The 115343-nt window shown below is 71.4% G+C and carries 88 protein-coding genes, 1 pseudogene and 2 riboswitches (2 of these 91 running past the window's edge); of the genes and pseudogenes, 49 read left to right on the top strand and 40 right to left on the bottom strand.

The genetic code is table 11. From position 1 onward, the window contains the following. A protein-coding gene (locus K8638_RS06565) for a double-CXXCG motif protein (protein ID WP_223753554.1) crosses the window boundary here: on the top strand, positions 1-697 show its 3' portion. It extends 41 nt beyond the left edge of the window; 697 of the gene's 738 nt are visible here — the last part of the coding sequence; the start codon falls outside the window, past its left edge; the stop codon is at positions 695-697. Between the two features lie 308 nt (positions 698-1005). Beyond that, complete coding sequence (locus K8638_RS06570) at positions 1006-1569, top strand: hypothetical protein (RefSeq protein WP_223753555.1); 564 nt, start codon at positions 1006-1008, stop codon at positions 1567-1569. Between the two features lie 9 nt (positions 1570-1578). Here K8638_RS06570 and K8638_RS06575 read toward each other — a convergent pair whose 3' ends face one another. Genes K8638_RS06575 through K8638_RS06585 form a run of 3 tightly spaced genes read right to left on the bottom strand, consistent with a single transcriptional unit; the run spans position 1579 to position 5594 of the window. Next, positions 1579-3678, bottom strand: coding sequence for a BatA domain-containing protein (locus K8638_RS06575; protein ID WP_223753556.1), 2100 nt, complete (start codon positions 3676-3678; stop codon positions 1579-1581). Next, the gene (locus K8638_RS06580) at positions 3675-4553 is read right to left on the bottom strand and encodes a DUF58 domain-containing protein (protein ID WP_223753557.1); all 879 of its coding nucleotides are present in this window, start codon (positions 4551-4553) and stop codon (positions 3675-3677) included. Before K8638_RS06580 ends, K8638_RS06575 begins: the two co-directional genes overlap by 4 nt. 12 nt (positions 4554-4565) lie before the next feature. Beyond that, entirely contained in the window at positions 4566-5594 is a 1029-nt protein-coding gene (locus K8638_RS06585; RefSeq protein WP_223753558.1) for a MoxR family ATPase, read from the bottom strand. A 281-nt stretch (positions 5595-5875) separates the two neighbouring features. On the opposite strand from K8638_RS06585, the gene K8638_RS06590 reads away from it, so the two are divergent. The 3 genes from K8638_RS06590 to K8638_RS06600 all read left to right on the top strand — a co-directional run bounded on the left by K8638_RS06590 (position 5876) and on the right by K8638_RS06600 (position 9724). Further along, on the top strand, positions 5876-7255 hold the full coding sequence (locus K8638_RS06590; RefSeq protein ID WP_223753559.1) for a hypothetical protein: 1380 nt from the start codon (positions 5876-5878) through the stop codon (positions 7253-7255). Between the two features lie 136 nt (positions 7256-7391). Beyond that, the gene (locus K8638_RS06595; RefSeq protein WP_305071146.1) at positions 7392-8915 is read left to right on the top strand and encodes an ATP-binding protein; all 1524 of its coding nucleotides are present in this window, start codon (positions 7392-7394) and stop codon (positions 8913-8915) included. A gap of 17 nt (positions 8916-8932) precedes the next feature. Further along, entirely contained in the window at positions 8933-9724 is a 792-nt protein-coding gene (locus K8638_RS06600; protein WP_223753561.1) for an enoyl-CoA hydratase/isomerase family protein, read from the top strand. A 151-nt stretch (positions 9725-9875) separates the two neighbouring features. Here K8638_RS06600 and mltG read toward each other — a convergent pair whose 3' ends face one another. Both mltG and K8638_RS06610 read right to left on the bottom strand, forming a co-directional pair. Then, on the bottom strand, positions 9876-10895 hold the full coding sequence (gene mltG, locus K8638_RS06605; RefSeq protein WP_223753562.1) for an endolytic transglycosylase MltG: 1020 nt from the start codon (positions 10893-10895) through the stop codon (positions 9876-9878). 131 nt (positions 10896-11026) lie between these two features. Then, positions 11027-12169, bottom strand: a complete 1143-nt coding sequence (locus K8638_RS06610; protein WP_223753563.1) for a hypothetical protein — start codon at positions 12167-12169, stop codon at positions 11027-11029. A gap of 192 nt (positions 12170-12361) precedes the next feature. On the opposite strand from K8638_RS06610, the gene K8638_RS06615 reads away from it, so the two are divergent. Then, the gene (locus K8638_RS06615) at positions 12362-15694 is read left to right on the top strand and encodes a TIGR02266 family protein (RefSeq protein ID WP_370643927.1); all 3333 of its coding nucleotides are present in this window, start codon (positions 12362-12364) and stop codon (positions 15692-15694) included. A gap of 11 nt (positions 15695-15705) precedes the next feature. Then, complete coding sequence (fliB, locus tag K8638_RS06620; protein WP_223753565.1) at positions 15706-17433, top strand: flagellin lysine-N-methylase; 1728 nt, start codon at positions 15706-15708, stop codon at positions 17431-17433. Positions 17434-17439: 6 nt separating this feature from the next. On the opposite strand, the gene K8638_RS06625 is transcribed toward fliB, so the two are convergent. Together K8638_RS06625 and K8638_RS06630 are read right to left on the bottom strand one after the other, a co-directional pair. Next, positions 17440-17775, bottom strand: a complete 336-nt coding sequence (locus K8638_RS06625) for a TerB family tellurite resistance protein (protein WP_223753566.1) — start codon at positions 17773-17775, stop codon at positions 17440-17442. Between the two features lie 24 nt (positions 17776-17799). After that, positions 17800-18363: pseudogene (locus tag K8638_RS06630) on the bottom strand (DsbA family protein); the annotation flags it as partial. Positions 18364-18691: 328 nt separating this feature from the next. Between K8638_RS06630 and K8638_RS06635 the strand changes: the two are divergent. Further along, positions 18692-20728 carry a S9 family peptidase gene (locus tag K8638_RS06635; RefSeq protein WP_223753568.1) on the top strand — a complete coding sequence of 679 codons (2037 nt, stop codon included), beginning with the start codon at positions 18692-18694 and terminating at the stop codon, positions 20726-20728. Positions 20729-20802: 74 nt separating this feature from the next. Here the strand turns inward: K8638_RS06635 and K8638_RS06640 are convergent, their stop codons facing one another. From K8638_RS06640 to K8638_RS06665, 6 genes are all read right to left on the bottom strand, one after another. Further along, positions 20803-21078 (bottom strand): hypothetical protein, encoded by a 276-nt coding sequence (locus K8638_RS06640; RefSeq protein ID WP_223753569.1) that lies wholly within the window; start codon positions 21076-21078, stop codon positions 20803-20805. A 99-nt stretch (positions 21079-21177) separates the two neighbouring features. Next, positions 21178-21936, bottom strand: coding sequence for a DUF4142 domain-containing protein (locus K8638_RS06645; protein ID WP_223753570.1), 759 nt, complete (start codon positions 21934-21936; stop codon positions 21178-21180). A 183-nt stretch (positions 21937-22119) separates the two neighbouring features. Next, positions 22120-22545 carry a DUF1622 domain-containing protein gene (locus tag K8638_RS06650; protein WP_223753571.1) on the bottom strand — a complete coding sequence of 142 codons (426 nt, stop codon included), beginning with the start codon at positions 22543-22545 and terminating at the stop codon, positions 22120-22122. A gap of 91 nt (positions 22546-22636) precedes the next feature. Continuing rightward, positions 22637-24415, bottom strand: coding sequence for a tetratricopeptide repeat protein (locus tag K8638_RS06655; RefSeq protein ID WP_223753572.1), 1779 nt, complete (start codon positions 24413-24415; stop codon positions 22637-22639). 8 nt (positions 24416-24423) lie between these two features. Then, positions 24424-27570, bottom strand: coding sequence for a DUF4175 family protein (locus K8638_RS06660; protein ID WP_223753573.1), 3147 nt, complete (start codon positions 27568-27570; stop codon positions 24424-24426). A 249-nt stretch (positions 27571-27819) separates the two neighbouring features. Further along, the gene (locus tag K8638_RS06665) at positions 27820-28359 is read right to left on the bottom strand and encodes a MarR family winged helix-turn-helix transcriptional regulator (protein WP_223753574.1); all 540 of its coding nucleotides are present in this window, start codon (positions 28357-28359) and stop codon (positions 27820-27822) included. A gap of 156 nt (positions 28360-28515) precedes the next feature. On the opposite strand from K8638_RS06665, the gene cobT reads away from it, so the two are divergent. The 3 genes from cobT to K8638_RS06680 all read left to right on the top strand — a co-directional run bounded on the left by cobT (position 28516) and on the right by K8638_RS06680 (position 31087). Further along, positions 28516-29574 (top strand): nicotinate-nucleotide--dimethylbenzimidazole phosphoribosyltransferase, encoded by a 1059-nt coding sequence (cobT, locus tag K8638_RS06670; protein ID WP_223753575.1) that lies wholly within the window; start codon positions 28516-28518, stop codon positions 29572-29574. Between the two features lie 15 nt (positions 29575-29589). Next, entirely contained in the window at positions 29590-30333 is a 744-nt protein-coding gene (gene cobS / locus K8638_RS06675; protein WP_223753576.1) for an adenosylcobinamide-GDP ribazoletransferase, read from the top strand. Positions 30334-30466: 133 nt separating this feature from the next. Next, positions 30467-31087 carry a histidine phosphatase family protein gene (locus K8638_RS06680; protein WP_223753577.1) on the top strand — a complete coding sequence of 207 codons (621 nt, stop codon included), beginning with the start codon at positions 30467-30469 and terminating at the stop codon, positions 31085-31087. Between the two features lie 61 nt (positions 31088-31148). Here the strand turns inward: K8638_RS06680 and K8638_RS06685 are convergent, their stop codons facing one another. The 4 genes from K8638_RS06685 to K8638_RS06700 form a co-directional block, all read right to left on the bottom strand. Continuing rightward, the gene (locus tag K8638_RS06685; RefSeq protein ID WP_223753578.1) at positions 31149-32855 is read right to left on the bottom strand and encodes a dipeptidase; all 1707 of its coding nucleotides are present in this window, start codon (positions 32853-32855) and stop codon (positions 31149-31151) included. 177 nt (positions 32856-33032) lie between these two features. Then, positions 33033-34478, bottom strand: a complete 1446-nt coding sequence (locus tag K8638_RS06690; protein WP_223753579.1) for a Vps62-related protein — start codon at positions 34476-34478, stop codon at positions 33033-33035. Between the two features lie 135 nt (positions 34479-34613). After that, on the bottom strand, positions 34614-34970 hold the full coding sequence (locus K8638_RS06695; protein WP_223753580.1) for a helix-hairpin-helix domain-containing protein: 357 nt from the start codon (positions 34968-34970) through the stop codon (positions 34614-34616). Further along, on the bottom strand, positions 34967-35218 hold the full coding sequence (locus K8638_RS06700) for a hypothetical protein (protein ID WP_223753581.1): 252 nt from the start codon (positions 35216-35218) through the stop codon (positions 34967-34969). The genes K8638_RS06695 and K8638_RS06700 overlap by 4 nt, the downstream gene beginning before the upstream one ends. 280 nt (positions 35219-35498) lie before the next feature. Here K8638_RS06700 and K8638_RS06705 point away from each other — a divergent pair, with 280 nt between their 5' ends. The 18 genes from K8638_RS06705 (at position 35499) to K8638_RS06790 (ending at position 59598) form a co-directional block, all read left to right on the top strand. Beyond that, positions 35499-36770 (top strand): dipeptidase, encoded by a 1272-nt coding sequence (locus K8638_RS06705; RefSeq protein WP_223753582.1) that lies wholly within the window; start codon positions 35499-35501, stop codon positions 36768-36770. Between the two features lie 170 nt (positions 36771-36940). Next, positions 36941-37543 (top strand): hypothetical protein, encoded by a 603-nt coding sequence (locus K8638_RS06710; protein ID WP_223753583.1) that lies wholly within the window; start codon positions 36941-36943, stop codon positions 37541-37543. A gap of 62 nt (positions 37544-37605) precedes the next feature. Further along, entirely contained in the window at positions 37606-37872 is a 267-nt protein-coding gene (locus K8638_RS06715) for a hypothetical protein (RefSeq protein ID WP_223753584.1), read from the top strand. A gap of 63 nt (positions 37873-37935) precedes the next feature. Continuing rightward, positions 37936-38124, top strand: a complete 189-nt coding sequence (locus K8638_RS06720; RefSeq protein WP_223753585.1) for a hypothetical protein — start codon at positions 37936-37938, stop codon at positions 38122-38124. A gap of 18 nt (positions 38125-38142) precedes the next feature. Continuing rightward, positions 38143-38433: a TlpA disulfide reductase family protein gene (locus tag K8638_RS06725; RefSeq protein WP_223753586.1), complete on the top strand. Its 291-nt coding sequence runs from the start codon at positions 38143-38145 to the stop codon at positions 38431-38433. A 112-nt stretch (positions 38434-38545) separates the two neighbouring features. Continuing rightward, positions 38546-39076, top strand: a complete 531-nt coding sequence (locus tag K8638_RS06730; RefSeq protein ID WP_223753587.1) for an FHA domain-containing protein — start codon at positions 38546-38548, stop codon at positions 39074-39076. A 6-nt stretch (positions 39077-39082) separates the two neighbouring features. Next, a riboswitch (cobalamin riboswitch) is annotated at positions 39083-39330 on the top strand. Between the two features lie 58 nt (positions 39331-39388). Further along, positions 39389-41452: a TonB-dependent siderophore receptor gene (locus tag K8638_RS06735; RefSeq protein WP_223753588.1), complete on the top strand. Its 2064-nt coding sequence runs from the start codon at positions 39389-39391 to the stop codon at positions 41450-41452. 68 nt (positions 41453-41520) lie between these two features. After that, on the top strand, positions 41521-43134 hold the full coding sequence (locus tag K8638_RS06740; RefSeq protein ID WP_223753589.1) for an MXAN_6577-like cysteine-rich protein: 1614 nt from the start codon (positions 41521-41523) through the stop codon (positions 43132-43134). 13 nt (positions 43135-43147) lie between these two features. Then, on the top strand, positions 43148-44059 hold the full coding sequence (locus K8638_RS06745) for a helical backbone metal receptor (protein ID WP_223753590.1): 912 nt from the start codon (positions 43148-43150) through the stop codon (positions 44057-44059). Between the two features lie 391 nt (positions 44060-44450). Further along, the gene (locus tag K8638_RS06750; protein WP_223753591.1) at positions 44451-45566 is read left to right on the top strand and encodes an iron ABC transporter permease; all 1116 of its coding nucleotides are present in this window, start codon (positions 44451-44453) and stop codon (positions 45564-45566) included. A gap of 37 nt (positions 45567-45603) precedes the next feature. Beyond that, positions 45604-45814: riboswitch (cobalamin riboswitch) on the top strand. Between the two features lie 141 nt (positions 45815-45955). Beyond that, a complete protein-coding gene (locus tag K8638_RS06755; RefSeq protein ID WP_223753592.1) occupies positions 45956-47242 on the top strand; it encodes a hypothetical protein in 1287 nt (428 codons plus the stop codon). Then, the gene (locus K8638_RS06760; protein WP_223753593.1) at positions 47239-47994 is read left to right on the top strand and encodes a cell surface protein; all 756 of its coding nucleotides are present in this window, start codon (positions 47239-47241) and stop codon (positions 47992-47994) included. Before K8638_RS06755 ends, K8638_RS06760 begins: the two co-directional genes overlap by 4 nt. Further along, positions 47991-48527 (top strand): Rieske 2Fe-2S domain-containing protein, encoded by a 537-nt coding sequence (locus tag K8638_RS06765; protein WP_223753594.1) that lies wholly within the window; start codon positions 47991-47993, stop codon positions 48525-48527. Before K8638_RS06760 ends, K8638_RS06765 begins: the two co-directional genes overlap by 4 nt. Positions 48528-48703: 176 nt before the next feature. Then, on the top strand, positions 48704-50392 hold the full coding sequence (locus K8638_RS06770) for an FHA domain-containing protein (RefSeq protein WP_223753595.1): 1689 nt from the start codon (positions 48704-48706) through the stop codon (positions 50390-50392). A 90-nt stretch (positions 50393-50482) separates the two neighbouring features. Further along, positions 50483-54490: a serine/threonine-protein kinase gene (locus tag K8638_RS06775; RefSeq protein WP_223753596.1), complete on the top strand. Its 4008-nt coding sequence runs from the start codon at positions 50483-50485 to the stop codon at positions 54488-54490. A 4-nt stretch (positions 54491-54494) separates the two neighbouring features. Continuing rightward, a complete protein-coding gene (locus tag K8638_RS06780; protein WP_223753597.1) occupies positions 54495-55277 on the top strand; it encodes an ABC transporter ATP-binding protein in 783 nt (260 codons plus the stop codon). A 154-nt stretch (positions 55278-55431) separates the two neighbouring features. Next, the gene (locus tag K8638_RS06785) at positions 55432-57123 is read left to right on the top strand and encodes a carbon starvation protein A (RefSeq protein ID WP_223753598.1); all 1692 of its coding nucleotides are present in this window, start codon (positions 55432-55434) and stop codon (positions 57121-57123) included. A 42-nt stretch (positions 57124-57165) separates the two neighbouring features. After that, positions 57166-59598 carry a fused MFS/spermidine synthase gene (locus tag K8638_RS06790; protein WP_223753599.1) on the top strand — a complete coding sequence of 811 codons (2433 nt, stop codon included), beginning with the start codon at positions 57166-57168 and terminating at the stop codon, positions 59596-59598. 1 nt (position 59599) lies between these two features. On the opposite strand, the gene K8638_RS06795 is transcribed toward K8638_RS06790, so the two are convergent. The 3 genes from K8638_RS06795 to K8638_RS06805 all read right to left on the bottom strand — a co-directional run bounded on the left by K8638_RS06795 (position 59600) and on the right by K8638_RS06805 (position 62403). Next, positions 59600-60370 (bottom strand): YoaK family protein, encoded by a 771-nt coding sequence (locus tag K8638_RS06795; RefSeq protein ID WP_223753600.1) that lies wholly within the window; start codon positions 60368-60370, stop codon positions 59600-59602. Between the two features lie 134 nt (positions 60371-60504). Next, positions 60505-60849, bottom strand: coding sequence for a histidine triad nucleotide-binding protein (locus K8638_RS06800; RefSeq protein WP_223753601.1), 345 nt, complete (start codon positions 60847-60849; stop codon positions 60505-60507). 60 nt (positions 60850-60909) lie between these two features. After that, positions 60910-62403: a hypothetical protein gene (locus tag K8638_RS06805; RefSeq protein WP_223753602.1), complete on the bottom strand. Its 1494-nt coding sequence runs from the start codon at positions 62401-62403 to the stop codon at positions 60910-60912. 50 nt (positions 62404-62453) lie between these two features. On the opposite strand from K8638_RS06805, the gene hprK reads away from it, so the two are divergent. Both hprK and rapZ read left to right on the top strand, forming a co-directional pair. Then, positions 62454-63419: an HPr(Ser) kinase/phosphatase gene (hprK, locus tag K8638_RS06810; RefSeq protein WP_223753603.1), complete on the top strand. Its 966-nt coding sequence runs from the start codon at positions 62454-62456 to the stop codon at positions 63417-63419. Beyond that, the gene (gene rapZ / locus K8638_RS06815; protein ID WP_223753604.1) at positions 63416-64279 is read left to right on the top strand and encodes an RNase adapter RapZ; all 864 of its coding nucleotides are present in this window, start codon (positions 63416-63418) and stop codon (positions 64277-64279) included. Before hprK ends, rapZ begins: the two co-directional genes overlap by 4 nt. Positions 64280-64284: 5 nt before the next feature. Here rapZ and K8638_RS06820 read toward each other — a convergent pair whose 3' ends face one another. Then, positions 64285-65262 (bottom strand): hypothetical protein, encoded by a 978-nt coding sequence (locus K8638_RS06820; protein ID WP_223753605.1) that lies wholly within the window; start codon positions 65260-65262, stop codon positions 64285-64287. A gap of 163 nt (positions 65263-65425) precedes the next feature. Here K8638_RS06820 and K8638_RS06825 point away from each other — a divergent pair, with 163 nt between their 5' ends. Together K8638_RS06825 and K8638_RS06830 are read left to right on the top strand one after the other, a co-directional pair. Next, positions 65426-68233 (top strand): serine/threonine-protein kinase, encoded by a 2808-nt coding sequence (locus K8638_RS06825; RefSeq protein WP_223753606.1) that lies wholly within the window; start codon positions 65426-65428, stop codon positions 68231-68233. 7 nt (positions 68234-68240) lie between these two features. Next, a complete protein-coding gene (locus K8638_RS06830) occupies positions 68241-69017 on the top strand; it encodes a phytanoyl-CoA dioxygenase family protein (RefSeq protein ID WP_223753607.1) in 777 nt (258 codons plus the stop codon). A gap of 54 nt (positions 69018-69071) precedes the next feature. Here K8638_RS06830 and K8638_RS06835 read toward each other — a convergent pair whose 3' ends face one another. Then, positions 69072-70424: a hypothetical protein gene (locus K8638_RS06835; protein ID WP_223753608.1), complete on the bottom strand. Its 1353-nt coding sequence runs from the start codon at positions 70422-70424 to the stop codon at positions 69072-69074. Positions 70425-70553: 129 nt separating this feature from the next. Between K8638_RS06835 and K8638_RS06840 the strand changes: the two genes are divergently transcribed. Then, positions 70554-75494 (top strand): trypsin-like peptidase domain-containing protein, encoded by a 4941-nt coding sequence (locus K8638_RS06840; protein WP_223753609.1) that lies wholly within the window; start codon positions 70554-70556, stop codon positions 75492-75494. Positions 75495-75513: 19 nt separating this feature from the next. Next, positions 75514-76584: a serine protease gene (locus tag K8638_RS06845; RefSeq protein WP_223753610.1), complete on the top strand. Its 1071-nt coding sequence runs from the start codon at positions 75514-75516 to the stop codon at positions 76582-76584. Between the two features lie 39 nt (positions 76585-76623). On the opposite strand, the gene K8638_RS06850 is transcribed toward K8638_RS06845, so the two are convergent. After that, on the bottom strand, positions 76624-77052 hold the full coding sequence (locus K8638_RS06850) for a RidA family protein (RefSeq protein ID WP_223753611.1): 429 nt from the start codon (positions 77050-77052) through the stop codon (positions 76624-76626). Between the two features lie 140 nt (positions 77053-77192). Here K8638_RS06850 and K8638_RS06855 point away from each other — a divergent pair, with 140 nt between their 5' ends. Beyond that, positions 77193-77669 (top strand): Rrf2 family transcriptional regulator, encoded by a 477-nt coding sequence (locus K8638_RS06855; protein ID WP_223753612.1) that lies wholly within the window; start codon positions 77193-77195, stop codon positions 77667-77669. Between the two features lie 108 nt (positions 77670-77777). Here the strand turns inward: K8638_RS06855 and K8638_RS06860 are convergent, their stop codons facing one another. Continuing rightward, complete coding sequence (locus K8638_RS06860; protein WP_223753613.1) at positions 77778-78758, bottom strand: serine protease; 981 nt, start codon at positions 78756-78758, stop codon at positions 77778-77780. A 57-nt stretch (positions 78759-78815) separates the two neighbouring features. Beyond that, positions 78816-80303, bottom strand: a complete 1488-nt coding sequence (locus K8638_RS06865; protein WP_223753614.1) for a M6 family metalloprotease domain-containing protein — start codon at positions 80301-80303, stop codon at positions 78816-78818. Between the two features lie 344 nt (positions 80304-80647). Here K8638_RS06865 and K8638_RS06870 point away from each other — a divergent pair, with 344 nt between their 5' ends. Beyond that, positions 80648-84001, top strand: a complete 3354-nt coding sequence (locus K8638_RS06870; protein ID WP_223753615.1) for a bifunctional serine/threonine-protein kinase/formylglycine-generating enzyme family protein — start codon at positions 80648-80650, stop codon at positions 83999-84001. Positions 84002-84003: 2 nt separating this feature from the next. On the opposite strand, the gene K8638_RS06875 is transcribed toward K8638_RS06870, so the two are convergent. From K8638_RS06875 to K8638_RS06885, 3 genes are read right to left on the bottom strand one after another with little or no spacing between them, the layout of a single operon-like run. Continuing rightward, positions 84004-84798 (bottom strand): hypothetical protein, encoded by a 795-nt coding sequence (locus K8638_RS06875; protein ID WP_223753616.1) that lies wholly within the window; start codon positions 84796-84798, stop codon positions 84004-84006. Between the two features lie 20 nt (positions 84799-84818). After that, positions 84819-85313, bottom strand: a complete 495-nt coding sequence (locus K8638_RS06880; RefSeq protein ID WP_223753617.1) for a hypothetical protein — start codon at positions 85311-85313, stop codon at positions 84819-84821. Positions 85314-85361: 48 nt separating this feature from the next. Next, positions 85362-86852: a sigma-54-dependent Fis family transcriptional regulator gene (locus K8638_RS06885; protein ID WP_223753618.1), complete on the bottom strand. Its 1491-nt coding sequence runs from the start codon at positions 86850-86852 to the stop codon at positions 85362-85364. 409 nt (positions 86853-87261) lie between these two features. Here K8638_RS06885 and K8638_RS06890 point away from each other — a divergent pair, with 409 nt between their 5' ends. Together K8638_RS06890 and K8638_RS06895 are read left to right on the top strand one after the other, a co-directional pair. After that, on the top strand, positions 87262-89376 hold the full coding sequence (locus K8638_RS06890; RefSeq protein ID WP_223753619.1) for a hypothetical protein: 2115 nt from the start codon (positions 87262-87264) through the stop codon (positions 89374-89376). Then, on the top strand, positions 89373-90080 hold the full coding sequence (locus tag K8638_RS06895) for a hypothetical protein (protein WP_223753620.1): 708 nt from the start codon (positions 89373-89375) through the stop codon (positions 90078-90080). Before K8638_RS06890 ends, K8638_RS06895 begins: the two co-directional genes overlap by 4 nt. 68 nt (positions 90081-90148) lie before the next feature. On the opposite strand, the gene K8638_RS06900 is transcribed toward K8638_RS06895, so the two are convergent. Continuing rightward, positions 90149-90760, bottom strand: a complete 612-nt coding sequence (locus K8638_RS06900) for a transposase (RefSeq protein WP_223753621.1) — start codon at positions 90758-90760, stop codon at positions 90149-90151. Then, positions 90711-91154 (bottom strand): winged helix-turn-helix domain-containing protein, encoded by a 444-nt coding sequence (locus K8638_RS45125; protein WP_370643928.1) that lies wholly within the window; start codon positions 91152-91154, stop codon positions 90711-90713. The genes K8638_RS06900 and K8638_RS45125 overlap by 50 nt, the downstream gene beginning before the upstream one ends. A 362-nt stretch (positions 91155-91516) precedes the next feature. Here K8638_RS45125 and K8638_RS06910 point away from each other — a divergent pair, with 362 nt between their 5' ends. Then, on the top strand, positions 91517-91834 hold the full coding sequence (locus K8638_RS06910; RefSeq protein ID WP_223753623.1) for a hypothetical protein: 318 nt from the start codon (positions 91517-91519) through the stop codon (positions 91832-91834). Between the two features lie 78 nt (positions 91835-91912). On the opposite strand, the gene K8638_RS06915 is transcribed toward K8638_RS06910, so the two are convergent. Continuing rightward, positions 91913-92578, bottom strand: a complete 666-nt coding sequence (locus K8638_RS06915; RefSeq protein WP_223753624.1) for a hypothetical protein — start codon at positions 92576-92578, stop codon at positions 91913-91915. Positions 92579-92901: 323 nt separating this feature from the next. Here K8638_RS06915 and K8638_RS06920 point away from each other — a divergent pair, with 323 nt between their 5' ends. Further along, positions 92902-94038 carry a lysylphosphatidylglycerol synthase transmembrane domain-containing protein gene (locus tag K8638_RS06920; RefSeq protein WP_223753625.1) on the top strand — a complete coding sequence of 379 codons (1137 nt, stop codon included), beginning with the start codon at positions 92902-92904 and terminating at the stop codon, positions 94036-94038. Between the two features lie 24 nt (positions 94039-94062). Here the strand turns inward: K8638_RS06920 and K8638_RS06925 are convergent, their stop codons facing one another. The 6 genes from K8638_RS06925 to K8638_RS06950 all read right to left on the bottom strand — a co-directional run bounded on the left by K8638_RS06925 (position 94063) and on the right by K8638_RS06950 (position 103739). Continuing rightward, the gene (locus K8638_RS06925; protein ID WP_223753626.1) at positions 94063-97416 is read right to left on the bottom strand and encodes a peptidoglycan-binding protein; all 3354 of its coding nucleotides are present in this window, start codon (positions 97414-97416) and stop codon (positions 94063-94065) included. 115 nt (positions 97417-97531) lie between these two features. After that, a complete protein-coding gene (locus K8638_RS06930) occupies positions 97532-99583 on the bottom strand; it encodes a TonB-dependent siderophore receptor (protein ID WP_223753627.1) in 2052 nt (683 codons plus the stop codon). Positions 99584-99672: 89 nt separating this feature from the next. Next, the gene (locus K8638_RS06935) at positions 99673-100752 is read right to left on the bottom strand and encodes a PEGA domain-containing protein (protein ID WP_223753628.1); all 1080 of its coding nucleotides are present in this window, start codon (positions 100750-100752) and stop codon (positions 99673-99675) included. A gap of 40 nt (positions 100753-100792) precedes the next feature. Beyond that, positions 100793-101917: a serine/threonine-protein kinase gene (locus tag K8638_RS06940; RefSeq protein WP_255662456.1), complete on the bottom strand. Its 1125-nt coding sequence runs from the start codon at positions 101915-101917 to the stop codon at positions 100793-100795. A 206-nt stretch (positions 101918-102123) separates the two neighbouring features. Then, entirely contained in the window at positions 102124-102822 is a 699-nt protein-coding gene (locus K8638_RS06945; protein ID WP_223753630.1) for an imm11 family protein, read from the bottom strand. Between the two features lie 209 nt (positions 102823-103031). Continuing rightward, positions 103032-103739, bottom strand: coding sequence for a metallophosphoesterase family protein (locus tag K8638_RS06950; protein WP_223753631.1), 708 nt, complete (start codon positions 103737-103739; stop codon positions 103032-103034). 156 nt (positions 103740-103895) lie between these two features. On the opposite strand from K8638_RS06950, the gene K8638_RS06955 reads away from it, so the two are divergent. Continuing rightward, positions 103896-106535, top strand: coding sequence for a DUF5916 domain-containing protein (locus K8638_RS06955; protein WP_223753632.1), 2640 nt, complete (start codon positions 103896-103898; stop codon positions 106533-106535). A 59-nt stretch (positions 106536-106594) separates the two neighbouring features. Here K8638_RS06955 and K8638_RS06960 read toward each other — a convergent pair whose 3' ends face one another. Together K8638_RS06960 and K8638_RS06965 are read right to left on the bottom strand one after the other, a co-directional pair. Then, positions 106595-107035 (bottom strand): protease, encoded by a 441-nt coding sequence (locus tag K8638_RS06960; protein WP_223753633.1) that lies wholly within the window; start codon positions 107033-107035, stop codon positions 106595-106597. Between the two features lie 236 nt (positions 107036-107271). Continuing rightward, positions 107272-108381 (bottom strand): M35 family metallo-endopeptidase, encoded by a 1110-nt coding sequence (locus tag K8638_RS06965; protein ID WP_223753634.1) that lies wholly within the window; start codon positions 108379-108381, stop codon positions 107272-107274. Positions 108382-108885: 504 nt separating this feature from the next. Here K8638_RS06965 and K8638_RS06970 point away from each other — a divergent pair. Then, the gene (locus K8638_RS06970) at positions 108886-109845 is read left to right on the top strand and encodes a hypothetical protein (RefSeq protein WP_223753635.1); all 960 of its coding nucleotides are present in this window, start codon (positions 108886-108888) and stop codon (positions 109843-109845) included. A 25-nt stretch (positions 109846-109870) separates the two neighbouring features. On the opposite strand, the gene K8638_RS06975 is transcribed toward K8638_RS06970, so the two are convergent. Beyond that, on the bottom strand, positions 109871-110380 hold the full coding sequence (locus K8638_RS06975) for a peroxiredoxin (protein ID WP_223753636.1): 510 nt from the start codon (positions 110378-110380) through the stop codon (positions 109871-109873). Positions 110381-110894: 514 nt separating this feature from the next. On the opposite strand from K8638_RS06975, the gene K8638_RS06980 reads away from it, so the two are divergent. The 6 genes in view from K8638_RS06980 to ptsP are tightly spaced (at most 58 nt apart) and all read left to right on the top strand, a layout consistent with a single transcriptional unit that may run on beyond the window. Continuing rightward, positions 110895-111317, top strand: coding sequence for a PTS sugar transporter subunit IIA (locus K8638_RS06980; protein ID WP_206724425.1), 423 nt, complete (start codon positions 110895-110897; stop codon positions 111315-111317). Positions 111318-111350: 33 nt separating this feature from the next. Then, positions 111351-111836: a PTS sugar transporter subunit IIB gene (locus K8638_RS06985; RefSeq protein WP_223753637.1), complete on the top strand. Its 486-nt coding sequence runs from the start codon at positions 111351-111353 to the stop codon at positions 111834-111836. A 4-nt stretch (positions 111837-111840) separates the two neighbouring features. Further along, a complete protein-coding gene (locus K8638_RS06990) occupies positions 111841-112557 on the top strand; it encodes a PTS sugar transporter subunit IIC (RefSeq protein WP_223753638.1) in 717 nt (238 codons plus the stop codon). After that, positions 112554-113324: a PTS system mannose/fructose/sorbose family transporter subunit IID gene (locus K8638_RS06995; protein WP_223753639.1), complete on the top strand. Its 771-nt coding sequence runs from the start codon at positions 112554-112556 to the stop codon at positions 113322-113324. The genes K8638_RS06990 and K8638_RS06995 overlap by 4 nt, the downstream gene beginning before the upstream one ends. Positions 113325-113344: 20 nt before the next feature. Next, positions 113345-113623 (top strand): HPr family phosphocarrier protein, encoded by a 279-nt coding sequence (locus K8638_RS07000; protein WP_223753640.1) that lies wholly within the window; start codon positions 113345-113347, stop codon positions 113621-113623. 58 nt (positions 113624-113681) lie between these two features. Next, positions 113682-115343, top strand: the 5' portion of a protein-coding gene (gene ptsP / locus K8638_RS07005) for a phosphoenolpyruvate--protein phosphotransferase (protein ID WP_223753641.1). 168 nt of this gene lie beyond the right edge of the window; 1662 of the gene's 1830 nt are visible here — the first part of the coding sequence; it begins with the start codon at positions 113682-113684; its stop codon lies off the right edge, out of view.

The following is a 115343-nucleotide window of genomic DNA, read 5'->3' on the forward strand; positions in this document are numbered from 1 at the left end:
GCGTACCTGGACCGGAACCTGTCGCGTGGAGCGGCGGTGGGGGTTGCCCGGTGTCGAATGTTCGGCGTGCAGGCAGACCTGGAGCTCATTCAGGTCATACCCGGCTGTCGACGTGTCTCACCTGCCGGAGCGCAGAGAGTTGGAGGATGGCTGGCCGAAGCCGTACGCCGAATACGCGCGTCGCGCCGAACTGGTGCGCCCCTTGTGTTCTTCCGAGGTGGTGCTCACTCCGGGCAGCACGTTGGGCCCCCTTCATGGCACAGCCAGGGGGCGCTTCGGGCCACTGACCCTGGTTCCGCTGTGGGGCGTGCTGGTCCGGGAAGACCTGCTGCATGCCCTGCAAGCGGAGGGCATGAGGGGCATTGTTCCAGTTCGCCCGGAGTTCAAGAAGGCGCCATCGCCTGCCCTTTTCGAACTGCATCTTCTTCCAGGAGGGCGGCTGCACGCGGATGGCCGCTTCCCACCTCCGGCACCGCCTTGCTCCGTCTGCGGATGGCAGGACCTGAGCGCGTACTTCAGCTCCCGGGTCGAAGTTTCGTCATTTCCTGCCGACCTGGATGTGTTCTACCTCAGAGACGCCCCTCTCCACATCCTCGCGACGGAACGATTCGTCGAAATCGCGCAGTCTTGTGGCCCAAGCGATGTGGTGTTCAAGGAGGTAGAGACCGAACCGCCAGGCAAGCACGCACGCGGTTGAAGCGGGAGCAGTGAGTCGAGCCTCGAGCGCTGGGAGTGTTACCGGCGGCGTGACGGTGCGCATTCCTGGCCACGGAGGGCTGAGCAGGCGGAGCCCTTCGGCTGGGGTTCCAGAGGCTCGGAGGGAATTTCGAAGGTGAGGTCCCCGCCGCGCGGCGCGATGCGCGGGCTGGGAGACGTGCGCCCAGTTTGACTACGAGGGGGCACTCCAGTGGCCAACGCGCCCCCGGGAGGGTCCTATGGGTGACTGAATCTCCTCTCGCACTTTGTGCGCGGCCGGGCGCCTCTCGCGAAAGAAAGTACCCCTACATGAACCGCATTCTTCCGCTGGTGCTGTCCGCCGCTCTCGCCCTGGTTGGCTGTGGCGACGACCCGGTGTCGTACTCGGCGCCCGTCGGCATCAATCTCAAGGCCAAGTCCTCGGACACGACGGGGGGCACCGTCACCTCGCAGAAGGGCATCTCGACCGAGTCGGGCAACCCCTTCAAGGTCTTCGTCGATGCCGCGCGCAAGGAGCTGGACGGCCAGTCGCCCTCGCGCGTGGAGCTCACGGACCTCACGCTGACCCTGGGCGCGGGCAGCGTGGGCGTCAGCTCGCTTTCGGAGGTCTTCACCGGCCGCGTGGAAGTGCTCTTCCTCATCGAGGAGTCCAACAACACCTACGTCGCCGGCCACGTGGAGGACCCCACGGGTACCGGGCCGGTGCCGTTCGACATCGACTTCGACTCGGAGACGCTGGCGGACGCCGACTACACGCGCTTCCTCGACGGCAAGTTCAACGTCGTGCTGCGCGGCCCCGCCGCCTCCACCTTCACGAGCAAGGGCGCGGAGGTCGACTTCCAGGCGACATTCTCGTTCACGGCCCTCGAATAGGCGGGTGGCCTACTTCCGCAGCAGCGTGCCCTCGAAGAAGAACGCGAGGCACGCGGCCAGAATCAGCCACGTCCACAGCGGCACGGCCGGCTTGTCCACATCCCCGCTGGACGCCTTCACCGTCTCCTCACCGAAGTAGGCGGTGAGGGTGTCCTGCGGCAGCCGGCCCAGGTCACTCTCCGCCGGGTCCAGCGTGGCGGCGAAGGACAGGGCCGGCACCACCTTGCCGTCCGCGCCCAGCACCGAGTACGCGCCCGGCTCCGTCACCGGGCCCGCCACCAGCGAGCCGTCCGGCTGCTCCTTCACCTGCACCTCGCTGCCGTCCGGCGCACGCACCGCCGTCACCTTCTGCGTGCCCTCGGGCCGCAGCGTCGCGCCCTCGCCCACGCGCACGCGAATCTCCTCGCGCTCCTCCAGCGAGCCCGTGAGGTACGCCGCGAAGCGCTGCATCAGCGGCAGGAAGGACGTCCGGATGGCGAAGTCGCTCCAGTCGCGGTCCACCGTGCTCGTCAACAGCGCCACGCGCCCCTTGCCCTTGCGCATCACCGCCACCGCCGGCGCGCCGTCCTCGTACGTGGCCAGCACCTGGCTCGCGCCGGGCGAGCCAGGGTTGTCCGCCTCCAGCAGCATGTACTTGTAGAAGCGCGCCCCGATGAGCCCCTCCTCCGCGCGGCCCGTGAAGGGCGAGAAGAGGACGTGCTCCACCGAAACCTTCGCCAGCCGCGCCGTCTTCGTCTCCGCGTCCGGGTCCTCGCGCTCGGCGCTGGTGCGCACCAGCCGCAGCGGGCGCGGCAGCACCGCGCTCATCCGCTCGTTGTACTCCTCCGAGTTCACCCGGTCGCCCATGCTGATGAAGAGGCCACCGCCGTTCTCCACGAACTCCGCCAGCCGCCGCGCCTCGTCCGCCGAGGGCGCCGCCACGTTGAGCAGCAGCACCAGGTCGTACGCGGAGAAGTCCTCGCGCAGCCCCACCTCCGCGTCGCGCGTGGACACCTCCACCGGCGAGCCCGGCGCGGTGAGCGCCGCGTCCACGAAGAAGGCCTCGTCCCGGTACCGCGTCGCATGCGGCGACCCGTTCACCACCAGCGCCTTCAGCGCCCGGGGCACCGGCAGCACGAAGGCGCGCCTGTCATCCTCCGCCAGCGCGTCCGGCGCCAGCGTCACCTGCCCCACCACCGTGCCACCCTGCGGGAAGCGCACCGTCAGCGCCTTCTGCGTGGTGCCACCCGCGGGCACGTCCACGAAGCCCTTGGCCAGCGTGCTCTCGCCCACTCGCACCGCCGCTTCCAAATCCTTCACCGCCTCCGCGCCGAAGTTGCGCACCGTGAAGGTGAACTGGAACGCGCGAGGCCCCGCCTGCAGCGCGGGCTCCACCTTCAGGTCGACGATGGCGTGGTTGGCCAGCACGTCCTTGCCCTCGGCCGCGTCGCGCAGCACCACCTCCGGCTTCACCGGCGCGCCCGTGGGGCCCTTCACCGTGGGCGGCGGCGCCTCCAGCCGGAACGAGCCGGCCGTCATGTCGGAGACCACCACCAGCCGCTTGGCCGGCATCGGGTTCTCCTCCAGCGCCCGCGCCGCCATGTCCATGCACCGCGAAAGGTCCGCCGCCCCGAAGGTGGGCTTCGCCTCGTCCACCATGCCGCGCAAACGGCCCCGGTCGAAGCCGGGCGGCGGAGGCGCGGCCGGAGACTCCGTGCACACCAGCACCGTGGCGGGCTCCTCCGGCAGCAAATCTTTCAGCGCGTCGCGCGCCTCGTCCCGGCCGCGCTCGAACAGCGAGGTGCCGTCCGACCAGCGCATGGACAGCGAGGCGTCCAGGATGATGGCGGTGGCGGCGGGGCCCTTCACCACCTGCGCGGCCGCCGCGTCCCGGCGCAGCTCGGGCCGGGCCAGCGCCACCGGAATCGCCAGGAGGATGAGGGTGCGCAGCGCGTACAGCAGCAGGCGCTTGAGCTTGAGGCGGCTGGCGGTGCGCTTCTGGCTGCGCAGCACGAAGGCCAGCGGGCCGAACGGGTGCGGCCGGGGACGGCGCCGGTCGAACAGGTGCACCAGCAGGGGGATGAGGGCGCCCAGCGCGCCCAGCAGCATCCATGGATTGCCGAACGTCACCCGCGCCTCCCGCGCCGCGCCAGGTAGCGCAGCAGCACGTCGTCCAGCTTGTCGTCGGTGCGCACCAGCTCGTAGTCCACGTCCGCCTCGGCGCACGCCGCCTTCGTGCTCGCCAGGAAGGCGTTGAACTCCTCCAGGTAGCTCTCCTTGATTTCCCGCGGGTTCACCTCGATGCGGCCCTCGCCCTCCATGTCGAGGAACAGCGTGGGGTCATCGAAGGGGAACGTCAGCTCCGCCGGGTCCACCAGGTGGAACACGGAGACGTCGTTCTTCCGCTGCCGCAGCGCGAGGATGCGCTTGAGCGCGTCCTGCCTCTCGTCCAGCAAGTCAGAGAGGACGATGACGGTGGAGCGGCGCGGCAGCACCTCCGCGAGGTGGTCCGCCGCGCTGCCCAGGTCCGTGGCGCCGGCGGGCGCGGTGGACTCCAGCGTGTCCAGCAGCACGTTGAGGTGGCCCGCGGACGCGCGCGGCGGCACGTCCTTCCACTTCCCGCCCGCCATCAGCGCCAGGCCCGCCGCGTCCTGCTGGCGCACCAGCAGGTAGCACAGCGCACCGGCCAGCGTGGTGGCCACCTCCAGCTTGCTCAGCGCGCCGCTGCGGTAGCCCATGGAGGCGGAGGCATCCACCACCATGACGGCGCGCAGGTTCGTCTCGTGCTCGAAGCGCTTGACGTAGTACTTGTCGAACTTGCCGTACGCCTTCCAGTCGAGGTGGCGTATCTCGTCGCCCGGGGCGTACTCCTTGTGCTCGGCGAACTCCACGCTCTGCCCCTGATGGGGGCTCTTGTGGAGGCCGGACAGCACACCCTCCATCACCGCGCGGGCGCGCAGCTTCACTCCCCGGAGGCGGGCCAGCGTCTGGGCGTCGAGCAACATGCGTGGGCGCGCCTACCCCTTCACCACCGTGAGGAGCTGGTCGATGAGCTTCACGGACGTAATGCCCTCGCTCTCCGCGGTGAAGTTGGGGAGCACGCGGTGGCGCAGCACGGGGCGGGCCAGGGCGCGCACGTCCTCGACGGTGGCCACGAAGCGGCCGTTGAGGATGGCGCGGGCCTTGGCGGCGACCACCAGGTACTGGCTCGCGCGAGGGCCGGCGCCCCAGGACGCATTCTTGGCGATGAAGTCCGGCGCGCCCGGCTCCTTGGGACGCGTGTGGCGCACCAGCTCCACGGCGTAGCGCACCACGTGGTCCGGGACGGGGACGCGGCGCACCAGGTCCTGGAGGGCGAGGATGCGCTCGGGGGAGAGAATCTTCTCCAGCTTCGGCTGCGCGCCGCCGGTGGTGCTCTTGACGATTTGCACCTCCTCCTCGGCGGTGGGGTAGCCCACGTCCACCAGGAACATGAAGCGGTCGAGCTGGGCCTCGGGCAGCGGGTAGGTGCCCTCCTGCTCGATGGGGTTCTGGGTGGCGAAGACGAGGAAGGGCAGCTCCAGCGGATAGGTGCGGCCGCCGGCGGTGATGCGGTACTCCTGCATGGCCTGCAGGAGCGCGGCCTGCGTCTTGGGCGGGGTGCGGTTCACCTCGTCCGCGAGGATGATGTTCGCGAACAGCGGCCCTTGCAGGAAGCGGAAGGTGCGCCGGCCGGTGGTGCGGTCCTCCTCCAGGATGTCCGTGCCGGTGATGTCGGACGGCATCAGGTCCGGCGTGAACTGGATGCGGTTGAAGGAGAGGTTGAGGACGTCCGCCAGCGTGGAGATGAGCAGCGTCTTGGCCAGGCCGGGCACGCCGACGAAGAGGCAGTGGCCGCGGGCGAAGAGCGAGATGAGCAGGTGCTCCACCACTTCGCGCTGGCCGACGACGCGCTTCTCAATCTGGGCGACGATGGCGTTGCGGGCCTGGGCGAGCTCCTCGACGGCGCGGAGGTCGTCGCTCGAGGCGTCGGGCACGGGGAGTGGGGCAGGGGCGGCGCTTTCCATGGAAGGGTTCTCTTAATTCGCGGGCGGCGCGGGGACCAACGGATTCCGTCACGAGAGCGGCCGGGGCGTGCGCTGGCAACCGTTGGGGCGCAGACCTATTCCTCTGCCGTACATTCCGGCACGCCAGGGTACAGGAGGCCTGCTGATCCGTCCGCCTGCATGCCCTCCGGCCGTGTACAGGGGGACTCCGGTGCGGGGGGAATGCCGCGCCCGGGACACGCTGCTTAGGTTCCCCGAGGCCCTGCCGCCGATGCCCGGGAGCGGGCCTCCTTGGAGAGCGCATGCGGTCCGAGCGACGTGGCAACCGTTGGGTGGGGCTCCTTCCCGTGGCCCTGCTGTGGGTGGGGCCGGGGTGTGATGGGGCCAGCGTGGACGCCTCGGACCCGGAGGAGGCACAGCGGGGCGTCGAACAGGCCCCGGGTGGGCCCTCGGCACCGGAGACGTCCCACCCGGCTCCCGGGGCCGAGTCGCCCTCCACCCCGGAGCGGCCCGCTCCTTCCCCGGCCCGTGCATGGGAGCAGGGGGTGGGCGGGCCGCAGGATGACAGCGGCACGGGCGTGGCGGTGGGGCGTGAGGGGGACGTGGTGCTGGTGGTGTCGAGCACGCCGCGCTCGGACGAGGACCGCGAGCCGGTGGAGGGGGAGAAGCTCGCGCTGACGCTGGCCCGGTATGCGGCGGATGGGAAGGTGCGCTGGTCTCGCGAGTTCGTGCGCAACCGGCTGTCGGACACGCGCGTGGCGGCGTCGCCGGGGAGTGACGGGGCGGTGTTCCTGTCGGGCAATGCGTTCCTGTACTCGGCGGACTTCGGGCTGGGCGAGGCGCAGGACGGCTTCCTGGTGAAGTTCTCCGCGGACGGCGCGCCGGTGTGGCAGCGGCGCGTGGGGCAGAAGGTGTACGCGGTGGCGGCGGACGCGGCGGGCGGCGTGCTGGCGGCGGGGGAGGAGTGGACGCCGGAAGCGGTGAAGGACCCGGTGCTCACGCGCTACGGCGCGGACGGCTCGGTGCGGTGGACGCGGCGCTTCGAGGGGACGGGGGAGGGCACGGCGTTGCGCGCGGTGGCGTTGAGCGCGTCCGGGCGGGCGGTGCTGGCGGGGCAGCTCTCGGACACGCTGGTGGTGGATGGGCGGACGTTCGGGACGCCGGGCGCGCGGGGCTTCGTGGTGCTCGCGTTCGGCGAGGACGGGCGGCTGGCGTGGGGGAGGGAAGTGCCGGGCGCGAAGGGGCGTGTCACCTCGGTGGCGGTGGGGGCGGACGGCGCGGTGACGGTGGCGGGGGACTTCACGGGGGGGCTGGTCTGGGGGAAGGCGTCGCTCGGGCCGGCGGGGCCGTTCGTGTTCAACGTGGGCGCGGACGGGAGTGAGCGGTGGCTGAAGCAGCCGGCGTGTGGCCCGGTGAAGGAGCTGGGGCCGGCGGTGGCGGTGGATGGAGAGGGCACGGTGGCGGTGGCGTGCGGCAGCGTGCTCACGCGCTACGGGGCGGATGGGGCGTGGCGGGATGAGCAGCGGCTGGAGGTGGAGTCGTGCCGCAGCGGTCAGTGCTCGCTCGCGGCGGCGGGGATGGCGGTGGTGCCTGGGAAGGGTCTCGCCGTCACCGGGTGGCAGCGGGATGGGGCGGGCGACACGTGGAACCAGGACGCGTTCCTGCGGCTCGTGGTGCCGTAGTCCTGCCGGACAGGGGGACTTCGGGCTCGCGTGGGCCTCAAGTCCCTCTTGCGCCAGGCACTCCGGCAGTTACAGGGTGAGGGCCATGCCTCGCTGGTTCAACACCGCTGGCCCGTGTCGGCCGGACCGGAACTACATGCTGCCGGCTCTTCGGCGCCTGCCCGAATTGCGCGCTCTCATCGACCAGGAGGGCTACTTTGTTGTTCATGCTCCCCGTCAAGTGGGCAAGACGACCGCACTGCGCTCGCTTGCCCAGGAACTGACGGACGAGGGGCGGTACGTCGCGGTGCACTTGTCCATGGAAATGGGGAATCCCTTTCCCCAGGATGTCGGCACCGCCGAACTCGCGGTGCTCCAAGAGTGGCGAAGTGAGGCCCATCACCAGCTTCCGGCGGAGCTTCAGCCTCCACCTTTCCCTGACGCGCCCGCTGGCAGCCGTATCAGCGCGGCGCTGACTGTCTGGGCCGAATCCGCCCCCAGGCCCCTGGTCGTCTTCCTGGATGAAGTCGACGCCCTCCGTGACGAGACGCTGCTCAGCGTATTGCGCCAGCTTCGCAGCGGCTATCCCCGGCGTCCGCAGAACTTTCCCTCCTCCATGGCCCTCATCGGCCTGAGGGACGTGCGCGACTACAAGGTCGCCTCGGACGACCGTGACCACCTGGGCACCGCGAGCCCCTTCAACATCAAGGTGCGCTCGCTCACCCTGCGTAACTTCACAGCGGACGAGGTCGCCGAGCTCTACGCCCAGCACACCGCGGAGACTGGCCAGCGCTTCGAGCCCGAGGCCCTGGCCCTGGCCTTCGAATCCACCCAAGGCCAGCCCTGGCTGGTCAACTCGCTGGCCAAGGTCGCGGTGGAAGAGCTCGTCATCGACCGCACGCAGCCCATCCGCCGCGAGGACGTGGAGCGTGCCCGGTCGGTTCTGATTGCACGCCGGGAGACGCACCTGGACAGTCTCACGGAGCGCCTGCGCGAGCCCCGCGTCCGCGCCATCCTCGAGCCGGTGCTCGCCGGCACCTTCGCGGGAGGAGGGGACACCTACCAGGATGACCTCCAGTACACGCGAGACCTGGGCCTGTGTGCTCCGGATGATCCGGTGCGGGTGGCCAACCCCATCTATCAGGAGATGATTGCCCGGGTACTCGCCGGCAATGCCGAGCCCAAGGTGGTGGTCGCGCCGAGGAGCTTTGTCCTGCCGGATGGCCGGCTGGACTTCACGCGAATGCTGGAGGAGTTCGCCGCCTTCTGGCGCGAGCACGGCGAGGTGCTGGCCGCGGGAATGACGTATCACGAGGTGGCCCCCCAGCTCGTGCTCATGGCCTTCCTCCACCGGGTCATCAACGGCGGCGGCCAGGTGGACCGGGAGTATGGCGTGGGGCGTGGACGCATCGACCTGCTGGTGCGCTGGCCCTATCAGGAGGGCGGCCAGCGCCGGCTGCAACGTCACGCGCTGGAGCTGAAGGTCTGGCGGGAGGGTGAGAAGGACCCGCTGGAGAAGGGCCTTGCCCAGCTCGATGAGTACCTCACGCGGCTGGGACTGGATGAAGGAGTGCTCGTCATCTTCGACCGCCGCACGGAGGCGGGCGGTACGGAGTCGCGGACCCGCTTCGAGCAGGCCCGCTCGCCCTCCGGCCGTCAGGTGACGGTGCTGCGGGCGTGAGCCTAGAGTGCGCGCCCATGTCCGCTCCCGCCGCCGAGGTCCTGCTGGAGGTCGAGGGTGCCGTCGCGACCCTCACCCTGAATGACACCGCCCGCCGCAACGTGATGACCCCCGAGCTGGGGGCCGCGCTGCGGACCCAGGTCGAGGCGCTCAAGCTGCGCCGCGACGTGCGGGCGGTGGTCCTCACCGGCGCCGGTGGTGCGTTCTCCTCCGGCGGTGACCTGAAGATGCTGGAGCGGCTGCGCCAGTCCTCCTTCGAGGAGGCTCGCACCTTCATGCTCGACTTCTACACGCGCTATCTGAGCGTGCTGGACCTGCCCATGCCCACCGTGGCCGCGGTGGAGGGCCCCGCCATCGGCGCGGGCCTGTGCGTGGCGCTCGCGTGTGACCTGTGCGTCGTCGGCGAGGACTCGAAGCTCGCGCTCAACTTCGTGCAGCTCGGCCTGCACCCTGGCATGGGCGCGACGTACTTCGTGCCGAGGCGGGCCGGCGCGCAGGCCGCGGCCGAGCTGCTCCTCACCGGCCGCCGCTTCGACGGCAGGGAGGCCGTGCGGCTCGGGCTCGCGCTGGAGGCGGCCCCGGCCGGTGGGGTGCTCGCACGGGCCCGGGCCCTGGCGGCACGGATTGCGGGCAATGCGCCGCTGGCCACCCGTGCCCTCAAGCAGCGCCTGGGACCGGACCGCGTCGCGCTGCGCACCGCGCTGGAGGAGGAGGCGCGCTTCCAGGCGGAGAGCTACGGAAGCGCGGACCTGGGCGAGGGGCTCACGGCCGCTTCGGAGCGCCGGGCGCCTGTCTTCCAGGGGCACTGAGTTCATCCGCGCCGCGGGGATTGCACCCCGTGGGAGTCAGGGTGATGCGGCTTCCACTCGATTCATGGAGAGCGGGCCGCTTCGACGCTGATTCCATTCACGTCGTGGTCGCGGCGGAGGGCTCGTGCCATCAACGAGGCACGATCCTGACTCAGTACACGTTGTACTTGCGACGGAGCGCCTCGTGCTCCTCGGCATTGCGCGAGGGGTGCAGGCGGCGCTGGGCGTCGTGCAGGTAGTACCAGTACTCGCTCGGCTTCGGCGCCATGGCCGCCTGGAGCGACGCGACGGTGGGCGCGCCGATGGGGCCGGGCGGAAGGCCCTTGCGGTGCCGGGTGTTGTACGGGTCCTGCGGGTCTCGCAGGCGCTTGAGGAAGGCCACGCGGTCGTTCCACTGTGCAAGCTCGTAGCGCGACGTCGCGTCCACGCCGAGCGGGAAGCCCGTGTCCACGCGCTTCCAGAGGATGCCGGCGACCAGCGGCCGCTGGTCCGGCACGGGTTCCTCGCGCTCCAGCATGGAGGCCATCACCACCACCTCGTGCAGGCTGCGGCCACTCTTCGCGAGCGCGTCGCGGTTGGGCAGGTAGAAGCGCTCCGCGAAGGCGTTGAGCTGGCGCTGGATGAGCGCATTCACGTCCAGCTTCCCCGGCACCACGCCGTAGGTCTCCGGGTAGAGGTAGCCCTCCAGGGTGCCCGCGGTGGGCAGGGGGAAGGGCGCGGTGAAGTTCCCGGGCTTGCTGGCCGCGGCGATGTACGCGCCGGGGGTGATGAGGTTCGCGGCCGCGAGCGCCGCGTCGGTGTCACGCAGGCGCCAGCCCTCGACCACGACGAAGGGGATGTCCTCGGGAATGGGGTTGCCCTCCAGCGCCGTGGCCAGCTCCGCCACCGTCATGGAGGGGCTGACCTCATGCCGGCCCGCCTTGGGGGCGAAGGCGCCGCGGCGGAACAGGTGCCAGCGCCAGATGCGCGCGTCGCGGATGAGTCCCTGCGAGGCGAGCAGCGTGCCCAGGCCGCGCCCGGACGTGCCCTTGGGGACGGTGAACTCCACGGTGGCCGCTCCGGGGGGCGCCATGGTGCTCCGCACCTGCCCCTCGGCCCACAGGAAGGCGCCGGTTCCGGCCACGGCCGCCAGCACGACAACCACACACAAGACGATAGCGATGCGCTTCATTCGTGACGCAGGGTAGCACCGACCCTTCACTCCGCATCGATTCGTCTCTCTGGATGTCGGGTCCCGGGCGCTGCCCTGGCGAGTGGGCAGGCGGCAGGCACCCCTCTGATTCCTGGTGGACGGCTGGCCCCCTACGCCGTCGCCGCCGTGCCGAGCTTCAAGTCCTTGTTCAGGCCCGCGTCCCGGCTCACACGCCAGATTTTCTGGTCCAGGTAGTAGTGGTGCAGGGCGAAGCCCCAGATGAACCCTCCCACCAGGTCCTTCAGCGTCAGCCCCGCCGCCAGCGGCACGTGCCAGTCGAAGCCTCCACAGCCCGGGTGCGCTCCGAAGCCGCAGCCCAGCCCGCGATACAGCAGCGTGAAGACCACGCCGCACACCGCGTAGATGAGGAAGCGCCGGCTCACCTTCGGCGCCAGGCCGAACGGCGCCGGGTCCACTCCGGCCGAGTGGTAGCGGTTGCGGTGATAGAACCAGACCACGCCGTGGTACTGCACGTTGTGGAACGCCGTCACCGCCACCGCGAACATGATGAAGTCCATGCGCGCCGCCACCGACGGCCAGAACACCACCGCCGACAGCCCCAGCGCCGCCCCCATCATCATCAGCTTCGGCCCGTTCACCCGCAGCCCCTCACGCCGACGCTGTACCTGCCGGACCGCGTAGAGCACCACCAGCGCCAGCACCAGCGAGAAACACGCTCCCGCCACCAGGGGCTCCCACGAGGGCTCCCCCGTCAGCCCCAGTTGCCTGCGCGCCGCCGGGTGCGTCACCGCGAAGGCCACGAACGGCGCCAGCAGCCCCGCGTACAGCGTCACGCTGTCCAGCCGTCTGTCCAACGGCAGCGACTCACCTCCCTTGCGCTGGTACAGCACCATGATGCCGTAGTGCTGCCGCACCACGTGCCAGTACGCCCACAGCGACGCGAACGTGAGGAACAGCACGAAGGGCACCTTGCTCCCCATCACCGCCGCTACCCCGAAGCACAGCGGCCCCGACGCGAACCACCCCAGGCTGCCCAGCAGCAGCCTCCGCCGCGCCCGCCACTCGCGCGCGTCCAGGTACGTGCGCGACACCGTGGCGAACAGGTGCGGCCCGTCCAGCGCCAGCACCCACGCCCACCAGAGCACCAGGCTGCTCACGCCACCCCAGACGTGCAGCCCGACCAACGTGAGACTCGCGGCGAGCCCGCCCATCGTGGAAATCAGGTCGTGCCGCCGGTCGACGAGCCAGCCCACGCGGGCCGGCGCGGGGCCGCTGAGAGTGAGGCCACTCATGAAAGGCTCCTACGCAGGTCACCAAGATACAGGAGGGTGCAGGTAGGTCACATGCGCACCTGATGTCGTCCATTCGCCGGGCAACCATACGAGGGGTCAAAACCCTCTTGAGTGGCGGGTCCCGTACCGCGATTGTCGCGCGTTATGGATCAAGGCAGGCGCACCACGGACCGCAAGGCAGTGGGTCTGTTGGTGAAGCTCAAGCATGAAACGGTGGGGAGCTTCGCGGAGGAGTTCGCCACCAACCTGAGCCCGGGTGGGATGTTCGTCCGCTCGCGCACCCCACAGCCCGTGGGGACACCCGTCAAGTTCGAGGTGCAGATCGCCGGAGGCGTGCGCGTGCTGCGCGGCGCCGCCATGGTGCGCTGGGTCCGCGAGGTGGGAGACCCCGCCGGCCCGCCCGGCATGGGACTCCAGTTCCAGGAGCTCGACGAGGCGAGCCGCGCGCTCGTCGACATGATGCTCCAGCGCAAGCCGGGCGCCGCCGCGCCCGCCGTCTCTCCGCTGCCTTCCGTTGCTCCCGTGGTCGCACCCTCCGTGGCCCCCACGGTCGCGCCCGTCGCGCCCAGGGTGGCTCCCGTGCAGGCCCGGCCCGCGACGTCTGTCCCCACGGCGCCTCCCGCTCCCGCGCGTCCCGCCGCGATGGCCGTGCCTCCCGCGCGACCCGCCGCGCCTCCCGCTCCCCGCGCCGCGCCTCCCGCTCCCCGCGCCGCGGGGGGCGTGGCGCTCGACTCGCTCTTCGATGACCTGGAGTCCGCGGACGGGCCGGCGGCGCCCGTCGGGGATGAGCCGTTCAGCTTCCCGCCCCCGGTCGCCTCCGAGCCGCCCACGCCCGCGCCGTTCCTCGCGCCTGTCTCCTACACGCCGCCTCCGCCGGCCGCGGCCAACGACGTGGACATCCCACTCGACGAGCTCATCGCGAGCACGCCGCCTCCGCCCGCCTCGCTGGAGGCGGACGAGCCGCTGCCCGGGCTCGACTTCGAGCTGGAGGCCCCCGTTACCGGCACGCCCGTGGCCATGGGCATGCCGCTCGACGAGCCGCCCATCGAGGTCGGCGTGACGGTGGAGGTCGAGCCTTCCTCCTCCCATGCGGCCTCGCCCTCGGGCGGGGCCCTGGAGTTCGAGCTGGACCTGGGCGATGCCGTGGAGACGGCGCCCCCGCCCCGCGCCGCGGCCTCCGTGGCGCCTCCGCCCCCCGCCGCCTCCGCCGGTGGCAGCTTCGAGTTCGAGCTGGACATGGGCGACGCCATGGCGGAAGCGCCCGCGCCCCGCTCTGGTGGCGGCAGCATCGAGTTCGAGCTGGACCTCTCCGATGCGATGGAGGAGGCGCCCGTCGCGCCACCTCCGCCTCCGCGCGCGGCGGCGAAGCCCGTGGCCCCGCCGCCTCCGCCCGCCCCGGCCGCCGCGGCCCGCTCCGGCGGCAGCTTCGAGTTCGACCTGGACCTCTCCGATGCCATGGAGGAAGCGCCCGCCGTGGCACCTCCGCCTCCGCCCCGCGCGGCGGCGGTGGCCCCGGTGAAGCCTCCGCCTCCGCCCGCGCCCTCGGGTGGCAGCATCGAGTTCGACCTCGACCTGTCCGACGCCATGGAGGAGGCACCTCCCGCGAAGCCTCCACCGGCGCCCGCCCGGCCCGTGGCGCCTCCGCCCGCGCCGGTGGCCGCCGCGGCGGTCCGGCCTCCGCCTCCGCCGGTGGCACCGCCTCCCGCGCCACCGGCCGCGCCGGTCCTTCCCAACGTGCGCCGCGAGGCCCCTCGCGCGCCCGAGCCCGTGGGCACGCCCACGGTGCTCGCTCCGGCCGCGGCGAAGCAGGCGCCCGTGGCGCCCGCCCTCGACGAGCGCGGGCTCCCGAAGACCGTCTTCCTGCCGCCGCCTCCGCAAATCACCGGCACGGGCCCGGTCATCGGCATCGACCTGGGCACCACCAACTCGTGCGTGGCGCTGCTCACCAACGGCCGGCCCATCGTGCTGCGCTCGCGCGAGGGCTACAACACCATCCCCTCCGTCATCTCGCTCAACGCGCAGAACAAGCTGCTCGTCAGCCACCGCGCGAAGAACCAGCTCGTGCTGCGCCCGCAGCAGACCATCTACGGCGCGAAGCGGCTGGTGGGCCGCCCCTACGACAGCGCCGTGGTGAACCAGGTCCGCGAGCGCTTCCACTACGAAATCGTCCCCGACGCCGCGGGCCGCGCCGCCGTGCGCCTGGGCGACCACGTGCTGTCGCTGGAAGAGGTGCAGGCCATCATCCTCAAGGAGTGCAAGGAGATGGCCGAGGCCCACCTCAACCAGAAGGTGGAGCGCGCGGTGGTGACGGTGCCCGCGTACTACTCCGAGCCGCAGCGTGAGGCCGTCCGCAAGTCCGGCGTCCTCGCCGGGCTCAAGGTGGAGCGCATCCTCAACGAGCCCACCTCCGCGGCGCTCGCGTACGGCCTCAACCGCGAGCTGAACAAGAAGGTCCTCGTCTACGACCTGGGCGGCGGTACCTTCGACGCCACGGTGCTCAAAATCGAGAAGAACGTCTTCGAGGTGCTCGGCACCGGCGGCGACATCTTCCTGGGCGGTATCGACTTCGACAACCTCATCGTCGACTACCTCCTGGCGCGCTTCCAGGAGAAGGAGGGCATCGCCTTCAACGGTGACGGCATCGCCCTGTCGCGCGTGAGCGACGCGGCCGAACGCGCGAAGATGGCGCTGTCCGAGCGCAGCAGCTTCGAGGTCCACATCCCCATGCTGATGATGGACGACGCGGGGCGGCCCCGGGATTTGCGCGTCGTCCTCACGCGGCAGGAGATGGAGAAGATTTGCGACCCGCTGCTCAGCCGCACCGTCGACGTGGTGCGGGACGTGCTGCTGGACGCGAAGCTCAAGGCCTCCGAGGTGGATGACATCATCCTCGTGGGCGGCATGAGCCGCATGCCCCTGGTGCGCGAGAAGCTCAAGGGGCTGTTCGGCAAGACGGCGCAGGCCAGCGTCAATGCCGACGAGGCCGTGGCCCTGGGCGCGGCGCTCTACTCGGGCTCGGTGGACAAGGTGAGCAGCGTGGTGCTCATCGACGTGCTGCCGATGACGGTGGGCGTGGCCATGCCCGGCGGCGCCTTCAAACGCGTCATCGAGCGCAACAGCCCGCTGCCCGCCCAGCGCTCCTTCGCCATCAACACCACCAAGGACAACGAGGAGTTCCTCGAGCTGTCCATCTTCCAGGGCGAGGACAATCACATCTCCGCCAACGAGTACCTGGGCACCGTGCGCATGGAGGGGCTCCCCAGGGGGCCCAAGGGCTCCGTGCGCGTCGCGGTGACCATCAAGCTCGACTCCGAGTGCGTGCTGCACGTGGAGGCGCGTGAGTACTCCACGCGCAAGGAAGTGAAGGCCACGCTGGCCACGCGCTACTCGCCGGAGGAGCTCCAGAAGCAGCTCCAGGTGAGCAAGGAGTCCGCGAAGGCGGCGGAGGCGCGCCGTGGCGCCGACCTCAAGGAGCGCGCCGGCGGATTCTGGGGCTTCGTCAAGAAGGCGCTGGGCCGCAAGTAGCGCTCGCGCCCATGACGGCCACCGCGCCCCGGTACATGACGCGCTTCAGGTGCCTCGCGGAGAGCTGCGAGGACACCTGCTGCGCGGGGCTCGTCGTCACCGTGAGCGAGGCACGCTGGCGGCGCCTGCGCGACGCGGTGGCGGGGAGCCCGGAGGCGGCGCGGGTGGAGGACTTCATCCGGCCGGACGAGGGGAGTGGTCCCGGCGCGGAGGCCGCCGTCGTCGCCAAGCGCGAGGACGGGCACTGCGTGTTCCTCGACGCGAGCAAGCTGTGTGCGCTTCATCGCGCGTACGGGGAGGCCGTCCTTCCGGACGCGTGCGCCACGTTTCCTCGCGTGGCCACGCGTTGGGGCGGGCGGCTGGAGGTGACCGGCACGCTCGCGTGCCCCGAGGTGGCGCGGCTGTGCCTGCTCGCGGAGGACGCGCTGGAGCCCGTGCCCGTCTCCGAGGACGTGGCCGTGCGACCGGAGGTGGCGCGGCGGCTCGGGGAGGGCGCGGGGGATGCGTGGATGCGGCACGCGGAGTCAGTGCGCTCCGTCGCGATGGGGATGCTCCAGCGCCGTGAGCCTCCGTTCGCGTCCCGGTTGTTCGCGCTGGGACAGCTCGCGCTCCGGCTGGACGCGCTCCCGGTGCAGGAGGGAGCGGAAGCTGCGCTGCGGGCGGGAGCGGAAGCTTCATTCCAGGCGGGAGCGGAAGCTTCATTCCAGGCGGGAGGGGAGGCTCCGTTCCAGGCGGGAGTGGAGGCTCCATTCCAGGCGGGAGTGGAAGCTCCATTCCAGGCGGGAGGGGAGGCTCCGTTGCGGGCGGGAGGGGAGGCTCCGTTCCAGGCGGGAGTGGAGGCTCCATTCCAGGCGGGAGTGGAAGCTCCGTTCCAGGCGGGAGGGGAGGCTCCATTCCAGGCGGGAGGGGAGGCTCCATTCCAGGCGGGAGGGGAGGCTCCATTCCAGGCGGGAGGGGAGGCTCCATTCCAGGCGGGAGGGGAGGCTCCGTTGCGGGCGGGAGTGGAAGCTCCATTCCAGGCGGGAGGGGAAGCTCCGTTCCGGGCGGGAGTGGAAGCTCCGTTCCGGGCGGGAACGGAAGCTCCGTTCCGGCCGGGAGTGGAAGCTCCGTTCCGGTCGGGAGTGGAAGCTCCGTTCCAGGAAGTGCTGCGCTCCTTCGCCGCTCCGGAGACGCTGTCCGCGATGCACGAGAATTTCTCCGCGCTGGTGCTGCCCGGAGGGCCGTGGGCCGCCATCTGCGCCACCGTGCTGAAGGCCCGGCTGGGCTCGGTCCGGAGTGAGCGCTTCTCCTCCTTCGCGCGCGCGGTGTTGGCGTCCTACGGGGGCGCGGAGAATCCGGACGAAGCGTGGCGCATCCACGCCGAGCGGCGCGAGCGGCTGGCCCCGGCGCTGAGCGAGCGGGTGGAGCAGTACTTCCGCCACCACGCGGTGAACCACTGGCTACGTCACCCGTTCACCGACTCGCCCCGGCTGCTGGACTACGTGTTCCGCCTGGTGCTGCGCGCGGCGGTGCTCCGGTGGACACTGTTCGGGCACCCTGCCGTGGTGGCGCTGTGCGCGGACGCCGAGGACATGGCTGAGTCCCGGGCACGCCTCGACGCCGCCGCGGTGGAGTGCGTCCAGCTCCTGGCCAAGCACGTGGAGCAGGCGCCGGAGCTGCACTCGCTCGCACAGGGGCTGGCGGGGCAGGGCGGGGCGGAGACGCTGGGGCGGATGCTGGTGCTGCTGAAGGGGCTGTGAGCCGCTTCAGCGTGTGACACCGAGCAGCTCGCGGAGCTGCCGCAGCATCTCGATTTCCGCGCCGTGCAGGTGGCTGTCGCTGGACATCAAGTTCCGGGCCGCCTGGATGACGGCCTCGGGGTCGGCGCGCAGCAGGCCCAGGTTCGGCGGGGGAAGCGGCTCGCCGTTCTTCAGGCACCGCGTCACCTCGGCGAGCTCCTCCAGCGGCACGCTCATGGCCCGCGCGGCCGCCACGAGGTGCTCGACTTCCTCGCGGGTGATGTGGCCGTCACTGGTGGCGACCTGGAGCAGCAGCTTGACGACTTCGATGTGGAAGCGCGGGTCAATGCTGGAAGGGGTCATCGTGGCGTGAAAAGCTCCGGGCTCTCAGGGCGCCGGGCGCGGCTTCGCACCCAGCCGCTGCATGGCCTGCTGGAAGACAGCGTACTCCTGCGCGCCCTGGAGTCCGAATCTGTCCCCGATGATGAAGGTGGGCACCGCGTTGATGCCCCACTCATGGGCCTGCCGCACGGAGTCCTCCACCGACTTCTCGTAGCGGCCCTCCTCCACGACGCGCTGCACCTCATCCGGGTCCAGCCCCGCCTCCTGGGCCGCGCCCCGGAGCGTGTCCCACTGCCAGAGGTCCTGGCCCTCGCTCCAGTAGCGCCGGAGGATGGCGGCGTTGAAGGCCTCCAGCTTCCCCTGCTCGCGCGCGTACTCCGCGGCCTGGTGGGCACGCCGGGTGGAGGGAATGATTTCCCGCTCCACCATGGTCAGCCCGGCCGCCGCCGCGCGGCGCTTCAGTGGGTTGTTGGGGTCCTTCATGCGCTCGCGCACGTAGGCCGGTAGCGGCAGCCCCTCCGGGGGCGTCTCCGGGCGCAGGAAGAATGGACGCCAGTCCACCTGGACGTCGTACTCCTTCTTCAGCTTCTCGACCTCCACGAGGCCGACGTAACACCAGGGTCAGACGAAGTCGGACCAGACGCGGACGATGACAGGCTCGCTCATGCCCCTGCCTCTAACACCCTCGCGGCGCCGCGTCATGGGGACGTGCGGGGCCGGTGTGTGCACCCGCTCGCACCGGTGGTTCATTCCCGGGGCCGAGCCTCCGCCCGCCGCCGTTTGACGCACCGTGCCCGGGCTCGTGGCCCGCATCTTCCCGGTGACAGGCGGTGGACAGCGCCCGGCCGAGCGGGCAGCGTCCACCCCCGAAAGCACGCCCGCGCGCCGCGCTTCGTGGGACGGAGGGCGGACGCGGGCCCACCCAGGAGGAATCACCTTGCCGCTGTCGCTCATCGCGGCCCTGGCCCTTGGCGCCACCCCGGCGCCGGCCCGGCCCCAGCCGTACACCATCCAGGACCAGGTCACGTTGCGCCGGCTGAGCAACCCGCGCGTGTCCCCGGATGGCAAGCAGATTGCCTACGTCCTGCGCAGCACCGACATGGAGGCCAACCGCGGGCGCAATGACCTCTGGCTCGTCAACCTCGACGGCGAGAGCGCTCCGCGCCAGCTCACCTCGCACCCGGACTCGGACACCGAGCCCACCTGGGCCCCGGACGGCAAGAGCCTCTTCTTCCTCTCCTCGCGAGGCGGCTCCTCGCAGGTGTGGCGCCTGCCCGTGGACGGCGGCGAGCCCCAGCAGGTGACGAAGCTCCCCCTCGACGTGGGCGCCTTCCGCCTGTCCCGCGACGGCAGCCTCCTGGCCGTCGCCATGGACGTCTTCCCCGACTGCGCCACGCTGGAGTGCAGCACCCAGCGCGACAGCCAGCGCTCCACGAAGAAGGCCACCGGCCGCAGCTACGACAAGCTCTTCGTCCGCCACTGGGACACGTGGAAGGACGGCAAGCGCTCGCACCTGTTCGTCGTCCCCGTGGCCGGCGGCACGCCCGTGGACGTGATGAAGGGCATGGACGCGGACGCGCCCACGAAGCCCTTCGGCGGCGCGGAGGAGTTCTCCTTCACCCCGGACGGCAAGGGCCTGGTCTTCACCGCGCGCGACGTGGGCCGCGCGGAGGCCTGGTCCACCGACATGGACCTCTTCCTCGCCCCGGTGGACGGCAAGGCGAAGCCGCGCAAGCTCACCGAGAAGAACCGCGCCACCGACACCAGCCCCGTCTTCAGCCCCGACGGCAAGACGCTGGCCTGGCTCGCCATGTCCCGCCCCGGCTACGAGGCGGACCGCTACCGCGTCATCCTCCGCGCGTGGCCGGGCGGCCAGGAGCGCGTGCTCGCCGAGGAGTGGGACCGCTCCGCCGGCGGCCTCGCCTGGAGCGCGGACGGCAAGACGCTCTACGCGGTGGCCAACCACATCGGCCAGCAGCCCGTCTTCGCGCTGGACGTGGCCAGCGGCAAGGTGAGCCAGCTCACCAAGGAAGGCACCGCGGACTCGCCGCAGCCCGCCGCCGGGGGCCGCGTCGTCTACGTGCATGACGACCTGGACTCGCCCGCGGACCTCCACGTCATGAACGCGGACGGCACCGGCTCGAGGCAGCTCACGCGGGTGAACCAGGAGCACCTGGCCCGCCTCCGCTTCGGCGCCTTCGAGCAGTTCGAGTTCCCCGGCTGGAACAACGAGACGGTGCGCGCCTACGTGGTGAAGCCGGTGGACTTCGATGCGAAGCGCCAGTACCCGGTGGCCTTCCTCATCCACGGCGGGCCGCAGGGCTCCTTCGGCAACCACTTCCACTACCGGTGGAACCCGCAGGTCTACGCGGCGCGTGGCTACGTGGCCATCATGGTCGACTTCCACGGCTCCACCGGCTACGGCCAGGCCTTCACCGATGCCATCCAGGACGACTGGGGCGGCAAGCCGCTGGAGGACCTGAAGAAGGGGCTCGCCGCGGCCCGGGAGCGCTACCCCTTCATCCACAAGACGCGCGGGTGCGCGCTCGGTGCCAGCTACGGCGGGTACATGATCAACTGGATTGCCGGCAACTGGAACGACGGCTTCCAGTGCCTCGTCAACCACGACGGCATCCTCGACGAGCGCATGGGCTACTTCGACACCGAGGAGCTGTGGTTCCCCGAGTGGGAGCACAAGGGCACGCCCTGGGACAACCCGGAGGGCTACGGCAAGCACAGCCCCATCAACCACGTGGGCAAGTGGAAGACGCCGATGATGGTCATCCACGGCGGCCAGGACTTCCGCGTGGTGGAGACGCAGGGGCTGGGCGCCTTCACCGCCCTGCAGCGGCGGGGCATCCCCTCCAAGCTGCTCTACTTCCCGGAGGAGAATCACTGGGTGCTGAAGCCGGCCAACAGCGTGCAGTGGCACGACGAGGTGCTGGCCTGGCTGGACCAGTGGACGCGCAAGTAGCCCCCGTGAAGTGAGGCCACTGCCGGGGCCCTTGCGTCAGGCGCGGGCCCCGGGGCGGCACCGGCATCCCCCACTCAGGAGGGGATGTCGAAGCACTCGTCGATGCAGCTCTCCAGCACCTGCGCGCAGGAGCGGTCGTCGATGCAGCGGGCGCAGTCCTCGACGCGGTCCCGGCGCTCGTCCTCGTCTCCGTCATCAATCCAGTCTTCGATGCGCTCCGCGCATGCGCCGGTGTCGATGTCGTCGTTGAAGCAGTCCTTCCGCTTGTCGCAGATGGAGTCCGCGTTGTTGGAGCAGCCGCTCAGCAACGCGCCGAGCGCCAGGAAGGTGGCCAGGGTCAGGGTCTTCATGGCGCGGCATCATGCACAAAGACGCGCCTTCCGGAAGGGCCGGAAGGCGCGGTGCGTCAGGGATGCGAAAATGCAGCCGTGCCGTGCGTGTGACGCCGGTTACTGGCGGGGCGACGGGGTGGTGGGAGCGGTGGTGCCGCCCGGCGAGGAGCCGTGGCCCATGGAGCCGTGGTCCATCTCGCGGTCCATCTGCCCGCTGCCGCCCACGCCCATGGCTTCATCCAGCCTGCCGAGGATGCCGTAGGCCTGCTCGCGGTGCGCCGGCAGCCGCTGCATGAGCTCCTGCATCATCGAGGTCATCTGCGGGTCCATGGTGGTCATGGCCTGGCGGGCCGTCACCACCTTGCCAATCGCGGCGTCGTGGTCCCCCACCTGGCTGGCGATGTAACACGAGTCGAAGGCGGCGCCCTTGAGGGCCTGGAGTTCCTCCATGGTGGCCTTGTCCTGGGCCATCACCTTCTTCTCCACGTCGTTCATGGCCTTGGGCATGTCAGCCAGCTTCAGGCCCTTGCCCTTCGCATACGTCATCAGCTTCTGGTCCAGGGCGGTGTGGTCCTTCACCATCATGCCGCCGTAGGCCCGCACGTCCGGGTGCTGCGCGTTCTTCTCCGCGAGCTGGCCGAGCTTGATTTCCTGCTGGTGGGTGTAGTGCAGCCGCTCGAGCAGCGCCTTCTCGTCCGTGGGGGCCATGAAGCCCTGGTACTCGGCCATGCCCTTCTCCACCTTGACCTTGCCCGGCTGGCCCATGCCCTGGCCCGGCGGGCTGCCCGTCATGCCGCTCGGGGTGCCCTGGGCGAGCGCGACACCGCCGGTGAGGAGCGAGGCCGCGAGGATGACTCCCTGAATGGTGCGCTTCATGTCGTGCTTCTCCTTTCGTGCTGCGAAATTCTTGAAACTCCTGGACGTGCGGGCGCACCTTGGACCGGCTCCGGGGTGTGGCCCCAAGGCCCGCCCCGGCCGTCCGTGAGCCACCACACGCTCGGGGCGGCATGGGTGCGCCGGCCAACGGTGGCACTGCCCACGGGGGCGGGGTGGAGGCGTTCAGTGCGGCACGGCGTGCTCCTCTCCTGGGGGCGCGTGAGGCGGGCGGGAGGGAGGGGGAGGAGGACGGTGGACGGTCTCCGAGGACGTCTCGCGGTGCTGCCAGGGCCAGCGGCCTTCCAGCTCCACCGTGAGGGTGAAGCTGAGGAAGGTCCGGATGAGGACGATGAGGCCCAGCACGAGGACGCCGCGCATCGTGGGCTCCTCGCTCACGGTGCGGAGGATGTCGGCGGCGACGAGGAACTCGAGGCCGAGCAGAATCGCGCGGCCCAGGTTGAGGCGGAAGCGGCGGTAGGCCTCGCTGGGCCCGAGGCCCCGGCGCACGGCGAGCAGCACCGCGGCCAACAGCGCACCCAGCACCATGGAGCCCACGCCGGCCCACTCCATGAGGTGCGCGGACAGCTCGATGAGCGAGTCGGCCTCCATCCAACCTCCCCGCGCGTGAAGCTACGCACGGGGAGGGGAGCGGCCATGGAAGGACGGGCGCCCGGCTGGCCGGCCGCCCTGGACGAGGGGCTCAGCGCCCGGCGTCGGGAGCGGCGGGCGGCTGCGCCTGGGGCGGCGCGGCCTGTCCCCCGGCGGCGGGGACGTTCATCTCCGACAGCTCGCCCTCCTCGTTGAGGAAGGCCCGCGCGACGTGGTCCACCTCCTCGGGCTTGAGCTGGGTGAGCTGCACGGTGGCCTGACGCGCGCGCGTGGCCAGCGCCGTCTCGCCCAGCGCGCCGTGGATGCGGGTGAGGGCCAGGTGGATTTCCGGGTCGAACGGGTCCGAGGCCAGGGCCTCCAGGTACGCCGTCTTGGCCTTGGAGTAGTCCTTGCGGAACAGCAGGATGCGGCCCAGGTGCACGTTGGTGCCAGGCGAGCCCGGGTAGACGCGCAGGCTGCCGCGCAGCACGCTCTCCGCCTCGTCCAGCCGCCGCAGCTCCAGCAGCGCCAGCGCGTACTTGTTGGAGATGGACTCGTACTTGTCGCCCACCAGCTTGTGGGCCTTGGCGTACTCCTCCGCCGCGGCCTTCACGCGGTTGCGCTCGCGCAAGAGCTCGCCCAGGTGCGCGAAGCGGCGCGCCGGCACCTCCTCCACGTTGTCGAACTCGCCGAAGGAGATTTCACGGCCCTTCTTCTCCGACTCGTCCTTCACCTTGCCCTTGGCGTCCTCCTTGAGCACCACGCGCTCCTCGCGCGGTATCAGCTCCGGCGGGAAGGGCTGCTTCTTGATGTGGGCCAGCCAGGACTTCTCGAAGAGGGGGAAGGGCATGCCCATGGCCGTCTCCACCGCCTTGCGGTCCTTCTGTCCGTTCTTCAGCTCGTGGATGATGGCGCGCAGCCCCGCGGTGCCCTTCGTCTGGTGCACGTAGTCGATGGCGTAGAACACCTCGGCGAAGGCGGTGGCGGCGTCCTCCGCGGTGGGCAGCATGGCGATGGACGGGTGCATCTTCTCGAAGGGGACGAGCGTGTCCGCCTTCACGCGCTTGCCCAGCAGGGCCAGCGTGGAGGGCGTCATCGCCAGGCCCGCCTTGCCGCGCCAGCGCGACTCCAGGAACTTGGCCAGGCCCTCGTGCAGCCAGATGGGCACCGTGTTGCGGCTCATCTGGCTGATGACGAGGTGGATGTACTCGTGCGCGAGCGTGTCCTGCCAGTCGTAGCCCTGCGCCACCGCCTTGGGGCTGGTCACCATCAGCTTGCTGAACTTGCAGATGGCGATGGTGCCCGTGGTGCGAATCTCCTTCTCCTTCAGCGTGCTCACCCGCGCCAGCTCGCGCGCGTTGTTCACCACCTCGACGCGAATCTTCCCGCCCGGCGGCGTCCAGCCCAGGTCCTCCGCCATGGCGCGGTGGATGGCCTCCAGCGTCTCCAGGGCATAGGGCACCAGCACCTCCTCCTTCCCCTTCGGGTAGAGGAAGATGAAGTGCTCGCTCTCCGCGCGCTGGTGGTTCTTGACGATGTCGCGCGTGTCCTTGGCCAGCCGCAGGTAGCTGCCCGGCCGGTCCTCGATATTGGCGGCCTCCAGCAGCGTGGCCGCTTCCGCGTAGCGGCCCTCCTCGAAGGCCACGCGGCCCTGGTAGAACTTGAGCGGCTCCACGTCCGCGGGGAGGAGCGGCTCCACCTCCGCCAGCTCGCGCCGCGCGCCGGGCACGTCCCAGTCCTCCAGCGCCTGCTCCACCCGGCCCAGCCGGGTCTTCACCTCGTCCTTGAGCGAGGCGTCCTGGGCCCACGCCACCGGCGGGACGCAGAAGAGGGCCACGGCCAGCACCGTGAAGAAGGCCCTCACGGCATGCGGGGACTCGTGGGTCGACATGGCGGGGCTCACTTCACCAGCTCCTCGTAGTAGCGCTTCACCTGCTCCCGGTACTTCTCCGGAGCGCCCTGCTTCATCGCGTCCAGCAGGTCCTTGCGGAACTCCTTCGGCGCCTGGAAGGCCTCCTCGTCCGGCAGCTCCACCTGGTTGCGTGGGTCTCTTCCGTTGCCTTCCTGCCGGCGGGCGCCCGCGCCCATGGGCAGGGGCAGGCCGCCCTTGCCGCCGCGCTGGCCCTCCTGCATCTGCCGCTGGAACTGGCGCAGGCCCTCCAGCGCCGCCTGCTGCTCACCGTAGCCGCGGCCCGGGTCCTTGCCCTGCATCCGCTGCGCGGCCTCGCCCATGCGCTGGCCCACGCCCTCCATCTGCTGCGTGGCCTCCTCGCCGAAGAGGGGCGCCATCTGCTGCATCTCCTCCATCTGCTGGCGCAGGCCCTGGGCGCGCTGCTCCAGCTGGCCCTGCTGCTGCGCGAGCTGCTGGAGCTGCTGCTTCTCCTGCTGCGACAGCTGCGAGCCGGGCGGCGGGAAGAGCGACTGGAGCTGCCGGTTGACGTCCTCCACGTTGCGGGCGTCGCGCTCCAGGCGCTGCGCCAGCTCCGCGGACTGCTGCCGCACCTCGGGCGGGTTGCCGAACATCTCGTCGAGCTGCCGCTGCTGCTCACCCATCATGGAGAGCTGCCGGGCCGCGTCCTCCGCGCGCGCCGCGGCCTCCGCCGCCAGGTCGAAGTCATTCACCTTCAGCGCGTTCTCCACGTTCCGCAGCTCGGACTGGGCCTCCTCCAGCGGGCGGGCGGCGCGGCTGTTGAGCTGCTCCGGCTTGAGCGTGTCGTAGCTGTCCTGCGCCTGCTTCACCTTGCGCAGGAGGTCGTCCTTGGCGGCCTTGCCCTTCTCCGCCAGCCGCTCGCGGTTCTGCGAGCGGGCCTGGTCGCGGAGCTGGCGCGTCTGGTCCGCCACCTTCTGCTGCTCCTGCACGGTGCTCTGCAGCTCCTCCATGAACTTGCCGAACTTCTCCGCCAGCTCGGGGTACTGCTCGCTGCCGAAGTCGTCGCCCTGCTTGTCCAGGTTCTGGAGCATCTCGTCCATCTGCATGCCCAGCTCCTGGAGCTTCGCCAGGGCCTCGTCCGTCTTGCCCTCGCGCATCAGCTTCTCCACCTCGTCGAGCGCGCCCTGGAGGTCCTGCTCCTTCATCATCTCCTGCAGGGCCTCGGCGTTGAGGTGCTCGTCGCGGATGCCCTTGCGCATCTCCGCCATGCGCTGCATCAGCTCGTTGATGCGCTGCTTGAGCTGCTCAATCTGCTCCATCACCGCCTGGCGGGCCTGCTCGTCGGGGTTGTTCTTGAACTGCTCGACGAGGTTGGCCAGCTCGCGCCGCTCGTTGGCGAGCTGCTTCGCCAGCTCCTGGAGGGCCTCCAGCTTCTGCCTGTCGAGCAGCGACTCCAGGTAGAGGATGTCCTTCTCCGCCTCTTCAATCTCCTCGTTGACGGTGGAGGTGAGGCGGTTGCCGGTGCCCCAGTCCTCGCCGCGGGCGCGCTGGGTGCGCAGGTAGAGGCGGCGGAAGTCCGCGGTGCCGTTGATGTGGCTGCCCAGGGACTGGGAGATGTGGCTGAGGGCGGAGACCAGCTCGGTGGGCACGTCGCGCTCGCGCGACAGCTCCTGGGCGAGCGTGCGCATGTCGGTGATGAGCTGCTGGCCGCTGGTGTCCACGGAGGCCGCGGCGGCGATGGCCTGCGGGTCCTTCTGCTTCGCGCGGTCCGGGCCCTCGAGCCGGTCCGCGAGGTGGTCCACCATGCGGCCCCAGAGCTGCTCGGCCTTCTCCAGCGCGGCGCGGCGGTGCTCGGCGGCGGAGTAGATGCGCAGCACCTGGGTGCGGCTGACGCCCTTCTTGGGGCCCTCCACCGCGTCGTTGTCCCGCGCCTCCACGTAGTAGGAAATCCGGTCACCCGGGTCGGCCTCGAGGGTGCCGAGGTCCCACGTGTACGTGGCGCGGTTGCGGCGGCCGTCCTCCTTCGGCAGCGGCACGCGCGTCTCCTGCGGCGAGCCGGGCTTGCGGAAGACGAGCGACAGCCCGGACAGGCCGTAGTCGTCCGAGGCCTCGTACTTGAGCGTCACCTGCTGGCCGGGGTCCACCTCCAGCTCCACCGCGGGCGTCATCAGCGTCACCTGCGGCGCCTTGTCCGCCTCCACGTTGAGGGCGATGTCCGGGCCCCGCGCGAGCTGCTTGTCGCGCGCGCCGTAGAAGACGAAGTGGTAGTGGCCGGACTGCTTCGCGACGAAGGTGCCCGCGAGCTCGCGGTTGCCGGTGACGGTGAGGGGCAGCGCCTGGCCGTTGACGACGACTTCGGCGCGCTCCACCGGCCGGTCCGAGCGCGTCTTGAGGACGACCTCGGTGCCCGCGGGGGCGCTCACCTCGCCGTTGGTGCCGGGCACGGTGCGCTGGGCCAGGCCCATGTACGCGGGGTAGCGGTACGTCAGCTCGATGTCGCCCGTTATCGGCTCCACCAGGGCCGGCGCCTGGGGACGCGTCGCCACCTCGCGGATGCGCGCCAGGCCCGCGGACCAGCGCCCGCCCCAGAGCGCCATCAGCACCGCCAGCGCCAGCAGCACGCCCCCGGAGGCGAGCGCGGCGCGGCGCACGGGACGGCCGTCCACCACGGAGCGCACGTCCACCGTGCGCACGCGGGTGTCCATCTGCTGGAGGAAGGCGCCGGCCAGCTCCGGGGACCACCCGGTGTCGGCGCCGTGCTGGCGCTTCAGCTCCACGGCGGCCAGCACGTCCAGCGACAGCTCGGGGCGGCGCAGGCCCACCAGCCGCGCGGTGCGGGCGTCGTCTCCCACCTGCTTCCGGGCGAGCCAGAGGCCGAAGACACAGGCCAGCGCCACGCCCACCGGCAGCGCCAGCCACAGCACGGAGCCGCCCAGGCGCGGCGCCACCAGACCGAGGAAGCCACCGGCCGCCAGCAGCACCGCCGCCGCGGCCACGCCCAGCAGGCCGCCCTGCATCCACAGGTGACGGCGCTGGCGGGTGCGTACCGCGGAGAGGAGGGACTCCACTCCCGGCGTCCTCGGCCCGGGGACGGCCCGCGAGGCCGGCGCCGACGGGGGCGGAGGAGGCGGGGGCGGCAGCTCGGGGCCTGGGGTCTGCGGGGTATCGAGGTTCACGCTGTCCTGTCCGCTCAGTGGCGAGCCAACCCCCGGCGGGGCGGCCTATTTCCCGATTCTCTAGCAGCCGCCCTCCCGGCGCGAGGCGCCACGGGGCAGGGGCTCACGGGAGGGGCCCCGGGGTGTCCGGCGCCGGAAGGAGGTGGGAGGAAGAGGGTCCGGGAGGCAACGGGGGAGCCGGGCCCGGCCCTTCCCGGGCGCCCTCCAGGGCCTGCTCTCGCGGCCAGGGGAGGGCGCCGGACGGTGAAATCAGCGCGCGGCGGGCTTCTTGGAGCCGGGCTCGTCACCGGGCTCCTCCGTGGGGACGCCGCCCAGCTCCTGCGCGAGCGCGGTGAGCACGTCCTGGGTGCAGAGGATGCGGTTGCGCGTCATGCGCGCGAGGACGCGCTGCACGGCGGCCTCCACCGTGCCCTCGGAGGGGATGTCCAGCGCGCGGCCGGACTCCGTGAGGGCGAAGAGGGCCTTGCGCCCGTCGAGCGGGTCCGACTTGCGCTCAATCAGGCCGCGCTTCTCCAGCCGCTTGAGGACGCCGGTGAGGGTGCTGGGGTGGACGTGGAGAATCTGCGCGAGCGTGCCGGCGGTGATGCCGGGGAAGCGGCCGACCAGGCGCACGACCAGGCGCTGGGGGCCGGTGAGGCCGAGCGTCGCCTCCATCCGCTTGGACGTGGACTGGAGCCCGTGGTCCACGGCCCAGAGCAGGCGCATGAACTCGAGCACCTCTCCGAGCGGAGGGCCCTTGGGGCGCTCGCCTTCCTGGGGCTCCGGCTCACCGCCGGCCGTGTCCTTCATGGGTACATCATCCTTCACCTGCCGCCTCCCTGTCTCTGCGGTCGTTGGAGTCGCCATGGTCTACCGCCTCACCGGGTCCGCCGCTGAGTAAAATCCGTTGTCTGTGGGCCACCAGCAAGCTACGGGCCGGGCTTCCGCCCCTCCTGGAAGGCCCCCATGCGTCCCTACCGCGCTGCCCTCGAACAAGTCCCCGAGCCCGACACCTCCGCCGCCTCCCGCTGCCAGGCCCTGCTGGACGCGAAGACGAAGCCCCGGGGAAGCCTGGGGCGGCTGGAGGAGCTGGCCCGCCGGCTGGCCTCTCTTCGGGGCGAGGCGGCCCCGGGACTGCCCCACAAGGCCCTGGTGGTGATGGCGGCCGACCACGGGGTGGTGGAGGAAGGGGTGAGCGCCTACCCGGCCGAGGTGACGGGGCAGATGGTGGCCAACTTCGCCCGGGGCGGGGCGGCGCTGAACGTGCTGGCGCGCCAGGCCGGGGCGCGGGTGGAGGTGGTGGACCTGGGCGTGCGCTTCCCGGTGGAGGGGCTGCAGGGGGTGCGCGTGCACCGCCAGGGGCCGGGGACGGCGAACTTCACCCGGGGCCCGGCCATGACGCGCGAGGTGGCGGAGGACGCGCTGGACGTGGGGGCGCGGCTGGCGGTGGAGCTGGCGGACTCCGGGGTGACGCTGCTGGGGCTGGGGGAGATGGGGATTGGGAACACCACGGCATCCGCGGCGCTGACGTGTGTGCTGGCCGGGGTGGCGCCGGAGGTGGCGACGGGGCGAGGCACCGGGGTGGATGACGCGGGGCTGGCTCGGAAGGTGGCGGCGGTGCGGCGGGCGCTGGAGGTGAACCAGCCGGACGGGGCGGACCCGCTGGGGGCGCTGGCGGCGGTGGGCGGGTTCGAAATCGCGGGGCTGGCGGGCGCGGCGCTGGGCGCGGCGTCGCGGCGGGTGCCGGTGGTGCTGGATGGGTTCATCTCGTCCGTGGCGGGGCTGGTGGCGGCGCGGCTGTGCCCCCGGGTGGCGCCGTTCCTGATTGCGAGCCACCTGTCCGTGGAGGCCGGCCATGCGCGGGTGCTGGAGGCGCTGCGGCAGCGGCCGTTGCTGGACCTGGACCTGCGGCTGGGCGAGGGCAGCGGCGCGGCGCTGGCGATGGGGCTGGTGGACGCGAGCCTCCGCGTGCTGCACGAGATGGCCACGTTCACCTCGGCGGGCGTGGCGGATTCGGGGCGGTAGCGGGGAGCTCGCACCATGAGGCGCCTCTTCGCTGGCATCGCCTTCCTGAGCCGTGTCCCCGTGCCGGGGGCGGCCACCTTCGACGCGGCGGACGTGGGCCGCGCCACGCTGGCCTTCCCGCTGGTGGGGGCGTTCCTCGCGGGGCTGCTGGTGGTGGCCCGGCACGCGGTGTACCCGCTGCTTCCGCCCACGGTGGCGGCGTTCCTGCTGCTGGCCGTGTCCGCGCTGCTCACCGGAGCGCTGCACCTGGATGGGCTGGCGGACATGGCCGACGGCTTCGGCGGCGGGCGCACGAAGGAGGACGTGCTGCGCATCATGCGCGACCACCTCATCGGCGCGTATGGCGGGGTGGCGCTGCTCCTGGTGGTGGGGCTGAAGGCGAGCGCCCTGGCCGCGCTGCTGGAGCGGGGACAGGCCGACGCGGCGCTGGTGGCGTCCATGGTGCTGGGGCGGTGGGCCTCGGTGCCCATGGGGAGGTTCCTGCCGTATGCGCGCCGCTCCGGTGGGTTGGGCACGGCGATTACGGATTACGTGGGGTGGACGGAGCTGGTGGGCGCCACGCTGCTGGCGCTCGGGCTGGGGCTGGGCGTGCTGGGGCCGGTGCGCGGCGCGGCGGCGGTGGTGCTGGTGGCCTGTGTGTCCGCGCTCCAGGGCGCGTGGTGCATGAAGAAGATTGGCGGCATCACCGGGGACACGCTGGGGGCCAACACGGAGGTGTGTGAGGTGCTGGTGCTCGTCCTGGTGCTGGCGCTCGGGTAGGCGCGGCGGACGCGTAGAGCGAGCGGTGCTGTACGGGCGGGCGGGTTGCCACGGGCGTGACGCGCAAGGTGCTGGCACCTGGATGGGAGTGGGTGGTGCGCACGCGGGTGCTGGCAGTCGGAAAGGAGCGGGGATGGACTGGCGGTTGCCGAAGGGCGTGACGCGGGTGGTGCTGGTGCGGCACGGACAGCCGTCGGAGGAGATGCGCGGCCGGTGCTACGGGCGGCTGGACGTGGGCCTGTCACCGGAGGGGCGCGCGCAGGCGGACCGCATGGCCGCGTTCCTGTCTCGCGTGGAGCTGGGGCGCATCTACGCGAGCCCGCGCCTGCGAGCGCTGGAGACGGCGGCGCCGCTGGCGGCGGGGCGGGGCGCGGAGGTGGTGGTGGAAGAGGCGTTCCGCGAAATCGACTTCGGGCTGTTCGAGGGGCTCACCTACGAGGAGGCCGAGCGCCGCTTCCCGGACGTGTACGCGGAGTGGATGGCGCGTCCCACGCAGGTGCGCTTCCCGGAAGGGGAGAGCTACCCGGAGATGCGCGTGCGTGTGCGCGCGGGAGGCCGGGCGCTGCGGGAGCGGCACGTGGGCCAGTGCTTCGCGCTGGTGTCCCACGGAGGCGTCAACCGCACGCTGCTGGCCGAGGCGCTCGGCATGGACGACGCGCGCCTGTTCCGGCTGGGCCAGGACCACGCGGCGGTGAACGTCATCGACTACTTCGGTGACGAGCCCGTGGTGAAGCTGATGAACGTGGCGTTCTGACTGACGGGCGCCGCCAGCGTGGAATGGAGCTTCCATTCCACGCCGGAGGGCGGTGGCTTCGCTACGGCGCCGGAGCCACGGTGGGCTTCGACGCGGGCGGCTGGGCCGGAGCCGCGGGAGCAGCCACGGGCTTCGGCTCCTCCTTCTTGGGCTCGGGCGGCATCTCCAGCGCCTTGCCCTTCTCCTGGGCGATGCGCCGGTACCAGCTGTCCGGGTACTTCGGGTGGTTCACCTTGCCCTGCTCGTCCCGGACGTTGCCGTCGATGTACTTCACGAGCAGGTTCTCACCCAGCTTGCGCCAGCGGCTGTGGACCTTCTCGCCCTGCTTGACCGAGTAGTCCGTGAGGTACTTGCGAGCCTCCTCCGGGCTGCGCTTGTACAGCTCCATCGCGGCCTGCTCGATGGCGGCCTGGTCCGCGAGGAACTGTCCCTCCAGCGCGCCCTGCTCCTTCTGCACGTCCACGGACATGTCGCTCCAGCGCGCGTAGGCCTGGTTCGACACCCAGTTGAACACCCAGAAGGACGAGTCCCAGGAGAACTGGCCGCGGCTGGCCACGCCCTGCGCGAAGTTGCGCGGCACCTCGCGGATGCCCGCGTACATGGGCGTGTACACGGTCATCGACGTGTCATCCACGCCGAACCAGAGTACTCCGCCGATGGGCGCCGGCATCGAGCCGCGCATCTGCGCCACCAGCGAGAAGCCCGTCTGCTGCGTGGAGATGGCGCGCTCGTGGACGTACTTCTTCCCGTCCACCTCCCATGTCATCGGCCGCCAGCGGTAGGGCGCCGCGTACGGGCCCGCGCCCACGTCCTTCGTCATGTCCAGCGGGGTGCCCTCGAAGTGGTCCCGCATCAGCGTCATGGCGTCCTGCACGGACAGCTTCTTGTCCGGCTTCACCCACAGCGGCAGCCGCCTGCCCGGCGCCGAGCCGTCCGCGTACTCCACGCCCAGCTTCAGCGACGGCGCCGCGCGGCGGAAGATGCTCCACACGCGCCCCTCGGCGAAGCGCTGCCCGCCGAAGTCGAGCGGGTGGTACGCGTCCGCGAAGCTGAAGTCCTTGTCCGCGCCCTTGAACCAGCCCTTCTCCCGGGCGAACGAGATGACGTCCGGCGAGTAGAGCGTGTTGTCCTTGTCGTTCAGCGGGAACTGGGTGATTCGCGCCTGGTTGGCGTGCGCGGAGATGTGGCCCTCGGGCAGCTTGCGGGCGACCCACACCGCGCCCTTCTGGCCCTTGCCCTTGCCAATCATCTCCAGCAGCCACGCCTCCTTCGGGTCGGCGATGGAGAACGACTCGCCCGTGGAGGCATAGCCGTGCTCGGCCACGAGGCGGGTCATCACCTGGATGGCCTCGCGCGCCGTCTTCGCGCGCTCCAGGGCGATGTAGATGAGCGAGCCGTAGTCGATGATGCCCGCCGGCCCCTCCAGCTCCTCGCGGCCCGTGAAGGTGGACTCGCCGATGGAGAGCTGGTGCTCGTTCATGTTGCCCACCACCGAGTACGTCACCGGCGCCTCGGGGATGCGCCCGAGGAACTTGCCCGTGTCCCACTCGATGATGTCGCGCATGGCGCCCGGGCCATGGCGGCGCGCGGGCGTGTAGTACAGCTCGCCGTACAGTTCGTGCGCGTCCGCGGAGTACGTCATCAGGGTGGCACCGTCCGTCGTGGCTCCCTTGTTGACCAGCATGCTGGTGCAGGCGAGCACGGGCGGTGCGACCAGCGCCGCCGTGACGGGCAGCGCGGTGAGCAGATGGGAAAGGCGTCGGTTCATGGCGGCGGAGCCTACCAAGATGTCCTGGGTTGGCTACCGCTCCGGGAGTGTGCCTCCCCGGCTGCTCCGCGTTGACGCGGTGGGACACCGCTCGGAGGTTCCTCCCGTCGTGGCAGGGCGCCGGGCCCGTCCGCCCGGAGGGACGGCCTGCTTCCTCCGGGCGGCGAAGCGGGTGCCTCAGCCCAACTGCAGCCGGGTGCGGCGGGTGCGCGTGCGCGGGGCATTCTCGAGGTCCGGCTGCGGCGCCGGGAACTGGCGCTCGACGAAGGCCGCGGCGGCGCTCGCGCGGAACGTCAGCGGCGCGGCCACGGAGCTGCCGTCCCCACGCACCACGCGCAGCGCCTGCTTCTGCACCCACAGCGCGCCGGAGTGCTCGGCCGGGGTGACCAGCTCGGCGTCCACCGTGTCGGACCGCATCACCGAGATGCTGCGCGACGACGAATACCCCAGCTCCGTGGAGATGGTGGCCGACACCTTGGAGGAGAACACGCCCAGCTCGACGCCCGACTCCATCGTCACCGACACGCCCGTGGTGACCGAGAACGTCTCGGTGTCGCTCGTCGAGACGCCCGTGGTGGTGCTGGCGCGCTTCGTCTGGTCCCGCGAGGTGTTGTTGTTGTCGAACAGCAGCAGGTCGAACGACACCAGGCGCTGGACTTCGTAGAAGGGCGAGTTGTCCACCTGCCAGGCCAGCGTCTTGTCCGCGTCCGCCACCGCGGTGAAGGGCACCGTGACGATGCGGTCCACCATGGGATTCGTGTGGTCGGGCGGCGAGCTGCGGCTGGTGAGGTTGGGCTGCGCCTGCTCGCCCAGCTCCGTCGTGGGCAGCGGCAGCCTCAGCGTCCACGCCACCGGGGCGGAGGCCGGCTTGTCGTGCGAGGCGACGCCCACGAAGCTGTTCACCGCGAACACGCCATCCGGGGTGTCGCGGAAGGCGCGGCTCACGTCGAGCTGCCAGGCGCCGAAGTCCCGGTCGGCGCCCGAGCCCGCGTCAATCCAGATGCGGGTGCCGACGACGGCCTCGAACACCAGGCTCTTGTGGACGCACATCACCTGGGTGCCCTTGGGCTTGTCATGGCCGCGCACGAAGACGTCGCCGAGCGCCACGTAGTCCTGGCTGGGCGGCACGGGCCGCCAGCACGAGCCGTCCTCGTCCGCGCCGGAGCCCGCGTCGTTCCAGATGAACTGGAAGTCCTTGGGCGGCAGCAGCGCGGGCGTCGTGGAGCGCGGGTTGGCCGCCTTGACGCAGATGGAGGCGAACCGGTCATTGGGGCTGAGATTGTTCGACACGCCGATGCTGCCCAGCGCGTAGAAGCCCGCGGGAGGAACGGGATGGTAGAAGCCGACGTCGGCGTCCGCCCCACTGCCGGTGTCCAGCCAGCGCTCCTCGAACTTCTTGGTGAAGGTGATGATGAGGTCACCGAACTGCATTTCCTTGACGGCCATGTGAGTGCTCCGGGGTGGGCCAGCGCGCAGCCGGGGCTGGGTGCTGGGTGGGAGAGGGCGCGTCGCCCTCGTGCCTGTCCCTTCGCAAGCCGCGTTCCAACCGCCCGGGCGGGCCCGCCGCGAGCGTTTCCCTCGGAAGCTCGCGTCCCTCCTCGCATCAGGAACTCCCCTCGACATGCCGCCGTGTGTCGCCCGACGTGTCGGCCTCGCCGGCCGTCCAGCACGGGCCCGCGTCCAGCCGACAGGGCCACCGCCCGAGGCCACGAGAGAAGTCCCGGGCGGCGGCCCCCCATCAAATGCCGGAGTTCCAGTTCAGGGTTCTTGCTTGTTCGTCTCGGCCACCTCCTTTCTCTCGGGTGCAATCACCTGCTCCACCCGCAGGGTCGTGGGCCCGGCCAGCGCCAGGTGCGCCTTGAGCTTGAGGAACTTCTTCTTCCCGAAGCCCTTCACCCGCACCAGTTCCTCCACGCGCTGGAAGGGCCGCTTCTTGCGATGCTCGATGATGCGCTGCGCCGCCTTCTCACCGACGCCCGGGAGCAGGTCCAGCTGCTCCGCCGTGGCCTCGTTCAGGTTCACCGTGCCCGTGTACTGCGTGCGCAGCTTCCCGGCCTCCGCCACCCCGGGTCCGCACAGCAGCAGCCCCAGCGCCACCGCCCAGAGCGCCCTCACGAGTGGCCCCCCACCGGCATCGAGTCCAGTCCCGGCTCCCCCGCGTACCGCCCGCCCATCGCCGCCGCCGTGTCCCGCTTCTCCGCCGCCTCGCGCACGTGCAGCTTCCCGTCCAGCGGCAGCACGTCCAGCAACACGTTCAGCGAGCCGTCCTTGTTCACGAAGGCGCTCCCCGCCCGCACCCAGATGCTCCCGCCCTTGCCCTCGCGAATGGAGAAGACCGCCAGTCGCTTTCCCGCCGTCAGCATCAACCACCTCCACGCTCCTCACCGCGCCACCACGGCGCGGCTGCCTCGTCAGCTCGACCGCCTGAGGTCGACGACGCCAAGAGCAGCCGGCGTGCCAGCGCCGCTTCCCTCGGGGACACGCGAAGCGCACCGTGCAGGTTCGTGAAAACCGTCTCGCCGCGAGGACGGGCGGCGGCGCTCCAGTGCTCTCTCAGCGGGCGAGAGTGGGCCGCGGAGCACGTTTCATCCCGCCCGCGTCCCATGGGAGAGTCCCCGCGTCCCGCCGTCCCGAGGTGCTCGCGTGAATCGCTCCGTCCTCGCCGCAGCGCTCCTGCTGGGGGCACCCTCCCTCGCCACCAGCCCCACCGTGCCCGCCGCGCCGCGGACCCCGGCCGCCGCCAACGTCCGCGCCGTCCACGAGTCCGCGCTCATCATCGACACCCACGTGGACACGCCCCTGAGGATGCTGGAGGAGGGCTTCGACCTCGGCTCGAAGCCGCCCAACGGCCCGGGCCACTTCGACCTGTCCCGCGCCCGCGCCGGCAACCTCGGCGCCGTCTTCTTCTCCATCTGGGTGGAGCCGAAGGAGTTCGCCGGCCAGTACACCCACCGCGCCCTGCGCCTCATGGACGCCGTGCTCCAGCAGGTGGAGCGCAACCCCGAGCACATGGTGCTGGCCCTGTCCTCCCAGGACATCGCCGCCGCGCGCTCCGGCAAGCAGAAGAAGCTCGCCACGCTCATGGGCGTCGAGGGCGGGCACGCCATCCAGAACGACCTGGGCGTGCTGCGCGACTTCTACCGCCTGGGCGTCCGGTACATGACGCTCACCTGGTCCAACACCCACGAGTGGGCGGACTCGTCCGGCGACATCAACGACGCCAACGTGAAGCACCACGGCGGCCTCACCGGCTTCGGCCGCGAGGTCGTCCTCGAGATGAACCGGCTGGGCATGCTCGTGGACATCTCCCACGTGGCCGACTCCACCTTCTTCGACGTGATGAAGGTGACACGCGCCCCGGTCATCGCGTCGCACTCGTCCGCCCGCGCGCTCACCGACCACCCGCGCAACATGACCGACGAGATGCTCAAGGCCGTCGCCACCAACGGAGGCGTCGTCATGGTCAACTTCTTCTCCGCCTTCATCGACGACGACTTCCGCAAGGGCTACGCCGCCATGGCCCCCGAGCGGAACGCCGCCATCGACGCGCTGGAGGCGAAGCACAAGGACGCGGACCCCGCCAAGCGCTTCCAGGTCTCCCAGCGGGCCTCGTTCGAGTGGGCCGCCAGGGTGAAGCGGCCGCAGCTCGGCGCGCTCATCAACCACATCGACCACATCGCCAGGGTGGCCGGCGTGGACCACGTGGGGCTGGGCTCGGACTTCGACGGCATCACCTCCACGCCGGAGGGCATCGACTCCGTGGCCGACCTGCCCCGTATCACCGAGGCCCTCATGGCCCGGGGCTACACCCGCGAGCAGATTCACAAGATTCTCGGCGGCAACCTCCTGCGTGTCTTCCGCGAGGCCGAGCGCGTCAGCCGCGAGCTGCGCGCCGCGAAGAGCGCACAGCGCTGAGCCGTCGCGGCAGGGGACGGCTCGGGCCGGGCGGACGTGCGGGCACGCGCCTCCCGGTCTCCCGCCCCTCACTCCGGGCCGGACGGCGCGGGACTTCCCCCGTGCGCCGCCGGGCGTTAGCGTCCGGACCCATGGCATCGGGCACCGCGTTGCTTCGGCTCGGATGGGTGATGGCGCTTCTCGTGGGTTCGGCTTCGCTGGCGCAGGAGCAGGCGCCTCCGCCCGCGGCTCCCGAGCAGCGCTCCTCCGTGCAGTGGCAGCTCATGGTGGGCGGACTGGCCACGCTCGACGGGTACGCGCCAGCCGGCCACATGGGGCTGCTGCTCGGGTCCGGCTGGGAGTTCCCGGCGCTGCGCTTCCGCTTCCAGTTCCTCGCGGGCACGCCGAACTCCATCGTCGACTCGCGCACCGAGGTGAAGCTGGAGCAGTACACCTTCGGCATCTGGCTGGACACGCCGGTGCTCGAGTCCGGAGCGTGGCGGTGGGGCGTGGGCGCGGGCGCGGCCATTCACGTCTTCGGCAGGTCCACGTTCGCCCTCTATCAAGGCGTCCGGCCCGCGAATCCGCGCTTCGTCCCCTCGCTCCTCACGGGCCCCGATACCTCCGTGCGCTGGCGCTTCGCGCGGCGCTTCGCCCTGGAGGGCACCGCCGCGATGGACATCGTCTTCGGCCGGCCCATCCTGGGCTATGTCGAGGACACCGGCTTCGTGCCCCTCCACCGTGGCTGGCCCGTGCGGCCACGGCTGAGCCTCGCGTTCATGATTCTCCCGTGAGCGGCCCGCGCTCCGGCCGGTGGGGTGGCGCTCCGGCCCGGGCTGCGCGAGAGTGAGGGGCGATGAACCGCATCTCGCCGCCGCGTTCCTCTTCCCGGATGTCTCCCTTCTCCGGCCCGCGAGCGCTGCTCCTCGTGGGGCTGCTGGCGTGGGCGAGCGCTTGCGCCGTGGAGGACAGGGTCGCCTACATCATCGAGTCGGACGCGGGCTCCGGCCCCCTGTCCATCGGGGACGGTGGACCGAGCAGTGAGTGGGCCCTGCCCGACTGCGCCCAGGTCGAGCCGGACGCGGGCACCCCGTGCGCGGCGGCGGAGACGGCGGAGGAGTAACCGCGTGCTCCGCGCGTGCGTATCTTGTCTCGGGTGTCGCACCTGGTGACTTCCGGAGGCTCCATGCCGCGTCGGCTCGTCCTCATCACGCTGTCCCTCCTGGCGGTGCTCTCCGGTGGGTGCGAGTCCTACGACCGTCCCCGCCGCCCGCTGCCGGAGGGCTTCGCCATGCAGGTGCTGGACGGTGGGCGGCTGGACGCCGCCGCGCTGCGGGGGAAGCCCTGGGTCATCAACCTCTGGGTTCCCCTTTGAAGTTCCTGTGCTCGGGAGTTGCCCGAGCTGGAAGCGGTGCGACGGGAGCTGGAGCCGCTCGGGGTGGGCTTCATCGCCCTCTCGCTGGAGCGGAACGAGGCGAAGGTCCGCAAGGCCGCCGCCGAGCTGGGCGTGCGGATGACGGTGGCCACCGCCACGGGTGAGGTGCTGGCGCCGCTCGGGGTGGGAGAGGTGCCCTCCACCGTCTTCGTCGACGCGGACGGCACCATCGTCGCCGCGGCCAGCGGGCCCCGCTCCGGGAAGTTCCTCGCGGCGCGGGCCCGTGAGCTGTTGTCCCGTCAACGCTGAACCCCCCCGAGGGGCGCATTGTGCCGGGAGAAATTCGTCATGAGGGGGGTGTCAGGTGGGAACCCCCGTGCACAGCTTCGCTCCGCTTCCGTCGCGTTGGAGGAGCGTGCCCGTGCTCCATCGCCTGTCCACCCTGGCCTCCCAGTTGCTCGTCGACCGTGAGGCGCTCCTGCGCACCGTCCATTGGCCCGTGCTGGTGTGGGAGGCCGTGCCCGCGCTGGCGGCATCCCCGCGGCGCTCGGAGGCGGGCCTCACGCAGACGGGGCGGCGGCCCCAGGTCCGCTCGGCGGAGCCGCTCGTCTTCGAGGTCCGCCCGCGCCCGCACGGAGTGGGCTCCGAGGTGACGGTGGGCCGGGGCCCCGAGTGTGACATCGTCCTGGCGGAGCCCACCGTGTCGCGCATGCACGCGCGTTTCCGCCAGGAGCCGCACACCGGCGTGTGGAGCGTCACGGACCTGGAGAGCCATAACGGCACGTACCAGGAGGGCGTGCTCATCGTCCCCGGGAGAGCGGCGCCGCTGTTCCGCAGGGCCTCGCTGCGGCTGGGCAGCGTGGAGGTGCTGTTCCTCCAGGCGTGCGCCTTCGAGCAGTACGTGCGCTCGTCCTCCCTGCCGCCCCCGGCTCGCTTGACGCGCGGGGGGTGACCCCCTAGAAGGGGTGGGCCCTTGGGTGCCCATGTCGGGCTTTCAAGAGGGAAGCCGGTGCGAATCCGGCGCGGTCCCGCCACTGTGAACGGGTCGCCCTGAGGTCAGGGCCGGGGACTTCGGTCAGTCGCCACTCCGGCAGCGGCCACGCGGCGCTCCGGGGGAAGGCGGAAGGCCCCCTTCGGAATGGCGCGGCGTGCGCCTGACTCCGGAGCCCGTCAGCCAGGAGACCTGCCCAGGGGTTCGGCCGTGCCCTTCACCGGCACGGGCGGGTGGCCTTCTCTCTTCGATGGAGAGAGCGGAAGGCGGAGCATGCGGTGGACCTTCCTCGCCGGGCTCGTGGCGTGCCTGGTGTCCAACATCCCCCTCCTCGCGCGGGCCCAGGCTCCCGAGGCCCCCGCACGCACGGAGTCCGGTGAGGCCGGCGCGGCTCCGGAGCCCGCCGCGCCACGCACCACGGTCGTCCGTGGGAAGACGCCGCCGCCTCCCGAGTCGCCGGAGCGCAGGGACCCCACCGGCGCCATCACCGTCATCGACGCTCGCGAGCGCACGGGCGAGGCGCGCGACACGGCGGAGTTGCTCGTGGGCTCCGCGGGCCTCGCGGTGCAGGACTCCGGCGGCTACGGGCAGAGCAAGAGCCTGGTGGTGCGCGGCGCCGCGTCCAACGGCGTGCTCGTGTTCCTGGATGGCATTCCGCTCAACGGCGCGGGCGGCATGGCGGACCTGTCCCAGATTCCCGCCGCGCTGGTGGAGCGCTTCGAGGTGCTGCGCGGCGGCGCGGGCGCGCGCTACGGCTCCGGAGGACTGGGCGGCGCGGTGAACATCATCACCCGGGCGCCCGGCTCGCACCCGCGCGCCAGCGGCGAGGTGACGTACGGGAGCTGGGACACGGTGCTGGGCCACGTGGCCGCCACCGGCCCGCTGCTGGACGGGCAGGCAATGCTGCTGGTGCACGCGGGGCGCTCGGATGGGGACTTCGCCTACGAGCTGGACGAGCTGCCCGCCGTGGACGGCAACCCGCTCACCTCCGAGCTGCGCGCGCGCAATGACGCCCGGGGTGGCGGCGCGCTGCTGCGCTACCGGCGGCGGTTGCCCGGCGGCTCGCGGCTGGACGCGCTCGCGGAGCTGTCCCTGGAGGACCGCGCCATTCCCGGCACGGTGCAGAACCCCCAGTCCTCCGGGAACCAGGAGCTGGGCCGGCTGGCGCTGGGGCTTCGCTGGTCGGGCTCCCTGGGCATGGCGGGGCAGGGCAGCGCGCGTGGCTTCTTCCGGCGCGACGGGCTGGAGGTGACGGGCAGCCTGCCGGGCGCGGGCGGCGCGCAGCGGCACTCGGTGGGCGGTGTGGAGCTGGAGGGGCGCAGGCCCCTGGGGGAGCTGCACTCACTGACCGTCACCGTGGCCACCTCCGGAGAGGGCGTCACCGAGGCGCTGGACGCGCAGTCCGCCTCGTGGTGGCGCGCGAGTGTCATGGCCATGGACGAGCTGCGGCTCCTCGGTGGCGCGGTGAGCGTGGTGCCGTCGATGCGGGTGGAGCGGGTGGGGCCGTACTGGCTGCTGTCCCCGAAGCTGGGCGCTTCCGTGGAGCTGGGCGGCGGCTTCAGCCTGCGCGCCAACGGTGGCCAGTCCCACCGCGCGCCGTCCTTCCTGGAGCTGTACATCCGCCAGGGCACGCTGCTGCCCAACCCGGGACTCGAGCCCGAGCGCGCGCTGTACGCGGACGCGGCGGTGTCCTGGCGCTCCGGCTCCAGCTCCAGCGAGGAGGAAGGCGCGCCCATGTGGAGCGCCACCGCGGGGGGCTTCGCGGCGGTGTACGAGAACCTCATCGCCTACGAGCTGTACCCGCCGCTGCTGGCCCGCCCGTACAACTTCGACGCCGCGCGCGTGTGGGGCGTGGAGCTGGAGGGCGAGGCCCGGCCGCTTCCGTGGCTGGCCGCCACCACCAGCTACACGTGGCTGCGCACGGAGAACCGCTACGGTGACCCGCGCTTCTTCGGCAAGGCGCTGCCCTACCGCCCGCGGCACAAGTGGGTGGGGCGCGTGCGCGCGGGGCCGGACTGGCTCAACGCCCGCACCGAGGTGCTCTACCAGTCCTCGCAGCTCGTGAACCGCACCGGCTCGAGCCGCCTGCCCTCGCGCACCCTGCTGAGTGTGGGCGCGTCCAGCACCTTCCTGCACGGCCCGGACCTCACCCTGTCCGTGGAGGTGAAGAACCTCCTCGACGTGCGCGCGTACGACTTCACCGGCTTCCCGCTGCCAGGACGCGCCGCGTACGTGACGCTCGGCGTGGCGCTGGACCGGGACGCTTCCGCGCCTTCCACCGCATCCGCCTCTCCCGCCCCCGAGGAGCCCCATGCCGCGCTCGCCTCGCCCCCTTGAGCCGTGCCTCCCGGCCCTGGACCGGGACGCTTCCGCGCTGTTCATCGCCTCCGCCTCCGAGGAGTCCCATGCCGCTCTCACTTCGCTCATTTGAGCCGCGCCTCCCGGCGCTGCTGCTGGCGGCCCTCGCGGGACTGACGCTCACCGGGTGTCCGGACGAGGGCGTGGTGTGCACCTCCGGCCTCGCTGTCTGTGGCGAAGCCTGTGTGGACCTGGGGGGCGACACCGCGAACTGTGGCGCCTGCGGCAACGCGTGCGGCGCCGGGCAGGTGTGCCAGGAGGGCGCATGTGGCTGCCGCCCCGGCACGGAGTCCTGCGGCGGCGCGTGTGTGTCCACGGCGAGCGACGTGTCCCACTGTGGCGCGTGCGGCAACGCGTGTCCCTCCGGTCAGGTGTGCGAGTCGGGGACGTGCCGCGAGGGCTGCTCCGAGGGCACGGCGCGCTGTGGGGATTCGTGCCTCGACTTGAGCTCGGACGCGTTGAACTGCGGTGCGTGTGGCAACGCGTGCCCGGACGTGCAGTCGTGTCACGCGGGCCGGTGCGCGTACGACGTGGTGACGGCCTGCTACACCAACGGGCAGTTGGTGGGCATCCAGGCGGGGACGGACGCGCTCGGTCCCCGGCGGCAGTTCGGCGCGGGCGTGCAGACCCTGGCGGCGTGGGACGGATTCGTGCTCGCCGCGGACGCGACGAACTCCCGGCTGCTCCAGGCCGCGGGCGGCGAGCTGGGCACCGTGGTGGAGGAGGACTCGCTGAGCACGATGGGCAGCTCTCCCAATGACGTGCTCGTGGACCCTCCGTATGTCTACGTCGTCGACTCCGTCTACAACACGCTCCAGGTGCTGAAGCGCGAGGGCCCCGCCCAGGGCGGCGGCCTGGGCCTGCGCACCGTGGCGCAAATCAACCTGGGCCCCAACACCAGCCCGCAGGCCATCGCGAAGTGGGGCAGCTCGCTCTACATCCCCCTGTTCGGAACCGCTGGCTCCAACTTCGCGGCCGGCAACGCCGTGGCCCGCGTGGACATCTCCAACCCCGAGCAGCCGCGCAAGGTGGACACGATTTCCCTCATGGGCATCGACCGGAAGTCCTTCGACGGAGGCACGGCGCTGCCGCTGCCGTACTCGGCGACGGCGACGGACGGGGGCGTGTACGTGGCCCTCACCAACCTCAACCCCCAGAACAACTACCTGCCCAACGGGCCGGGCATGCTCGCGCGCATCGAGCCCTCGGACGGCGGTGTGCGTGGCATCGACCTGGGCGCCGGGGACTGCCTCAACGCGGGTTACGTGGAGGCGGTGGGCGACCAGCTCGTGGTGGCCTGCCTGGGCGAGGCCCGCCTGGACCACGGGAATGGCGGCAGCGCGGGCTCCGTGCGCGCCACCGGGCTGGTGCTGGTGAAGGACGACGTGCCCGTGGCCTCGTACGCGCTGAGCCCGGGCTGTGAGCCGGGCACCGAGGGCTGCCGTCTCTCCGTGGCCGGCCGCTTCGCCGTGTCGGGGGGCGCCGTGTACCTGGGCGACACGAATGCCGGCCGCGTCTTCGTGGTGGAGGTGAAGGACGGACAGCTCGTGGAGCGCCGTGGCTACACGACGGCTCAGGCGCGAGGCCCCGCGCTGGACGCGTGCCCCGTGGACCCTCGCCGCCCCGTGTCCAATGCCATCGACCTCACCGCGCTGCCGTGAAGGTGAACCCATCGTGAGAACCCGCATGTGCTCCTCCATTCCGCGCCCCCTGGGCCTCGTCCTGCTCGCCACCGTGCTGTGCCTCGTCGCGGGCACGGCGGACGCGGCCGGTGTCCCGGCGCACCAGGGGCCTCGCACGCTGGGGCCGCCGGTTCCGGCCCGCGTGCGGCGCGTGGTGACGCTGGCGCCGTCGCTGACGGAGATGGTCATTGCCCTGGGCGCGGGCGGCACGCTGGTGGGCGTGTCGCGCTTCGACGAGGCGAAGGAAGTGGAGAAGCTCCCGCGCGTGGGCGGCTTCGTGGACCCGTCCGTCGAGGCGGTGGTGGCGCTCAAGCCGGACCTCCTCCTGGTGCAGCCGGGGCCGGGCAACCAGCGTCCCGTGGAGAAGATGGCGCAGCTGGGCGTGCCCGTGCTGCTGCTGCCGCTGCACTCCGTCGCGGATGTGCTCGCCGGCATGCGCGCGGTGGGCAGGGCGCTCGGCCGCGAGAAGGAGGCGGAGGCCGCCGTCTCGCGCATCGAGGCCACGCGCACCCGCATCCGCGAGGCCGCGAAGAAGCTGCCCCCGAAGCGCGTGCTGTTCGCGTATGGCTTCGAGCCGCTCGTGGTGGCGGGCCCCGGCTCCTTCGCCAACGAGTTGTTGCAGGACGCGGGGGGCATCAACGTCGCGGCGGATGGAGGCTCCGCGTATCCCGTGTACTCGTTGGAGCGCGTGGTGCGGGCCCGGCCCGACGTGGTGGTGGATGCCGCGGACGTGGACGTGGGCAAGCAGAAGCTGCGCGCGCTGCCGGGCCTGTCGGACGCGCGCTGGGTGGAGGTGCCCTCGCTGGCGCTGCTGCAGCCCGGCCCTTCGCTGGGGCGCGGCCTGGAGGAGTTGTTCCGGCTGCTGCACCCGGAGGCGGTGGAGAAGGACGGCACGAAGCCGTAGCGGTCCGTGGCCGCGCAGGCAACGGACCGGGCCCGTTGTTGCCTCGGAGTCCACACGCGCTCGCGGTAAGTACTGGAGATGACAGTTGCCGTGGGGGCGTGAGGGCCCGGCACATCCCTTGCTCAATGAGGCGGCGGTGTTTGTCACCACCGCCGTACCTGGGCGCAGGGGGACCAGGGGGACTCACGGTGCGCGCGGTTCGTTTCACGTCGCATGAGCAGCTGTCGTGCTCGCCACCGCCGCACCTGGGCGCAAGGGGCCTCCCGGTGCGCGCGGTTGGTTTTTCGGTCCGAGGGCTTCCGAGGCAGCGGCGGCCGGGGTAGATGCGTGGCCGTCTACTCCTGGAGTGCTCCCTCATGCTCCGCCGTCTTTCGCCACTCCTCCGAGGTCGATGGCAGCCCCTCCCGCGCGAGGGGAGCGCGGCACCGTGACGAGCGCCGGGACACCCACGCCGGCCGGGGGCGCGTACGGCTTCAGTGCGCCGCGAGCCGTTGCGCTCCTCGGCGGCTTCCTCGCGCTGGCGTGTGTCTCCTTCGCCCTGACCGCGCGCTTCGGCGAGCAGTCCATCTCCCTCATCACCGCGCTCACCGAGCCCACGTCCTCCGACGCCCTCATCTTCTGGGAGCTGCGCCTGCCCCGCGCGCTGCTCGGCGCCATCGTCGGCGCGGGCCTCGCCGCCTCGGGCACCACGCTCCAGGGGCTGCTGCGCAACCCGCTCGCGGAGCCGTTCGTGCTCGGCGTCTCCGGTGGCGCGGCGCTCGGCGCCACCCTGGCGCTCGCCGTGGGCCTCGCCACTGTCGGTGAGGTGGCCCCCGGCCTGGGCGGCGCGCTGTCCCACCTGTCCGCGCCCGTGCTGTTCGCCTTCGCCGGCGCGGGTGCCTCCATCCTCTTCGTGCTCTCCTCCAGCCGGGGCGCCGCCGCCCGCGCGCCCTACGCCGCGCTCCTCACCGGCGTCATCTTCAACGCCTTCGCCTCCGCCGCCATCACCCTCATCAAGGTGATGTCCACTCCGGACCGCATCGGCGGAATCCTCCGCTGGCTCGTGGGCATGCTGCAGTTCGAGACCGTCGGCACCCTGGCGCTGTCCGCGCTCCTCCAGGCGGGCGCCGTCGGGGTCATGTGGGCGCTGTCCGGGCGGCTCAACCTCCTGTCGCTCGGCGATGACGATGCCGCGTCGCTGGGCGTGCCCGTGGCCGCCACGCGCCGCTGGCTCCTGCTGGCCTCCAGCGCCAGCGTGGCCGGCGCGGTGTCCCTCACGGGGCTCATCGGCTTCGTGGGCCTCATCGTCCCGCACCTGCTGCGGCTGGCCTTCGGCCCGGACCAGCGTCTGCTGGTGCCGCTCTCGGCACTCGGAGGCGCTTCCTTCCTCATGCTCTCGGACCTGCTGGCGCGGCTGGCCTTCCCCCTGTTCAACGAGGACCTTCCCGTGGGCGTCGTCACCGCGCTCCTCGGGGGGCCGCTCTTCCTCGCCCTCCTGCGGCGGCGGGTGAGGCTGGGACAGGTCTGACGACCGGCGGAGCATTGACAATGCCCGCCACCCGCCGTAAGCCCCGCGCGTCCTCGGTGCCCTCGTGAATCCACGGGGGCTCAAGGGAACCCGGTGTGAATCCGGGACTGCCCCGCAGCGGTGAGCAGGAACGAACGCCGTCGAGTCGCACTGGCCTTGAGGGCTGGGAAGTGACGGCCAGTAGGTGGGCGCCCTCAGGGCTCCCGCGCCTGCGAGTCCGAAGACCTGCCGAAGACCCGTGCCTCCGGCACGGACATCACCGAAGCCTCCGAGGGGAGGCGACGGAGGCGTCCCATCCGCGCGCGCAGTTGCGTCCGGGGCTGCCTTCGTCCCCGCTCCTCGCCCGAGGCCCAACCCGCCCGTGGGGGCGGAGAGGAAGCAGGACGCCGATGAAGACCGCCGACCTGAAGCGCGCAGCACCCTGGACGAAACCCGCGGCCCTCGCCGTGGCCACGCTCCTGCTGGCCCTGACCTCCACGGGCTGCGGCTCCGAGTGCGTGGACCCCTTCGACTGCCGCAACGACAACGGCCAGCCCCCCGAGGGCGAGCAGTGGGTCTGCCGCGCTGAGAAGTGCTCCACCGAGCCCATCGAGCAGCCGCAGCCGGGCACCGACGCCGGGACGGACGCGGGCACGGATGCCGGCACCGACGCCGGGACGAACCCGTGCGACACGGCCACGCATGACGCGAAGCTGGGCACGCTGACGCTGCAGACGGGTTTCGAGGCCGGCGAGTCGGCCACGCTGCCGGACGACGTGGCGGCGGTGGTGTCGACGCCCGGCCCCACGTACTCGCTCTACGCGCTGCGCGGCAGCGGCAAGGACGCGGCGTTGTACTCGCTGGGCACGTGGCCCGACCTCCAGACCGCCAACACGAAGCTCTACGACGTCGTCTCGGCCGATGACCGCGCTGGTGCCGCCATGGTGTTCCCCAACGGCTACCTTGCCCATGACGGCAAGCACCTGGCCGCCGGCTACACGACGAGTGCCTCGGGCTTCCCGGGCTCCATCGCCATCTACGACGTCGCCACCCCCGCCGACTCGCGGTACGTCTCCGCGGCGAGCAACCTCACCGCGGACGCCTTCGTGCGCAACGCCACCACCGCGTTCCTCGTCAACGGCTCGTCCCTGGGCAGTGCGTCCGGGGGCCTGGGCGTGTACGCGCTGGCCACCTCGGGCCAGGACTTCACCACGTCCAAGCTGGCCAACTTCCCCACGGGCGCCGGCGGCAGCGGCTACACCGCCGTGGCGACCAACGACGTCACGGTGCTGGGCTACTTCGCCTCCGGGGCCAACCAGGTCCACGCGGTGCCGCCGACGGTGGTGGAAACCGCGCTCTCCTCCGGCACCCCGTTCGACCTGGCGGCGCAGCCGAAGATTGAAGCCGGCAGCAACTTCAACGCGGTCTCCGCCTTCGGTGAGGGCGTGGTGCTCAACCGCGGCGACTACGACAGCGTCACCTTCGCCTTCGTCGCCACCGACGTGTCCTTCTTCCCGCTCACGTTCGGCATCGGCGGGCCGCAGACGGTGACCCTCGGCGAGAGGCGGTCCGTGCTCACCTACGACGCCACCCAGTGCACCTCCGTGGAGCTGATGGCGCCGCTCGGCTCGGACGTGCTGGTGGGCCTGCGCGACAGGAACGGCCGCCGCCTCGTTCGCATCCAGCAGGCGCGATGAGCTCGCTCGCCTCCAGCCTCCGTCCCTGGGGCGCGGCGCTCGCCGTGCTCCTCGCCCTCTCCGCCTGCGGTGACGGGGAGGACGGCCCCGTCACGCCCACGCCGGACGCGGGCTCGGACCTCCCCGCCGGAGATGCCGGCCCGGACAGTGGCACCGACGCGGGGCCCCGCCCGTCGGACCCGTATGCCGACGAGGTGGTCTCCTTCACGCCCGGCGACGGTGCGGGCTTCGGACAGGACCGCTTCCCCACCGTGGTGCTCGGGCCTCCCGTGGGCGTGGGCCCCGACAACGGCTCCCTCGACGTGCTCTCGCTGGGCCGCGAGGGCTCCATCACCCTGCGCTTCACGGACGTGGGCGTGGTGGACGGGCCCGGCGTGGACCTGCTCGTCTTCGAGAACGCCTTCGCCCAGCCCGGCGGCGGCATCTTCTCCGAGACGGGCGTGGTGTCGGTGAGCGAGGACGGCATCACCTGGCACGCGTTCCCCTGCGCCGCCCGGGACGCGGACGCGGGCTACCCGGGCTGCGCGGGTGTCCGCACCGTCCAGGCCAACCCCGCCAACGGCGTCAGCGCCACCGACCCCGCCGTGGCGGGTGGTGACGGCTTCGACCTCTCCACCGTGGGGCTGTCACGCGCCCGTTACATTCGCATCACCGACAGCGGCGCCAACGGCTACGGCGGCACGTCCGGCGGCTTCGACCTGGACGCCGTCGCCGTGGTGAATGGCGAGCCCCTCGAGGGGAGCACGCCGTGAGCCGGCCCCCGCCTTCCCCGCATATAAAGGATGTGGACCGCCGCACCGCGCTCCACACCCTGCTGTGCGGCACCTGTGCCCTGGCCACGCTCGGGGCCGGGTGCGGCGGGGGGTGGCGGGAGGCCGTGGTGCTCGACGCGCCGGAGACTCCGGATGCCGGCGCGCCGGGCGCTTCCTGCTCCGGGGCGCCCACGCCGGGCACCGCCGGGGAGGGCTGGGTGGAGGTCCGCCTCGACGACCACCCCGCGCTGCGGGAGCCGGGCGGGCACGCCGAGGTCCGCGTCCCCCAGGCGCTGCTGGACGTGGTGGTGGTGCACACCTCGCCCGGCTGCTACGCCGCCCTCTGGCGCATCTGCACCCACGGAGACTGCGCCGTGGGGTGGCTGCCGGCGGACGGCGTGCTGGAGTGTCCCTGCCACGGCTCGCGCTTCGGACAGGACGGCGGGGTGCTGAATGGGCCCGCGACGCGCCCGCTCGCCACCTTCCCGGCGGTGCGGGCGGGGGACTCCGTCTTCATCCACCGGCCGCGCTGACCCCCGCCGCGGGCTCGCCCGGCCGCCGCTCCCGGGCCCGGGGGGATTTTCGCCCGTACTCCCAGTCATGACGCGGCGTTAGAGCCCTACCGGGAGTCCGTGCCACCCCCCGCGTGACGGTGGCTGCCGCCACCTTCTCTCAAGAGACGGGAGAGTCGTGTAATGTCGGGCAATCGATGTGGCAGATCATCATCAACGGGCCCGGCTACTTCGACACGTCCTACGATCTGCCCGAGGGCGTGACGAGCCTTGGCCGCGCGGACGAGAACGACATCGTCCTCGGCGGAGACCTCGTCTCGCGCCGTCACGCGCGCTTGTACGTCGAGGGTGACGTGCTGCGCATCGAGGACCTGGGCAGCCGCAACGGCAGCCGCGTCAACGGCGCGGCGCTGCAGGGCTCGCGGCAGTTGTCGCCCGGGGACACGGTGGCGCTGGGGGAGAACACGCTCTCCGTCCGCCAGCCCAACACGGTGGAGAACGCGGCCACGGAGATGGTGGACCTGGGCGCGGGCGGGGTGGTGCGCTTCGGCCATGGGCAGGACGTGGGCCCGGCCGTCCTCCTGGCGAAGAACGTGAAGGACGCGGACGTCCTGCGCCTGCTGGACAACGTGGGGCCCGTCTCCTTCGACGACAGCTTCTCCTCCGCGTCGCCGGTGCCCGCCACCGCTACCCCGCGCGTGGGCCAGGAGACGCTGGTGCTGTTGTTCCGCACCGCCGAGGCGCTGGCCACCGCCTCCACGCTGTCCGCCTTCCTGGACATCACCATGGACCGGGTGCTGGAGCGCACGGACGCCACCACCGCCGTGGTGCTCCTCAAGCACTCCTCCGGGGCCCTCGTCCCCGCCGCCGTGCGCCACCGCGGCAAGCTGGCCAAGGGCGAGGTGCCCGTCTCGGACGCCATCGTCGAGGAGGCCCTGCGCCAGGGCCGCGCGCTCGCGGTGGGCGACGTGCGCGACGACCGCCGCTTCGCGGGCCGGGAGAGCGTCATCCTCTACGGCGTGGACCGGGTGCTGTGCATCCCCATCGGCTCCGAGCCGCCCTTCGCCGGCGTCCTCTACGTCAACACCGCCGCCAAGGGCGACACCAGCGTGGAGGTGATGCTGGACGCGTGTACCGCCGTGGCGCACCTGGTGGCCACGGGCGTGCAGAAGTTCGCCCCGCGAGACGGCTCGCCCGCGGCGGAGCGGCTGCGGCGGACGCTGGAGCGCTTCCACCCGCCGGACGTGGCCGAGCGCCGCGCCGCCGAGGCCCAGCGCGCGGGCGGCCGGCTGCCCGGGCTGGAGGAGCGCAACGTCACCGTGTTGCATGTGGAACTGGTGGGCTTTCCCGCCCTGGCCGCGAAGCTGGGCGCGGCGCGGGCCACCCAGGTGCTCAACGACTTCCACTCGCGCATGAGCGGCATCGTCTTCAGCTACGAGGCCACGGTGCAGGGCTTCCTGGGCGAGTCCATGCGCGCCCTCTTCGGCGTGCCGTACGCGAAGGGGGAGGACTCGGTGCGGGCGGTGCGCGCCGCGCTGGCGGTGCGCGCCGACTGGGAGCGGGCCATGAGCCGGCGCCCCCAGGACGAGCGCTGCGAGCTGCGCATCGCCCTGCACACCACCCGCGCGCTGGTGGGGATGATCGGCAACGACGTCCGCTCGGACTACACGGCGGTGGGGGAGGGGGTGGGGGTGGCCGGCTGGCTGGCTGCTACCGCCAACCCCGGCCAGGTGCTCATCACCGGCAAGGTCCTGGCCTCCGTGGGGGTCCGCTTCGACGTACAACCCCTGGGAGAGCGGCTCCTGCGCCCCCCCAGGGACAGGATGGCCGCCTTCGAGGTGATTGAGGAGGATGTAGGCCAGCTCACCAACCCCGGGCTGCGCTGAAAACCCCTCGCGGCCGGTTGACGGGTTGAAGGGACGGGCCAGGACGGGGTTCAATGCCCTCCCCGCCACCGTGGTGCCTCCCCACACCGCATGAACGCCTCGACCCAACCCGCGCGGCTGCGCCCCTTCCGGCCCCAGCCGTTTGGCCGGTACACGCTCCTGTCGCACCTGGCGACGGGCGGCATGGGGGAAATCTACCTGGCGCGGCTGGAGGGTGCGCAGGGCTTCGAAAAGCTGTGCGTCATCAAGAAAATCCTCCCGCAGCTCGCGGCGGACACGGAGTTCGTCGAGCGCTTCGTGGGCGAGGCGCGCACGCTCGTCCGGCTCAGCCACGGCTCCATCGCCCAGGTGCTGGACATGGGGCTGCACGAGGGCGACGCCTACATGGCCCTCGAGCACGTGGACGGCAAGGACCTGCGCAAGGTGGCGGCGCGGGTGCGGGACAGGCAGGTGCCGCTGCCGCTCACCTTCATCCTCTACATCATGGGCCGGGTGCTGGACGCGCTGGCCTACGCGCACCGCAAGAAGGATGACGACGGGGAGGACCTGAAGCTCGTCCACCGGGACATCTCGCCGCAGAACATCCTCATCTCCTACGAGGGGGAGGTGAAGGTCATCGACTTCGGGCTCGCGAAGAGCCGGCTGTCGGCGGCGAAGACGAACCCGAGCATCATCCTCGGCAAGTTCCTCTACATGTCGCCGGAGCAGGCGCGCCACCAGCCGGTGGACCGCCGCAGCGACCTGTACGCCGTGGGGCTGTGCCTCTACGAACTCATCAGCGGGAAGAACCCCTTCGACAGCATCCACCCCGGCGAGCTGATGTCCGTGGTGGCGAACCCGAGGATTCCGCCGCTGGACGAGGTGGAGCCGCTCACCCCGCGCGCGGTGACGGCGCTGGTGGCCCGGGCGCTGGCGGTGGACCCGTCGCAGCGCTTCCAGACGGCGGAGGAGTTCCGCGGACGCCTCCAGGCGTGCCTGATGGAAATCGACCCGAGCGCGGGTCCGGAGAGCGTCAGCCGCTTCATGCGCGAGCTGTTCGCCGCGGACTTCCAGTCCGAGCGCCGGCTGCTGGCGAGCCTCAAGGAGGTGCCGCGCATGGCCGCGGCCGAGGCGTCGCCGGAGGAGGGAGGGCCGGCTCCGCGTCCGACGATGCCGGCCATGCTGCCGCCGAAGACCATCCGCCTGGATGGGCCGGTGGAGGCGCTTTCCTTCCATCCCACCCCGCGCAGCCGTGAGGGCGGCGGCCCGGTGAGCGACGGCGAGACGCGCCCCGGCGTCATGGTGGACGAGTCCACCCGGCCCGCCATCCCCATCGAGGCGCTGGAGGAGGAGGCCCGCGCCCGCGCCGCCCGCCAGCCGCCGCAGGGCACGGAGAGCGCGTCCTCGGTGGAGGTGCGGCCGGAGGCCTATGACCGTCCGGCCGAGCCCGCGCTCCGCCCGGCCATCCCGGAGCCCGCGCTCCGTCCGGCCTCGCTGACGCGCGAGGTGCCGATGGCGGCGCTGCCGCCGGAGGCCCTCCCCCCCGCGCCGGAGCCGAGGCCCACGCCTCCCGACCTCCGCCCCACCGAGCTGGCCCTGCCCGCCGTCCAGCCCAGGACGGCGCCTCCGGCACCGGAGATGCCCTGGGACGACGGGCCCGAGTCGCCCGCCGCCTCATCGGCCGAGTCGACGGACCCCAGGGCCGCGCCGCTTCCCTCCGCTCCGCCTCCGCCGCCCAGCGCTTCGCAGCCGCTGCGGGCCGCCGCGATTCCGCCTCCGCCGCCCAGCGCTTCGCAGCCGCTGCGGGCCGCCGCGATTCCGCCTCCGCCGCCCAGTGCCTCGCAGCCGCTGCGGGCCGCCGCGATTCCGCCTCCTTCCGCGCCTCCGCCGCCCAGCGCTTCGCAGGCACTGCGGGCCGCGGCGATTCCGCCGCCCTCCGCGCCTCCGCCACCCAGCGCTTCGCAGCCGCTGCGGGCCGCCGCGATTCCGCCATCGCCCGCGGGGTCTCCATCCTCCTCGCAGGCACTGCGCGCCGCGGCGATTCCGCCATCGCCCGCGGGGTCTCCATCCTCCTCGCAGGCACTGCGCGCCGCGGCGATTCCGCCCTCGCCCGCGGGGTCTCCATCCTCCTCGCAGGCACTGCGCGCCGCCGCGATTCCGCCTTCGCCCGCCGCGACTCCGGCCACCTCGCAGCCGCTACGGCCCGCCGGGATTCCGCATTCGCCGGATGTGTCTCCCGCCGTCACGCAGCCGATTCGCGCCGACGCGATTCCACTTCCTCCCGCCACGCCGCCGCGCCCCGCCGTGCCGCCCGTGGCGTCCGCGTTCCCCGCGGTGGGGGCGCCCCAGGCCGCGCAGCCACCTCGTCCCCAGCCACCTCCCGCTCCGGCCTCCGGTTCGGGCCCGCGCGTGGGGGCACCCGTCGCTCCGGTGCCGCCACCCGCCGTCGCTCCCCCTGGCGGCCCGGCGCGTCCGGCGATGGGCGCCGCCCCGGTGCCGCCTTCCGCACCCACGTCCACGGCGCAGCTGGCCTCCGGGACTGCGCCGCGCACGGGGGCGGTGATGATGCCCGCCGTCGTCCCGCCTCCCTCGGGCGCGACGCCGCCGCGTACCGCCTCACTGATGGCGATGCCCATGGTGGCGCCGCCGCCTCCTCCAGGCTCCACGCCGGCGCGTGGCGCTCCCTCCGTGCCCTCCGCCGAGCAGGACGTGGTGCCCGGCGTCGCCGAGTCCGGAAATGACGCCGGCTGGGAGTCCTCCGCTCCCGGCGAAGGGCGCCTGGAAGAGCCGGAGCTGCCCGTCGTCACGCCCGAGGAGATGGGCCACGCCGAGGAGTCACCCCGGCCCGGGGACGCGGACACGCACCCGCGCTTCTCCCGGCCCTCCCGGAGCGAGCGGACCGAGGACACGCAGCCCCGCGCCCTGCGCGACGGCGACACGGACCCGCGCATCGTGCGGGACGGTGATACGGACCCACGCGTGGTCCACCGTCACGACGACACGCAGCCCCGCGTGGTGCTGGACGAGGCGCTCCTGCGCGACGTGGAGGGCACGACCGGCGAGCCGGAGGAGAAGTCGTCACCGGGCCGGCCCAGGGGCGCATCCCGCCGCGCCCGCAGCTCCTCGGCCGGACTTCCCGCGCAGCAGGGCGCTCCCCGCCGCACGGGCTCCGTTCCCGCGCTCCGCGCCGCGCCCCCCGCCCGAGCCGACGACGACGAGGACGACGACGTCCGTGTGTCCCTCACGCCGCACGAGGAGACGCGCCGCACGCCCATTCCCACCCGCCCGGGCGCGGAGGCGCCCACGCGCCGCGCCGGCGACAACACCCGCCGCACGGCGATGCCCGCCCAGTCCCGGCGGCTGGGGCCGGTGTGGATGGTCATCGGCCTGGTGCTGGTCCTGCTGGCCGCCGTGCTGATGCTCGCGCTCAGCCCCGGGCTGCGCGTGTCCATGGGGCTGGAGGAGGTGTCCGAGGGCCCGCTTCCGGATCGCCCCCTGGGCTCTCCCGCACGCAAGCCGTCCCTGGGCGGCAGTGGCGCCACCGGAGGACCCGCCTCGTCCACCGTGGCTCGCGCCGACACGGCGGAGGCCGCGCCTCCCGAAGCCGCCGAGGCAGCGTCCGCCGGCCGGGCCCAGGTCGTGCCGGCCGTGGCGGCGGATGAGGGGGGCGGTGCCAGGCTGGCCGCCGCGCCCGCTGCCGCCGCGCCCGCCGGCCTGAAGGCCCCGGCCCCCGAGCCGGCGCCGGCCGCGGAGAGCGATGCGGACGCGGAGGACGAGGACCTCCTCGCGCCGCTCGAGTCACAGTCACCGGCGTCGCAGAAGGCCGCGGCCACGGCGAAGCGGCCGTCTCCGCCGAAGAAGGTGCGTACCGCGCCTCGCATGGCCGCGGAGACCGGGAAGGGACTCACACAGCTCCAGCGGGAGTGGCGTGACACCAGCGCGCTCTACCAGCGGCTGAAGGCGAAGCACTCCTGCCTCCCCCTGGGCCTCATCTGCACGCGGTACCCGGGCCTCAAGGGCGAGGTGGAGGCGGCCGGCGACGTCAACGACGAGGACACGCTGCGGAGGGTGAGGGAGATGCGGGCGGACCTGGACTTCAAGAAGCTGGAACTGGAGTAGTTCCGTGGAGCCGCTGCTCGTCACCCGGGCCCTGGTCGCGGGCTACGGACCGCGTCCCATCCTGCACGGCGTGGACTGTGAGGTGCGCCCCGGGGAGCTGTGGGCGGTGCTCGGGCCCAACGGCACGGGGAAGAGCACGCTGCTGCGCGCGGTGCTCGGGGTGGTGCCCTGGTCGCGTGGCGAGGTGCGGCTGTTCGGCAGGGCCCGCGCGGAGTGGGAGCCTCGCGCGCTGGCGCGGAAGCTGGCGTGGGTGCCGCAGAACTTCGAGCCGGCGGAGGGCTTCAGCGGGCTGGAGCTGGTGCTGATGGGCCGCAGCCCGCACCTGGGGCTGTGGGGCCTGCCGTCCGCGAAGGACGCGGCGCTGGCGCGCGCGGTGCTGGAGGAGCTGGGCGTCGCGTACCTGGCGGACCGGCCCGGCGAGGCGCTCTCCGGCGGCGAGCGGCGCATGTTGCTGCTGGCCCGGGGCCTGGTGCAGGAGCCCGAGCTGCTGCTGCTGGACGAGCCCACCGCCTTCCTCGACGTGGCCCACCAGGTGGGCACGCTCGACCGGGTGCGCGCCCGCGTGGACGCGGGGCTGGGCGCGGTGGCGGTGCTGCACGACGTCAACCTCGCCGCGGCCTTCGCCACCCACGTGCTGCTGCTGCGCGACGGGAAGGTGCTCGCGCGGGGCCCGGCCGGCACCGTGCTGGAGCGTGGCGCGCTGGAGGCCCTCTACGGCCTGCCCATGGAGACGGCGCTCGCGCCTTCCGGGGCGCGCCTCTTCGCCCCCCGGGCCCCCGCACGTTGACGCGAGGTGCCCAAAGCCGCCCCGCCTACCGACAAAGGTAGGGACGCGAAGGGGGGCCATGGGCACCGGGTCCACCGGGCGCCCGCCCGCCGGCCCGCTGCGCCGGGAAGTCGGGGTTTTGACAAGAGGTGGGAGGGCGGGAAACCCTCTGGGTATGAGCCTTCCCCTGCTTGCCGGCGGCTTCCTGGTGGTACTGGCCTTCGGCTACCGCTTCTATGGCGGCTTCATCGCGCGGCAGTTCCGGCTGGACGGAGCGGCGGCCACGCCCGCGCACACGAAGCAGGACGGCGTGGACTTCGTGCCGACGAAGCCCTTCTACCTGTTGGGGCAGCACTTCAGCGCCATCGCCGCGGCGGGCCCCATCGCCGGCCCCATCCTCGCGGCGCAGCAGTTCGGCTGGCTGCCGGCGCTGCTGTGGATTGCGGTGGGCTCGGTGTTCATCGGCGCCATGCATGACTTCGCCACGCTGGTGGCGAGCGTGCGGCACGGCGCCGTGTCCATCGCCGAGGTGGTGCGCAACCACCTGGGGCCCACGGCGGGCCTGGCCATGCTGGCCTTCATCTGGGTGGCGCTCGTCTACGTCATCGTCGCCTTCACGGACGCCACCGCCGCCACCTTCGTCAGCGGCGACGCGGAGCTGGAGGGGCTCACCTTCCGCTTCAACCCCGGCGGCGCCGTGGCCTTCGCCTCCATCGCGTACCTGCTGCTGGCGGTGGTGATGGGGCTGGTGGACCGCTTCCTCAAGCCGCCGCTGTGGCTGCAGACCCTCATCTTCGTGCCGGGCACCCTGGGCGTGGTGTGGCTGGGCACGCGCTTCTCCACGCTGCTGGTGATGGACGCGAAGAGCTGGTCGGTGCTCATCCTCATCTACTGCTTCGTGGCGTCGCTCACGCCCGTCTGGGTGCTGTTGCAGCCGCGCGGCTACCTGGGCGGCTTCGTCCTCTACGCGGCGCTGGCGGTGGGCGTGGTGGGCATCTTCTACGGTGGGCTCACCGGCGAGGTGTCCATCCAGCAGCCGGCCTTCTCCGGCTTCCAGGTGCCCGGGGCCGTCGGCTCGCTCTTCCCGTTCCTCTTCGTCACCATCGCCTGCGGGGCGTGCTCGGGCTTCCACGGGCTGGTGTGCTCGGGCACCACGTCGAAGCAGATAGACAAGGAGCCCCACTGCAAGCCGGTGGGCTACGGGGCCATGCTGCTGGAGGGCTTCGTGGCCCTCATCGCGCTGTCCACGGTGATGATTGCCACCAGGGGCGAGCTGGCGGGCAAGGCGCCGGGCGCGGTGTATGGCGCCGGCCTGGGACGCTTCATCGTCACGGTGCTGGGGAAGGAGTACCTGGTCATCGCCACGACCTTCGGCGCGATGGCGTTCTCCACCTTCGTGTTCGACACGCTGGACGTGTCCACGCGGCTGGGGCGCTACATCCTGCAGGAGCTGTCGAACCGGAAGGGGCAGCTCTCCGCGGTGGTGGGCACGGCCGTCACGTGCGGCGTGCCGCTGGCCTTCGTCCTGCTGGCGGGCGGCGGGGCGTGGCGCTCCTTCTGGACGCTGTTCGGCACGTCCAACCAGCTCCTGGCGTCGCTCTCGCTGCTGGGCATCTGCGTGTGGCTGAAGCACACGAACCGGCCGTTCATCTACGCGCTGGTGCCCATGCTCTTCGTGGGGACCGTGACGCTCTCCAGCCTGGTGCTGCTGGTGCGCGAGGCGCTGCTTCCGAACGCGGCCGCGGCGACGCGGGTCAACGGCGTGGTGGCGGTGGTGCTGCTGGCGCTGGCGCTGTCCCTCTTCACCGTGGGTGCCCGGGCCCTGCTGTCCCGGAGCGGGCCCCGGGCCGCCGCGCCCGCCCTGTAGTCCGGCCCACTCCCACCCGCCTCCCGGCCCTCGTCCAAGACCATGTCCCGCTACGCCCTGGCCATCTTCACCAGCGCCTTCCTGCTCTTCGGTGTTCAGCCACTGGCGGGGCGCTATGCGCTGCCGTGGTACGGAGGCACGCCCGGGGTGTGGACGGCGTGCATGCTCTTCTTCCAGGTGGCGCTGCTGGGCGGCTATGCGTACGCGCACGGGCTGGCGTCCAGGCTCGCGCCGCGCACGCAGGCCCGGGTGCACCTGGGCCTGCTGGCGGTGGCGGTGGCGGTGCTGGGCGTGCGCACGCTGTGGGAGGGCTCTCCGGTGGCGCCGGGGCCGGGGTGGCGGCCGGTGGGGACGGACCTGCCGGTGCTCCGGCTCCTGGCGATGCTGGCGGCCACCATCGGCCTGCCGTTCTTCGTGCTGAGCACCACCGGGCCGCTGTTGCAGTCGTGGTTCGCGCGCGTGCGGCCGGGCCGCTCGCCGTACCCGCTCTACGCGCTGAGCAACGTGGGCTCGCTGCTGGCGCTGCTCGGCTACCCGTTCCTGGTGGAGCCGTGGGTGGGCCGTGGCGCGCAGGCGTGGGGCTGGGGCGCGGGCTTCGTCGTCTTCGCGGTGGCGTGCGCGGTGTGCGCGGTGGACGTGCTGCGGAATGGAGCCTCCATTCCGGGCGGCGGCGCCCCGGTGGGCACGGAGGACGTGCCGCGGAACGGAACCTCCATTCCGGGCGGCGGCGCCCCGGTGGGCACGGAGGACGTGCCGCGGAACGGAACCTCCATTCCGGGCAGCGGCGCGCCGGTGGGCACGGCCGGCCACGCCGCCTCGTCGCTGGAGGCCGGGCTTCCGGGGCAGGGGGCGGGCTCTCCTCCCTCCGCCGCCGGGCCGGGCCCCGCCGCGCGTGAGGACCTCGTCATGGGCACGCCGGAAGCGGAGTCCCGTCCGGACGTCCGCGGCACGTTGACGTGGCTGGGGCTGAGCGCATGCGCGTCGGTGCTGCTGCTGGCGACGACGAACCAGCTCTCGCAGGACGTGGCGGCGGGCCCGTTCCTCTGGGTGATGCCGCTGGCCCTCTACCTCGTCACCTTCATCCTCGCCTTCGCCCGCGAGTCCTTCTACTCGCGCGCCCTGTGCTCGGTGCTGCTCATCGGCTCGGGGGCGGGGGTGGCGCACGTGCAGACGGCCGGGCCGCACGCGCCGCTCGCCTTGCAGCTCATCTCGTACGCGACGGCCCTCTTCGCGGGCTGCATGGTGTGCCACGGCGAGCTGTACCGGCTGCGTCCGGCGCCGCGCCACCTGAGCGCCTTCTACCTGTGGGTGTCCGCGGGTGGGGTGCTTGGCGGGCTCTTCGTCAGCGTGGGGGCCACGGCGCTCTTCCGCACGTATTGGGAGTACCCGCTGGCCCTGGGCATCTGCTGCCTCGTGTCGCTGGTGGGCATGGCGCGCCAGCCGCCGGAGGAGACGCGGAGCCTGCGCATGCGGCGCGTGCTGCGCGGGTCCATGCTCCTCATCGTCGCGGGGAACCTGGTGTTCACCGTGTGGCGCGAGCACGGCCGCGCGCTCTTCAGCGCCCGCAACTTCTTCGGCGTGGTGCGGGTGATGGAGCAGAACGAGCGCGACCCCCAGGAGCACTTCTACAGCCTGCGGCACGGCGCCATCACCCACGGCTGGCAGTACGTCGCCCCCGAGCGCCGCGCGCGGCCCACCACCTACTTCACGCGCGAGTCCGGCCTGGGCCTCGCCATCGCCGAGCAGCGCCGGCTGCGCGAGGCCGTGGGCCTGCCTCCGGGCCTGCGCGTGGGGGTGCTCGGGCTGGGCGTGGGCACGAGCGCGGCGCTCCTCGAGGCGGAGGACTCCGGCCGCTTCTATGAAATCAACCCGGCCGTCATCTCCCTGGCGCGCGGCGAGGGCGGCTTCTTCACCTACCTGGGCGACACGGCCGCGAAGGTGGAGGTGGTGGAGGGCGACGCGCGCATCTCCCTGGAGCGTGAGCTGGAGCGGGGCGAGCCCCAGGGCTTCGACGTGCTGGTGCTGGACACCTTCTCCTCGGACGCCATCCCCGTGCACCTGCTCACCCAGGAGGCGGTGGCGCTCTACCGGAAGCACCTGGCGCCGCACGGAGTCATGGCGCTGCACATCAGCAACGTGCACCTGGACCTGGTGCCGGTGACGCTGACGCACGCGCGGGCGCTGGGCCTGCACGCCACCTTCGTCTTCCACGAGACGCAGGGCGATGCGTTGCGCAGCAACTGGATGCTGCTGAGCCCGGACCGCGAGTTCTCCTGGGGCCCCACCTTCAAGGGCACTGTCGCGCGCGTGCGCCGCCTGGGCCTGCGCGGCGAGCCGGACTTCACGTGGACGGACGAGCAGAGCAGCCTGCTGCGGGTGCTCCGCCGCGGCGGCCCGGCCGAGAGCGTCATGGACGTGGCGGCGTCCTCCGGCCCCCCCGGCCCGGTGCCCGTGTCCCAGCCCGCGCCGGAGTGACTCAGGCGCGCGGCGAGGTGCCCGGCTCGGGCCGGGCGGCGGGGCTCAGGTCCAGCGCCACCAGCAGCACCAGCATCGCGCACGGCAGTCCCAGCGTGGCCGGGCCGTACTGGATGTACAGCATCGGGCCGGTGGTGCACCCGAAGAGGAAGGCGGTGGCCAGTCCCAGGTGCAGCCGGGTGCGCTCGAACTCGATGGCGGAGGGCAGCGCGCGAATCTGCCGCAGCACGCCCAGGACGCCGTCGCCCCGGGCGCCGTCGCGCACCCAGGCGAACATCTGCACCAACTGGATGCCGATGTCGGTGATGACGCCGGTGATGTGCGTGGTGCGCACCACCGCGCCGGACACGCGGGTGACGAGCGCGTTCTGGAGCCCCATGGCGAAGGACAGGGCCCACATGAGCGTGGGCTCGCGCGTGTTGGGGGTGGACGTGAGCCAGGCGCCGATGGCCCCCAGGATGCACGCCTCCACCAGCAGCGCCGGCGCGTGCCGGCCGCGGGGGCGGTGGCGTGACGCCTCCAGCAGCGCCGACGCGGACACGGCGCCCAGCAGGAAGGACAGCAGCACCTGCGCCCCCAGGGTGGCCATGCGCCAGTTTCCGGCCGCGAGCGACTCGCCCAGCATGGCCATGTTCCCGGACATGTGCGACGTGTGGAGGCCGAGCGCCACGAACCCCGTCGCGTTCACCGCTCCCGCCACCCCCGCGAGCAGCAGGGACAGCACTGTGTAGGCACGGCGGTTGCGGGGCGAGGACTGTGAGCTGAAGGGCATGGCGTTGCGGACGGACGACCCCAGGCTAACACCCGCGAGGCGGAGGATTGGCCCGGTGCATCACACCGTAGCGCCCGGCCGGTCGGCCGCTGGGGAGCCGGGCGAGACGGTTACAAGAGTGTCGGAGCCGGCGCTCAGCCCGGCGGCCACATGAGGGGCCGGCCCGCCAGCAGGTGCAGGTGGATGTGGAACACCGTCTGTCCGGCGTCGCGCTGGGTATTCATCACCACGCGGTAGCCGTTGTCGGCGTGGCCGCGCTCCTTCGCCACCTTGGCGGCGGCGGTGAAGAGGTGGCCCACCATCTCCCGGTCCTCCGCGGTGATGTCGTTCACCGTGGGGATGTGCTTGAGCGGGATGAACAGCACGTGGGTGGGCGCCTGGGGGTAGATATCCTCGAAGGCCACGCACAGCTCATCGCGGTACACGATGGTGGCCGGGATGCGGCCGTCGCGAATCTTGCAGAAGAGGCAGTCGGACATGACTTGCGGCTTAGCAACGCGCGGGCTCGTGGGGAATGGCCTCGATGGGCTTCCGTCGGCTCAGGGGAGCCGCCACGTGTAGCCCGCGTCCGGCACGCAGCCCTCGCGCAGGCGCGACAGCACCACCGGCCCGGACTCGGCCACCACCTCGCCGGGGGCGTACCCGGGAAGGGTGATGACGTGGCTGAAGAGGCCGGAGCCCCGGGGCGGCCCGTTGGGCGGGTACAGCGGCACCGGCTGGTGGAGGTAACTGTAGCCCCCCGTCCACGCCAGGTGCACCACCTCGATTTTCAGCCCGCACAGGTCGTCGAGGCGGCTGGCCGCCAGCAGCAGCCGGTTGACGTCCCCCGCGTCGTCCCAGGCGCTGGCCTGGGGACGCGAGTCCTCGTACTGGCCCACGTCCCCGAAGGTGAGGCGCCCCGCGCGCAGCCCGGACAGCGCCGCCACGGCCACCACGCCCAGCGCCGCCCCGGCGCGCACGCTCCGGGGGCTCCAGCCCGCCAGCAGCGAGTCCAGGCCCACGCCCGCGAGCGCGGCGAACAGGGGCAGGGCGGGCACCAGGAAGCGCAGCTCCTTGTGCGGCTGGAGCGCGTGCAGCGCGAAGAAGAGGAGGGTGACGGCCAGCAGGCCCGGAGCCCTGCGCACGGCCAGCAGCGCCAGCACGCCGGTGACGAAGGTGACGGCCGGCATGCCCTGGAAGAGGACGCGGCCGTAGTAGCTGAAGGGCGCGGTGCCCCAGGCGGACGCCCCGTCCTTCAGGACGTTGAACTCCAGGTAGACGCGCGCCGAGTGGAACCAGCCGCCCCACGTCAGCCGGTCCAGCAGGCCGTAGACGAAGGCCCACCCGGCGAGCACGGCCAGGGCCTCGCCCGCCACGCGCCACCGCCGCTGCGCCGCGAGCACCGCCAGCAGGCCCACGCAGAAGACGCCGTTCTGCAGGCGCAGCAGCACCGCCAGCCCCAGCAGGCTCGCCCCCGCCAGCACCGCCCGCCGCGAGCCTCCCCGGGGCAGGGCCAGCGCCAGCCCCAGCACCACCGGGAGCGCGGACGCATTCTCACTCAGCGCCCGGGGCGCGAAGTAGATGGGCACCGCCGCCAGGGCGAAGAGGGCCGCGCCCGCCGCCGCCGCTGGCTCGGACGCGCCGTACGCCCGCGCCAGCCGCCAGCTCCCCCAGGCACACGCCGCGCCCAGCAGGGCGAAGAAGGCCTTGGTGACGTCCAGGTAGACGGACGGGTCCGTGCCGCCGAGCAGGCGGACGAGCCCCATCACCCCCGCCACCAGCCCGGGGAGCGCCCAGTTGCGCGCCCCCTCGATGAACTCCCAGGCCTTCAGCCCGTAGCCGAAGACGAGCCGGTGGGCCGGCTCCAGGCTCTGGTACACCTCGTCCGGCCAGTAAATCCCCTCATCGTTGAGGGCCCAATGAACTCGGAAGGCGGCTCCGGCCACGACGACGGCGGCCAGCAGGGCCCTGCCGAGGAGGCCCTCGGAGATGTCGCCCGTGGGGGCACCGGGTGAGGCATCGGAGGTGGGAGTGGGTGGCGGGACGGGGGGCACTGTCTCAGGACACCTCAAAAGGGCGCTCCGGTGATATCCACGTCCTGACGATGAAATCCATCCGCATTTCCCAGCTCCTGGACGACCGCGACTACGACCTGCGCCTGACGCTGGTCGCCGGTTCGGCCGGCCTGTCGCGCACGGTCGCCTCGTCGCGCATCCAGAAGCCGGGCCTGGCGCTGGCGGGCTTCACCGAGCACCTCCACCCCCACCGGGTGCAGGTGTTCGGCAACACCGAAATCTCCTACCTGGGCACGTTGCCGGAGGAGAAGCAGCGGGAGTCGCTCGCCAAGCTCTTCGGGGAGGAGGACCTGGCGTGCGTGGTGGTGACCAAGGACCTGGAGATTCCCCCGGCCCTCGTCTCCGCGTGTGAGAAGGGGGGCCTGGCGCTGATGAAGACGCCGCTGCTGTCCAGCGAGTTCATCATGCGCGTGCAGACCTTCCTGGACGAGGCGCTCACCGAGTCCAGCAGCCTGCACGGGGTGCTGATGGACGTGTTCGGCGTGGGCATCCTGCTGCTGGGCAAGAGCGGCATCGGCAAGAGCGAGATTGCCCTGGACCTGGTGATGCGCGCCCACCGGCTGGTGGCGGACGACATCGTGGACGTCATCCGCCGCAAGGGCGCCGTCTACGGGGCCGGCAATCCCGTCATCAAGCACCACATGGAAATCCGCGGCCTCGGCATCATCAACATCAAGGACCTGTTCGGGGTTGCCGCGGTCCGTGACCAGAAGAAGATTGAATTGGTCATCGAATTGCAGGAATGGGACCCGCAGCAGGAGTACGACCGGCTGGGCGTGGACGACAAGCACCTGCAGATTGTCGGGGTGGACATCCCGCTGTCGGTGGTACCCGTGCGTCCCGGCCGTAACATGGCGACCATCATCGAGGTGGCCGCCCGCAACCAGCTGCTGAAGCAGCAGGGTCACCACTCGGCGCGTGAGTTCGCCGAGCGGCTCAACCGTGCCATCGCCGAAGGGGCGATGCGCCGTACCTTGGGAGAAGAGGTCGAGTGACCGCGCCCGCGAAGCAAGTCGTCGTCATCACCGGCATGTCCGGCTCCGGAAAGTCCACGGCCATCCGGGCGCTGGAGGATGCGGGGTTCTTCTGCATCGACAACCTGCCGGTGGTGCTGCTGCCCAAGCTGATGGAGCTGGCGGGTGGCGGCAACACGGAGCGCATGGCGCTGGTGGTGGACGTGCGGGAAGGCGTCTTCCTCAAGGACGCCCCGCACATGCTGGACGAGGTCCGCCGCGCCGGCCATCAGGTGGAGGTCCTCTTCCTGGACTCCAGCGATGACAGCCTCATGCGCCGCTTCAGCGAGACGCGCCGCCGCCACCCGCTGGCGCCCAATGGCTCCGTCGCCGAGGGCATCCTGCTGGAGCGCCAGGAGCTGCGTGACTTGCGCGAGCTGGCCGACCAGGTCATCGACTCGTCCGCGCTGAACGTCCATGACTTGAAGCGCATGGTGCAGGCGCGCTTCAGCCCGGAGCCGGCGGCGGGGCCCAGCCTGTCCATCATGTCGTTCGGCTACCGGTACGGGGTGCCGCCGCAGGCGGACCTGGTGCTGGACGTGCGCTTTTTGCCCAACCCGTACTTCATCCCGGAGCTGAAGGGGCTGACGGGCAAGGTGCCGAAGGTGGCCGCGTACGTGCTGGACCGCGAGGAGACACAGCAGTTCCTCGACAAGGTGGTGGACCTCTGCCGCTTCCTCTTCCCGCGCTACCAGAAGGAGGGGAAGGCGTACCTCACGGTGGCGCTGGGGTGCACGGGCGGCAAGCACCGCTCGGTGGCGATTGCGGCCGAGCTGACGCGGCGCCTGCAGGACGCGAACACCCGCGTCCAGCTCTGGGACCGCGACATGGAGAAGGAGTAGGGCGCCTAGCTGGACTCGCTGACGCTGAAGCGCCGGCTGCCGTGTCCGCCGTTATTGCCGAGCGCGACCGCGTCGTTGAGGTTCTGGCGCACCAGCGCATTCCGCTCCTGCTGCGTGTCGGCCTCCTGCCGCTTGTCCAGCACGAGGATGCCGCCGCTGCCATGCTGCTGGTGGCCCCTCGCGGTGGCCTGCTGGAGGTCCTTCGCGGACACCCAGTACTCGCCGTGGACGGGGTCCTTCACGCGGTACTTGTCATCCGAGGGGTCCGCCGTCCCACCGGAGTTGAAGCCGTCAATGGTCACCCAGTGCAGCCCGCCGGGCTCCCTCAACTTCTCCCCAGGAGCCAGGGCTGAATTGAGGAGGGTGTTGGAGTCCACCATCGCCATGACGAGCTGACCGGACTGCAGCGCCCCGCTGACGACCTTGGGGTCGGCGATGCTCGCGCCCTTCGTGATGTCGATGCCCAGGCTGCCCAGCAGCGCGCCCATCTCCTGCGCGGTGACGCCGTCATCCAGGTTGACCGCCAGGTCGTCGCCCCCGAGGCCGAACATGTTGACGGTCGTGGCGTTGTTGCGGACCTCTTTGAGCTCCTGCTTCTCGGTGCGGGGGGCCGCGTCCCCGCAGCTCGCCTTGTTGACGAAGGCCAGGCTCGCCTCGCCGCAGCCCCCCTCGAGGGAGCTCTGCGCGACAGCGGCCTTCTCGGGCGCCCAGCCCTGCGTTACCTGGGCCTGGGCCGCCTCGTTCGTGGGTGCGGGCTGACCCTGGGAGGAGACCAGCGTCGACCACGAAGGCTCCGGCGGGGTGAGCTGGGGCATCTGCGGGTTCGCCGCGGCGGCCGGCTGGAAGCTGTCTTGGGCCGCCCCCGCGCTCGCGCCCTGGGGCGCCGCGGGGGCTGGAGCTGGCGCGGGAGCCGGCGCCGGCGCGGGAGCCGGGGCCTCTCTGTGCCGCGCGCGGTTGAAGAAGATGTTGAAGTTGATGGGCATGGCGGACCCTCCCCTGTGTTCTTCGCCTGCGCCATTATCGAGTTGAACCCCAATTCAGTTGCTAGGGAAGCCGGGGGTTCCTGTCAGGTCCTGGACGGGGTACGGGGAAACCCGGATGCAGTCGAATGCGGGCGCACCGGAACTTCACCGATACACTGCCCGCATGGTCGACAGAGATGATGCGGGCTCCGCCGGGGGAACCGGAGCGGAGCCGCCGACGAAGCTGACGGGCTCCGCGGGCGAGGACGGGCCGCCGCCCAGTGCGCCCGGGACGTCGCGGTACCACACCGGGCGCGACGGAGCGGCCTCGCCGCGCGGCACGCTCGGTGCGCGGGTGGGCCGGTTCATCCCGCTGAAGCTGCTGGGCCAGGGCGGCATGGGCGTGGTGTACGCGGCCTATGACCCGGACCTGGACCGCAAGGTGGCGCTCAAGCTGCTGCGCGTGGCGGAGCCGGACGCGGACCTGGAGGCGGGGAGGACGCGGCTGTTGCGCGAGGCGCAGGCCATGGCCCGCATCTCCCATCCCAACGTCATCCCCGTCTTCGAGGTGGGGACGTGGGACGGGCAGGTCTTCGTCACCATGGAGATGGTGGAGGGCGGCACGCTGCGCGACTGGCTGAGGGAGAAGCCGCGCTCGTGGCGGGAGGTGCTGCAGACGTACCTGGCGGCGGGGCGCGGGCTGGAAGCGGCGCACGCGGCGGGGCTGGTGCACCGCGACTTCAAGCCCACCAACGTGCTGGTGGGCCGCGACGGGCGCGTCTTCGTCACCGACTTCGGGCTGGCCCGGCCGGTGGGGAGCCTCGAGCCGGACGCCGGGCTCGCGCGGGCGCTGGTGCCTTCGTCGGAGGGCTCCTCGCAGCGGCTGTACGAGCCGTTGACCCGGGCCGGCGCGGTGATGGGCACGCCGCCCTTCATGTCGCCCGAGCAGTTCCGGGGCGAGGTGGTGGACGCGCGCTCGGACCAGTTCAGCTTCTGCTCCGCGCTGTACCGGGCGCTCTACGGGACGCGCCCCTTCGACCCGGACGAGCTGTCGAAGGCGGCGAAGTCGCTGCGCCCCTCGGCGGAGGACCCGGAGCGGACCTCGACGCTGGAGCGGCCTCTCCAGGTGCCGTCGCCCATCCAGGAGCCCCCGCGCGACTCGAAGGTGCCCGCGTGGGTGCGGCGCGCGGTGATGCGGGGCCTGTCGCTGGAGCCGGACGGCCGCTTCTCCTCCATGGCGGAGCTGCTGGAGGCGCTGTCGCAGGAGCAGCACCTGGCGAGGCGGCGCAGGCTGGGCGGAGGCGCGGTGGCCGCGGCGGCGCTGGTGGCGGCGGTGGGTGGGGTGGTGGCGTGGCAGTCCCGCGTGTGCGCGGGGGCGGAGGGGCTCGTGGCGGAGAGCTGGGGTCCGGCGGCGAGGCAGCGGGTGACGGCGGCCTTCGCGGCCACGGGGAGTCCGGTGGCGGCGGACATGGCGGCGCGGGTGGGCGGAGTGCTGGACGCGTACGCGAGCACGTGGGCGCGGCAGCACACGGAGGCGTGCGAGGCGACGCGGGTGCACGAGGTGCAGACGGAGGAGCTGCTGTCCCATCGGGTGGTGTGCCTGGAGCGGCGGCGGAAGGACCTGCGGGCGCTGGTGGACGCGCTGGCGGGCGTGGAGCGGCCGGGGGTGGAGAAGGCGCTGGACGCGGCGTACGCGCTGCCGTCGCCGCTGGACTGCGCGGATCTGGAGGCACTCACCGGCCAGCAGCCGCGCCCGGCGGACCCGGCGAAGCGCGCGGAGCTGGAGGCGCTGGAGGGCGGGCTGGCGGAGGTGAAGGCGCTGCTGGACACGAGCCGCCTGCCGCAGGCGCTGGAGAAGGCGCGCGCGCTGGAGCCGAAGGTGGTGGCCACGGGCTACCTGCCGCTGGTGGCGGAGGCGCGCTTCCACCTGGGCTGGTTGCAGGCGTCGCAGGGGCAGAAGGAGCAGGGGGCGGCGCTGCTGGAGCAGGCCGTCTTCGACGCGGAGGCGGGGCGCGCGGACCGGCTGGAGGTGTCCGTCCTCAACAAGTTGCTCTACGTGGAGGGCGAGCGCGAGCGCTTCGAGCACGCCTCGCGGTGGGCGCGGCTGGGGCATGCGACGCTGAAGCGGCTCGGCGGTGACGCGGTGCTGGAGTCGGACCTGCTGGTGAACGGGGCGAACGTCGCGCTGATGGAGGGCCGGGCCGAGGACGCGCGCGGGCTGCTGGAGCAGGCGTCGGGGCTGCTGGCGAAGACGCTGGAGCCGGGGCACCCGAAGCGGGCGCGGGTGACCTTCACGCTGGGGCGGACGCTGCTGGAGATGGGAGCGTACGCCGGCGCGGCGAAGGTGCTGGAGGAGGCGCTGGCGCAGACGGAGGCGGCGCTGGGGCGGAAGCACCTGGACGTGGCGCGGCGTCACCAGGCGCTGTCCATGGCGCTGCGCGAGCAGAAGGACTTCACGAAGGCGCTGGAGCACGCGCGGGCGTCGGTGGCCATCCAGCGGGAGCTGCTCGGCGACGGGCACGTGAAGGTGGCGGAGGCGCTCGACGAGGAGGGAATGAGCCTGCTCGGGCTCGGGCGCTACGAGGAAGCGCTGAAGGTCTACGAGGAGGCGCTGGCGGTGAAGCAGCGGCGGTTGGCGCCGGGGGCGGAGGAGCTCCAGTACTCGTATGACGGCGTGGGCCAGGCGCTGCTGGGGTTGGGGAAGACGCGCGAGGCGCTGGAGCCGCTACGCCAGGCGGTGAGTTTCGCCGATGCGGAGGAGGACTCGCTGGGCGAGTCGGGCTTCGCGCTGGCGCAGGCGCTGTACAAAGAGGGCCAGTCCGCGGAGGCGCGGGTGGAGGCGGCGAAGGCGACGGAGCGCTTCACCGCGGCGGGCCGGGCCCCGCGCGCCGAGGCGGTGCGGAGCTGGCTGGAGTCACTGCCTCCGGAGGAGGTGGTCAAGGAGAAGCCAGCGAAGAAGCCCTCCCGCGTGGTGAAGAAGCGGCGGAAGTAGGAACCGCATGGGACTCTCGGATTCACAGGTCGAGCAGTTCATCGAGGACGGCTTCGTTCGCCTCGACTGTGCCTTCCCGCGCGAGCTGGCGGATGAGGTCCGCGAGCTTCTCTGGCGCGACACGGGCTGTTCGCCGGACGACCCGGCGACGTGGACCCGGCCCGTCGTCCGTCTGGGCGAATACGCGCAGGAGCCCTTCCGGCGCGCGGCGAACACACCCCGGCTCCATGCCGCCTTCGACCAATTGGTGGGCCCCGGGCGCTGGCTGCCCCGAGCCAGCCTCGGCTCGTTCCCGGTCCGCTTCCCGAGCTCCGAATCCCCAGGCGACGACGGCTGGCACGTCGACGCCAGCTTCCCGGGAGAGGACCCGTCCTCCTTCTTCTCCTGGCGGGTGAACGTGACGTCGCGAGGGCGAGCCCTGCTGATGCTCTTCCTCTTCTCCGACGTGAGCGAGGACGACGCCCCTACGCGCATCCGCGTCGGCTCGCACCGGGAGGTGGCCCGGTTGCTGGAGCCGGAGGGCGAGGCCGGCCTGTCCTTCATGGAGCTCGCCGGGAAGCTGCACGTCACGGAAGCGTGCCCGCTCGCACTCGCCACGGGAGAGGCCGGCACCGTCTACCTCTGCCACCCCTTCATCGTGCACGCCGCCCAGCCACACCGGGGAACGCGGCCCCGCTTCATGGCCCAGCCGCCGCTGTTCCCCTCCCGGCCCTTCCACCTCCAGCGCGAGGACGGCGCCGCATCCCCCGTGGAACTCGCCATCCAGCGCGCATTGAAGCGCTGAGCGGCGGCGAGGGAGCCCAAGGTCAGCGCCATGGGCCCCCGGTGCTACGTCGACTCAGGAGTCGTAGCCGGACTCACCCACCAGCAGGAGCACCTTGCGGGTGTTCGGGTAGTACAGCAGGGTGAAGTCCTCGAAGGCGTGGCAGTTGTGGCAGGGAATCTCATTCGAGCCCATCCACGCCTGGATGGGGCCGGTGCCAGCGAAGTCATCGAGCGCGGACATCAGCGCGGCGCCCCGCGTGTCGCCACCAAAGGTCAGGCCGCCGCGGTCGGTGACCTGTCCCCACTCGAAGTCCGGCAGGTAAAGGCCCATGTCGCTGAACTGCTGCCACAGCGCCTGGAGCGTCACCGGCGCGGCGGGGCACTGCGGGGTGCTGTAGGCATTGATGGTGTTGATGACGGACCAGGAGTAGGCGCCGGAGCCGGCGTTCCACGCCACCCGCGCGGGCTCCAGCGACGAGGCATCGAGCTGCGTGAGCGACAGGGGCTGCGGCGGAATCAGGTCACAGGTGGTCGCGTACATGCAGCGCGAGACCTCGCGATAGGCGCCGCACACCCCGAAGTCCGTCGTGCCCGCGGGCTGCGAGTGGATGCAGTTGTAGACCGCGAGCGGGCACACGTCGGACGGCCACACCTCGTACGGGTCGCCGTCGGTGACCGCGAGCTCCGTCACGCGCGCCACCAGCCGCGCCGTCTTCTGCGCCGTCGTGCCGTCCGCGAGCGTGGCGCTGAAGGTGAGCGGCACGGTGTGCGGGTCGACGGCCTGGTACACGGCCGGGTACTGCCAGTCCAGGCGGAAGGTGTCCGCGTCCACGGGGGAGACCACCGGCACGCCATCGGGCGCGGTGACGGACAGCGCACTGGCGGCCACGTCCACCTTGCCCCGGTAGACGAGGACGTCGGCGCCGTTGCGCACGTAGACCGGGTCTACCTTCTCGTCGATGAAGAGGGCGCTGGACCCGCGGAAGTCGAAGAACCGCGGGGCGACCACGATGCGGGCGTAGTACCGGTTGGGCGTGCCCGTGAAGGTGTCGACGGAGATGAAGAGGGGCAGGCCGGACAGCACCGTGTTCAGCTCGTGGCCCTCGCGCAGCACCACCTCGAACCGGCGCTCGCTGATGATGTTCGTCTCGCCGAAGATGTCGTCGGGGACGAAGCTGAACACGTTCTCCAGATAGCGGTTGGAGGTCGCGCGGAGGACGAGCACGCGCTCGCCGTTGCGCTCCTCGAAGGTGCCCAGCGTCTCGAAGCTGAGCTCGTTGTCGCCGATGGCCGAGTAGAGGCGGGTGACCGCCGCGGCGCCGGTGGTGGTGCCGAGCTCCTCCGCCGGCTCGGTATCCAGGGTGGGGTTGCACGCCGTCGCCCCGAAGGCGAGCAGACAGGCGAGCGCCAGATTGCGAAGCATCATGATGGCTCTCCAGGGTGGAAAGTCCCCGGATTACCACAGGCTCCTGACTGTCCCTTCCCACGCTTGTGTCGGTTCTGTCACGACGTGGGCCGCCTTGTGTCCCGCGCGTGTTAACGTCCTCGGCGAGTGATGAAGGGAAGCGACCTCCGCGACGGCATCGTGCGCGTCCTGAGCCGGGACCGGCAGCAGGTCCTCGGCACGGGCTTCCTCGTCACGGACACGCTGGTGGTGACGTGCTCCCACGTCCTCGGCAGCCTCTCGGAGACCGAGCGTGCCTCCATCGCCCTGGAGGTGCTCCAGAGCCATGAGAAGGTCACCGCGAAGCTTCGGCCCGAGTTCTCCAGCCCGGAGCACGTGGCGGACTTCGCCGTACTGGAGCTGAACCGTCCCTTGAGAGGCGCGTTCCGGACGCTGCCGCTGGGCGAGGCGGCCCGGAGCGCGGACCACCGCTTCACCACCTTCGGCTTCCCGATGGGGAGCGAGGACACGGGCACCTGGGCCCACGGGTCCATCGGCTACGCGACGGGAGAGGGGACGTTCCGCAAGCTGTTGCTGCTCGACTCCAACATCCGCGAGGGCTTCAGCGGCGGGCCGTTGTTCGACGAGCAGACGCGGCGCGTGGTGGGCGTGGTGCGCTTCGTCATCAGCGGAAGGGGAGAGGATGCGCTGCGCGAAGCGTATGCCTCACCCACGGAGCTGTTGGTCGAGCAGTGCCCGGTGCTGCGCACCTCGGAGGACTGTCCCTACCGGGACCTCGCGTCGTTCCGCGAGTCCGACGCCCGCTTCTGGAAGGGGCGGACGCGCGTGCTGGAAGAGCAGCTCCTGCCGCTGGTGAAGAAGCTGCCCCGGTTCGTCGAGGTGTCGGGTCCGTCGGGCTGTGGCAAGTCGTCGCTGCTGTACGCCGGGCTGGTGCCCGCGCTGAAGGAAGGAACGTTCATTCCAGGCAGCGCCCGCTGGGACGTGAGGGTCTTCCGCCCCGGGTTGGAGCCCTTTACCGCGCTGGACAAGGCCGGGCTGCCCATGAGCCTGGAGGGCGGGCAGGACCTGGTGAGCCGGCTCCGCCGCTGGCGCTCGGAGCACCCGGAGCCGGACCAGCGCCTGGTGCTGGTCATCGACCAGCTGGAGGACCTGCTGCTGCGAGGCGGTGGCGCGGAGGAGGAGCATCGTCAGCGCTTCCTCCAGCAGCTCGCCGGCTTGAAGGACGAGGCGCTGCCGGTGACCTGCGTGGTCGCCCTGCGCGAGGGCTTCGATGCGCTGCTGTCCCAGCGCGCGCCGGCGCTGCGTTCACTGCTGGGCGAGCACCGCGTGCAGGTGCCCGCGGTCCTCACGCCCGCGGAGCTGAGGGACATCATCGCCGGGCCCGCGAAGGAGGTGGGGTTGCGCTTCGAGCCGCCGGAGATGGTGGAGACCATCTCCCGGGCGGCGCAGCAGGAGTTCCCGGTGGAGACGGGCGTGGGCGCCCGCGCGACGGTGCTGCCGCTGCTGGAAGTCACGATGACGCAGCTCTGGCAGGCGTCGCGGGACGGCGCGGTGACGCTGGAGGCGTTCAACGCCAGCACGGGGCTGCTGGGCATGCTCGCCCGGTGGGCGGACGGCGTCTACGAGACGCTCGGGCCCTCCGAGCGGAAGCTCGCGGACCGGCTGCTGCTGGAGCTCATCCAGTTTGGCGTCGCGGACGACCTGCTGGAGGACAAGGGGCGCCGCGTTCCCATTGACACCCTGCGCGAGCGGATGGGCGGGCACGCGGAGGTGGACGCGGTGCTGCAGGTGCTCGTCAACGGGCGCCTGCTGGTGACGGCGAGGGACGGGCAGTGGCAGCAGGACACGGTGGAGTTGATCCACGATGCGCTGCTCACCCACTGGAAGCACTTCGCGGACCTGCGGAGCAGGGACCGGGCCTTCCGGCGCTGGTACACGGACGTCCAGGCGGACGCGGAGCGCTGGCAGGAGGCGTTACGGGTCTCCGGCGTCGCGGAGGCGGATGAGCGGTTGCTCCGGGGCACGGAGCTGGCCAGGGCGCGGGACATGCTGGCCGCGCACCCGGGCGAGGTGAGCTGGCTGGCCGAGCGCTTCATCCTGCGTGGCGCGGAAGCGGAGCAGGAGCGTCAGCAGGCGGAGCAGACCCGCACGCGGCGGGTGCACGACCTGACGGTCAAGACCCGCGCACTCCTGCTCGCGCTGGGACTCGCGGTGCTGACCGTGCTCGTCACCGTGGCCATTTCCTTCGGTGAGTGGTGGCGCGAACACCCGCCGGATGTGAGTGGGGATGCGGGCAGTCCCGGGGATGAAGCACGCAAGCTCGAGGAGCTGCGGCGGGCCCGCCTCGCCGCCGCCAACGAGGTGGTGCGGCTCGTGGGGGGACCCGGCCAGGAGGTGGAGGCGCTGACGAAGGCCATCGCGCTGGCCGGCGCCCGCCTCACGACAGCCGACCCGGCGGCGGACGAGGCGCGGGGAGCCCTCGCCCAGGCGCTCTCCGCCTTCCTTTACGCGGTGCCGCTCTCGGTGGAGCGCGACCGCGCATCGTCCCCGGCCCTGGTGCTCGACGGGCAGCCCGAAGCGGAGTCGGTGCTCGTCGCGGCCTTCTCGCCCGATGGGCGGTACGCCGTCACGCGCGGCATTCCCACGGGCTCCCGGCGGCTCGTGACGCGGGTGTGGGACGTCGCGAACGGAGCCCCGCTGCGGGAACTGGGCTCGCGCGAGCTCTGCTCCGGTGACTGCAACGAGCTGGACCTGCTGATGACCCAGACCCAGGCCCGCGTGACGCATGCCTTCGGCTTCTCACCCAGGGACGGCACGCTCTGGCTGGGAGGCGCGGATGGGGGCCTCGTGCTGTGGACCCGCGAGACGTTCACCTTGCTCTTCCCTCGCGTCCACACCGCGGAAGTCACCGCCGTGTCCTTTTCGGCCTCGGGAGACCGCGTCCTGACGGCCAGCCTGGATGGGACAGCACAGCTCTGGGACACGGAGACCTCCCAGCCCGTGGGGCCCCGCATGAAGCACCTGGAGCCTTGTGAGCAGGCCGTGCTCTCCCCGGACGGCAGATACGCGCTGGTGGCCGGCCAGGAGCGCACATGTCTGTTCGACACGGCGACGGGGACCTGCAAGCCCTTTGAGGTCGGCGGGAGTGGCCCCACCCTGGGCTTCTCGTCCTCCAGCGAGCTGGCGGTCCTGGGCGACAGCCGGGTCAGCGACCGGCTCCTGGTATGGAACGTCCGTTCCGGCAAGCAGCACCGGCTCCTCCAGGGGGACCTGGGTGGGCACATCTTCACGCCCTTCTTCACCGAGGACGGGTGCGGCGTCGTCGGCTTCGACCGGAATGCCACGTCGGCGCAGGAGCACCGCCTCTGCAAGGAGACCGCCGCCCGGCGTGGCCAGCGCGCGGAGACTCCTGCCCGAACCGGAAGCTGGCGGGGCTTCACTGCGGAGACGCGCTTCCTGCTCGATGGAAGGCGTGAGCAGAAGCTGGTTCCGGCCCTCCAGGAGGCCCAGACGGCGGACAGCCCATTCCTCGCGGCGCGGGGACGCCTGCCTCCGCCACTGCTCCTGTCCGGCCTTCCTCCAGACCGGGGCAACGCCGCGCTGGTGTCACCGACGAAGGAGCACCTCCTCGCCGTCGGCGACACGGGCTTCGAGCGCCGCGCGCTCGACATCGACCTCTCAAGCTATCGGGAGGGTGGAATGAGTATTCCTTCCCCGGACCTGCGGTGGCTCGTCACGCGCGGGCCTCCGTCGGTCGATGGGACTCGGAACCTGCTCCTCTTCGACACGAAGACGTCCAGCGCCAGGCCCCTGGGAAGCTGCACCCGCGTATCGGATGGCGAGTGGACCGCCGCCTTCTCCCAGGGGGGGCGGCTGGCCGTGGCCTGCGGAGGCAGGCTCTGGCTGTGGGACCTCGCGAACGCGCCCGACTCGCGCTTCGCGCCCGATGCGCCGGCGATGCTCACCTCCGAGGCCGGAAAGGCGCGGCCGTGGACGAAGCTGGAGTTCTCCCCGGATGGGCTCCAGTTGTTGGCGATGAGCCCGGGACAGGGCGCGACCCTCTGGTCTTCCAGGGACGGGCGCATGGTCCGTGAGCTCGGCCCGCTCGTGGATGCGGCATTCTCCGAGGATGGCGAGTGGCTGCTCCTGGTCGGGCCTGGGAAGGCGGGCGCCTCGCGCGTCGTCAGCGCCCAGCGGGCCGCGACGGGAGAGGTGCTCTGCGAATCCCAGGGTCTGACCGGAGTGCCGGAGCGCCTTGAGGTCTCCTGGAAGGCGGAACGATTCGTCCTCCAGCAGGGCGGCGGCTCTTCCCTCCTGGGGTCTACCCGCGACTGTGCCTTCCTGAAGCCGCTGCCGCCGCTCTCCGATGGCGACCTCGTGCGCTTCTCTCCCGATGGGACACGCTTCGTGACCCGCTACGAGGGAGGCAGCGGCTCCGCGCTCTGGGACAGCGCGACCGGAGAGAAGCTTCAGTTTCTGCCAGGTCCCATTCGGCCAGGCCCTCCGCCTGACGCCGTCTTCTCCCCGGACTCGCGCCTGCTGGTCTTCCTTCCCGAGCCGGGTGGAGAGTTGATGGCGCTCGACGCCGCGACGGGGGAGCGCACCCTGATGGTTCCCCTGGGAATCGAGGTCGGGGCAGGCGTGCGAACCTTCACCTTCACTCCGGACGGCTCTCGTCTCATCGTGGTCGTCAACAAGTCCATCCGGCTCGTCGATACACAGAACTGGAAGCAGCTCGCGGCCATCGACCTTCCAGAGGGCTCGGACTTCCGTCTCTGGCACGCCGGGAGCTTCTTCGGGCTGACGGGACAGAACCTTTCCCGGGTGCAGCTCTGGTCGGCTCGCGACGGTCGGCGTCTCGCGACGCTCCATGGCGCCCTGACATGGGGAGAGCTGCGGGCGAACCCGGCGGGGGACTACATCCTGACGTCCGATGGGACCGAGGCCCGGCTCTTCTCCCTGCGGAGGGAGGACCTGCTGGAACGGGCCTGCGCCTTGATGATGTACCGGTCCGAGTACTCTCGGCTCCGGGAGTCCTGTGACAGTTCCACGGACAGGGAGCTGAAGCCCGCGGCCGTCCAGGCTCCTTGAGCGCGGCGAAGGAATCTTCATGCTGGCAGACGAAAGAACACGCGAGCTGATGCGCAGGGCCGCGAGGACGCTCCGCGACGTGCCCCGGGTGCGCGAGGCGTTGAACCGCACGGGCGTGGATGCGCTGGTGGAAGCGCACTTCCCTCCGACGTGGCGCATTCCCACGGCCCTCGTGGGCAAGGCCGACCGTGCCTCCCTGCGCCAGGAGCTGCGCGCCCTGCTGGAGACGGGGGCCCGGGTCCTGGAGCGGCTGGAGGAGCAGGGCGAGGACGCTCCCGTCGAGCCCACCGAGCAGACCGCGCTCGAAGCAGTGGTCGCCTTCTTCGGGCGTCCCGCGCTGCGCGTCCGCAACGGGAGCTTCGGTACGCCGCCCGTGGGCTGGGAGGTGCTGGAGAATCACCGTGAAGGCATCGAGGCGGCCATCGATTCGACGGGCCGCATCGAGCTCGCCGGAGTGGGAATGCTCGGCACGGGGTTCCTCGTCGCCGAGGACGTGGTGATGACCAACCGCCATGTGGCCACGGTGTTCGGCCGGGAGAAGAGCGGCGGCTGGAGTCTGAAGCTCGGCGTGGTGCCCCGAATCGACTGGCTGGGCGAGCACGAGCGGGACGTGCAGGCCGTCCTCTCCATCCAGGACATCCTCGCCATCCACCCCGTGCATGACCTCGCGCTGCTGCGCGTGGGCCATGCCAGCGGGCAGGCACCCCGTCCTCCGCTGCGGCTCGCGGCGAAGGCGCCGGAGACGGCGGACTCCCGTGCCGTCTACACCGTGGGCTACCCCATGAAGGACCACACGAGCACGCCGCCGGAGGTGCTGCTGCGCTACTTCGAGAATGTCTTCGGTGTGAAGCGGCTCCAGCCGGGCGAGTTGCTCTCCATCGACCCGGCCCACAAGGAGCTCGCGCATGACTGCTCGACGCTCGGCGGCAGCTCGGGCTCACCGGTGGTGGACCTGGAGACGAACACCGTGCTCGGCCTGCACTTCGGGGGCAACCGCGAGCAGAACCTCGCGGTGGCGCTGTGGCAGCTCGCGGACGACCCCATCCTCACGCGAGCCGGTGTGCGCTTCGGCGAGCCGGCTGCCCGCTGAACCCCACGGGCGGCGCGGTCCGCCGCGTGAAGCACGGGCTCAGGCGGGGGCGACGGCGACGGCTTCAATCTCGAACAGCATCGCGTCGAGCGCCAGGCGTGGCACGGGAATCAACGTGCAGGTCGGCGTCATCCGATGACCCCAGACCTGCGCCATCTCGGCGCCGAGCACCTTCAGCTTCTCCTCGGAGTGGTCCACGATGAGGACGGTGAGCTTGGCGACATCGCCCACGCCCGCTCCGGCGGACGCCAGCGCCGTGCAGAGGTTTTGCAGCGCCTGCCGGACCTGCGCCTGGAAGTCCGGCTGGAACGCCCCGGTTTCGCTCTCGCCGCCCTGTCCGGCGATGTAGATGAGCCGGCTGCCGGGCGCGACCTGGGCAACGTGGGAATAGCCGTAGGGGGCCGGGTCATAGAGCCCCTTGGGGTTGTTCAGCACCAGCGAGGACGTCTTTCCATCGGTCTGTCGCATGACTCTCCCGTGTCAAATCTGGATTCAGAATATCCAGATTGCGGGTGGAATGTGCGGAGGGGCCCCGCTACTTGTCAACCGAATCTGGATAAATATCATCCAGGATGCGGTGGCGGAGAAGGGGTGTACGGACGATGCGAATGAGCGAAGGCGTCGAGTGGGGGCTGCACTGTTGCGTGACGCTCGCGTGGCTCGGGGATGAGGAGCCGGTCCCCGCGGCACGGCTCGCGGAGCGGTTCCAGTTGCCGCCGGCCTATTTGAACAAGTGCCTCCAGGCGCTGGGGCGTGCGGGCATCCTGACGTCGACTCCGGGGGCCCGGGGCGGGTTTCGGCTCGCTCGCGCTCCCGAGCGCATCACGCTCCTGGACCTCGTCACCGCGATTGAGGGGCCGGAGGAGGCGTTCCGCTGCACGGAGATTCGCCAGCGCTGTGCCGAGGCGAATCCCGCCTCGCGGGAGTTCCTGCGGCCGTGTGCCATCGCGGCGGCCATGCACAAGGCCGAGCTGGCCTGGAGGAAGGAGTTGGCCGCGCAGACGCTGGCGGACCTGAGTGCCGCGGCACCGCGCTCGGCGAGGGATGCAGCACTGCGCTGGTTCGGTCGCGGTGAGAACGACTGAGCAGGGCGCGGAGGAGACTGATGCTCCCCCGCGCCTTGAGTCAGTCCGCCGTGAAGCGCAGGTCGCTCAGCAGCTCGTCCGCCGCGTCCTGGCCTGCGCTGAGGGCGCTCATGGGGACAGCGGGTCATCAATCCACTTTCGGAACGAGGAGACCCGGGTATACACGCCGTGGAAGGCCGGGCGGGCGCAGCCGATGCCAAAGCTGGTGATGCCCACCTGGACCACCTTGCCGTCAGACGTGGTCATCAGGAGCGGCCCGCCGCTGTCGCCCTGACACGTGTCCTTGGTGCCGGGTGCGCTCGCGCAGAGCATGTCGGGGGTGATGGGGTACTTCGTCTCGTACTGGGTGACGCACTCGTCGTGCCGGGCCACGGGCAGCGTCACTTCGCGGAGCACCAGTGAGCTGGAGCCACCCTCGCGTGTGCGGCCCCAGCCGATGGCGGTGACGGCCTGTCCCTCCTGGAGCATCATGTCCGGTGTGGCGAGCTGCACGGGCGTGAACTCCGTCACGGGGGCCGCAAGCCGGAGGAGGGAGATGTCGTTCTGGAAGCTCTGCTCGTCGAAGCCCACGTGCGAGGTCACCGCGACGATGCGAAGTGCCCGGCCCTTGCGCGTGGACAGGTCATGCCTGCCAATGATGGCGTAGTGCCCGGTGGATGCCTGGCAGTGCGCGGCGGTCAGCACGGTCGTCGGGGAAATCAGCGAGCCGCCGCAGTACTGCGTCAGGGTGCCCTGCTGGTTCCGGTAGGCGATGGCGATGGCGAAGGGCCACCTTCCGGGCGTGGCTTCGACGCCGCCAACGATTGCCTGGATGTCGCGCACCCGCTCGGCACGTGCATCCGTGGCCCTCACGACTCCGCGGGCATTGCTCGGCGGAGGTGGCACGCGCGACGCCTTGAAGGCCACCATGGTGCTGTCCTCGAGCGATGGCGCCTCCGGCGCCGGTGCACGGCGGGACGGGGCCTCCGCGCGGGCCGGAATGACGGCGGACCTGCCCGGGGGAACGGGGGGAGCGGCCTTGTCCGCGGCATGGGACGGACGCATCGCCAGGACCAGCATCCAGGACAGACCAAGGGCTCCAAGCTTCATGGGACGGGTGCTCCTGTTGGGGGTAAGGGGATGGCCGAGTGCGCGGAACGCCGGGCGTCAGGGGGCCGAGGGAGTCCTGCTCGCCGATTCGTCCTGCCCGGCGGGAGCACAGCCGGAGCCACGGACCACTCGCAGTGTCATGGTGGGACCGGCGTTGGAGATGTCGCAGATGCCCAGCGTGCCCCTGGCCGCCGGACGCGTCGTGCTGTCGAAGCGACGTGCGTTGGCGCTGCCGGGGAAGAGGTCGCCCTCGCTCGCCGTGGCGCCCAGCGCATCGAGCCCTTCGTAGCCGTCCGCTTCCACCAGGTCGATGCCCTTGGCGTCGGGGCGGATGTTCACCCGGTTGAGCTCCAATCCCTCGCGAAGGGGCTGCTGGCGCACGTGCCAGACCTGCAGTCCCGATGCAGGCAGGTCGCTATCGAAGCCGGCCTGCAGCGAGTTGACGAGGATGTAGTGCTCCGACTCGTTACCGGGCACGGCGACGGCGTAGGCTTTGCGGTGATGCTCGATGGCGGGAAGCGTGACGGTCTGCTCGGGACGGGAGAGCCATTCGAGGTCCAGCCAGCCGAGGTAGTCCTTGGCCCAGGGTGACAGGTGCACCGGGCGATGCGGGGAGCTCCTGTCAGCGCCCCAGCTCCCCGCGGCCATGAGGCACCACGTGCCCAGGCCCGCCTGGCCATTCTTGCTGTCGTCCGTGTCATACAGGTCCGGGAGGCCCAGCGCGTGGCCCACCTCATGCGCGAACACGCCGATCTGGACCATCGTGTTTCCGTCGCAGGCCAGCCCCGGCACCACTACGTAGTCGTCGACGAGGATGTTCCCCTTGCCGCCACGCCGGGGCGTTGACGTCTCGAAGGCCATTCCACCCGGCGACTTGCGGAGGCTGCCGCGGTGGGACCAGAGATTGGGGGTCAGGCCGTAGCACTCGCCGCCCATCTCCGGATGCATGAAGGCGACGAAGTCGGCAATGCCGTTGTCGTCTCCGGAGTCCGGCACTCCGTCTGGCCCGTCATTGTCGTACTGGCGCCAGTCGATTTCCGGATACAGCGCGAGCGCTTCCTTCAGCAGTTCATGGGACCTGCCCCCCGCGCACAGGCCGTTGCACGTCTTCAGCTCGCCCTCTTCCTCGAAGTCCTCGCCCTCGTACCAGGTGTCCTCGCGAGAGACCGTCCTCCACTGCGCCACCTGCCCGGTGAGCGTGAAAGCGCCATAGGAGACCTCGCGGAAGTAGTCCGTCAGCGTGCCGCTCGGCCAGCTCCCGAAGAGCTCTTGCTGGAGCCGCTCCGGGGCGAAGGGAGCCGGGCCCGAATTCTTGAACAGCAGGGGGAGGACCAGGATTCTGCGGGTGCCCTGGATGCGGAGAGGTCCCTTCAGGTGGCCCGCCGCGGCCAGCGACGAGCCACCAGGGGCCGTCGTCTGGAATCGCGCGACCGCTTGCTGGCGGTTGTGCTGTACCTGCCTCACGAGAGGCTTGAGCGCGTGCGTGAACTCGAAGCCTTGTTCGCTCCAGCGCTGGGGCTGCACGACGGTTCCGCCGTCTGGCATGGAGGTCGTCTGGCCCCGCGCCACGGGGGAGAGAGTGAGGGCAACCAGCAGGGTCGCCGACCCGAGAGACATCCATCTCGGAGTTCGTGGGCACATCTCCAGCTCCTGGCGTGTGAGGGCGGGCCGTTCACCGGGGATGAGTGCGTGAAGCGTGCCGCCCGTGAGGTTCCGCCCCGGCGTTGTCGCTCCGCACCCTTGGCTCGGCCGCCCGTCCACCCGGGACGAATTCACGCCCCTTCACCGTCCAGTCGGGTGGACAGCGTGGAGTGCCAGGGGGGTCGCGGCCTCACTGCCCCGGTGTGCAGTTGCACGTGCGGAGAGCGTTGGCGGACACTCGCGGCCCGATGTCGGGGAAACCGGCTGCTTCGCACTCCTCCACGGGCCAGGGTGTCATCGAGGCGGGCCGCCAGGTGGATGGCTTCCGCATCGTGCGCCTCCTCGCGGAAGGGGCGATGGGGGAGGTCTTTCTCGCACAGGACCTGGAACTGGGCCGCCGGGTGGCGCTGAAGTTCCTCAAGGTGGAGCTCCTGGGCGCGGACGGCGCGGAGCGCCTCATCGACGAGGCGCGCACCACCGCGCGCTTCAGCCATCCCAACATCGTCACCGTGCACGCGGTGGGCCGGTACCAGGGCCGCCCGTATCTGGCGCTGGAGTACGTGGATGGCGAGTCGCTCCGGGAGCGGCTCACCCGCGAGCAGCCCGGGCTCAACGAGTCCTTGCGCATCTGCCGCGCCATCGCCGAGGCCATCGCCGAGGCGCACCGGCACGGCATCATCCACGCGGACCTCAAGCCGGAGAACATCCTCATCCCCCTGGACGGGCGGGTGCGGGTGGTTGACTTCGGGCTGGCACGCCACGCGGAGGGCGAGCAGGGCGCCGCGTCCGGCACGCCGGCGTACATGGCACCCGAGCGGTGGCGCGGGGCTCCGCCGTCCCCGGCCATGGACGTCTGGTCGCTGGGCGTCATCGCCTGCGAGCTGCTGGAGGGGCGGCGGCCGCTCGATGATGCGCAGCTCGCGACCTTCGCGTTCGCGCCCGGACCCCTCGCCTTGTCACCCCGGCTGCGGGGGCTGCCGGGGGGCCCGGTGCTGGAGGCGTGTCTCGCGCTGCACCCCGAGGCCCGCCCCACCGCGCGAGCCGTCGCGCAGGCGCTGTCGGAGGCCCTCAGTCCCGAGCCGCAGCGCGTGGGGGAGCGAGCTCCCTTCCGCGGGCTGCGCCCCTTCACCGAGGCGGATGCGGAGGACTACTTCGGCCGCGAGCCGGAGCTCGATGGCTTCGCCGAGCGCCTGCGCCATGAGCCGCTGGTGCCGCTGATTGGCCCCTCCGGCATCGGCAAGAGCTCCTTCCTGCACGCGGGGGTGTTCGCGAGGCTCCGGCAGATGGAGCGCTGGACGGTGCTTCACGCGCGTCCCGGCCCGAAGCCGCTGACCCGCCTCGCCGCCATGCTGGTGGCGGGACTGGAGGGTGCGCCACCCGCCAGCACCGTCGCGGAGTCGCTCGCGCATCGTCCTGGCGAGGTGGTGCGCCTGCTGCGGCGGCGTTGCGAGGAGACGGGCGGCCGCGTGCTCCTGGCGCTGGATGCGTTCGAGGAGGTCTTCACGCTCGCCTCGCCGGAGGAGGCGGCCCGGCTCGCTGCCTGCCTGATGGCGGCCGCGTCGCCAGACGACCCCTGGCGCATCGCCCTGGTGCTGCGGGACGACTACCTGGGGCAGCTCTCCCGGCTGGAGCCGCTGCGGCCGTTCCTGGGCGCGGCCTTCACGCTGGCGAGGCTGACGCCCACGGCCCTGCAAGAAGCGATTACGGGACCGCTGCGGCGGGTGGGCTACTCGGTCGACTCGCCCTCGCTGGTGCCGCGGCTGGTGGAAGATGTCCAGGCCCAGCCGGCGGGGCTGCCGCTGCTGCAGTTCGTGTGCATGGCGCTGTGGGAGCGGCGGGACGTGGAGTCGCGCCGGCTGCTCACCTCCGTCTATGACAGCCTGGGAGGCGTGGGCGGCGCCCTGGCCTCTCACGCACAGCACTTTCTCCAGCAGCTTCCCGCCGAGGAGGTGCGAGTCACCCGCTCGTTGCTGCTGCGCCTGGTCACCGCCGGGGGCACGCGGCGGCCCCGCTCCCAGGGCGAGCTGCTGGAGGGCCTGGGCCCCTCGGCGCCGGACGTGCTGGAGAAGCTCCAGGCCAACCGGCTGGTGGCGACGACGCGGGATCCGCAGACGGACGAGCCGCTCGTGGACCTGACCCACGAGTCGCTCGCGGCCACCTGGCCCGCCCTGGCGCGGTGGCTGGAGGAGACGCGCGAGGAGCGGGTGCTGGTGCAGCAACTGGAGGAGGCCTCTCGGCTATGGGAGCAGCGGGGGCGCCCGGACGGGGAGACGTGGACGGACGAGGCACTGCGCCAGGCGCTCCGCCGGGTGGAGGCGTGGAACGTCCTGCTGCCCACACGCTCGCGGGCGTTCCTGGAGGCGGGGCAGCGGCGCGCGCGAGCCCTGTCCCTCCGCCGCCGGACGCTGCTGGGGGGCTTCATCGGTCTGCTGGGGATGGTCGCCGTCGCCGCGGTGCTCGCGGCCCTGGCCTTCCGTGAGAAGCAGCTCGAGGCCGTCCGCCAGCAGGACGTCATCCGCCTGGCCTCGGCGGACATCGGCGAGTTCGACCTCGTCCTCGAGCCCCATGACTTCGACCCGGCGGCGCAGCGCTGGACGAAGGCCACCGGGCCCATGTCGCTGGGCTGGACGCTGGCGCCCGTCCAGTCCACGACGAGGCCCGAGGCGGCGGCGCCGTACGGAGCGCCGGACCTTCGCCGGAGCCAGCTTCGCCGTGAGCCGGACGGCAGCTTGCGCGAGCGCGTCGAGGCGCCCTCCCGGCCGGCGTGGCTGGTGGTGACACGGGACGGCTGCGCGCCCTCCGTCATCCGGCTGGAGCGGCTCCCGGGCCATCGGGAGCGGCAGCGCGCCTCGCCTCAGGAGATTCGGCTTCCCATTCCGACGTGCGCGGCGTCGCGCGTGGAACTGGTGCCCATTCCCGCGGGGCCGTACTGGCGGCCGGAGGACGAGGACATGCGCGAGCCCGAGCGCCTCGTCGAGGTCGCGGGCTTCGCCATGGACCGGACGGAGGTCTCCAACGGCCAGTTCCGTCTCTTCGAGGAGCGGGTGCTGGCCCGGACGCCGTACGTGCGGGAGCTGCCTCCGCAGCACCCCATCTTCTCGCGCTCGCTCGAGCTGGCGAGTCCGGCGACAGGGCTGGATGCGTTCTCCGCGGAGGCCTTCTGTCGCTACCTGGGGAAGTCGCTGCCGACGGCGGACGAGTGGCGCAAGGGGTTCCGGGGAGGACTGACGCTCGACGCGGAGGGGCGGCGCGCCAATCCGGCGCCGAAGCGGAACACGGTGTGGCAGGGGGAGCGGAAGAACCCGCCGGCGAACCTCATGGGGCGCGACCCCTATCCAGGAGTCGCGCCGGTGGGCTCGTTCCCCGAGGACCAGAGTCCGTACGGCCTGCTCGACATGGCGGGCAACGTGGCGGAGTGGACCGAGACGACGGCCATGCAGGGAGACTTCCAGAACCTGCGCATCCTCCTGGGCGGAAGGTGGGATGCCCCCGTGGAGCAGGGGCACCACGAGGTCACCTGGACCAACCACCTTCCACCCCGGCGCTTCGAGTTCGGCATCGGGCTGCGCTGCGTGGAGCGCACCGGGACTGTTGCTCCCTGAGGTCAGTCCCCGGCTTGCACGCGGTGAGTCAGCCGATTCAGCAGCACCATGGGCTCCGGGACTGCCTCGGACCTGTTCCACTGAAACAGGAGCGGCGACTGGCCGGGTGTGTCCTCGACCAACACGAGCTGTCGATTTCCGGCGAACGTGAACGTCGACCCCCCATGGTGGATGCTGAAGTCGACTGTCGCCGCAGTGTGCCCGCGCCCGACGACCTCATATCCCTCTGGCAGGACCTTGCTCCAGGGAGCGGCCGCTTCCTGCGCGCCTGGCTCCGGCCGGGGAAGGAATGCTCTCACGGCCTCCTCTCTGGCGCCGGAGGACAGAAGATGCCGGAAGTCCTCCTTGAACCCGGTCTCACCGAAATGGTGGGGCTGGAGCGCGGCGGTTGCTACCAGCACCTCCCTCTTCAGGACCTTCACCAGGGTTTTGTGCATCTGCAGTCCGGTGCTCTCGGTCCCCGTCATGCAGCCCAAGAATCGAATCGTGGCCTGACGTGGGAGCACATGGTCGAGCTCCTCGACGGCCGCGGAAATCCTCGTGCCGTCAACCAACACGTCGTCACCCAGCTCGAAGTAGCCCGCGCGACCGTGGCCCACAAGGTCGAGGAGCGTCACCCGCGGACGCAAGTCGTCCCCGAGGACGGCGCTGTTCTTGATGGCCATCCGAAGCTCGCTGCCCTTCTGGCATCTCACGAACTTGTGCGCGGTCAGTTGATTGTTCGCCGCCCGGGCGACCGCCTCGAACATGGGATGGCGGGTATGGGGATAGGAAATGACAGTGAGATGGATGCCCATGATTTCATGCCCCCGTGAGCCTACTTGAGGAGGTTCTCAAGCAACCCGAGGAGGAGCTGCTGCAGGGCCTTGTCGCTGACGCGCTCCATGATGAGCTTCCTCAGTCCCTCGGCGCCCGCGCCAATCGGCCACTTTCCTCCCCCCTCGATGTATTTCTGGAGGTCCACATTCAGGGTGGCGCTCTGGGCATCCACCCACTTGTCCGACAGCAGGAGGTAGCCGTAGGGCGCGTCGCTCGTGGCGAACTGGACGGTCGAAGGCAGATCGGACCAGACGAGGTCGGGCTGATCCTTCAGGTCCACGTGGAAGACCCCGAGGTTTTCGTCACGCGCGAGGCGGAACGACAAGATGTCATCCTTCTCGGCCAGCGACGTGCGCCTGCCCTCGAACTTGACCTTGAACGCGTGATAGATGGGCAGCAACTCCCTGAGCCACCAGACGTTCAGCTCGTCTGGAGTCTTCTTGGTCACGACATTCGCCAGGTAGTAGTCGGTGCTGGAGCCGGTCTCTGCCATGAGTGCCTCGTGGGTACTGCGTGGTGGACTGCATGAAAGGCTGGCGCATCACTTCCGCGTCAGCCTGAAGGCCTTGGTGAGGTTGTAGACATGCGCGCGGGTGAGGTCGAGCCGGCGGGCCACCTCGCTCATATTCCCCCCCGCCGTCACCAGTTCGCGCCGCAGCAGGTCCTTCTGGAACAGCCGCGTCGCCTCATGGAACGACATGGCGCTCTCCTGCTGCTCGCGAGGCCCGTCTTCCAGGTGGTGCGGCTCCAGGTACGTGGCCCCTTCCGCGCACGCGCGGATGAGCGCCGCTTCCAGCCGATGCCGGAGCTGCCGCACATTCCCGGGCCAGTCTGCCGCCTCGCAGGCCGCGTGGAACCCCGGCGAGGCCCGCAGCACCGGCAGCTCGTGCTCTTCGGACAGCCGCTCCAGGAGCTGGTCCACCAGGCTCCCCACGTCCTCCCGCCGCTCGGACAAGCTCGGCATGCGCAGCGTGAAGACGTTCAGCCGGTAGAAGAGATCCTCGCGGAACCTCCGCTCCGCCACCAGCTGCTCCAGGTCCGCGTTGGTGGCCGCGATGACCCGCACGTTCGCCTTCGCCAGCCTCGGGCTCGCCAGCGCGTAGTACTGCTTCGACTGGAGGAGCTGCAGTAGCTTTCCCTGGGCCGCCAGCGGAATCTCCGCGATTTCGTCCAGGAACAGCGTGCCCCCTTCCGCCGCCTCCACTTTTCCCACCGTGCGCCGCGCGCCGGGGAACGCACCGGGGAGCGCGCCGAACAGCTCGCTCTCGATGAGCCCCTCGGGGATGGCCGCGCAGTTGATTTCCACGAAGGGGCCGCCGCGCCGCTTGCTGTTGTCGTGGATGGCCTGCGCGAGCTGCGTCTTCCCCGTGCCGGAGGCACCGGTGATGAGAACGGTGACGCTCAGCGGCGCCGCCAGGGCCACCTTTTCGAAGACACGGGCCAGGGCTTGGCTCCGGCCCGCGATGCCCTCCAGGCGGAGCTTCTCCCGGAAGGGCCGCGTCGGATCCTCGGCGTCTCGCCAGTTTCCCGAGCCCGCGCGCTGCACCGCCGTGGCGATGTAGCGCGCAACCGTCTCCGCCAATTGGATGTCCTCGGCGAGGAATGGGCCTGCTCCCCGTTGGCCCTCGAGGTAGAGGACGCCCGGACTGCTTCCGCTCAGCGGCACGCACAGCACCGCCTCGATCCGCTGCTCTTTGACGCTGCGGGCCGTGGAGAAGCGCGAGTCGAGCAGCGCGAAGGGCGTGTGCAGCGTCTCTCCCGACGCAATCGCCGCCGCGACGATGCCGCGGGAGGTCACCGCGCGGATCTGCTCCTCCTCGCTCGTGGAGCACCCATGCGACAGCGACCACCGGCGCTCTCGCGCCGTCACATCCCCATACAGCTCGAGATAGGCCCGCTCGGCCCGGGTCAGCTCCACCAGGGTCGTGAGCACGTCGCGCATGGGGCCGCTGGGGTCCGTGGCATCCAGGATGCGGAGTACGTGGAGGTACAGGTCTCGCTCGCGGGCGACGCGGTTCTCCGGCTCGGTCATGCCCGAGACTCTAGAGCCCTCCAGGAGAGGGACAATCGGATGGACCCGCGCGAGGTGCATGCCAACAAGACAAGCATTTCGCGGGCCATCCCCTCTTCGAGGCGGCTCCTTCAATGACTGTCCACGGCGCTGGTCAGCTCCGCCGCCTGGGATTCAAGCCGATTGGACAGGGCGTGCCGCGTCAATGGCGAGGAGACCCTGGCACGAGGCGTGCTGAAGAAGTGGGCGACCTCGCCGGCGGCCGAGGGGGAAACCGCCGCGCGCGGGCCATCCGGGGGGGAAGCCCGCGCGCGGCGGGGTCGGTGACCGCTTCATTCACATGCCGTCGTGGAGGCTCGCGATGTCTGTCCAGAGACGAGAGCATCAACGCTGTCCATTCAAGTGCTGGGGTCTGGCGGGACTCTCCGCCATGGGACTGCTGCTCGCGGGGATGCCCGTGGGCGCGGAGCCGCCAGTCCCACCCGCGGCCACCGCCGCGCCCGTGCAGCCAGCACCGGTTGTCGCGGCACCCACGCCTCCTGCGGCGTCCGAGTCGGTGGGCGCCATCAATGACGAGGAGTTGCTCTGTGAGTCGGACCTGCGTTCGCTGGAATTGGTGGCGAGCGGTGACGCGAGCTTCGTCATCGAGAGGACGGGCGTGGTGACGCTCCAGAAGGAGACGGCGGCGGGGCCCACGATGCGGTTCGACCTGGGCAAGGATGACGAGGAGTCGCCTCCGCGGGAGGGCTGGGTGCGGGTCGAGCGCGTCACGCCCAAGGGCGTGCGTCGCTCCATCGCCTGTGGGCCCGTGGTGAGCGGGCTGGGGTACCGGCTTCCCGACGTGGAGGGCGGGACAGACTCGGACATCCTGGTGGTGCGCCTGTTCGACGTGCCTCGTGGCAAGGTGGAGCAGGCCCGGCTCAAGGCCATTCGCGCGGAGCGGGAGAAGGCCCTCCTCACGACCGAGCTCATCGAGCGCGAGCGGGCCATGCTCCGGAAGCTGGCGGACGTGGGCGGGGTTTCGAAGGCGGTGAAGCGGCTCGGGGACGTTCCGGTCCCACCCACGGGGCTGGTCGATGCGGTGAAGGCGGTCGCCAGCGCCCAGAGCGTGGTCGATCAGCTCAAGTCCTCCTGTCCTCGCTCAAGCCTGCCTGAGACCGCGCCTGCGCTGCTCAAGCACATCTGCGAGGAGAAGGGCTCCCTGGACGAGAAGCTGGGCGCCCTGTCCAGGATGCTCGAGAGCTATGAGCTCGCGCTGCGGGACAAGAAGCTCCAGGAGCGGCGCAAGGAGCTACGTGATGCCCTGGTGGCGGCCGCTGGAGCCTTGAAGGCCGGCGAGGAGCCCGAAGCGGCGGCTCGAGAAGCGCACTGTGCGCAGGTTGCCCTGCTGAACTGGCTCCACTCGGACAGCGCCTCGCGCCTGGTGGCCCAGGTCGAGCTTCCCGTGGCGGACCGCGCGCACATCGTCGAGACGGCGTACGGCATCGGTGATTCCAAGCAGGCCATGCCCTCTGGCAACGAGGGGTCGCTCGCGGTGTTGCTTCACAATGTGACCACGGGTGTCGAGCTGGGCGTGGGAGCCCACCGGGTCGTTTCCGAACCAAAGGGACCCGCCGAGGCCGTGGCGCAGCTCATCTCCACCCTGGTGACCCTCAGGACCCAGGCTTCGGACGCGGAGCTGGCGTGGATGGCGCGTGTGGCGCCCCACAGCTCGCTGCTGGGCCCATCTCCGGGAGTACCCCCGCTTTCCAAGCTGGACTTCAGCCCGAAGACGCCCACCTTCCTCTGTCTCGACAACCCACGAGACAGCATCGGGAACGATGGCACTCCAGCGCGCGTCGCCGACGCCACGTTCAAGGTGGACGCGGGAGCGCCCCCCATCGCCCGGATTGGAACGCGCGCCATCGCCGTGGAGCCGCTCGACAAGGGCACTACGCGCGAGGTCTACGTCTGTGACGCCCAGCCGTGTGAGCCCTCGAAGGACAACGCCAAGGTCCGCAACCGGGTCGTGCTGGATGCCGACCGGGGCAGCCCCTTCCCGCTGCTGGTGGAACTGGCGGGAACGGCGGCCTTCGAGGGACAGGGTGGCTTCGCCACGCCTCGCTACGTGCCGCTGGGGGGAAGCGCCGGCCCACAGCGGGTGTATGAGCTGCGTGGTGAATACGAGGCGCAGAAGCTGGCCTCCGTCTCCGTGCTGTTCGGCCTCAGGGTGTCCCGCAAGTTGACGCTCGCGCTCGGGCCCAGCCTGCTCGTGGGCACTTCGGGCGGGACGTTCTCTCAGGCGGGCCTGCGCATCGGCTACGAGTTCGCGCGAGGGGCATTCCTGACCACGGGCCCCAGCGTGCGGTTCGTCCAGACGGCCACGCAGGAAGTGCGGCTGGGCTCACGCATCGCGGTGGAGAACAGCGAGGAGCCGAAGGTTCCCTCACCACCCGGGCTCGAATACCAGCCGAGGCTGGGATGGTCGCTCGGTGTCGCCGTGGACGTGTCGACGCTGGCGGATGCCGGCAATTCCCTGCTGAAGACCGTGGGGGTGGGACAATGAAGACGCTCGGTGGCTTGTGGCTGATGCTGTGGGTGGTGCTGGCCGGGTGCGGTGGGAACGAGACGGTGGAGGGCTACGACGCGAGCCCGGACACAGATTTCGACCCGGGACTGTCCATCAGCTTCCCGGAGAAGCAGGCCTCGGGCACCCTGCCGCTCCAGGCGGGGGGCAGGTTCAAGGTTCGGCTCGAGGCGCACATCCCCCACCTCTGCGAGCCCATCGCGGCGAGCGTGGAGCTGGTCACCGCGGGTACGCCCGAGGGAGCCACGGTGTCGGCCCAGGCGAAGTTGACCCCGCAGGAGCCGTGCGACAACGTCGCGGGCGAGGTGGAGCTGGCCTGGCCCGATGGAGGCGAGGTGCTGGTCCGGGCCACGCTCGCCGGGAGCACGAAGGTGGAGCGCGCCACCTTCGGTCCACGGGACACCTTGGAGCTCGGCGTCGACGTGGACGCGTCGGTACTGCCCTCCGCGGGCGAGGTGGTGGAGGTGGTCGTTCTCGCGAGGCTGAACGGTGTGGCCACGCCAGGTATCCCCATGAGACTGGAGGTCGTCCCGGCGACGCAGGTGCTGCCAGCGGTGGGAGTCTCGGATGGGAGCGGCGCCTTCCACGCCAGCATCCTGGTCCCCAAGGACACCCAGGAGATGCGCATCGATGCCATCTCGGGAGGCGTCCGGCGCGGAATCACCGTTCGCAGGGCACCGTAGGGACGGCTCGCGCGCCCATCCCGGCCGGACGGGCGCGCGGCCCGGAGCATGTGCTCCGGGAACCGGCGCTACTCCGCCGTGAAGTACAGGTTGTCCAGCAGCAGCCTATCCGCCGGAGCCCCCTGGCCCGAGATGAGCAAGAACGGCGCGTTGACTGCGCCAAGATTCAGCCCGGCCGCGGTGAACTCCGTCAGCGGAATGGACAGGTGGCGCCACTGGCCGTCATTGACGTAGCCGTACTTCTCCACGTCGAGCTGCACGCTGGGCGTGGTGTCGTTCATCCCCACCTTCACGGCGGCGAAGCCGGGGTCCTTCGAGCGCAGGCTCACGTGCAGCGTCTTCCAGGTGCCCAGGTTGCGCGGCGAGTCCCAGTGCACACCGAAGCCCAGCCACGCCTTCCCCGCGTGCACGGCGAGGTCCGCGGGGAAGGCGTGGCGGTAGCCCAGGCGCACGAATGAAGCACGTGCCTGGGCGCGCAGTTCGGCGACGGAGTCGGGCGTGGCGTTGCGCAACTCGGCCTTCACCACGCCATTGCAGCCCTCCTCGGGGATGAGGTCTGGTGCATGGCCAGGCAGCCGCTCGAGGCGGAAGTCCTCGGGATGGCGGGCGACGAAGTCGAGCGCCTCGGCACTATGGTGCTGGTTGAGGCCGTCCCATACGACGGTGAGAGGACGGCCCACCTTCCTGCGGAAGTAGCTCCTTGGCGCGCGTGCGGGGCTGCTGCGGACTCAAACCCAGCCTGTGAAGGCGCTCGGCCAGGTAGTTGGGGTGGTAGCGCACTCCGAACGTGCGGTGGATGAGGTGCGCCACTCGCGTGAGCGTCCAGCGCTCGGTAGGAAACCCGCTGGTGCGCGCTCCTGCCCGCACCAGCCTTGCCACCTGCTGCCATTCCTCCGAGCGCAACTTCGACGGCCGGCCCGTGCGCGGCCTCGCCTTCAACCCGCGGGAACTGCCGCCCGCCTCATGCCGCCGCCGCTCCTCCAACTGCTGCGCCGTCCGGCGGGACAGGGAAACGAGCCACCACCGAGAGCCGAGGTCTGTGTCGCGCGCCATGTCACCATGGGCGCGCTGCATCAGAGCAAAAGCAGCTCCGACGCGCGTCTGGACCGGACGTCTGCACCTCCGGGCCCCACCCCCATCCCGCCCCGAACGTGATTGGCTTTGTTCGAGCGATGAAGAATGCGCCAGTGACGTCACCCCGGCTGCAAGTCGGAGCACGCGGAGCGGGCCCCGCAGGCGTGGTGGATGCACCTGGCGGGCTTCGCGTCGAGGGAGGACGTCGGCTCACGTGGCGCGGGGCCCAGGCCGGCGTGGCGGACTCGCACCCGGAGAGCTTCGCGTCGAGGGGGAGGGATTGCGAGGACGGAGGTGGCCCTGGGCCCGGCTTCCGCCAGACGCTAGGCTGCGGGGCGCGGTTGGCTTGGAGGCGCACCGACATGGCAAAGGACCTGGATTCGCTGCTCAAGTCCCTTCAGGAGCTGACGCGGGCGGCGAAGGAGCCGGGGCGGCTCTCGCGCGAGCAGCTCGAGGTGGAGGTGCGCAAGGTGACGCTGGCGTTGCGGGACATGCTCACGAGCCTGGGCGGTCAGCTCCAGGCCACGGGCTCTCCGGCCACGGCGTCACTGGTGGAGGTGTTCCGCTCCCAGCTCATGACGGCCCTGAAGGACAGCGGCCTCGATGTGGAGAAGACGGACGAGATGAAGAAGCTCGGCGAGGAGCTGGAGCGCCTCAAGCGGGGCTTCATCCGGAGCTGAGCTCCGGCGCCGTTCAAACGCACGACGGCCCGCCAACCGCGAGGGTGGCGGGCCGCCTCACTTCCACGACGGAGCTGCTCAGGCCGCGGCGACGGGCTGCGTGGTGGAGGTGCCGCCGGTGGTGGCCGGGGTGGTGCCGCCCTGCGCGCCCAGCGCCTGCACGAGCTGGCTCAGCGTCTCCACGATCTTCTCCAGCGCCTTGAGCAGCTTCTTGAGGGGGTCCTTCTCCTCCTCCTCCTCGGCGGCGCCAGCCGGGGCCGTGCCCTCGGCCGCACCCGCCTCCTGCGGGCCACCGGCAGGGGCCGCGCCCTCGGCACCGCCCGCCGGAGCCGCACCCTGGGCGCCACCCGCGGGAGCCGCGCCACCCGCGGGAGCCGCGCCCTCGGCATTACCGGCCTGCGCCGTCTCGCCGCCCGCGCCGGCCTCACCGGCCTTCTCGCCGGCCAGCGTCTTCAGCACGCTCAGCAGCTGCTTGAGGGTGTCGAGAATCTTCGCCAGCGCCTCCTCCGGCCTGGCCTGCTGGGTCGCGTTGGCCTTCTCCGCCTTGCTCGTGCCGGACACGCCCTCGAAGGCGCTCTCGCCCAGGAGCGAGCGGAGGATGGGGTTCTGGCTGAGCGCCTTCAGCGCGTTGTCCGCCGTCTCCTGGCCCGGGAGCTTGCCCACCTCGGGCGACTTGAAGTCCGAGCCGATGGAACGGAAGGAGGCCAGCGACGGACCCGACGACAGCTTGGAGATGGCGCTCATGACTTGCTCCGGGGAGGTGAAGAGGAGGGGTGGTTGAATGGGGGCTGAACTCCAACCCACAAATCCATTGTCGTACATGAAGGTCTTGAGTTGCCTTTGGCCTACATTTTCCCGCATTTCCTCCCGGAATCGCAGTGAATATCGAGGCTTGCGTGTGCGACTTCAGGTGAAAAGCGCCCGGGAAATTCCGCGGAGGGCCTGACGGGTGCCCGCGCCCGGCGAGGCGGCTCGCGCGTGGTGTTGTCGCGGGCGGCATGGAGATGTCACGCGCCGCCATGAAGGCGCGGCCGGAGCGTCACGTGGGCTCTCTAGGGTGCCCGCGCATGACTCACGGAAGAGGGCTCCTCGAAGCCGGCGTGTCGCGGCCGGCGTGCGAAGCGGACACCCGCCGCCGGGCGAATGCGAAGCGGCTGTACGCGCTGGGCCTCGCCGTCGCGGCGGGCTGTCTCTACCCCACCTTCCGGGACGCGGACCTGGGGCGGGCCTGGGCGGAGGTGGCGCGGCTGGGGCCGGTGGTGCTGCTGGCCTTCGTGCCCTACGGCGTCTCGCTGGCGCTGGACGGCCACGCGTGGAGCCGGCTGCTGGCGGCCATGGGCCGGCGGGCGGAGGCGTGGAAGCTCTTCTGCCTCCGCGCGGGCGCCGAGTCGCTCGCCCTCAGCCTCCCGGCGGGGGCGCTGCTGGCGGAGACGATGAAGCCCGTGCTCCTGCGCTCACGCTGCGGCGTGCCCCTGAGCGAGGGCGTCAGCGTCATCGCGGTGCGCAAGGTGCTCATCCTCCTGGGCCATGGCCTCTACCTCGCGGTGGGGCTGGCGCTGGGGGCGTCCTTTCTCTCCCGGAGCTCCGCGCGAGCGCCCGGCGGTGGCGTGCTGCCGTGGGCGGTGGCCGGCGTGGCGGTGGTGCTCGCGTGTGTCGCGCTCGGCTCCGGGTGGGTGATGGCGGGAGGCCTGGCGGGGCGGCTGGGACGGTGGCTCCTTCGGCTGCCCCACGCGGCGGTGCGAGGGTGGGTGGAGCGCCGGCGAGTGGACCTCGACCGGGCGGACGGCGCGCTGGGCCGCGTGCTGGTGCCGGGCCGGCTGGTGGCGCCCGCGTTGCTCTACCTGGGCATGTGGCTGGCGGAGTCGGTGGAGGCGTACCTGCTGCTGCGCCTGCTGGGCTTCGACGTCACCTTCGGCGACGCGGTGGCGCTGGAGGCGGTGATGTCCGTGCTGCGCGCGCTCGTCTTCTTCATCCCCGCGGGCCTGGGTGTGCAGGACGCGGGTTATGCCGCGTTCCTCGCGGGCCCGGGAGGGCCGGACGCGCTGCACGCGGTGGCGGCCTTCGTCCTGCTCAAGCGGGCGCGCGAGCTGTGCTGGATGGGGGTGGGCTACGTGCTGCTCGTCCTCCAGGCGCGGGCACGGGGCCAGCGCCTGGAGGCGTCACCGCTCGGCGGCGAGGTGCCGGGGAGCGGCCTCACCGCATGAAGGGTGGGGAGCGCTGGCGCCGCGTCAGTCCCCGCGCGCCTGCCGCTGCATCTCCTGGGCCCACGCGTCGACCTCGGGATGGCCGGCCTTCACCCAGTCGCGGAACTGCTGCTCCGGGGTGATGTAGCGGCCGTTGGCGTCCACGTTGCCCGGGTGGTTGAAGAACAGGATGTTGAGCTGGTCGGCCATCAGGCTCAGGTCCTCCCCGCCGTTGTGGGACCGAGACAGGCGCTCGACGAACTCCTCGAAGTTGGGCCCCGTCATCCCGTACGCCTCCGCCGCCTTGGCGAGGGTGTTGACGGCGCCCTTGTTGCCGGCGATTTCCGGGTGGGAGCCGACGAACCGCTGGATGTTCTCCACCGACATGCCCGCGCCCTTGCCCAGCGTCTCCTGGAGGTACTCGGAGCCGAAGTAGACGATGCCCTCGGCCGTCTGCCGGTCCAGGCCGCTCTTCTCGAGCAGGTCCACCTGCTGCCCGCGCAGGACGAGCCGGTCCGGGTCCAGGAACTTCACGATGAGGCCGCCCACGAACAGGCCGGCGCCGAGGAGCTGGAGGCCGGGCGTCACGCTGGTGAAGGCGGACGCGGCGAGGATGGCGCCGCCGACCGCCTGCGCTCCCGAGGCGGCGGCGCTGAAGTACTTGCCCTCCTGCACCGCCTGGAAGCCCTGCATGGCGTCGCCCACCGCGCCCACCACGGCACCGACGGCGGACAGCTTCCCCAGCGCCTTGGCCGCGGACGAGCCCTTGACGAGCATGTCGGTGAGGTAGGCCGCGCCGTCCGCGCCCACGCTCAGGCCGTCGCCGACAATCTTCATCCGGGCGGCCACGTCCGCCTGCGACCACTCCCCGGCATCCCCGATGAACGCCGCGGCGGCGATGGTGACACCCAGGCCCCGCAGCGCCTGGCCGCCGATGGAGTCGGGCCTGCCAAGCAGCCCCGCCTCCTGGTCCGTCAGCAGCTTCTTCAGCGGCTCCATGTTCCGCCGGTACTGCTCCGGAGGCATGTTGGGCTTGAGCGTCTGCAGGACGGACGTGAACGCCCGCATGTCATCCGGCTTCATCCCGAACAGGTGGGAGTACCGCGCCAGGCCCTCGTAGATGTCCTTCGCCGTGTCCACGTCCCGGACGCTGGCGGCCTTGATGGCCTCGCGGCCCGCGGCCTTGACCAGCGCGACGGCGAGCTTCTCGTTGAAGTCCTTGCCGTCCTTGAGCTGGGAGGCCACGTCGAAGAAGACGGGCCTTCCCTCGCCCTTGGCCTCGAGCTGCCGGGCGAGGTACTCGGCGCCCGACTCCGACTCGGCCATCCGCGGCAGCTCGCGGGCCAGCGCCACCGCGCGCGGGTCCTGGGCGTTGGCCGGGACTCCGTCCGGCGCGGCCTTGGAGAGCAGCTGGCTGAGCCGCTCGAACTCCGCCATGTCGCCGGCGCGGTCGGGCTTTCCGTCCCCGTTCTCGTCGGCGTTCATGAAGGCGTCGATGGCGGCCTGCTTCTGCTCCTCCGTCAGCATCCGCGACGGCTCACTGAGCAGCTCGGTGAGCTTCTTCTGGTGCGCCTCCGCCTTCTGCGCGGCGACGCTGAAGTCCGCGCGAATCTTGTCGACGGAGCGCCAGAGGGTCTCATGCAGCCGGGGGAGGTCCGCCGCGTACGTGTGCGTGGAGCCGGGCGGGCCCATCTGGGGCCGCGCGAGCGTGCTCTCGATGTCGAACGCGAGCCGCGAGCCGAGCCCGGAGTCGATGGCGTGGGCCACCGCGGTGAGCAGCGGCCCCTGGGTGATGCCGGGCGGCATCTTGCTCGCGAAGGCCGAGCCCACCATGCCCGCGGCCGGGTCCTTCATCAGCTCCGCCGCGGCCGCCAGGCTCCGGTAGGTCTCGTGCTTGCGGGTGGTCTCCGGGCCCCCCAGCCGCTTGAGCACCTCCGGGTCACTGAGGTCGGGCTTCTTCGCGGGCGGCGGCGGGTTCAGCTCGCGCTGGGCCTCGGGCGACAGGCCGCCGAACAGCTCGCCCATCTTCGCCAGGGACGGCTCCGCGGCCTTGACGAGCGCCTCCTGGTAGGCCGGGTCCGGGTTGTTCCGGATGAGCTCCTCGAACTGCTTCGCGGCGCCCGGCAGGCTCGTCTGGAGCGTCGTCGCCAGGGCCTGGGCATCCGCCTGGGCCTTCGCCACGACGTCCGTGCCCGCCGCGCCCTGGGTGCCGGACACGGCCCGCGTCTGCGTGCTGACGGGCGCGGGAAGCTGGGGCGTGGAGGCCGCCGCGCCCGAGCCGCCCGTACCGGCGCCACGCGAGGCGCCCTCCAGGGCGTTGAAGGACGGCTGGCCGCCGGTGGGCGAGAAGAAGACGCTGAGCTGCTGGCGCGTCATCGCCACCGGGCCGCCGGTGTGCAGCGGGTCCGCCACCAGGTACTTGCCGTCCGCCGTCTTGCCGAGGATGGCGTTGAGGTGGCCGATGTCACCCGAGCCCATGCGCTCGGGGAACTGCGAGCGCCAGGCCGCGTGGGTGGCGCCGTTGGCGATGACGGGGTTGCCCGCGGCGAGCTGCTTGTCCAGGGCCTCCCAGCCCTGCCCGTAGCGCGACGTGAGGCCCGCGCCCTTGATGCCGTCCGCCACCATGGTGCCGCCGGTCAGCTCATGGTCGCGGTTCAGCATCGGCACGCGCGAGCCGTCCGACGCCGTCACGTAGGTGAACTCCGACGCGCGGCGCGGGCTCATCAGCGCGCGCGCATGGTCCACCTGCTGCTCCTTCGTCAGCCCCGGCGGCATGTGCCCCGTGTACGCCAGGGACATGGCGAGGCTGGCGGGGCCGCAGTTGGTGCTCCCGCGAGGCCCGTTCGGGTTGTACTCGGAGGTGAACTGGGTGATGAACGCCTCCTCCGCGGACATGGCGGAGCCCCGCGTCCCACCGCCCGCCCGCGCGGAGTGCGTCAGCGCCTGGGACAGCGCCTCGCGGGTGCCGGTCTCGTACCGGCCGTTGGCGGTGACGCCATGCTCCTGCTGGAACTTCTGGAGGGCCGCCTCGGTCTGCGGGCCGAACGTGCCCGGCCCCGTGGCCACCTGCTCCTTCGTCATGTAGCCCAGCTCCACCAGCGACTCCTGGAGCCGCGCCACGTCCTCGCCGGTGTCGCCGCGCTTCAGGTCCTTCTTCGGAACCGGCCGGGGCTCCTCCGGGGGCGGCTCCGGCGGAGGAGGCGGGGGCGGCGGCTGGAGCTTCGGCGCCGGGGACGACGAGTCCTCCTCCTCGTAGTGGGAGGACTCGTCATGGCCCGTGGAATGGGGCGCCTGCTCCTCGCGGACTTCGTTGCGCTCGGAGCCTCGGGACTTCTGGACGTCTCCCGAGCTCTCGGAGGATTGGGCCTTGGAGGACCGGGAAGAACCATCGACGCGCATGGGGTGTGGGCTCCTGAGGTGCGTTTTTCAGCCAGACACATCCATTATCCGGCTTGTCGCACGCAGGTTGTCCCACCCCCGGGGCGCACTTCAGGCGCACCTCAAGTGCGCGGGGTTATTGCACCTGGCTCGCGGGGTCGAACAGGTAGGTGGCACGCACCAGGAACTCCCGGGAGAACACGGGAAGCGGGGCGTGGCCGCCGTTGTAGGGCTGGGCGATGCGGAAGTCCGTACCCGTCAGGTTGTAGATGCCCGCGCCCAGCTCGAATCCGGGCGTGCCCACGTCCCTGGCGCTCACGAAGAGGTTGAAGAGCAGCTGCGTGGGCTGCTCCTGCACGGCGGCGACTCCCGCGTCATCCGGCACATCCACCGCGTAGCGCTTGCCCACGAGGACGGCGGTGGGATTGAGGGAGAGCCACGGCAGCACCTTCACGCTGCCCGACAGCGCTGCCTTGTGCGTGGGCATCCCGATGAAGGAGTTGGAGTGCCCGGGCACCTGGTAGTCCTCCACGTCGTTGCGGCCGGACGGCGTGTAGAAGGAGTAGTTGAGCGCCACGCGCCCCCAGCTCCCCTTCAGGTGGTAGTCCAGCTCGAGGCCGCGGCTGCCCAGGCGCCCCAGGTTCCGGTAGGCCTCCGTGTTCGACACCGCGTCGTAGGAGTAGATGATGGGGTCCGTCACGCCCATGTCGAAGGCGTTCGCGCTCACCGAGTGGCCCTCGCCCAGCCGCAGCGTGCCCTCCAGCTCGAAGACGGTGGTGCGCTCCGGCCGGACGTTGTCGCCCAGGCTGATGTTCTCGATGCCGGGCGCGCGGAACGCGCGGCTGAAGAGCGCCTTGGCGCTGAACGGCCCGAACGAGCGCAGCAGCACCAGCCGCGGCACGAAGGAGCCGCCGAAGTCGCTGTGGTTCTCCACGCGCGCGCCGGCCACCAGCGTGGCGATGGGGTTGTCCAGGTACGCCTCCATGAACCCGGCCAGGTTCACGTACGAGACGCGCTCGGCGCCCTCCTCACCGAAGGCCGTCTGCAGGCCGATGTCCGCCGGGCCGTTGAGCTGGCCCACGTCGGACATGATGTCCACGCCGCCGGTGAGCTGGAGGAAGTCCAGCGCCGCCCAGCGCGCCAGGGCGCGCCCGCGCAGGCGGCGCACCTGCTTCTCGTAATAGAAGGGCGACTCACGGTCCGCGTCCTGGAACGGCTCCGACAGCGTGAGGTTGGCGCGGGTCACCACCTCCAGCCGCTCTCCCGCCCGGAAGCGGTTGCTCAGCTCCGCGTGGAAGGACTCGAACTCCGTGGGGGCCGGCGCGGACAGCACCTCGTCGAAGGCGACGATGCTGGACGTGACGTTGCGCTGGTACAGGAAGCTGAGCTGCAAATCCTTGTAGCCCACGCCCGCCTGCACCGTCATCGGGTCCAGCCGGCTCTGCCCGCCCATCTCCGCCGAGTTGCCGAAGAAGTCGCGGAACTCGCTGTCGCTGCGCTGGCCCTGGCCCAGCGAGGCCGAGCCGAAGACGCTCAGCCCCGGCGCGGACTCGAACACCTTGCGCCCGGAGAGCGTCAGGCTGCGCCGCCCGTTGACCGTCTCCAGCTCGCCGTAGGTGCCCGCCACCAGCAGGTCCGTGCTGCCCTGGATTCCGCGGGTGATGACGTTGATGACGGCCAGCTCCGCGTTGCCGCCGTAGACGACCGAGCCCGGGCCGCGCACCACCTCCACGCGCTCGATGAGCTCGATGGGGAACTCGTTGCCGAGCTGCATCGTCGAGTAGAGCTGCTCGTTCATCTCCTTGCCGTCGATGACGAGCAGCACCTTGCCCTCGTAGCCCCACAGGCCGCGGAAGCCGGGGCCCACCGAGCCCTGCACGTCCACCCCGAAGAAGAAGCCCGGAATCTGGAGGAGCAGGTCCATCAAGTCCCTCGCGCCGGAGGCGCGAATCTCGTCCGCGTTCATCGCGGTGACGACAGCGGGTGACTCCTGCAACCGGGTGACGGCGAAGGACGCCACCTGGCTGTGGACCTCCGGCTCCTCGGTGGCCTGCGCGGACGCGTCCTCGCTCGCGGGCGGCTCGGCTCCGGTGGGCTCCACGGGCTCGGACTGGGCGAGGACGGGGCTCGTGGACAGGAAGACGGAGAGTGCGACGAAACCGCGGGGCCAACGACGGCGGGTGCTCATATCGACCTCATTCGAGGTGGAGCGGTGGCCGCCACGGCCACCGCTCACGGTGTAGTGGAATGGAGCGAAAAGGGAGGCTGTGGGGCGCTTCAGCGGACGCGGACGGCGGTGAGGCGGTCCGGTTCGACTTCGACGGTCATCTTCCGCTTCACCACGCCGTTGACGCGGACCTCCACGCGGGCGGGGCCCGCCGGGAGTCCCTCGGCCTTCACGGGGGGGAAGCCATAGGGCCGGTTGTTGATCCACACCTCGCCGTAGAGGGCGGGCGACGTGACGTCCAGGCCGCCCCGGCCCGTGCTCGCGCTCTTCGCCACGGCGGGTGGCTCGGTGCGCGCCGCCGGCTGCGCGGCTGCTTCCGCGGCGGGACTCGTGGGGGCCGGCGCCGCCGCCGTGGCGGGTGCCGGCGTGGCCGCGGGGCGGGGGGCCTGCGGCGCCAGCTCGGCGGTGAGGTCGCGGTTGAGGGAGCGGACGTCGTCCTCGCCCAGCTCCACCGACTCCTCGGCCAGCTTGCGCTCACCCTGCGCGAGCGCCACGCGGTACGTGCCCGCGCGCAGCGGGATTCGCGCGGGCGTGAGGTCCACCGTCTTTCCATCCACCAGCACCGTCAGCCCTGGAGGCGTTGACGTCACCAGCAGCAGGCCGTTGCGCGGCTCCGCGGCGGCCGCGGGCTCCTCCCGTGCCGGGGTGCGCGAGGCCACCCGGGTGGGCTTCGCCTTCGCCTTCGTCTCGCGGACCGGGGCGGGGGCGGGCTCACGCGTGGGCTGCGTCCGGTCGGCGCGCGTGCGCTCCTGCTCGCGGGTCCGCAGCTCCGCCGCGATGCGCAGCAGCTCCACCAGGTCGCCCTTGTCGTCCCGGCGTAGCCGCAGCGCCTCGGTGAACTCGGCCACGGCCGTCTCGTAGTCGCGGTCCTCCAGCGCGGCCAGTCCCGCGGCCCGCCGGGCCCGCGCGAGGCCCGCGTTCGCGTCCTCCTCGGGAGGCGCCTGCGGCGCGGCCGGCGGCGGGGGCGTGACGGACGCCACGGTCGCCGGGGGCGTGCGTGAAGGCTCGGCCGTCACGGCCGTGGGGGCGCTGGCGTCCGCGCCTCGGCGCCCCTTCATCACGACGAAGGCCACGCCATTGGCGGCCACGGTTCCCAGCAGGATGACGGCAATCCAGGTCTTCTGTTTCATCTGCGTCTCACTCCCGCGTCAGGCGGGTCGCGGGGGCCGCTCAGGCGGCGAAGTACCAGAACAGGGCGCTGCCGACGGCCGCGGCGCCGGCGGCCAGCGCGATGCCCCAGGGGAAGCTCTCTTCCTGGACGGGGACGACGGAGATGGAGCTCATCGCCCGCGTGGCCGCCGCCGTGCCCTCCTCGGGCGGTGGCGGGACCTTCACGCTGCCGGCGCTGCCCGGCGTGCGGCTGCTGCTGGACGCGCTCCCGGAGGCCGACGAGCCGAGCGCCGGCAGCGCCGTGGGCATCTGCCCGGACTTGTCAGGAGGGAACAGCGTCTTCATCGCCGTGGCCAGCTCGTGGCCCCCGGGCGTCCAGCCCTGCGACGCGCGGAAGCGCTCCAGGTCCTCGCGCAGCTCGCGCGCGCTCGGGTAGCGCGCGTCGGGGTCCTTCGCGAGCAGCCGCAGGAGGATGCGCTCCAGCTCGGCGGGGAAGCCCGGCACCACCTCGGACGGCAGCGGCACCTGCGCCTGCGACGTGGCCATCACCGTCGCCTCCACCGTGTCCCGCTTGAACAGCCGGCGTCCGGTGGCCGTCTCGAACAGGACGATGCCCAGCGAGAACAGGTCCGAGCGGTGGTCCAGCTCCCGGTTGGTTATCTGCTCCGGGGACATGTACGGGTACTTCCCCTTCACCACGCCGACGACGGTGCGCTCCATGTTGACGGAGCTCTTCACGATGCCGAAGTCCGCCAGCTTGACGATGCCCTCGCGCGACACCAGCACGTTGCCGGGGGTGATGTCCCGGTGCACCAGCTTCAGCGGCGTCCCGTCCGGCAGCGTCTTCGTGTGCGCGTAGGCGAGCGCGTCCGCCAGCGCGAGCCCCACCTCCACCGCCACCCGGGGCCCCAGCGGGTACGCCAGCTTCACGGCCTGGCGCAGGAGCCTGTCCAGCGACTGGCCCTGAATCCACTCCATCGCCAGGTAGTACTGGCCTTCAATCTTCCCGAAGTCGAAGACCTGGACGATGTTCGGGTGCGTCAGCAGCGCCGCCACCTTCGCCTCGTCCACGAACATCCGGCTGAAGGCCTCCAGGTTCGCGTACTCCGGCAGCACGCGCTTGATGACGCACGGCTTGGAGAACCCGTCCGGCCCGTCGATGGAGGCCAGGAAGAGGTGGGCCATTCCACCGGACGCGAGTTGTTGGACAAGCCTGTACTTGCCGAACGAACTCTCTTCCGAGGGAGCCGGCAATGACGTGTTCACCATGTCCAACGACCGCCTCAAGGATTTGTTGGAAAACGCGGAAGTTATCGGCGTTTTCCCTACCCCTCAAGTTTGCAACCGGGTGGCGACACAACGCGGCCAGCGGGAGGGGGGGGGGAGGCAGTCTATCGGCGCATCTTTCTCGGTTTCTTGGTTCCTGATTTTCGCCGGTGCTTGCCAGGGGTGGGCCCCGTCACCTCGGCGAAGCGGGCCCCGGTGATGCCGGCGTGCTCCAGCGCCTCCTTGATGCCCTCGGAGACGATGAGGCTCACCGGCCATCCCCAGGAGCGGAACACCCGCGCGCCGTCCGTCTTCTCGGGGTCGATTCGCAGGCCGCGCACGGTGCGGTAGTGGCCCACGCGCTCGGGCAGGCCGTCCGCCTCCGTGTACCGGTGGGCCTCCGCGCACGCGCGCTCGTCGATGCAGCGCACCAGCCGGGTGGCGACGAGGATGAAGTACCGCTCGTCGCAGTCCTCCACCTCCACGGGCAGGAGCTGCACGTCGTCCGGCGCCAGCTCGCGGAAGATGGACGCCACCCGCGCGTGGACGATGGGCGTGAGGCCGGCGCCCGCGAGGGAGAAGTCGAGCGGGCGGCCCGGGGGCTGGACGGCCGCCCGCAGCTTCCCCAGCCCGTGCACGGCGGCGCCGGAGGTGAACAGCCAGACGGAGTCCACCTTCTTGCGCCGGTCCAGGGAGACGGGGTCGCCCAGCTCGCGGCGGCCGGGGGCGCGGAAGTCGTCGTGTAGGTCGAAGTAGCGCACCGGCCGGCCCGGGCGCGGCGAGGCCCGCCGGGCGGCGGACTTCCGGCGCGCGGGCGCTTCCACGGGTGCCTCCGCCGGAGTGTCCCAGAGGGTTTCCACACCCGGGCCGGCGCCCTGCCTCGGAGAGCGTCGCGCCAGCACGCGGAGGGCCTGGGTGAGCCGCCTGAACATCCGCCGATTCTAGCCTCTCCCCGTCAGGGTGGGAGCACGTTGCACGCGCCGCGGTGGCCCTCCTGCCTCCTCCCCGGGCGGCCGGTGCCCCGGAGGGCGGCCTACCAGGTGGTGTGCAGCGAGTACCGCGCCGCGTGGGTGTCCAGGCTGAGGAAGGAGAACCGGCCCTCCGAGCAGGTGCCACTGTTGAGGAACAGCCGGCTGCCATGCTCCACGCGCATGCCCAGGTGGGTGTGTCCGGTGACGACGATGTCGGCCCCGCTGTCGTGGGCGCGCGCCAGCGCCCAGCGCTGGAAGGTGCAGCGCGCCGGGTCCGGCAGCGCGTTCGTCAGCCGCGCGTCCAGCGCCTGGAACATGCGGAACATCGCCCGCAGCCGCATCCGCCGCAGCCACGCCCCGGCCCACACCGCCGCCTCCGACAGGAAGCGCGCCTTGCGGATGACCCAGTCGTGGTGGTGCCCATGGGTGAACAGCATCCTCACCCCGTCGGCCTCCAGCACGAGCTGCTCGGGTGCCCCCAGCAGCGTGCCGGCCACCAGGTCATGGTTGCCGTGGATGTAGTGGTACTGGGGCTGGGCGAAGCGCTGGACGATGTCCGGGTGCGAGGCGCGGGCCGCGGCCAGCTCGGACGCATGTCCCCACGGCGCGCGCGGGGTGAGCGTCTCGAAGATGTCGCCCAGCAGGACGATGCGCTCGAAGTTGCTCTCCAGGAAGCGCAAGAAGCGCAGGAAGACGGAGTCGTCGTGCCCGAAGTGGTCCGCCGCGTCACGGCGGCCGAGATGAAGGTCCGAAATCACCGCGATGCGCATGGGGCCTCCCGAAGAGCGGGCGGAAGGTAGGGAAGTCTCGTGGCGGGCCGGTGGACGGAACGTGAACTTCTCGCCGCATGCGGGGGGCGCTGGCGCGGCCCGGGGATATCGGGCCGTGTGACTCCGGGGGGCGGCTGTGTACGGTGCGCCCCACCCATGTATCCCCGAGTCGTTCCGTCCTGTCTCTGCATGCTGCTCCTGGGGAGTGCGCTGGCCCACGCCCAGGTGCCGGGGCCTCGCCGGAGCGTGTCGGCGGTGCGTGTGGAGCAGCCGCCCGTGCTGGACGGCGTGCTGGACGACGCGGCCTGGGCGCAGGCCACCTTCACCACCGACCTCGTCCAGAAGGAACCGGACCAGGGTCTCCCAGCCACCCTGCGCACGGAAGTCGCATTCGTCCATGACTCGGACGCCCTCTATGTCGGCGCCCGGATGTTCAGCGATTCGCCAGCCGACATCGAGACGGTGATGACGCGCCGGGACGAGAGCGGCGTGGCCGAGCGGCTCATCATCTCGCTCGACACCTGGAGGGACAGGCGCACCGCGTACAGCTTCGCGGTGACGGCCGCGGGCCAGCGCGTGGACTGGTTCCACCCGTCGGACGGTGAGTACTCGAGGGACTTCTCCTTCAACCCTGTGTGGCAGGCGCGCACCCGGCTGACGGGAGAGGGCTGGGTGGCGGAGCTGCGCATTCCCTTCTCCCAGCTTCGCTTCAACGACGCGGACGAGCAGGTGTGGGGACTGAACCTCAACCGCTACATACCGCGCCGCAACGAGGACGACTTCTGGGTGGTGGTGCCGCGCCACGTCACCGGCTGGGCGTCCTGGTTCGGCGAGCTGACGGGCGTGCGGGGCGTGCGGCCCTCGCGCCGGCTGGAATTGCTGCCGTACGTGGCGGGGGACTGGCAGGTGGACTCGGGGCGCAACCCGCGCGCGGGCACGCCCTATGACTCGCGGCGCGACTGGGCGGGCCGGGTGGGCGGCGACGTCAAGGTGGGCCTGGGGCCCAACCTCACGCTGGACGCCACGGTGAACCCGGACTTCGGCCAGCTGGAGGCGGACCCGGCGGTGGTGAACCTGACCGCCTTCGAGACCTTCTTCGAGGAGCGCCGCCCCTTCTTCACGGAGGGCGCCCAGCTCTTCACCGGCCAGGGCCCCACGTACTTCTACTCGCGCCGCATCGGCGCCGCGCCGCGCCTGCTGGGAGACTTGAAGTCCCAGCGCGACTTCGTGGAGGCGCCCCGGGCCAGCACGCTGTGGGGGGCGGGGAAGCTCACCGGCCGGCTGGCCTCGGGACTGTCGGTGGGCGCGCTGGCGGCCGTCACCGGTGACAGCTTCGCGGACGTCTACGACTTCGACACGGCGGAGGAGGGGCGGGTGAAGGTGGAGCCCTTCACCGGCTACGGCGTGGTGCGCGTGCAGCAGGAATTGGGCGGTGCGTCGGTGGTGGGGGCGATGCTGACGGGCGTGCACCGGGGCGTGTCGCCCACGGGTCCGGAGGAGGGCCTCGTCTTCAACCTGCCCCGGCAGGCGTACTCGGCGAGCGCGGACGCGTCCTTCCGGCTGGGGCCGGGCGGCCAGTACGCGCTCAGCACGTACGCGGGGGGCAGCCACGTGAGCGGCACGCCCGAGGCCATGCTCCGGCTGCAGCGCTCCAGCGCGCGGTACTACCAGCGGCCGGACCAGTCCTACGTGCGGGTGGACCCGGAGGCCACGTCGCTGTCCGGCTACACCGTGGGCGCGTCGCTGGAGCGGGTGAGCGGTGAGACGTGGCTGTGGAGCGTGGGCGGCTCCGCGGAGTCCCCCGGCTTCGAGCTCAACGACGTGGGCAGCCTGCAGACGGCGGACGACCTCGAGGCCAGGCTGGGCCTCACGTACCGCGACACCGAGCCGGGGCCGTGGCTGCGCGGGTTCGAGGTGGAGCTGGCGCTGCTCAACAACTGGAACTACGGCGGGGTGAGGCAGTCCACCACCCTGTCCTCGACGGCGAGCAGCACCCTCCCCAACTTCTGGACGGGCTCGCTGACGGCCACGTACCTGCCGCGCGCGCTGTCGGACGTGCTGACGCGAGGCGGGCCGCTGATGCAGACGGGGCAGGGGGTGGACTTCATCGCCGAGCTGGAGAATGCGTTCAGCGCGACGACGCGCTGGAGCCTCAGCGCGAAGACGTGGCGCTACGAGACGGGCAGCCACGGCTACGTGCTGGGCGGGAGCCTGGGTGTGCAGCCCACGCGGCGGCTGCGCCTGTCGCTGGAGCCGGGACTGTCGAGCTTCACGGAGGAGCCGCAGTACGTGGCCACGGTGGAGGGCGGCGGGCCGGAGACGTTCGGCCGGCGCTACGTCTTCGGCGCGGTGGACCGGCGGGAGTTGTCCGCCCGGCTGCGCGCGGACTTCTTCGTCACCCCGGACCTGAGCGTGGAGCTGTACGCGGAGCCCTTCGCGTCCAGCGGCCGGTACCACCGCTTCGGCGAGCTGGCCCGGCCGCGGAGCCGCGAGCTGCTGCGCTACGGCGAGGAGAACACCACCCGCGAGGGCGGCAAGCTGCGGCTGGTGGACGCCTCGGGCGCGGCCTTCGAGGTGGACGACCCGGACTTCAACCTCCGCTCGCTGCGCAGCAACCTCGTGGTGCGCTGGGAGTTCCGGCCGGGCAGCACCCTCTACCTCGTGTGGCAGCAGGACCGCGCCACCGAGCGCGCCCTGGGCCGGGTGATGCAGGCCTCCGCGCTGGGCAACAGCTTCTCCGCGCCCGGCAGCCACACCTTCGCCATGAAGCTCTCCTGGTGGCTGCCGGTGGACTGACCGGGTGGTGGGCCGAGGGGGAGCGCGGAAGGAACGTTCCGCGCTCCCCGCCCCGCGGCTCACGGCGTGACGACGGTCTCCAGCGGGGGGCACTGCACGAGGAGCTCGTGGAACCCGCCCATGCCGGACGGCACCGCGGACTTGTCGGTGGCGACGTCCATCAGCCGGTTGCGGAACGCGATGCGGTAGCGCCCCGGCTGGCGCAGGTCATACGCGAGAGAGACCTCCACCCGGCCCTCCACCGACGCGCCCGGGGCGACGGTGACGTAGTTGTCCGCCTGCGGGGGGCCGCGCTTCAACATCGGCCCCGTGTAGGGCACCTCGGTGCCGTCGCGCGTCACCTCGAAGATGTCGTTGAGCAGCCCCTCCAGCGGCGTGTGCCAGTCGAGCACGTACAGCGGCTTCGACGTGGGATTGCTCAACCGGAAGACCACCTCCACCGGCTCACCCGCCTTCACCGTCGCGGGGCCGCTCAGCGCACAGTCCAGTGTCGTTGCCATGGCTGCCTCCTCCCGCCGGGGCTCCTCCTTCGGCGGTGTTCCCTCGGGGCGCGACGCGCACGCGCCGCCTCCCAGTACTCCCAGGCACAGCAGTGCGACCCGGCTCAGCCTTCCACGTGTCATGAGAATGGGACTCCGGCTCTCGGGCGGCGTCCGGTGTCCGGCCGCCGCTGGAAAAGAAAACGGGGGCGTCGCCGCCCCCGTCTCCCACGTCACATCATGTCACCGGGCGGCTGTCACGGCAGCGACGGCGTGTTCTCCGCGAAGTACTCGTGGCTGTCCGCATTGTCGCGGGCGCGGGTGGGGTTGGACGTCGCCAGGCTCTTGGCGGCGCTCTGGCCGTAGGCCCAGTCATCCGTGTCCGCCACCACCGTGAAGTGGCTCATCTCGTGGATGAGCGTGCCGGCGCGCGAGTCCGTGCCCGTGTTCGGCGCGCTCCAGAACGCGTTGCACACGTAGATGCGGTAGGGCGAGTTCTTGTACACGTACGCGTAGGCGCTGTCCGAGCAGCCGCAGTCGACGATGACGGACTTGGTGTCGAAGGCGCTCTTGATGGACGTGAAGTGGGTCTTGATGGTGTTCCAGTTGGTGCTGCTGTAGGTGCCGAACCAGGTGGTGAAGCGCGAGGTGGCGCTGGGCGTGCCGCTCAGGTAGGTCACCGCGTTGTTCGCGTAGGTCTTCGCGGAGTTGAACGCCGTGGTGACGGAAGTCACGCGAGTGCTGGAGCAGTTCGCGGTGGACAGCGCCATGGCGGTGACGGTGCCCGGGGCGGCCTCGGCCTCCGGGTGGACGAAGGGCCGGCCCTCGACGAACACGCTCACGCTGCCGGAGCTCAGCTGCGACACGCCGTCATGCGTGGCGTCGTGGTGGCCCGCGGAGTCGAAGCGGATGTCGTAGGTGGCCGTCTTCGAGAAGTCATAGACGGACGCCAGGTCCACCTTGCTCGACACGCTCTCGCCCGGCGCGAGGTTGAGGTAGTCCGTCGCCTGCGGCGTGGCCCACTTGTAGTGGCGGCCGTTGTACTCCGCCGCGACGCCGTCGGCGGTGACCTTGAACAGGTCCTCCTTCAGCCCGTCCACCGGCGTGTGCCACTTGAGCACGCGCACCGTGCGCGACGAGACGTTCGTCATCGTCACCGTCACCAGCACGTTGTCACGCGCGGCCATCGCCGACTTGCCCACCGACAGCTTCACCGCCACATCCCCCGCGACCGCGTCCCGCACGGCCTCGTTCGACTCGAGCGCGTCCTCCGCTCGCTCGTCCGGCGCTCCACACGCGCCCAGCAGCGACACGCTGGCGAGTGCACCCATCCACCAATTGAGGCGACCACGAAGGTTCAGGCTCATGTCGGGACTTCCTTTCAGCTCGAGGGGGAGTGCTGCAGGAGCGCGGCAGCCGATTCAAAGAATGCAGGGCTGTCGCGCTATCCTGTTTATATCGAGCTGGGCGTCCCGCAGTCCAGGCCGCCTGGGGTCGTCCCTCAGTGGGCCACGTAGGCGACGACCAGCATCGCCAGGCCCAGCACCTGCGCGGCCATCAACGGCCCGAGGTTGAGGACCACCGCGTCGAACAGGCTCTCGTCTTGAATCGTCATGACCATGCGCTCCCTGCCTCGCGTGTGTTGCGAGGCACTCGTGGCTAGAGCAAGGCGCGGGCCAGCGCGCTTTCCACCCGGCGCGCTCCGGCCAAAGTCAGGCATGACGCGGGGTTGCGTGCGCTCCCGCGCAATTCGTGCGTGGTGCCGGCGCAAGCGCGGGACATCGTGTCCGCCTCGCGTGTTCGCGTGTGGGATTCGCGCGTGCGGCTCCGGCATTCGTGGGTTCTCTGGAAGTCTGGGTAGAGTTTGCCCCATGCGAATGCTCACTCCCGCCCTGCTGCTCCTCGTCGCCGGAGCCTGCGCGCACGCGCCGGCGCCCGCGGAGGCTCCCGTCACCCCCGCCGCCGCACCGGCGCCCGCCACCTCCAGCGGTGCTGAATCGCCCGCGAAGGCCCCGGCCGCCGAGCTGCCGCACATGGACGCGCCCGGGAAGCCGGTGCCGGCCTGGGAGGAGGTGAAGCGCGCCGACAAGCTGATGGACGAGTCGAAGCACGCCGAGGCCCTGGCGCTCTACAAGCAGGCCCTGGATGCGGGGAACACGGGCCGCAACACCGCGTACTCCGCCGCGTGTGCCGCGGCGCTGCTCGGGCAGAAGCAGGAGGCGCTGCGCCTGCTGTCGCTCGCGGCCGAGCACGGCTACCGCAACGTGAAGTGGATGCAGCAGGACTCGGACCTGGCGTCGCTGCGGTCCGAGCCGGCCTTCACCGCGCTCGTCCAGCGCATCCCCACGATGCTGGAGCCTCACGCCGCGGAGAATGCCGAGCTGCAGCGCCTCTACCAGGAGGACCAGGCGGACCGTTCACCGCCGCCCGCCACGAAGGAGGGATGGAAGGAGGTCTCCGCGCGGGATGAACAGCGTCGCCTGCGCGTGAAGGAACTGGTGGCCGCGGGCGCCCTGAAGAACGGCGGAGACTTCGTGGCGGCCGCGTTCGTCTTCCAGCACGGCAACACGCTGGAGGACTACGCCATGGCCCGGCGGATGGGCGCGGAGGCCGCGAAGCTCGGCCACCCGGCGGGGCTGTGGATTGCCGCCGCCGCCTGGGACCGCTGGCTGATGATGGCGGGCCGCCCGCAGCGCTTCGGCACCCAGTATCAAATCGACCCGAACACGAAGGAGGCGAAGCTCTACCAGGTGGACCCGGGCGTGCCGGACGAGGAGCGTGCGCGCTGGGGCTTCCCCCCGCTCGCGGAGATTCCCCAGGTGATGCGGTAGGAGAACCTCCCCGCGCGCGCGGCGCCTACTCCGCGACGGAGGTGCGCGGGGCCGCGGAGCCCTCACCGGCGAGCGTGCGCACCAGCTCGAGCGCGCTCCGCACGTGCTCACCGACGCGAAGCTGCGACTCGAAGGTGTGGCGGATGACGCCCGCCCGGTCCACCACGAAGGTGACGCGGCCGGGGATGAGGCCCAGCAGGGAAGGGGGCACGCCGAACGCCTCGCGGGCCTCGCCCTTCTCGTCACTGAGCAGCACGAAGGGCAGGCGGTGCTTGGAGGCGAAGCGCTCGTGCGACGCCACCGAGTCTCCGCTGATGCCCACCACCTCCGCTCCGGCGGCCACGAAGTCCTCGTACTGGTCCCTCAGGCCGCAGGCCTGCGCGGTGCAGCCGGGGGACTCGTCCTTCGGGTAGAAGTAGACGACCAGCACCTTCCCCCCCACCAGGTCACGCAGCCGGACGGGACGGTTGCCCGCCCCCGTCAGGGTGATGTCGGGAACGGAATCGCCTTCCTTCAGCAGCTTCGCCTTCGCCATGGACTCCTCCATCCGCTCCGGGGAGTGCCTCCGGCGCGTTCGGGCGCTTGGATGCCTCGAGTTGAATCGCGATTCAGCGGGCGTCAGCGAGGACCCGGGGGCGCCTGGCCACCATCCCCTTCGGGCCCGCGAGTGGGGCATACTGTTTCCGAGGTGCCATGCACCTGGGGCCTATCGCTCCGGCGCCAGTTCGTTTAATGGGGGTGCCTGGCTCCCTGCTGTGCAGGCGGTGGGGCGGCGGGTGGGGGTGGGCGCGACCGCGGCGCATCGCGGTCGTCTTGAAAGCATCGGATGATGTGTGGGGGAACGGAGTCGCTCCCCCGTCCGGCAGGCGACAGCCCCGTTCGCGGCCGGAGCCGAAATTTCGGGCATGGGAACCAGGGTCGTCTTACCTTTCGAGACAAGAAGTGGGAGCTTGATTCCGGGGTACAGGGCGGAAACTTTCGCCGGGGTTGCGCGGAGCGGCATTCAGGCGTAGGACGCAACCACCGGGGGGTTGGTCAGGAGCGCGGACATGGTCGGCCTCGTCGTCGCATCGCACGGGCGTCTAGCGGAGGAGCTGGTCTCCACCGCGGAGCAGATCGTGGGAAAGCTTCCCGCGGTGGCAACCTGCAACATCGAGCCGGGGACTCCTGTCGAGGAGCTTCGCGCGAAGATGAAGCAGGCGGTGTCGCGCGTGGATGAGGGGGAAGGTGTCATCATCCTCGCCGACCTGTTCGGAGGCACTCCCTGCAAGGAGTCGCTGATGATGTGTCAGCGGATGAACCTGGAGGTCCTCGCCGGCGTCAACCTGCCCATGCTTCTCAAGGCGAACTCGCTCCGCAACGAGCAGATGTCCCTTCCGGAGATGGCCAACCAGCTGGCTTCCCACGGCCAGCGCAACATCACCTGCGCATCCGCCCTGCTTCGCGAGGCCCAGCAGCAGCCGCGAACTTGACGGGCCCGCGCGGGTCGGCGATTCGAGACTGTCGTGATCACCCTGGTCCGCGTCGACAACCGCCTCATCCATGGTCAGGTCGTCGAGGCCTGGCTGCCCTTCCTCAAGGTGTCCCGGGTCGTCGTCGCGGATGACGAGGCTGCGTCCAGCCCCCTCATCCGGGCGGCCATGGCCCTGGCCGTCCAGAGCGCCATCGAGGTGCAGATCCTCCCCCTGGCCCAGGTGGACTTCGCCGCCCTCTCCAAGGACGGGGTGCGCACGCTCGTCCTGCTGAGGGACGTGGCGGCCGTGCCCTTCGCCTTCGCGCATGGGCTGGCCCTGGAGGAGCTCAACCTGGGCAACGTGCACTTCGGCACCGGCCGCCGGCAGGTGTCCCCGTCCGTCTTCCTGGCGGAGGCGGAGCTGAAGGCGCTCCAGCAGCTCGCCGGGCAGGGCGTGCGCGTGGAGGCGCGCGCGGTGCCCGCGGAGAAGCCCGTGGAGTTGCTGGACCTCACCGAGCGGTGGGCGAAGGCCGGGTGAGCGAGTGAGCGTCGTCTGGACCCAGGTGGCGCTCGCGGGGTTGTGGGGCGGGTTCGTGGCCTTGGAGCGCAAGGCGTTCCTCCAGGCCATGCTGTCCCGGCCCCTCGTGGCCTCCACCGTCATGGGGGCCCTGCTCAATGACGTGCCCTCCGGGCTGGCCGTGGGCCTGCTCCTGGAGCTGTTCTTCCTGGGCACCGCCAACCTGGGCGCCGCGCTGCCGGAGAACGACACGCTGGCGGCCACCGGCACCAGCGCCGCCGCCGCCACCCTCACCGCCGCCACCGGCGCCGGCTCCACGCCCGCCATCTGGTCCCTGGCGGTGCTGCTCTTCATCGGCCTGGGGCGCGTGGGCCGCAGGGGGGACCGGCTCCTGGAGGGCTACACCGCGCGGCTGGCCCGGGTGGCGCTGTCCTCCGCGGAGGCCGGCAACCTCACCCGCGCCATGCGGCAGAATCTGTGGGGCATGTGGCCGCACTTCGTGCTGTACGGCGCCCTCACGTCCCTGTGCGCGCTGGCGGGCTACTTCGTGGAGCCCCTCCTGGAGGCGCTGCCGCCCGCGGTGGTGCGCGGGCTGGCCTGGGCCTGGCCGGCCATGGCCTCGGTGGCGGCGGCCATCGCCGCGCAGGGCAGCCACGCCCGGCGCGCGCCCCTCTACGCGGCGCTGGGCGCGGCGGCGGTGACGGTGGCGGTGGTCTTCGTCCTCCTCCAGGAGCACCGGTGAGCGCGCCGCCCGACAGCCCGCTGTCGGCCTGGGTGCTGCTGCGCGTCTTCCTGCGCTCGCTCTTCCTCCAGGCGTCGTGGAACCCCAAGGGCATGCAGAACCTGGGGCTGGCCTACGCCCTCTTCCCCGCCCTGGAGCGCCTCTACCCGGCGGGCCCCGCCCGCGAGGAGGCGGTGCGCCGGCACCTCGTGTTCTTCAACACCCACCCCTACGTGGCCGCGGCCATCGTCGGGGGCGTGGTCAACCACGAGCTGCGCATCTCCCGGGGAGAGGAGTCGCCGGACAAGGTGGTGGCCTTCAAGGCGGCGCTGATGGGGCCGCTGGCGGCGCTGGGCGACGGCTTCTTCTGGCTGTCCCTCAAGCCGGCGGTGGGGGCGGTGAGCGCGGCGCTGGTGCCGCTCTTGGGCGTGTGGGCGGTGCCCGTCTTCCTGGTGCTCTACAACCTGGTGCACGTGCTGTTGCGCGTGCGGCTGTACTGGCTGGGCCTGACGCTGGGGGACCGGCTGGTGGAGGCGGTGGCCCGGGCCAACCTCCCCGCGAGGGGGGCCCGGCTGCGGACGGTGGCGGCGGCGTGCGCGGGCGGGCTGGCGGCCTGGCTGGCCGTCAATTTCGGGGCCAACGCCGGTGGGGCCCATGCGCCCTTGCTGGCGGCCGGGTGTCTGGCCCTGGGGGTGGCATCCTACGTGCTGGTCAGCCGTCGGGTGCCGAACTACGTGGTGCTCTACCTTGTCGCGGGGCTGGCCTGCGCGGCGGGAGCGTTCCTTTAAGAAGAGAGGTGGGAGTCGCGATGCCAAGCGTGGCCGAGGGAACATACGAGATCATCAACGCGCTGGGGCTGCACGCCCGGGCCGCGGCCCAGATGGTCAAGGTGGCCAACCGCTTCAAGAGCGAGGTCATCATCGAGGCCCAGGGCCAGCGGGCCAATGCCAAGTCCATCATGGGGGTGCTCATGCTCGCGGCGGCCCAGGGCACCATCGTGAAGCTCATCTGCAAGGGGGACGACGCCGAGTCCTGCCTCCAGGAGCTGGCGAAACTCATCGCCGACCGTTTTGGCGAGGCGCAGTGACGGGTGAGAATGACGGAAGAAGTGCGGTAAACCTCCCGGTCAGGGAGAGGAAGGGAATGTGAGCAGCCAGGCCACCCCCACCCTGAGGCTGTTGGGCATTGGCGCCTCTCCCGGCGTGGCGGTGGGGCACGCCTTCATCCTGGACCGCAAGCGCATCCGCACCCCCAAGCTGCGGCTGGCGGAGGCGGAGGTCGAACCCGAGCGGATGCGGATGAAGACCGCCATCGACCTCTCGGACCGGCAGCTCGCCGAGCTGAAGGACCAGATTACGCGCACCGAGGGCAGCGACCACGCCCTCATCCTCGAGGCGCACCGGCTGATGCTCCACGACCCCATGCTCGTGGACGAGGTCAACCGGCTCATCGTCGACGACCGCATCAACGCCGAGTGGGCCGTGCGCCGGGTGGCGCGCAAAATCAAGCACCTCTTCGACAACATCCCCGACGAGTACTTCCGAGAGCGCCGCTCGGACGTGGACTACGTGGCGGACCGCATCATCCGCAACCTGATGGGGCAGGTGGTGGACGAGGAGGTGGAGGTCCCCGCCGAGGCGATTGTCGTCGCGCATGATTTGTCCCCCGCTGACGCGGCCCTGATGGCGCGCAGCGGGCGGGTGGCGGGCTTCGTCACGGACCTGGGCGGCCAGACGAGCCACACCGCGATTGTCGCGCGGGCGCGCGAGACGCCGGCGGTGGTGGGCGCCGGAAGGGCCAGCGAGCAGATTTCCCCGGGCGACCTGGTGGCCATGGACGGCACCCGGGGCGTCGTCCTCGTCAACCCCTCCGACGAGCAGCTCACCGTCTTCCGGGAGGAGCAGCGCCGCTATCAGGAGAGCGAGCGGCTGGCGCTGATGACGAAGGACCTGCCGGCGGTGAGCACCGACGGCTTCCGCATCCGGCTCAACGGCAACATGGAGTTCCTGGAGGAAATCCCCTCCCTGCTGGCGCACGGCGCGGAGGGCATTGGCCTGTACCGCACCGAGTTCATGTTCCTGGACCGGAAGACGGCGCCCACCGAGGAGGAGCACTACCGCGCCTACCGGCAGGTGCTGGAGGCCATGGGCGGGCGCCCCGTCACCATCCGCACGTTGGACCTCGGCGGCGACAAGGTGCCGGGGAAGGCGAAGCACGAGAAGGAGCCCAACCCGGCCATGGGCCTGCGGGCCATCCGCTACTGCCTGTCCAACCGGGAGCTGTTCCGCACGCAGCTGCGGGCGCTCCTGCGCGCCAGCGTGCACGGCAACATGCGGCTGATGTTCCCGCTCATCTGCGGCGTCAGCGAATTGCGCGAGGCGCGCAGCGAGCTGGAGGCGTGCCGCACGGCGCTGGGCCGCGCGGGCGTGCCCGTGGGCAAGCGCTTCCCGGTGGGCATCATGGTGGAGACGCCGAGCGCGGCCATGATTGCCGACCGGCTGGCGCAGGAGGCCGACTTCTTCTCGGTGGGGACCAACGACCTCATCCAGTACTCGCTGGCCATCGACCGCCAGAATCGCGAGGTGGCCTACCTCTACCGGCCCCTGCACCTGTCGGTGCTGCGCCTCTTGCAGAACATCCTCGAAGCGGGCAAGGCGGCGAACATCCCGGTGTCCATGTGCGGCGAGATGGCGGGGGAGCCGCTGCACACGCTGGTGCTGCTGGCGCTCGGCTTCGACGAGCTGTCGATGACGTCGGGGCAGATTCCGGCGGTGAAGCGCTTCATCCGCCGGGTGAGCCGCGCGGAC

The sequence above is a fragment of the Myxococcus sp. RHSTA-1-4 genome (assembly GCF_020037125.1).
In the GTDB taxonomy this organism is placed as follows: Bacteria; Myxococcota; Myxococcia; order Myxococcales; family Myxococcaceae; genus Myxococcus.

What these genes read in the sequence shown, in the direction of transcription:
- K8638_RS06655 (WP_223753572.1), bottom strand. Translation starts at nt 24,415, where the DNA reads ATGTCGACCCACGAGTCCCCGCATGCCGTGAGGGCCTTCTTCACGGTG.
- K8638_RS06850 (WP_223753611.1), bottom strand. Translation starts at nt 77,052, where the DNA reads ATGCGACAGACCGATGGAAAGACGTCCTCGCTGGTGCTGAACAACCCC.
- K8638_RS06700 (WP_223753581.1), bottom strand. Translation starts at nt 35,218, where the DNA reads ATGCTGACGGCGGGAAAGCGACTGGCGGTCTTCTCCATTCGCGAGGGC.
- K8638_RS06865 (WP_223753614.1), bottom strand. Translation starts at nt 80,303, where the DNA reads ATGCCAGACGGCGGAACCGTCGTGCAGCCCCAGCGCTGGAGCGAACAA.
- K8638_RS06955 (WP_223753632.1), top strand. Translation starts at nt 103,896, where the DNA reads ATGTATCCCCGAGTCGTTCCGTCCTGTCTCTGCATGCTGCTCCTGGGG.
- K8638_RS06960 (WP_223753633.1), bottom strand. Translation starts at nt 107,035, where the DNA reads ATGGCAACGACACTGGACTGTGCGCTGAGCGGCCCCGCGACGGTGAAG.
- K8638_RS06875 (WP_223753616.1), bottom strand. Translation starts at nt 84,798, where the DNA reads ATGGGCATCCATCTCACTGTCATTTCCTATCCCCATACCCGCCATCCC.
- K8638_RS06625 (WP_223753566.1), bottom strand. Translation starts at nt 17,775, where the DNA reads ATGACCCCTTCCAGCATTGACCCGCGCTTCCACATCGAAGTCGTCAAG.
- K8638_RS06715 (WP_223753584.1), top strand. Translation starts at nt 37,606, where the DNA reads ATGAACCGCATCTCGCCGCCGCGTTCCTCTTCCCGGATGTCTCCCTTC.
- K8638_RS06835 (WP_223753608.1), bottom strand. Translation starts at nt 70,424, where the DNA reads ATGATGCTTCGCAATCTGGCGCTCGCCTGTCTGCTCGCCTTCGGGGCG.
- K8638_RS06640 (WP_223753569.1), bottom strand. Translation starts at nt 21,078, where the DNA reads ATGAAGACCCTGACCCTGGCCACCTTCCTGGCGCTCGGCGCGTTGCTG.
- K8638_RS06720 (WP_223753585.1), top strand. Translation starts at nt 37,936, where the DNA reads ATGCCGCGTCGGCTCGTCCTCATCACGCTGTCCCTCCTGGCGGTGCTC.
- K8638_RS06595 (WP_305071146.1), top strand. Translation starts at nt 7,392, where the DNA reads ATGCTGCCGGCTCTTCGGCGCCTGCCCGAATTGCGCGCTCTCATCGAC.
- hprK (WP_223753603.1), top strand. Translation starts at nt 62,454, where the DNA reads ATGAAATCCATCCGCATTTCCCAGCTCCTGGACGACCGCGACTACGAC.
- K8638_RS06915 (WP_223753624.1), bottom strand. Translation starts at nt 92,578, where the DNA reads ATGAGCGCCATCTCCAAGCTGTCGTCGGGTCCGTCGCTGGCCTCCTTC.
- K8638_RS06830 (WP_223753607.1), top strand. Translation starts at nt 68,241, where the DNA reads ATGGGACTCTCGGATTCACAGGTCGAGCAGTTCATCGAGGACGGCTTC.
- K8638_RS06750 (WP_223753591.1), top strand. Translation starts at nt 44,451, where the DNA reads ATGGCAGCCCCTCCCGCGCGAGGGGAGCGCGGCACCGTGACGAGCGCC.
- K8638_RS06950 (WP_223753631.1), bottom strand. Translation starts at nt 103,739, where the DNA reads ATGCGCATCGCGGTGATTTCGGACCTTCATCTCGGCCGCCGTGACGCG.
- K8638_RS06665 (WP_223753574.1), bottom strand. Translation starts at nt 28,359, where the DNA reads ATGAAGGACACGGCCGGCGGTGAGCCGGAGCCCCAGGAAGGCGAGCGC.
- K8638_RS06585 (WP_223753558.1), bottom strand. Translation starts at nt 5,594, where the DNA reads ATGGAAAGCGCCGCCCCTGCCCCACTCCCCGTGCCCGACGCCTCGAGC.
- K8638_RS06975 (WP_223753636.1), bottom strand. Translation starts at nt 110,380, where the DNA reads ATGGCGAAGGCGAAGCTGCTGAAGGAAGGCGATTCCGTTCCCGACATC.
- K8638_RS06880 (WP_223753617.1), bottom strand. Translation starts at nt 85,313, where the DNA reads ATGGCAGAGACCGGCTCCAGCACCGACTACTACCTGGCGAATGTCGTG.
- K8638_RS06935 (WP_223753628.1), bottom strand. Translation starts at nt 100,752, where the DNA reads ATGAAACAGAAGACCTGGATTGCCGTCATCCTGCTGGGAACCGTGGCC.
- K8638_RS06785 (WP_223753598.1), top strand. Translation starts at nt 55,432, where the DNA reads ATGAGCCTTCCCCTGCTTGCCGGCGGCTTCCTGGTGGTACTGGCCTTC.
- K8638_RS06965 (WP_223753634.1), bottom strand. Translation starts at nt 108,381, where the DNA reads ATGAGCCTGAACCTTCGTGGTCGCCTCAATTGGTGGATGGGTGCACTC.
- cobT (WP_223753575.1), top strand. Translation starts at nt 28,516, where the DNA reads ATGCGTCCCTACCGCGCTGCCCTCGAACAAGTCCCCGAGCCCGACACC.
- K8638_RS06930 (WP_223753627.1), bottom strand. Translation starts at nt 99,583, where the DNA reads ATGAGCACCCGCCGTCGTTGGCCCCGCGGTTTCGTCGCACTCTCCGTC.
- K8638_RS06590 (WP_223753559.1), top strand. Translation starts at nt 5,876, where the DNA reads ATGCGGTCCGAGCGACGTGGCAACCGTTGGGTGGGGCTCCTTCCCGTG.
- K8638_RS06645 (WP_223753570.1), bottom strand. Translation starts at nt 21,936, where the DNA reads ATGAAGCGCACCATTCAGGGAGTCATCCTCGCGGCCTCGCTCCTCACC.
- K8638_RS06820 (WP_223753605.1), bottom strand. Translation starts at nt 65,262, where the DNA reads ATGCCCATCAACTTCAACATCTTCTTCAACCGCGCGCGGCACAGAGAG.
- K8638_RS06895 (WP_223753620.1), top strand. Translation starts at nt 89,373, where the DNA reads ATGAAGACGCTCGGTGGCTTGTGGCTGATGCTGTGGGTGGTGCTGGCC.
- K8638_RS06790 (WP_223753599.1), top strand. Translation starts at nt 57,166, where the DNA reads ATGTCCCGCTACGCCCTGGCCATCTTCACCAGCGCCTTCCTGCTCTTC.
- K8638_RS06650 (WP_223753571.1), bottom strand. Translation starts at nt 22,545, where the DNA reads ATGGAGGCCGACTCGCTCATCGAGCTGTCCGCGCACCTCATGGAGTGG.
- K8638_RS06910 (WP_223753623.1), top strand. Translation starts at nt 91,517, where the DNA reads ATGGCAAAGGACCTGGATTCGCTGCTCAAGTCCCTTCAGGAGCTGACG.
- K8638_RS06925 (WP_223753626.1), bottom strand. Translation starts at nt 97,416, where the DNA reads ATGCGCGTCGATGGTTCTTCCCGGTCCTCCAAGGCCCAATCCTCCGAG.
- K8638_RS06710 (WP_223753583.1), top strand. Translation starts at nt 36,941, where the DNA reads ATGGCGCTTCTCGTGGGTTCGGCTTCGCTGGCGCAGGAGCAGGCGCCT.
- K8638_RS06825 (WP_223753606.1), top strand. Translation starts at nt 65,426, where the DNA reads ATGGTCGACAGAGATGATGCGGGCTCCGCCGGGGGAACCGGAGCGGAG.
- K8638_RS06940 (WP_255662456.1), bottom strand. Translation starts at nt 101,917, where the DNA reads ATGGCCCACCTCTTCCTGGCCTCCATCGACGGGCCGGACGGGTTCTCC.
- mltG (WP_223753562.1), bottom strand. Translation starts at nt 10,895, where the DNA reads ATGAAGCGCATCGCTATCGTCTTGTGTGTGGTTGTCGTGCTGGCGGCC.
- K8638_RS06845 (WP_223753610.1), top strand. Translation starts at nt 75,514, where the DNA reads ATGCTGGCAGACGAAAGAACACGCGAGCTGATGCGCAGGGCCGCGAGG.
- K8638_RS06770 (WP_223753595.1), top strand. Translation starts at nt 48,704, where the DNA reads ATGTGGCAGATCATCATCAACGGGCCCGGCTACTTCGACACGTCCTAC.
- K8638_RS06600 (WP_223753561.1), top strand. Translation starts at nt 8,933, where the DNA reads ATGTCCGCTCCCGCCGCCGAGGTCCTGCTGGAGGTCGAGGGTGCCGTC.
- K8638_RS06760 (WP_223753593.1), top strand. Translation starts at nt 47,239, where the DNA reads ATGAGCTCGCTCGCCTCCAGCCTCCGTCCCTGGGGCGCGGCGCTCGCC.
- K8638_RS06795 (WP_223753600.1), bottom strand. Translation starts at nt 60,370, where the DNA reads ATGCCCTTCAGCTCACAGTCCTCGCCCCGCAACCGCCGTGCCTACACA.
- K8638_RS06570 (WP_223753555.1), top strand. Translation starts at nt 1,006, where the DNA reads ATGAACCGCATTCTTCCGCTGGTGCTGTCCGCCGCTCTCGCCCTGGTT.
- cobS (WP_223753576.1), top strand. Translation starts at nt 29,590, where the DNA reads ATGAGGCGCCTCTTCGCTGGCATCGCCTTCCTGAGCCGTGTCCCCGTG.
- K8638_RS06735 (WP_223753588.1), top strand. Translation starts at nt 39,389, where the DNA reads ATGCGGTGGACCTTCCTCGCCGGGCTCGTGGCGTGCCTGGTGTCCAAC.
- K8638_RS06840 (WP_223753609.1), top strand. Translation starts at nt 70,554, where the DNA reads ATGAAGGGAAGCGACCTCCGCGACGGCATCGTGCGCGTCCTGAGCCGG.
- K8638_RS06610 (WP_223753563.1), bottom strand. Translation starts at nt 12,169, where the DNA reads ATGAGTGGCCTCACTCTCAGCGGCCCCGCGCCGGCCCGCGTGGGCTGG.
- K8638_RS06860 (WP_223753613.1), bottom strand. Translation starts at nt 78,758, where the DNA reads ATGAAGCTTGGAGCCCTTGGTCTGTCCTGGATGCTGGTCCTGGCGATG.
- fliB (WP_223753565.1), top strand. Translation starts at nt 15,706, where the DNA reads ATGACGGCCACCGCGCCCCGGTACATGACGCGCTTCAGGTGCCTCGCG.
- K8638_RS07000 (WP_223753640.1), top strand. Translation starts at nt 113,345, where the DNA reads ATGCCAAGCGTGGCCGAGGGAACATACGAGATCATCAACGCGCTGGGG.
- K8638_RS45125 (WP_370643928.1), bottom strand. Translation starts at nt 91,154, where the DNA reads ATGCAGCGCGCCCATGGTGACATGGCGCGCGACACAGACCTCGGCTCT.
- K8638_RS06870 (WP_223753615.1), top strand. Translation starts at nt 80,648, where the DNA reads ATGTCGGGGAAACCGGCTGCTTCGCACTCCTCCACGGGCCAGGGTGTC.
- K8638_RS06980 (WP_206724425.1), top strand. Translation starts at nt 110,895, where the DNA reads ATGGTCGGCCTCGTCGTCGCATCGCACGGGCGTCTAGCGGAGGAGCTG.
- K8638_RS06885 (WP_223753618.1), bottom strand. Translation starts at nt 86,852, where the DNA reads ATGACCGAGCCGGAGAACCGCGTCGCCCGCGAGCGAGACCTGTACCTC.
- K8638_RS06920 (WP_223753625.1), top strand. Translation starts at nt 92,902, where the DNA reads ATGACTCACGGAAGAGGGCTCCTCGAAGCCGGCGTGTCGCGGCCGGCG.
- K8638_RS06970 (WP_223753635.1), top strand. Translation starts at nt 108,886, where the DNA reads ATGCGAATGCTCACTCCCGCCCTGCTGCTCCTCGTCGCCGGAGCCTGC.
- K8638_RS06800 (WP_223753601.1), bottom strand. Translation starts at nt 60,849, where the DNA reads ATGTCCGACTGCCTCTTCTGCAAGATTCGCGACGGCCGCATCCCGGCC.
- K8638_RS06775 (WP_223753596.1), top strand. Translation starts at nt 50,483, where the DNA reads ATGAACGCCTCGACCCAACCCGCGCGGCTGCGCCCCTTCCGGCCCCAG.
- K8638_RS06740 (WP_223753589.1), top strand. Translation starts at nt 41,521, where the DNA reads ATGCCGCTCTCACTTCGCTCATTTGAGCCGCGCCTCCCGGCGCTGCTG.
- K8638_RS06690 (WP_223753579.1), bottom strand. Translation starts at nt 34,478, where the DNA reads ATGTCGAGGGGAGTTCCTGATGCGAGGAGGGACGCGAGCTTCCGAGGG.
- K8638_RS06855 (WP_223753612.1), top strand. Translation starts at nt 77,193, where the DNA reads ATGAGCGAAGGCGTCGAGTGGGGGCTGCACTGTTGCGTGACGCTCGCG.
- K8638_RS06890 (WP_223753619.1), top strand. Translation starts at nt 87,262, where the DNA reads ATGGGACTGCTGCTCGCGGGGATGCCCGTGGGCGCGGAGCCGCCAGTC.
- K8638_RS06685 (WP_223753578.1), bottom strand. Translation starts at nt 32,855, where the DNA reads ATGAACCGACGCCTTTCCCATCTGCTCACCGCGCTGCCCGTCACGGCG.
- K8638_RS06580 (WP_223753557.1), bottom strand. Translation starts at nt 4,553, where the DNA reads ATGTTGCTCGACGCCCAGACGCTGGCCCGCCTCCGGGGAGTGAAGCTG.
- K8638_RS06680 (WP_223753577.1), top strand. Translation starts at nt 30,467, where the DNA reads ATGGACTGGCGGTTGCCGAAGGGCGTGACGCGGGTGGTGCTGGTGCGG.
- K8638_RS06755 (WP_223753592.1), top strand. Translation starts at nt 45,956, where the DNA reads ATGAAGACCGCCGACCTGAAGCGCGCAGCACCCTGGACGAAACCCGCG.